Origin of the sequence: Streptomyces sp. NPDC001728 (assembly GCF_040297565.1) — a bacterium.
Taxonomy (GTDB): Bacteria; Actinomycetota; Actinomycetes; order Streptomycetales; family Streptomycetaceae; genus Streptomyces.
In genome coordinates this window covers 167,200-280,446 of record NZ_JBEOZK010000005.1, presented here as the reverse complement: position 1 = coordinate 280,446, position 113,247 = coordinate 167,200, and the positions used below count along the sequence as shown (strand labels likewise).

103 protein-coding genes and 1 pseudogene (2 of these 104 cut by a window edge) are annotated in these 113,247 nt (G+C 71.9%); 33 read left to right on the top strand and 71 right to left on the bottom strand.

Going from position 1 to position 113,247, the window contains the following annotated elements:
- The 6 genes from cobT to ABT154_RS10995 form a co-directional block, all read right to left on the bottom strand.
- Positions 1-1,630, bottom strand: partial view of a nicotinate-nucleotide--dimethylbenzimidazole phosphoribosyltransferase gene (cobT, locus tag ABT154_RS11020; RefSeq protein ID WP_351855640.1) — the start only. Its footprint begins 1,832 nt before the window's first position; 1,630 of the gene's 3,462 nt are visible here — the first part of the coding sequence; the start codon lies at positions 1,628-1,630; its stop codon lies off the left edge, out of view.
- A gap of 330 nt (positions 1,631-1,960) precedes the next feature.
- Positions 1,961-3,184, bottom strand: a complete 1,224-nt coding sequence (gene cbiE / locus ABT154_RS11015; protein ID WP_351855638.1) for a precorrin-6y C5,15-methyltransferase (decarboxylating) subunit CbiE — start codon at positions 3,182-3,184, stop codon at positions 1,961-1,963.
- Positions 3,185-3,254: 70 nt separating this feature from the next.
- Positions 3,255-3,890, bottom strand: a complete 636-nt coding sequence (locus ABT154_RS11010; protein ID WP_351855635.1) for a GNAT family N-acetyltransferase — start codon at positions 3,888-3,890, stop codon at positions 3,255-3,257.
- Between the two features lie 209 nt (positions 3,891-4,099).
- Positions 4,100-4,954: a MetQ/NlpA family ABC transporter substrate-binding protein gene (locus tag ABT154_RS11005; protein ID WP_332434175.1), complete on the bottom strand. Its 855-nt coding sequence runs from the start codon at positions 4,952-4,954 to the stop codon at positions 4,100-4,102.
- Between the two features lie 92 nt (positions 4,955-5,046).
- Positions 5,047-5,715, bottom strand: a complete 669-nt coding sequence (locus tag ABT154_RS11000; RefSeq protein WP_317876186.1) for a methionine ABC transporter permease — start codon at positions 5,713-5,715, stop codon at positions 5,047-5,049.
- Positions 5,712-6,767, bottom strand: coding sequence for a methionine ABC transporter ATP-binding protein (locus ABT154_RS10995; RefSeq protein WP_351855632.1), 1,056 nt, complete (start codon positions 6,765-6,767; stop codon positions 5,712-5,714). Before ABT154_RS10995 ends, ABT154_RS11000 begins: the two co-directional genes overlap by 4 nt.
- 610 nt (positions 6,768-7,377) lie before the next feature.
- On the opposite strand from ABT154_RS10995, the gene ABT154_RS10990 reads away from it, so the two are divergent.
- Both ABT154_RS10990 and ABT154_RS10985 read left to right on the top strand, forming a co-directional pair.
- Complete coding sequence (locus ABT154_RS10990) at positions 7,378-7,740, top strand: hypothetical protein (RefSeq protein WP_351855629.1); 363 nt, start codon at positions 7,378-7,380, stop codon at positions 7,738-7,740.
- Positions 7,741-7,742: 2 nt separating this feature from the next.
- Positions 7,743-8,198, top strand: coding sequence for a hypothetical protein (locus ABT154_RS10985; RefSeq protein WP_351855627.1), 456 nt, complete (start codon positions 7,743-7,745; stop codon positions 8,196-8,198).
- A 1-nt stretch (position 8,199) separates the two neighbouring features.
- On the opposite strand, the gene ABT154_RS10980 is transcribed toward ABT154_RS10985, so the two are convergent.
- The 3 genes from ABT154_RS10980 to ABT154_RS10970 form a co-directional block, all read right to left on the bottom strand.
- Complete coding sequence (locus tag ABT154_RS10980) at positions 8,200-8,691, bottom strand: GNAT family N-acetyltransferase (protein WP_351855797.1); 492 nt, start codon at positions 8,689-8,691, stop codon at positions 8,200-8,202.
- Positions 8,692-8,728: 37 nt separating this feature from the next.
- On the bottom strand, positions 8,729-9,307 hold the full coding sequence (locus ABT154_RS10975; protein WP_351855625.1) for a sigma-70 RNA polymerase sigma factor region 4 domain-containing protein: 579 nt from the start codon (positions 9,305-9,307) through the stop codon (positions 8,729-8,731).
- Positions 9,308-9,454: 147 nt separating this feature from the next.
- A complete protein-coding gene (locus ABT154_RS10970) occupies positions 9,455-10,639 on the bottom strand; it encodes a glycerophosphodiester phosphodiesterase (protein WP_351855622.1) in 1,185 nt (394 codons plus the stop codon).
- 220 nt (positions 10,640-10,859) lie between these two features.
- Between ABT154_RS10970 and ABT154_RS10965 the strand changes: the two genes are divergently transcribed.
- Positions 10,860-11,531: a lysophospholipid acyltransferase family protein gene (locus ABT154_RS10965; RefSeq protein ID WP_056566568.1), complete on the top strand. Its 672-nt coding sequence runs from the start codon at positions 10,860-10,862 to the stop codon at positions 11,529-11,531.
- Between the two features lie 82 nt (positions 11,532-11,613).
- On the opposite strand, the gene ABT154_RS10960 is transcribed toward ABT154_RS10965, so the two are convergent.
- Positions 11,614-13,161, bottom strand: coding sequence for an MFS transporter (locus tag ABT154_RS10960; RefSeq protein ID WP_351855618.1), 1,548 nt, complete (start codon positions 13,159-13,161; stop codon positions 11,614-11,616).
- On the bottom strand, positions 13,158-13,709 hold the full coding sequence (locus ABT154_RS10955; RefSeq protein WP_351855615.1) for a TetR/AcrR family transcriptional regulator: 552 nt from the start codon (positions 13,707-13,709) through the stop codon (positions 13,158-13,160). Before ABT154_RS10955 ends, ABT154_RS10960 begins: the two co-directional genes overlap by 4 nt.
- Before the next feature lie 85 nt (positions 13,710-13,794).
- On the opposite strand from ABT154_RS10955, the gene ABT154_RS10950 reads away from it, so the two are divergent.
- On the top strand, positions 13,795-14,304 hold the full coding sequence (locus ABT154_RS10950) for an HAD domain-containing protein (protein ID WP_351855612.1): 510 nt from the start codon (positions 13,795-13,797) through the stop codon (positions 14,302-14,304).
- A 46-nt stretch (positions 14,305-14,350) separates the two neighbouring features.
- On the opposite strand, the gene argH is transcribed toward ABT154_RS10950, so the two are convergent.
- Positions 14,351-15,778 carry an argininosuccinate lyase gene (gene argH, locus ABT154_RS10945; RefSeq protein WP_317876196.1) on the bottom strand — a complete coding sequence of 476 codons (1,428 nt, stop codon included), beginning with the start codon at positions 15,776-15,778 and terminating at the stop codon, positions 14,351-14,353.
- A gap of 145 nt (positions 15,779-15,923) precedes the next feature.
- Here argH and ABT154_RS10940 point away from each other — a divergent pair, with 145 nt between their 5' ends.
- Positions 15,924-16,523, top strand: a complete 600-nt coding sequence (locus tag ABT154_RS10940; RefSeq protein ID WP_351855610.1) for a pyridoxamine 5'-phosphate oxidase family protein — start codon at positions 15,924-15,926, stop codon at positions 16,521-16,523.
- A 157-nt stretch (positions 16,524-16,680) separates the two neighbouring features.
- Here ABT154_RS10940 and ABT154_RS10935 read toward each other — a convergent pair whose 3' ends face one another.
- The 6 genes from ABT154_RS10935 to ABT154_RS10910 all read right to left on the bottom strand — a co-directional run bounded on the left by ABT154_RS10935 (position 16,681) and on the right by ABT154_RS10910 (position 22,796).
- A complete protein-coding gene (locus ABT154_RS10935) occupies positions 16,681-17,217 on the bottom strand; it encodes an arginine repressor (RefSeq protein ID WP_317877194.1) in 537 nt (178 codons plus the stop codon).
- Positions 17,218-17,224: 7 nt separating this feature from the next.
- Complete coding sequence (locus ABT154_RS10930; protein ID WP_351855607.1) at positions 17,225-18,430, bottom strand: acetylornithine transaminase; 1,206 nt, start codon at positions 18,428-18,430, stop codon at positions 17,225-17,227.
- Entirely contained in the window at positions 18,430-19,350 is a 921-nt protein-coding gene (gene argB / locus ABT154_RS10925) for an acetylglutamate kinase (RefSeq protein ID WP_351855604.1), read from the bottom strand. Before argB ends, ABT154_RS10930 begins: the two co-directional genes overlap by 1 nt.
- Complete coding sequence (argJ, locus tag ABT154_RS10920; RefSeq protein WP_351855601.1) at positions 19,347-20,516, bottom strand: bifunctional glutamate N-acetyltransferase/amino-acid acetyltransferase ArgJ; 1,170 nt, start codon at positions 20,514-20,516, stop codon at positions 19,347-19,349. Before argJ ends, argB begins: the two co-directional genes overlap by 4 nt.
- Positions 20,513-21,553, bottom strand: coding sequence for an N-acetyl-gamma-glutamyl-phosphate reductase (gene argC, locus ABT154_RS10915; RefSeq protein ID WP_351855598.1), 1,041 nt, complete (start codon positions 21,551-21,553; stop codon positions 20,513-20,515). Before argC ends, argJ begins: the two co-directional genes overlap by 4 nt.
- A 718-nt stretch (positions 21,554-22,271) precedes the next feature.
- On the bottom strand, positions 22,272-22,796 hold the full coding sequence (locus tag ABT154_RS10910; protein WP_351855595.1) for a P-loop nucleotide/nucleoside kinase family protein: 525 nt from the start codon (positions 22,794-22,796) through the stop codon (positions 22,272-22,274).
- A 123-nt stretch (positions 22,797-22,919) separates the two neighbouring features.
- On the opposite strand from ABT154_RS10910, the gene argG reads away from it, so the two are divergent.
- The 4 genes and pseudogenes from argG to ABT154_RS10890 all read left to right on the top strand — a co-directional run bounded on the left by argG (position 22,920) and on the right by ABT154_RS10890 (position 27,533).
- Entirely contained in the window at positions 22,920-24,374 is a 1,455-nt protein-coding gene (argG, locus tag ABT154_RS10905; RefSeq protein WP_351855592.1) for an argininosuccinate synthase, read from the top strand.
- Positions 24,375-24,725: 351 nt separating this feature from the next.
- Positions 24,726-26,039 (top strand): M48 family metalloprotease, encoded by a 1,314-nt coding sequence (locus ABT154_RS10900; protein ID WP_351855589.1) that lies wholly within the window; start codon positions 24,726-24,728, stop codon positions 26,037-26,039.
- A 76-nt stretch (positions 26,040-26,115) separates the two neighbouring features.
- A complete protein-coding gene (locus ABT154_RS10895; RefSeq protein ID WP_351855587.1) occupies positions 26,116-27,021 on the top strand; it encodes a sigma-70 family RNA polymerase sigma factor family protein in 906 nt (301 codons plus the stop codon).
- Positions 27,022-27,128: 107 nt separating this feature from the next.
- Positions 27,129-27,533, top strand: a pseudogene (locus ABT154_RS10890) (VOC family protein).
- 54 nt (positions 27,534-27,587) lie between these two features.
- Here the strand turns inward: ABT154_RS10890 and ABT154_RS10885 are convergent.
- The 4 genes from ABT154_RS10885 to ABT154_RS10870 all read right to left on the bottom strand — a co-directional run bounded on the left by ABT154_RS10885 (position 27,588) and on the right by ABT154_RS10870 (position 31,556).
- Positions 27,588-28,754, bottom strand: a complete 1,167-nt coding sequence (locus ABT154_RS10885; RefSeq protein ID WP_351855584.1) for a methyltransferase — start codon at positions 28,752-28,754, stop codon at positions 27,588-27,590.
- 156 nt (positions 28,755-28,910) lie between these two features.
- Complete coding sequence (locus ABT154_RS10880) at positions 28,911-29,486, bottom strand: histidine phosphatase family protein (protein WP_351855581.1); 576 nt, start codon at positions 29,484-29,486, stop codon at positions 28,911-28,913.
- Between the two features lie 69 nt (positions 29,487-29,555).
- A complete protein-coding gene (locus ABT154_RS10875) occupies positions 29,556-30,008 on the bottom strand; it encodes a GNAT family N-acetyltransferase (RefSeq protein ID WP_351855579.1) in 453 nt (150 codons plus the stop codon).
- Between the two features lie 111 nt (positions 30,009-30,119).
- Positions 30,120-31,556: an aminotransferase-like domain-containing protein gene (locus ABT154_RS10870; RefSeq protein ID WP_351855576.1), complete on the bottom strand. Its 1,437-nt coding sequence runs from the start codon at positions 31,554-31,556 to the stop codon at positions 30,120-30,122.
- Between ABT154_RS10870 and ABT154_RS10865 the strand changes: the two genes are divergently transcribed.
- Together ABT154_RS10865 and ABT154_RS10860 are read left to right on the top strand one after the other, a co-directional pair.
- Entirely contained in the window at positions 31,555-32,538 is a 984-nt protein-coding gene (locus ABT154_RS10865; protein WP_351855574.1) for a DMT family transporter, read from the top strand. The genes ABT154_RS10870 and ABT154_RS10865 overlap by 2 nt on opposite strands.
- An 82-nt stretch (positions 32,539-32,620) precedes the next feature.
- Positions 32,621-32,824 carry a DUF1918 domain-containing protein gene (locus ABT154_RS10860; protein ID WP_317876760.1) on the top strand — a complete coding sequence of 68 codons (204 nt, stop codon included), beginning with the start codon at positions 32,621-32,623 and terminating at the stop codon, positions 32,822-32,824.
- A 97-nt stretch (positions 32,825-32,921) separates the two neighbouring features.
- Here ABT154_RS10860 and ABT154_RS10855 read toward each other — a convergent pair whose 3' ends face one another.
- Positions 32,922-34,238: a glycoside hydrolase family 10-like protein gene (locus ABT154_RS10855; protein WP_351855571.1), complete on the bottom strand. Its 1,317-nt coding sequence runs from the start codon at positions 34,236-34,238 to the stop codon at positions 32,922-32,924.
- Between the two features lie 196 nt (positions 34,239-34,434).
- Between ABT154_RS10855 and ABT154_RS10850 the strand changes: the two genes are divergently transcribed.
- Entirely contained in the window at positions 34,435-35,295 is an 861-nt protein-coding gene (locus tag ABT154_RS10850) for a 3-hydroxybutyryl-CoA dehydrogenase (protein WP_351855568.1), read from the top strand.
- Between the two features lie 85 nt (positions 35,296-35,380).
- Here ABT154_RS10850 and ABT154_RS10845 read toward each other — a convergent pair whose 3' ends face one another.
- The 10 genes from ABT154_RS10845 to infC all read right to left on the bottom strand — a co-directional run bounded on the left by ABT154_RS10845 (position 35,381) and on the right by infC (position 46,701).
- Positions 35,381-35,911, bottom strand: a complete 531-nt coding sequence (locus tag ABT154_RS10845; protein ID WP_351855565.1) for an NUDIX hydrolase — start codon at positions 35,909-35,911, stop codon at positions 35,381-35,383.
- Positions 35,912-35,973: 62 nt separating this feature from the next.
- Complete coding sequence (locus ABT154_RS10840; protein WP_351855562.1) at positions 35,974-37,314, bottom strand: NsdA family TPR-like regulatory protein; 1,341 nt, start codon at positions 37,312-37,314, stop codon at positions 35,974-35,976.
- Positions 37,315-37,642: 328 nt separating this feature from the next.
- Positions 37,643-38,710 carry a PP2C family protein-serine/threonine phosphatase gene (locus ABT154_RS10835; RefSeq protein ID WP_351855559.1) on the bottom strand — a complete coding sequence of 356 codons (1,068 nt, stop codon included), beginning with the start codon at positions 38,708-38,710 and terminating at the stop codon, positions 37,643-37,645.
- Positions 38,711-38,987: 277 nt separating this feature from the next.
- Entirely contained in the window at positions 38,988-41,516 is a 2,529-nt protein-coding gene (gene pheT, locus ABT154_RS10830; RefSeq protein WP_351855556.1) for a phenylalanine--tRNA ligase subunit beta, read from the bottom strand.
- Positions 41,516-42,643 carry a phenylalanine--tRNA ligase subunit alpha gene (pheS, locus tag ABT154_RS10825; RefSeq protein WP_351855553.1) on the bottom strand — a complete coding sequence of 376 codons (1,128 nt, stop codon included), beginning with the start codon at positions 42,641-42,643 and terminating at the stop codon, positions 41,516-41,518. The genes pheT and pheS overlap by 1 nt, the downstream gene beginning before the upstream one ends.
- A 157-nt stretch (positions 42,644-42,800) precedes the next feature.
- Positions 42,801-44,033 (bottom strand): sensor histidine kinase, encoded by a 1,233-nt coding sequence (locus ABT154_RS10820; RefSeq protein WP_351855551.1) that lies wholly within the window; start codon positions 44,031-44,033, stop codon positions 42,801-42,803.
- 81 nt (positions 44,034-44,114) lie between these two features.
- On the bottom strand, positions 44,115-44,954 hold the full coding sequence (locus ABT154_RS10815; RefSeq protein ID WP_351855549.1) for a TrmH family RNA methyltransferase: 840 nt from the start codon (positions 44,952-44,954) through the stop codon (positions 44,115-44,117).
- A gap of 174 nt (positions 44,955-45,128) precedes the next feature.
- Entirely contained in the window at positions 45,129-45,515 is a 387-nt protein-coding gene (rplT, locus tag ABT154_RS10810) for a 50S ribosomal protein L20 (protein WP_351855546.1), read from the bottom strand.
- Positions 45,516-45,621: 106 nt separating this feature from the next.
- Positions 45,622-45,816 (bottom strand): 50S ribosomal protein L35, encoded by a 195-nt coding sequence (gene rpmI / locus ABT154_RS10805; protein WP_073818494.1) that lies wholly within the window; start codon positions 45,814-45,816, stop codon positions 45,622-45,624.
- Positions 45,817-45,939: 123 nt separating this feature from the next.
- Entirely contained in the window at positions 45,940-46,701 is a 762-nt protein-coding gene (gene infC / locus ABT154_RS10800; RefSeq protein ID WP_351855544.1) for a translation initiation factor IF-3, read from the bottom strand.
- Positions 46,702-46,988: 287 nt separating this feature from the next.
- On the opposite strand from infC, the gene ABT154_RS10795 reads away from it, so the two are divergent.
- Complete coding sequence (locus tag ABT154_RS10795) at positions 46,989-47,375, top strand: DUF1844 domain-containing protein (RefSeq protein WP_332434198.1); 387 nt, start codon at positions 46,989-46,991, stop codon at positions 47,373-47,375.
- A gap of 7 nt (positions 47,376-47,382) precedes the next feature.
- Here the strand turns inward: ABT154_RS10795 and ABT154_RS10790 are convergent, their stop codons facing one another.
- The 3 genes from ABT154_RS10790 to ABT154_RS10780 form a co-directional block, all read right to left on the bottom strand.
- Positions 47,383-48,114: an SseB family protein gene (locus ABT154_RS10790; RefSeq protein ID WP_351855542.1), complete on the bottom strand. Its 732-nt coding sequence runs from the start codon at positions 48,112-48,114 to the stop codon at positions 47,383-47,385.
- Between the two features lie 76 nt (positions 48,115-48,190).
- On the bottom strand, positions 48,191-49,366 hold the full coding sequence (mycP, locus tag ABT154_RS10785; protein WP_351855540.1) for a type VII secretion-associated serine protease mycosin: 1,176 nt from the start codon (positions 49,364-49,366) through the stop codon (positions 48,191-48,193).
- Positions 49,363-50,364: a hypothetical protein gene (locus ABT154_RS10780; RefSeq protein ID WP_351855538.1), complete on the bottom strand. Its 1,002-nt coding sequence runs from the start codon at positions 50,362-50,364 to the stop codon at positions 49,363-49,365. Before ABT154_RS10780 ends, mycP begins: the two co-directional genes overlap by 4 nt.
- A 450-nt stretch (positions 50,365-50,814) precedes the next feature.
- Here ABT154_RS10780 and ABT154_RS10775 point away from each other — a divergent pair, with 450 nt between their 5' ends.
- Entirely contained in the window at positions 50,815-52,017 is a 1,203-nt protein-coding gene (locus ABT154_RS10775; protein ID WP_351855536.1) for an amino acid deaminase/aldolase, read from the top strand.
- Between the two features lie 76 nt (positions 52,018-52,093).
- On the opposite strand, the gene ABT154_RS10770 is transcribed toward ABT154_RS10775, so the two are convergent.
- The 3 genes from ABT154_RS10770 to ABT154_RS10760 are packed head-to-tail and all read right to left on the bottom strand — an operon-like array spanning position 52,094 to position 55,681.
- Entirely contained in the window at positions 52,094-52,915 is an 822-nt protein-coding gene (locus ABT154_RS10770) for a 3-oxoacyl-ACP reductase (protein WP_351855533.1), read from the bottom strand.
- Positions 52,916-52,921: 6 nt separating this feature from the next.
- A complete protein-coding gene (locus ABT154_RS10765; protein ID WP_351855530.1) occupies positions 52,922-54,277 on the bottom strand; it encodes an aldehyde dehydrogenase family protein in 1,356 nt (451 codons plus the stop codon).
- Between the two features lie 39 nt (positions 54,278-54,316).
- Positions 54,317-55,681 (bottom strand): glutamine synthetase family protein, encoded by a 1,365-nt coding sequence (locus ABT154_RS10760; protein ID WP_351855527.1) that lies wholly within the window; start codon positions 55,679-55,681, stop codon positions 54,317-54,319.
- Between the two features lie 90 nt (positions 55,682-55,771).
- Here ABT154_RS10760 and ABT154_RS10755 point away from each other — a divergent pair, with 90 nt between their 5' ends.
- The 3 genes from ABT154_RS10755 (at position 55,772) to ABT154_RS10745 (ending at position 58,989) form a co-directional block, all read left to right on the top strand.
- Positions 55,772-56,500: a FadR/GntR family transcriptional regulator gene (locus ABT154_RS10755; RefSeq protein WP_351855524.1), complete on the top strand. Its 729-nt coding sequence runs from the start codon at positions 55,772-55,774 to the stop codon at positions 56,498-56,500.
- Positions 56,501-56,761: 261 nt separating this feature from the next.
- Positions 56,762-58,219, top strand: a complete 1,458-nt coding sequence (gene eat, locus ABT154_RS10750) for an ethanolamine permease (protein WP_351855522.1) — start codon at positions 56,762-56,764, stop codon at positions 58,217-58,219.
- A 35-nt stretch (positions 58,220-58,254) separates the two neighbouring features.
- Positions 58,255-58,989, top strand: a complete 735-nt coding sequence (locus tag ABT154_RS10745; RefSeq protein WP_351855520.1) for a gamma-glutamyl-gamma-aminobutyrate hydrolase family protein — start codon at positions 58,255-58,257, stop codon at positions 58,987-58,989.
- 579 nt (positions 58,990-59,568) lie between these two features.
- Here ABT154_RS10745 and ABT154_RS10735 read toward each other — a convergent pair.
- Positions 59,569-60,438, bottom strand: coding sequence for a LysR family transcriptional regulator (locus tag ABT154_RS10735; protein WP_056567144.1), 870 nt, complete (start codon positions 60,436-60,438; stop codon positions 59,569-59,571).
- A gap of 490 nt (positions 60,439-60,928) precedes the next feature.
- On the opposite strand from ABT154_RS10735, the gene ABT154_RS10730 reads away from it, so the two are divergent.
- On the top strand, positions 60,929-62,101 hold the full coding sequence (locus ABT154_RS10730; RefSeq protein WP_351855517.1) for a TDT family transporter: 1,173 nt from the start codon (positions 60,929-60,931) through the stop codon (positions 62,099-62,101).
- Here ABT154_RS10730 and ABT154_RS10725 read toward each other — a convergent pair.
- From ABT154_RS10725 to ABT154_RS10710, 4 genes are all read right to left on the bottom strand, one after another.
- Entirely contained in the window at positions 62,028-62,768 is a 741-nt protein-coding gene (locus ABT154_RS10725; RefSeq protein WP_351855515.1) for a helical backbone metal receptor, read from the bottom strand. The genes ABT154_RS10730 and ABT154_RS10725 overlap by 74 nt on opposite strands.
- Positions 62,765-63,316 carry a helix-turn-helix domain-containing protein gene (locus tag ABT154_RS10720; RefSeq protein WP_351855513.1) on the bottom strand — a complete coding sequence of 184 codons (552 nt, stop codon included), beginning with the start codon at positions 63,314-63,316 and terminating at the stop codon, positions 62,765-62,767. Before ABT154_RS10720 ends, ABT154_RS10725 begins: the two co-directional genes overlap by 4 nt.
- A gap of 163 nt (positions 63,317-63,479) precedes the next feature.
- Positions 63,480-65,291, bottom strand: coding sequence for an ABC transporter permease/substrate binding protein (locus tag ABT154_RS10715; RefSeq protein ID WP_351855510.1), 1,812 nt, complete (start codon positions 65,289-65,291; stop codon positions 63,480-63,482).
- Positions 65,284-66,360, bottom strand: coding sequence for a quaternary amine ABC transporter ATP-binding protein (locus ABT154_RS10710; protein ID WP_351855507.1), 1,077 nt, complete (start codon positions 66,358-66,360; stop codon positions 65,284-65,286). The genes ABT154_RS10715 and ABT154_RS10710 overlap by 8 nt, the downstream gene beginning before the upstream one ends.
- A gap of 417 nt (positions 66,361-66,777) precedes the next feature.
- Between ABT154_RS10710 and ABT154_RS10705 the strand changes: the two genes are divergently transcribed.
- Positions 66,778-67,683 (top strand): 5'-3' exonuclease, encoded by a 906-nt coding sequence (locus tag ABT154_RS10705; RefSeq protein ID WP_351855795.1) that lies wholly within the window; start codon positions 66,778-66,780, stop codon positions 67,681-67,683.
- A 145-nt stretch (positions 67,684-67,828) separates the two neighbouring features.
- Complete coding sequence (locus ABT154_RS10700) at positions 67,829-68,662, top strand: siderophore-interacting protein (RefSeq protein ID WP_351855504.1); 834 nt, start codon at positions 67,829-67,831, stop codon at positions 68,660-68,662.
- Positions 68,663-68,902: 240 nt separating this feature from the next.
- Here the strand turns inward: ABT154_RS10700 and ABT154_RS10695 are convergent, their stop codons facing one another.
- Positions 68,903-69,535 carry a MerR family transcriptional regulator gene (locus ABT154_RS10695; protein ID WP_351855501.1) on the bottom strand — a complete coding sequence of 211 codons (633 nt, stop codon included), beginning with the start codon at positions 69,533-69,535 and terminating at the stop codon, positions 68,903-68,905.
- A 118-nt stretch (positions 69,536-69,653) separates the two neighbouring features.
- Here ABT154_RS10695 and ABT154_RS10690 point away from each other — a divergent pair, with 118 nt between their 5' ends.
- From ABT154_RS10690 to ABT154_RS10680, 3 genes are read left to right on the top strand one after another with little or no spacing between them, the layout of a single operon-like run.
- Positions 69,654-70,607: a hypothetical protein gene (locus ABT154_RS10690; protein ID WP_351855499.1), complete on the top strand. Its 954-nt coding sequence runs from the start codon at positions 69,654-69,656 to the stop codon at positions 70,605-70,607.
- On the top strand, positions 70,604-71,059 hold the full coding sequence (locus tag ABT154_RS10685) for an ABA4-like family protein (protein WP_351855496.1): 456 nt from the start codon (positions 70,604-70,606) through the stop codon (positions 71,057-71,059). Before ABT154_RS10690 ends, ABT154_RS10685 begins: the two co-directional genes overlap by 4 nt.
- 4 nt (positions 71,060-71,063) lie before the next feature.
- The gene (locus ABT154_RS10680; protein WP_351855494.1) at positions 71,064-72,002 is read left to right on the top strand and encodes an ADP-ribosylglycohydrolase family protein; all 939 of its coding nucleotides are present in this window, start codon (positions 71,064-71,066) and stop codon (positions 72,000-72,002) included.
- A 54-nt stretch (positions 72,003-72,056) separates the two neighbouring features.
- Here ABT154_RS10680 and ABT154_RS10675 read toward each other — a convergent pair whose 3' ends face one another.
- The 13 genes from ABT154_RS10675 to ABT154_RS10615 form a co-directional block, all read right to left on the bottom strand.
- Complete coding sequence (locus ABT154_RS10675; RefSeq protein WP_351855492.1) at positions 72,057-73,448, bottom strand: cytochrome P450; 1,392 nt, start codon at positions 73,446-73,448, stop codon at positions 72,057-72,059.
- Positions 73,449-73,783: 335 nt separating this feature from the next.
- On the bottom strand, positions 73,784-76,612 hold the full coding sequence (locus ABT154_RS10670; RefSeq protein WP_351855489.1) for a DEAD/DEAH box helicase: 2,829 nt from the start codon (positions 76,610-76,612) through the stop codon (positions 73,784-73,786).
- 44 nt (positions 76,613-76,656) lie between these two features.
- A complete protein-coding gene (locus tag ABT154_RS10665) occupies positions 76,657-77,685 on the bottom strand; it encodes a diacylglycerol kinase family protein (RefSeq protein ID WP_351855486.1) in 1,029 nt (342 codons plus the stop codon).
- Positions 77,686-77,726: 41 nt separating this feature from the next.
- Positions 77,727-78,629: a twin-arginine translocase subunit TatC gene (gene tatC, locus ABT154_RS10660; protein WP_351855792.1), complete on the bottom strand. Its 903-nt coding sequence runs from the start codon at positions 78,627-78,629 to the stop codon at positions 77,727-77,729.
- A gap of 104 nt (positions 78,630-78,733) precedes the next feature.
- Complete coding sequence (gene tatA / locus ABT154_RS10655) at positions 78,734-79,036, bottom strand: Sec-independent protein translocase subunit TatA (protein WP_317873637.1); 303 nt, start codon at positions 79,034-79,036, stop codon at positions 78,734-78,736.
- 186 nt (positions 79,037-79,222) lie between these two features.
- Positions 79,223-79,420, bottom strand: a complete 198-nt coding sequence (locus tag ABT154_RS10650; protein ID WP_317873638.1) for a hypothetical protein — start codon at positions 79,418-79,420, stop codon at positions 79,223-79,225.
- 52 nt (positions 79,421-79,472) lie between these two features.
- On the bottom strand, positions 79,473-79,727 hold the full coding sequence (locus tag ABT154_RS10645) for a CpXC domain-containing protein (RefSeq protein WP_351855481.1): 255 nt from the start codon (positions 79,725-79,727) through the stop codon (positions 79,473-79,475).
- 5 nt (positions 79,728-79,732) lie between these two features.
- A complete protein-coding gene (locus tag ABT154_RS10640) occupies positions 79,733-80,686 on the bottom strand; it encodes a helix-turn-helix transcriptional regulator (protein ID WP_317873640.1) in 954 nt (317 codons plus the stop codon).
- A 16-nt stretch (positions 80,687-80,702) separates the two neighbouring features.
- Complete coding sequence (locus ABT154_RS10635) at positions 80,703-81,659, bottom strand: helix-turn-helix transcriptional regulator (protein ID WP_351855478.1); 957 nt, start codon at positions 81,657-81,659, stop codon at positions 80,703-80,705.
- A 187-nt stretch (positions 81,660-81,846) separates the two neighbouring features.
- Positions 81,847-82,227 (bottom strand): FKBP-type peptidyl-prolyl cis-trans isomerase, encoded by a 381-nt coding sequence (locus ABT154_RS10630; protein ID WP_351855477.1) that lies wholly within the window; start codon positions 82,225-82,227, stop codon positions 81,847-81,849.
- Between the two features lie 58 nt (positions 82,228-82,285).
- Positions 82,286-83,224 carry an FKBP-type peptidyl-prolyl cis-trans isomerase gene (locus tag ABT154_RS10625; protein WP_351855475.1) on the bottom strand — a complete coding sequence of 313 codons (939 nt, stop codon included), beginning with the start codon at positions 83,222-83,224 and terminating at the stop codon, positions 82,286-82,288.
- A gap of 115 nt (positions 83,225-83,339) precedes the next feature.
- Positions 83,340-84,701 (bottom strand): Pup--protein ligase, encoded by a 1,362-nt coding sequence (gene pafA, locus ABT154_RS10620; protein ID WP_056566373.1) that lies wholly within the window; start codon positions 84,699-84,701, stop codon positions 83,340-83,342.
- A gap of 69 nt (positions 84,702-84,770) precedes the next feature.
- Entirely contained in the window at positions 84,771-86,051 is a 1,281-nt protein-coding gene (locus ABT154_RS10615; protein WP_351855473.1) for an MFS transporter, read from the bottom strand.
- 145 nt (positions 86,052-86,196) lie between these two features.
- Here ABT154_RS10615 and ABT154_RS10610 point away from each other — a divergent pair, with 145 nt between their 5' ends.
- Complete coding sequence (locus ABT154_RS10610) at positions 86,197-87,213, top strand: LacI family DNA-binding transcriptional regulator (protein ID WP_351855471.1); 1,017 nt, start codon at positions 86,197-86,199, stop codon at positions 87,211-87,213.
- Between the two features lie 270 nt (positions 87,214-87,483).
- Here the strand turns inward: ABT154_RS10610 and prcA are convergent, their stop codons facing one another.
- From prcA to arc, 6 genes are all read right to left on the bottom strand, one after another.
- The gene (gene prcA / locus ABT154_RS10605) at positions 87,484-88,236 is read right to left on the bottom strand and encodes a proteasome subunit alpha (protein ID WP_317873646.1); all 753 of its coding nucleotides are present in this window, start codon (positions 88,234-88,236) and stop codon (positions 87,484-87,486) included.
- Between the two features lie 46 nt (positions 88,237-88,282).
- Positions 88,283-89,122: a proteasome subunit beta gene (gene prcB, locus ABT154_RS10600; RefSeq protein ID WP_351855468.1), complete on the bottom strand. Its 840-nt coding sequence runs from the start codon at positions 89,120-89,122 to the stop codon at positions 88,283-88,285.
- Entirely contained in the window at positions 89,074-89,292 is a 219-nt protein-coding gene (locus tag ABT154_RS10595) for an endonuclease VII domain-containing protein (protein ID WP_351855790.1), read from the bottom strand. Before ABT154_RS10595 ends, prcB begins: the two co-directional genes overlap by 49 nt.
- Before the next feature lie 411 nt (positions 89,293-89,703).
- Entirely contained in the window at positions 89,704-89,916 is a 213-nt protein-coding gene (locus ABT154_RS10590) for a ubiquitin-like protein Pup (protein ID WP_351855465.1), read from the bottom strand.
- A gap of 158 nt (positions 89,917-90,074) precedes the next feature.
- Positions 90,075-91,586 carry a depupylase/deamidase Dop gene (gene dop / locus ABT154_RS10585; RefSeq protein WP_351855463.1) on the bottom strand — a complete coding sequence of 504 codons (1,512 nt, stop codon included), beginning with the start codon at positions 91,584-91,586 and terminating at the stop codon, positions 90,075-90,077.
- A gap of 181 nt (positions 91,587-91,767) precedes the next feature.
- Positions 91,768-93,534 carry a proteasome ATPase gene (arc, locus tag ABT154_RS10580; protein WP_351855460.1) on the bottom strand — a complete coding sequence of 589 codons (1,767 nt, stop codon included), beginning with the start codon at positions 93,532-93,534 and terminating at the stop codon, positions 91,768-91,770.
- 299 nt (positions 93,535-93,833) lie between these two features.
- Between arc and ABT154_RS10575 the strand changes: the two genes are divergently transcribed.
- Positions 93,834-94,145: a ferredoxin gene (locus ABT154_RS10575; protein ID WP_351855457.1), complete on the top strand. Its 312-nt coding sequence runs from the start codon at positions 93,834-93,836 to the stop codon at positions 94,143-94,145.
- Positions 94,146-94,149: 4 nt separating this feature from the next.
- Here ABT154_RS10575 and ABT154_RS10570 read toward each other — a convergent pair whose 3' ends face one another.
- The 3 genes from ABT154_RS10570 to ABT154_RS10560 all read right to left on the bottom strand — a co-directional run bounded on the left by ABT154_RS10570 (position 94,150) and on the right by ABT154_RS10560 (position 97,075).
- The gene (locus ABT154_RS10570) at positions 94,150-94,767 is read right to left on the bottom strand and encodes a hypothetical protein (RefSeq protein ID WP_351855455.1); all 618 of its coding nucleotides are present in this window, start codon (positions 94,765-94,767) and stop codon (positions 94,150-94,152) included.
- Between the two features lie 268 nt (positions 94,768-95,035).
- Positions 95,036-95,923 (bottom strand): tRNA (adenine-N1)-methyltransferase, encoded by an 888-nt coding sequence (locus ABT154_RS10565; RefSeq protein ID WP_056566344.1) that lies wholly within the window; start codon positions 95,921-95,923, stop codon positions 95,036-95,038.
- Between the two features lie 18 nt (positions 95,924-95,941).
- Entirely contained in the window at positions 95,942-97,075 is a 1,134-nt protein-coding gene (locus tag ABT154_RS10560) for a site-2 protease family protein (RefSeq protein ID WP_351855787.1), read from the bottom strand.
- 179 nt (positions 97,076-97,254) lie between these two features.
- Here ABT154_RS10560 and ABT154_RS10555 point away from each other — a divergent pair, with 179 nt between their 5' ends.
- Both ABT154_RS10555 and ABT154_RS10550 read left to right on the top strand, forming a co-directional pair.
- Entirely contained in the window at positions 97,255-98,157 is a 903-nt protein-coding gene (locus ABT154_RS10555) for a RecB family exonuclease (RefSeq protein WP_351855452.1), read from the top strand.
- 42 nt (positions 98,158-98,199) lie between these two features.
- Positions 98,200-98,877, top strand: coding sequence for a response regulator (locus ABT154_RS10550; RefSeq protein ID WP_351855449.1), 678 nt, complete (start codon positions 98,200-98,202; stop codon positions 98,875-98,877).
- A 130-nt stretch (positions 98,878-99,007) separates the two neighbouring features.
- Here ABT154_RS10550 and ABT154_RS10545 read toward each other — a convergent pair whose 3' ends face one another.
- The 3 genes from ABT154_RS10545 to metH all read right to left on the bottom strand — a co-directional run bounded on the left by ABT154_RS10545 (position 99,008) and on the right by metH (position 105,405).
- A complete protein-coding gene (locus tag ABT154_RS10545; protein WP_351855447.1) occupies positions 99,008-100,597 on the bottom strand; it encodes an ABC transporter substrate-binding protein in 1,590 nt (529 codons plus the stop codon).
- 462 nt (positions 100,598-101,059) lie between these two features.
- The gene (locus tag ABT154_RS10540) at positions 101,060-101,758 is read right to left on the bottom strand and encodes an HAD family hydrolase (RefSeq protein ID WP_351855444.1); all 699 of its coding nucleotides are present in this window, start codon (positions 101,756-101,758) and stop codon (positions 101,060-101,062) included.
- Between the two features lie 128 nt (positions 101,759-101,886).
- Entirely contained in the window at positions 101,887-105,405 is a 3,519-nt protein-coding gene (metH, locus tag ABT154_RS10535; RefSeq protein ID WP_351855441.1) for a methionine synthase, read from the bottom strand.
- Between the two features lie 243 nt (positions 105,406-105,648).
- On the opposite strand from metH, the gene ABT154_RS10530 reads away from it, so the two are divergent.
- The 6 genes from ABT154_RS10530 to ABT154_RS10505 all read left to right on the top strand — a co-directional run bounded on the left by ABT154_RS10530 (position 105,649) and on the right by ABT154_RS10505 (position 113,108).
- Positions 105,649-106,413 carry an IclR family transcriptional regulator gene (locus ABT154_RS10530; RefSeq protein WP_351855439.1) on the top strand — a complete coding sequence of 255 codons (765 nt, stop codon included), beginning with the start codon at positions 105,649-105,651 and terminating at the stop codon, positions 106,411-106,413.
- A 328-nt stretch (positions 106,414-106,741) separates the two neighbouring features.
- On the top strand, positions 106,742-107,500 hold the full coding sequence (locus ABT154_RS10525) for an MIP/aquaporin family protein (protein WP_351855437.1): 759 nt from the start codon (positions 106,742-106,744) through the stop codon (positions 107,498-107,500).
- 35 nt (positions 107,501-107,535) lie between these two features.
- On the top strand, positions 107,536-109,062 hold the full coding sequence (gene glpK, locus ABT154_RS10520) for a glycerol kinase GlpK (protein WP_351855435.1): 1,527 nt from the start codon (positions 107,536-107,538) through the stop codon (positions 109,060-109,062).
- 5 nt (positions 109,063-109,067) lie between these two features.
- Entirely contained in the window at positions 109,068-110,672 is a 1,605-nt protein-coding gene (locus tag ABT154_RS10515) for a glycerol-3-phosphate dehydrogenase/oxidase (RefSeq protein ID WP_351855433.1), read from the top strand.
- A 123-nt stretch (positions 110,673-110,795) separates the two neighbouring features.
- Entirely contained in the window at positions 110,796-111,857 is a 1,062-nt protein-coding gene (locus ABT154_RS10510) for an LLM class flavin-dependent oxidoreductase (protein ID WP_502969480.1), read from the top strand.
- 141 nt (positions 111,858-111,998) lie between these two features.
- Positions 111,999-113,108: a PAC2 family protein gene (locus tag ABT154_RS10505; protein ID WP_351855430.1), complete on the top strand. Its 1,110-nt coding sequence runs from the start codon at positions 111,999-112,001 to the stop codon at positions 113,106-113,108.
- A 62-nt stretch (positions 113,109-113,170) separates the two neighbouring features.
- On the opposite strand, the gene ABT154_RS10500 is transcribed toward ABT154_RS10505, so the two are convergent.
- Positions 113,171-113,247 carry the final stretch of an NPCBM/NEW2 domain-containing protein gene (locus ABT154_RS10500; protein WP_351855428.1) on the bottom strand. 3,001 nt of this gene lie beyond the right edge of the window, so the window shows 77 of its 3,078 coding nt (coding positions 3,002-3,078); the start codon falls outside the window, past its right edge; its stop codon occupies positions 113,171-113,173.

The window sequence follows — 113,247 nt, the reverse complement described above, 5'->3', positions numbered from 1 at the left end:
CGGGGTTCGGGGCCGCGTCGACGTCCGGGGCCGCCGTGGCCTCCGGCTCCGTGTCGGCGGCGACCTCGGCGGTCTCCGGCTCGGTGTCGGGCGTCGCCACGTCGGCCGCGAGCGGCTCGGGGGTCTCCGTGGGCTCCTCGGCCGCTGCGGGCTCCGCCTCCGCCGGTGCGGGCTCGGGGGTCTCCTCCGCCACCAGCGGGAGCTCCTCGGCGGCCACCTCTACGGGGGCCTCCTCAGGTGCGCCGATCGCCTCGGCTTCGGGCTCCGTCGGCTCCTCGGGCGTCTCCGGCCGCGGCTCCGTCTCCGGGGCCTGCTCCGCTTCCCGTACGGGCTCCGGGGCGGCTTCCGCCTCCGGCTCTCGCGGTGCGGGGACGGTGGCCTCGGGGGCTACGGCCTCGGCGGCCGGGGGCTCGGTGGGCTCCGCCACGGGCTCCGGGGCGGTCTCCACCGGGGCCGTCTCCACCGGCGTGGCCGGCACGGGCTCCGTCGGCTCCTGCTGCTCGGGGGCCTCAACCGGTTCGGCCTCCGGGGTCTGCGGGGCCTGGACCGGGGCCAGGTGCGGGGTCGTCGGGACCGAGCCCTCGACCTGCACGAACTGGCCGTTCGGCGGGACGACCGTTTCCGCGGGGGCCGACTGTGCCACCGGCTCCTGCGGCTGCGCGGCCCACGGCTCCGCGCCCTGCGGCGCGAGCTGCTGGTCCTGCGCGATGTCGAAGTACTCGGGGCCGGTGGTCGGCGGGCCCGGGTCGCGTACCGGCACGGGTGCGGGGCCGGTGGCCACGAGCGGCTCGGGTACGGGGACCGGGGCGGGCTGCGGGGCCGGCGCGGCGGCCGGGCCGCGGTCGGCCAGCGAGAGGACGACCCCTCCGGCCTCGGGCACGGGCGGACCCATGTGCAGCGGGCGGCGGGCCGGGCCGGGCGCGGGCGCCGGGGCGGGCGGGGGCACGCGGACGCCGCCGAGGTCGACGGAGCCGGTGTCGCGGCCGGCGGCCTCGTGGGCGCCGGTGTCGAGGATGCCGGGCTCGTAGCCGTGGTCGGTGACGACCTGCTCCTGCGGGGGCACGGGAACGCCGTGCGCCGGAGTACCGGCGAGCGGGACGCCGTGCGCGGGGGTACCGGTGAGCGGGACGCCGTGCGCGGGGGTACCGGCGAACTGCTCGGCCGGGATTCCGTGCGCCGGAGTGCCCGCGAGCGGGACGCCGTGCGCCGGGGTGCCCATGGGCTGCGCGAGCGGGACGCCCTGCGGCGGGGTCTGCGTCTGCGGGGCCGTCAGCACGTCGGCCAGCGCCACGGCGTCGAGCGGTGCCGTCAGCGGGTCCGGCAGGGGCGCGGCGAGCGGGTCGCCCAGCGGAGGCTGCCCCTCGGGGTGCGGTACGCCCTGCTGAGGGGCCGCCTGGTTCGGGACCACCGGCGGGGGCGGTACGGCGACCGGCGGCGCGGGCGCGACGCCCGGCGGGTGCTCGCTCCAGGCACCCTGGGCGCCCGGCATCAGCAGCAGGTCGTCGTCCTCTGTGGTGTGACCGGAGGGGTCCAGGAAGGTGTACGCGCCCGGAGCGGGGATGCCCGGCTGCTCGACCATGCCTGAGTTCTCCGGCAGTCCCTCGCCCGGGACCTGGCCGGTGTCCGTCATGCGTACCCCTCGCCCATCGCTTGTTCCTTCAGACCTGCGCCCGTCGACAACAACGAGCGCGTGCGCCGCGCGGCACGAAGAACACGCGGACACCCACACATTGTCGCGGCCCCCGGCCTTCGTGGCAGGGAGATTCGCCACGGTGCGCTGTGGACTGCGCCACGTCGCGCCGTCCCCCCTTGTCACGTACCACGTCAGCGGCACGAAGCGGCCACCCGATCCGGACATTGCCGAACGAATCGCCGAACATCCGGATGCGGTACAACAATCGGCCAGCCTACCCGGCTCCGGGGGGCCTCACGGTCGGGGGTGGGGTCGCCCCCGACGGGGCTACGCGGAGTTCGCCCTGCGTCCGGACAGCAGGAACACGACGGAACGCTCGCGTTCCGACCAGTCGGCCGGGTCGAGACCGACGGTCTGGAGGAGGAGGCTCTCGACCGTGTAGCCGCCGCCCGCGAGGGCGGCGCCGATCGCCTCGGCCTCGTCGCGGGTGGAGGCGTGGGCGACGATCCGTTCCGGTCGCCGGTCGGTGCAGGCCGTGACGACGGGGACGCCGCCCGCCGCGATCCGTACGACATCCGGTTCGGGCAGGTTCTCCAGGACGCGCGGGGCCCTGCCCGGGACGGTCTGGAGGGGTACGCCGTGGCGGCGGGCGGCCTGCTCGGTGCGGGCGCAGGCGGCCGGGTCGGCGTCCACCGCGATGACGGCGGCGCCGAAGCGGGCGGCCTCGACGGCGAAGGCGCCGCCCGCGCAGCCGATGTCCCAGACGAGGTCTCCGCTGCGGGGGCCGAGGCGGGCGAGCTGGGCGGCGCGGAGCGACGGATCCTCGCCGGTGCCGGTCCGTCCGACCTCGTGCCCGTACTCCTCCATGGGCAGGCCCCAGCCCCGTACGGACCGGGCCGCCGTGTCCTGGCCGGCCAGCCAGGGGGTGCCGGGGGTGCCGCCGGTGGTGCCGCCGCCGATGACGAGGACGACATTGGGGTCGCGCCAGCTGTGGTCGGCGGCCTTGTCGGAGGTGAGGACGGACACCTGTTCGCGGTCGGTGCCGAGCTCCTCGCAGACGACGAAGGTGCGGTGGACCCCTTCGAGGAGGAGGGCGAGTTCGGCGGGTCCCGCACCGGGCGAGGTGAGGACGGCGACCTTGGGGTGGGCGCGGCAGACGTTGACGGCGCGGCGCAGGGTGCGCTGGTGGGCGACGACGATCCGGGCGTCCTCCCAGGGCATGCCGGCGCGCGCGAAGGCGGCGGCGACCGAGGAGACGGCGGGGACGACCTCGACTTCGAGGCCGTGCTCGGGGGCGCGCAGGGTGCGGACGACGCCGAAGAAGCCGGGGTCGCCGTCGGCGAGGACGACGGCGGTGCCGCGGTGGCCGGCGATGCGGCGGGCGGCGAGGTCGACACTGCCGAGGCGGATGCGTTCGGCGGTGGGCGGCACCTCGGGCAGCGCCAGGTGGTGGGCGGCGCCGGCCACCAGGGTGGCGGCGGAGAGCGCGGACCGGGCCGCCGCGGTGAGGGGCGAACCGTCCCAGCCGATCACGGTGACGCGGTCGGCCATCGTCGTCGTCTCCTGGTGTCGTCGCAGGTCGGGAGGTGTGCCGAGCGTACCCCGCGCGGGCCGTCGGGGCTCAGCTCCAGTCGGTGAAGGAGGAGTATCCGGCCTCGGCCATCTGGTCGGCGACGCCGTCGAGGTCCTCGGGGAGGAGGCCCCAGACGATGAAGTCGGTGCGCAGATCGGTCCAGCTGCCGTCCTCGGTGCGGGTGCGGGCTATGCAGGCGTTGCGCAGGACGCCTTCGCTGATGCAGCCGATCTTCTGGGCCACCTGCTGGGAGGCGGTGTTGTCGGCGGCCGTGCGGAGTTCCAGACGTTCGAACCCCTGGTCGCCGAAGAGCCACTGGGCGGTGGCGAGGGAGGCCTCGGAGGCGTACCCCTCGCCGCGTGCCCAGGGGGCGATGATGTAGGAGATCTCGGTGGTGCGGACCCGCCAGTCGGTCCTGCTCAGCTGGATGACGCCGACGAGGCGCTGGGTGAGGAACTCGGTCACGGCGAGGTCGATGCCCCGGCCCGCGGCGCGTTCGGCGGGAGCGTACTCGGTGATCCACCGGTGGGCCGCGGCCTCGGTGTAGGGCTGGGGCACCGCGGTCCAGGCGGCCACGAGTTCGTCGTTCATCATCTCGGCGAGGGCGGGGGCGTCCGCCTCTTCGAGCGCGCGCAGCACCAACCGGTCCGTGTTGATGGAGATGTCCGGAAAGGTGGTAGTCATGCGCAGCTCCATGCCGTGGACCGTCCGAATCGACCGTGAACGCACAGCATGCAGCATGCTGCCGCCGTCACGCATGGCCGGGTGGGGTGTCGGGCGGGGGTGCGGCGAAGGCCCCGCGCACCGGACGGGATGCGGGGGCCTTCTGCCCAAGGACTGTACGGGGGAACCGGTCTGACGGTCCCTCGGCCGGTGGCCCTCGTCGGGGGCTGTTACTTGACGGCGCCGAAGGCCGGGATGATCGAGCCCTTGTAGGTGTCCTCGATGTACTTCTTCACCTCGGGCGAGTTGAGGAGCTTCGCGAGCTTCTGCACGCGCGCGTCCTTCTCGTTGCCCTCCTTGACGGCGAGGAAGTTGGCGTACGGGTTGCCCTCGGCCTTCTCCAGGGCCAGGGCGTCCTTCGCCGGCTCCAGCTTGGCCTCGATGGCGAAGTTGCCGTTGATGACGGCGGCGTCCACGTCGTTCAGGGCGCGGGGCACGGTGGCGGCCTCCAGCTCCTTGAACTCCAGGCCCTTCTTGTCGGTGATGTCGGAGATCTTGGCGTTGGTGCCGACACCGGGCTTGATCGTGATCAGGCCGTTGTCGGCGAGCAGCTGGAGGGCACGGCCGCCGTTGGTGGTGTCGTTGGGGACGGCGATGGTCTGGCCCGCCTTGATGTCCTTCAGCGACTTGAGGTTCTTGGAGTAGAGGCCCAGCGGCTCCAGGTGGACGTTGACCACCGGGACGATGTGGGTGTTGTTCTTCTTGTTGAAGTCGTCGAGGTACGGCTTGTGCTGGAAGAAGTTGGCGTCGACCTGGCCGGTCTCGGTGGCGGTGTTCGGCAGGATGTAGTCCGTGAACTCCTTCACCTCCAGCTTCAGGCCGGCCTTCTCGGCCAGGTTGTCCTTGACGTAGTTGAGGATGTCGGCGTGCGGCGTGGGGGACGCGGCGACGACGAGGGCCTTGTCGGCGTCTCCGGAGCCGGCCGCCTTGGAGGACGGGTCCGAGGAGGTGCCGCAGGCGGTGAGGCCGAGGGCGAGGGCGGCGGTGGCGGCGATGCCGGCGGTGAGCTTGATGTTCTTACGCACGAAGAGTGCCTCTTTCAGGTGGAGCGGTGGACGCCTGGACAACAAGTCCGGGCTGTTCTTCGAAGGACGAAGTCTGGGGTGGCCGGGGGGCGTTACGCGGTACGCCCCCGGCGGGCGAGGAGTCGTACGACCCCGTCGCCGATGAGCTGGACGACGGTCACGATCAGGACCAGGACGACCACGGTGACCAGCATGAACGTGGTGTCGAAGCGCTGGTAGCCGTAGGTGACGGCCTTGGATCCGAGGCCTTCGCCGCCGACCGCGCCGGCCATCGCCGAGTAGCCGATGAGGACGATGACCGTGGTGGTGACGCCCGAGATCAGCGAGGGCAGGGCCTGCGGGAGCAGCACCTTGCGGACGATGGTGGGGATGCCGCCGCCCATGGCCTGGACGGCCTCGACGAGTCCGTGGTCGACCTCGCGGACCGAGGTCTCGACGAGCCGGGCGAAGAAGGGGATGGCGCCGATGGCGAGCGGCACGATCATCGCGGTCGGGCCGATGAAGGTGCCGACGACGAAGGTGGTGAAGGGGATCAGGGCGATCAGCAGGATGATGAAGGGCAGCGAACGCCCGACGTTCACGATCGCACCGACGATCTTGTTCACCGGCCGGTTCTGCAGCAGTCCGCCCTTGTCCGTGAGGACCAGGAGGATGCCGAGCGGCAGGCCGCCGAGCACGGTGACGACGGTGGCCCACAGGACCATGTAGAGCGTGTCGACGGTGCCCTGCTCCAGCAGGGGCTGCATCTCGGACCAGGTCACTTGGCACCTTCCTTCACCAGCACGGGCGCGGTGGCCGGCTCCTGCGATTCCTCTTCGACGACCTCGACCTGGAGGCCCTGCTCGCGCAGGAAGCCGACCGGGACGACGTTGTCCTCGTACCGTCCGGGCAGCTCGATCCGCATCCGGCCGATCTGCTTGCCGCCGACCGTGTCCATCGCCGCCCCGAGGATCGAGATGTCGATGTTGTACGTGCGGGAGAGCTGCGAGATGACCGGCTGGGTCGCGGAGTCACCGTGGAAGGTGACGTCGACGACGGTGCGGTCGGGGCCGGTGTGCGATCCGCTGACCGGGAAGAGTTCGGCCGCCAGCTGGGAGCCGGGGGTGGCCAGCAATTCGCCGACGGTGCCGGACTCGACGACGCGGCCGTGCTGCATCAGCGCGGCGGAGTCGCAGATGGTCTTCACGACGTCCATCTCGTGGGTGATGAGGAGGACGGTGAGGCCGAGCTGCTGGTTGAGGTCGCGCAGCAGCTGGAGGATGGAGCGGGTGGTCTCCGGGTCGAGTGCGCTGGTGGCCTCGTCGGAGAGCAGGACCTTGGGCTCGCCGGCGAGGGCGCGGGCGATGCCCACACGCTGCTTCTGGCCGCCGGAGAGCTGGCCGGGGTAGGACTTCGCCTTGTCGGCGAGGCCGACCAGGTCGAGGAGTTCCAGGGCCCGGCGGGAGCGCTCGGCGCCGGAGACGCCGAGGATCTCCAGGGGAAGTTCGATGTTGTCCTTCACGGTGCGGGAGGACAGCAGGTTGAAGTGCTGGAAGACCATGCCGATGCTGCTGCGCGCCCGGCGCAGGTCCCGGCCCGCGCGGCGGCCCCTGCCGGCGAGGGCGGTGAGGTCGAGGCCGTCGACGGTCACCGTGCCGGAGGTGGGGCGCTCCAGGAGGTTGACGCAGCGGATGAGCGAGGACTTGCCGGCGCCGCTCTGGCCGATCACGCCGAAGACCTCGCCCTCGCGGACGTGGAGGTCGACGCCGTCCAGAGCGGTGACCTGCCGGCCGCGCGACTCATAGACCTTGGTCAGGCCCGAAGTGGTGATCACAGGGGGTTTCCGTCACTGTCGAGTGCGCGACGCGGGGTCCGTCGTGCACGGGGCATTCGTCGATTCGGACAGTCAGGCGCACGGAAGCCGCTCCGGCGGGTGACCGGGGTTCGGCGGGGTGCGCGGGGCAGGCACGGTCCGTCGCCGGAAGGCGGGCGGATCGGCGCGGCCGTCGGTCCCGCTTCGGGGCGCGGGACTCAGGCGGGGGCCCTCAGAAGGCGCACATTCGACACATACAACGAGCACCGGGCGTCGTGATCGCCTCGGTCGCAAGGGTGCGGCTGCTCGTCGTGGTCATGGGTGCAAGTAAACCATGCGCAGGTGCGAACGAAACGGGGCTGTCCGAATAGCGGACGTCATTGAGACATTAGGCGGACGGTGTGGAGGCGAGGGTTCCGGTCCGCTCTCCCGGTGTGGCCTGCGGGGAAGGGGCCGGTGGATCGGGTGGCCCGCGGGGGTACGAGGGGGCGGGTGCGGGGGCGGGTTGTGGCCAAGGCCACCTTCGGGGCCACGGGGCGCCGGGAGGGGCGGGGGTGGAGCGGCGCGAGGCACGGGGCCGCAGCAGGGGGCGGGCGCATCCGGCCGTCCGGACCGTAATACCCTCGGGCGCATGCTTGACGTCCTGACGGTCGCGGTCTCCGTGGCCGCGCTCGCCCTCGCCGCCTGGTGCGGCTTCGCCGCCTTCCGCGACCAGCCGACCAAGGACTGGCACTTCATCGGCATGGCCGTGGTGACCTTCCTCGTCGTGGTCCAGCTGATCGTCGGGATCGTGCAGCTGGCGCGCGGCGAGAAGGCCGAGGAGGGAGCGACGATCTTCGTCGCCTATCTGATCGGGGCGCTGTGCGCGGTGCCCATCGCCGGATTCATGTCGCTCGCGGAGCGCAGCCGGTGGGGTTCGGCCACGGTGGCCGCCGGCGCGGTCGTCCTCGCCGTGCTCGAAGTGCGTCTCTACGACATCTGGACGGTGGGCTGAGCATGACCGGGACGCAGGAGACGCAGGAGACGCAGGAGAAGGCCGCGCCGGGCGGGAAGACCCGGCTCGTCACGGGCCCCGGCATGCTGCTGGTCTGGCTGTACGGAGTGATGTCGGTCGGCGCGGTCTCGCGCTCGATCTACCAGATCGCCTCCGAGTTCGACCGGGCGCCGCTGGCGTACTCCCTGTCGGCGGTGGCGGCGGTCGTCTACGTCTTCATCACGTACACGCTGGTGCGCGGCGGCGAGAAGGCCCGCAGGGCGGCGCTGGTGTGCTGCGCCGCCGAGCTCGTGGGCGTGCTGATCGTCGGGACCTGGACGCTGGTGGAGCCGTCCGCCTTCCCGGACGCGACGGTCTGGTCGGACTTCGGCTACGGCTACCTCTTCATCCCGGTGCTGCTGCCGCTGACCGGCATCTGGTGGCTGCGCCGGTCGCGCACCGAGGCCCAGGCCGCCTGAGTCAGGCGGCCTTCTCCAGGGTCACCAGGGTGAGCCCGGGGCCCAGTTCGCGGGTGGCGACCTGGGCGTACCCCTTGCTGCGGTAGAGGCGGAGGTTGCCCTCGCTGCGGTGGCCGGTGAAGAGCTGGAAGCGCTTCGCGGACGCCGTCGAAACCGGGGTTGCTTCGGCGAAGTGGCGCTCGATGCCGTCGAGGAGCCGGCCGCCGAGACCGTGCCGCCGCATGCGGGGGTGCACGATCAGCTTGGCGATCCGTACCGTGCCGTCCTCGTCGATGCCGGCCCTCACGGAGGCCACGACCTCGTCACCGAGCCGGGCCACGAGCCCGTGTCCCTCGTCCAGTTCGGCACGCAGGGCGTCGAGCGACTGGGTGAGCGGTTCGATGGACCAGTTCCCGTACAGCTCCGCCTCGCTCTGGTAGCAGAGGTACTGCAGCTTCAGGATGTGCTCCGCGTCCCGCACGTCCGCTGCTGAGATGGTCACGCTCAGGCCCATGTGTGCACGCCTCCCGCTCATCTGGTCGATCATCGGTTTACCGCACCCTTCCCCGTCGGCCGGGGGCGGGAACCTCTGCAGCCAGCATTCTGCGCAGGCATCCCAGGCAACGGGAACGCATCGGCCCCAGACTGCCCTGTGAGATACCCAACTCTCCTGCGATTTCCCGGTAGGTGGGGTCCTCGGGGTCGAGCATCGCGGTCAGCACCCGGGGGCAGCGGCCCGGCGTCCGGGTGACGGCGTCGCGCAGGTCGCGGCGGCCCTCGTCGACCATCAGGGAGAGTTCCGGGGAGCCGTGGGGCTCGGCGCCGACCGGCTCGTGGACGGGCTCGTCGCGGTACGGGCGCTCGCGGTCGCTGGTCCGGCGGGCCCGGCGGGCCTCGGCCCTGACGGCCCGGCGCAGCCATTCGGCGGGCCGCTCGGGGGCGGCGCCGGTCTCCCGGAGCTGTTCGAGGAGGCGGAGCCAGACGGCCTGTTCGAGGTCGCCCGGATCGACGCCGGCGGCCGGCGCCTCGGCGTCGGACTCTGCGGCGAGCAGCGGCGCGAGGGCGGCGAGGAGTCCGGGGGCGGTCTCCTGGACGGGCGCTGGGGCGGGGGCGGTACCGGGGGTGGTCATGACCGGCACGATGGCGGGGTACACGGGCGTGGTTGCGGTACGGGGTTCAAACCACCCGGGAGGGGGGTGTGCGGGCCCCGTCGTCGGGCCCGCACACGGCCGGAGCGTCATCCCGCTCCGTCGCCCCGCCGCCGTCGTCGCGGTCGGTCAGCCGCGGGTGTCGAGGTCCGCGGCGGCGAGCAGCGCGGTGTCCGGGTTGTCGGCGAAGATGCCGTCGATGCCCGTCTCCAGATACCGCTTCAGGGAGCCGAAGGCGTCGCCGTACGCCGTCGGGTCCGTGCCCCGGCGGAAGTCCGCGGGCAGGAAGCTGTTCTCGTTGCGGTGGGTGTACGGGTGGAGGATCAGGCCCTCCGCGTGCGCGTCCCGGACCAGGGTCGTCGGGTCGCCGAGCCGGCCGCTCGCGTCCTTGGGGATGACCAGGTCGAGGGTGGGCCCGATGCCCCGGGCGTACGAGGCGATCCAGCGCAGGCCCTTGGGCGTGACCAGGTCGGCGACCGTGCGCGGGTCCCCCGCCTGGACGAAGTCCCAGGGGCGGCTGCTCGCGCCGGAGAGCAGGACCACGCCGGGCGCGTCCACCAGCTTCGCGAGCCGCTGGATGCTGCTCGGCTCGAAGGACTGGAGGAAGACCGGGGAGTTCGCGCGGTGGCGACCGTAGCGGCGGAGCTGCTTGGCGAGCCGCTCCTCCAGACCGAGGCCGAGGGAGCGGAAGTACGTGGGGTGCTTGGTCTCGACGTGCAGCCAGACCTCGCGGCCCCGGCGGCGGCCCTCGTCCTCGGCCCAGCGCAGCACCTCCTCGAAGGTGGGGACGGTCCAGCGGCCGTCGTACAGGGTGTTCTCCTGGCGGGTGCCCGGGATGCGCTCCTTGGCCCGCAGGGTCTTGAGCTCGGCGAGCGTGAAGTCCTCGGTGAACCACCCGGTGAGGGTGGTGCCGTCGATGCTCTTGGTGGTCTTCCGGGAAGCGAACTCGGGGTGGTCGGCGACGTCGGTGGTGCCGGAGATGTCGTTCTCGTGGCGGCAGACCAGGTGCCCGTCCTTGGTGGGGACGAGGTCCTGCTCGATGACGTGGGCGCCGAGGTCGAGGGCGAGCTGGTACGAGCCGAGGGTGTGCTCGGGCCGGTAGCCGCTGGCGCCGCGGTGGCCGATGACGGTGGGGACCGGGAGGGAGCGGTAGCCGCGGCCGTGGCCGTGCGTCGCCGCGCCGCCGGTCCGCGGGTCCGCGGCCTGGGCCGTGCCCGTACCGGCCGCGAGGGCCGTGGAGGCGCCGAGGACGGTGGCGCCCGCCGCTCCGAGAACCGTCCGCCGCGCCGGGGTCCGGCGTTCGCCCTGGGTCATGAAGTGTCCTCCTGTGTGGTGTCCCGCACCTGTCGACGGGTGCCCCCGACGCTAGGCACCAAGGCCCTACGGGTGGCAGACCTCGGCCGAACATGGCGGAAACACACGTCAACACTGCGTATCCACTCGGTGAACCCGATGTGCGCATGGCGGTGACCCGCGAGTATCGTCCTCAGCTGCACCGTCAGCTCGACTGACCCGCGTCCCACCGGAGGAACCGTTGTCCCGTCTCGCGATCATCAAGGCAGTGCTCGGGCCGGTCATGCGCCTGATGTTCCGCCCCCGCGTGGAGGGCGCCGAGAACATTCCGGGGACCGGTCCCGTCATCCTCGCGGGCAACCACCTGACCTTCATCGACTCGATGATCATGCCGATCTGCCTGGACCGTCCGGTCTATTTCATCGGCAAGGACGAGTACGTGACGGGCAAGGGCATCAAGGGCCGGGCGATGGCCTGGTTCTTCACCAGCGTCGGCATGATCCCGGTGGACCGGGACGGTGGCCGCGGCGGTGTCGCGGCGCTGATGACCGGCCGCCGGGTGCTGGAGGAGGGGAAGATCTTCTCGATCTACCCGGAGGGCACCCGCTCCCCCGACGGCCGGCTGTACCGGGGCCGTACGGGCATCGCGCGGCTGACCCTGATGACGGGCGCGCCGGTGATCCCGTTCGCGATGATCGGCACCGACAAGATCCAGCCGGGCGGGTCGGGCTTCCCGCGTCCGGGCCGGGTGACGGTCCGCTTCGGCGAGGCGATGGAGTTCTCGCGGTACGACGGGATGGACCGCGACCGCTATGTGCTGCGGGCGGTGACGGATTCGGTGATGGCCGAGGTCATGCGGCTCTCGGGGCAGGAGTACGTGGACATGTACGCCACGAAGGCGAAGGCCGCGTAGCGCCGTACACGTGTGAAGGTGCCCCGTACGGTCTGGCGGCTGTACGGGGCACCTTCGTGTTTCCGGTCGTGTTCCCGGGGCGTCAGTGCTCGACGCCGTCCTCCAGCTTCTGGCCCTTGAGAAGGAACCAGGCGGCGACCGCCGTGGCCAGGAGGACCGCCGCGCCGACGCCGGCCGCGATCCGCAGACCGTCGACGAACGCCTCCTGGGCGGCCGACATCAGGGCCGTCGCGGTGTCCGGTGCCAGGGCGCCGGAGGCCTCGGCCGCACCGCCGAGCGACTCGTGGGCGGCTGACGCGATGTCGGACGGGACACCGGCCGGGGTGGTGAAGCCCCGGTAGACTCCGGTCACGATCGAGCCGAGGACGGCGATGCCGAGCGCGGCACCCAGTTCGTAGGCGGTCTCGGAGACCGCCGAGGCGGAACCGGCCTGTTCCTTCGGGACGCTGGAGAGGATCACGTCGGCGGTGACGGTGAACGCGAAGCCCGCGCCCACACCGACGACGAGCAGGGCGGCACCGAGCAGCGGGTAGCCGGTGTGCTGGTCGATCGTCGTCAGGGCGGCCAGGGAGAGGCCGACCGCCGCGAGACCGCCGGCCACCACGGACCGTACGGAGAAGCGCCGGGCCACGAGACCCGCGATCAGACCGGCCGTGACCGCGCCGACGGCGGCGGGGAGTTCGGCGAGACCGGCCTCCAGCGGCTGGCGGCCCTGGACCAGCTGGAAGAACTGGGACAGGAAGAACACCAGGCCGGAGAGGCCCAGGATCGTCAGCAGGTCGGCGAGCACGGCGCCCGAGAACCCGCGGTGGCGGAACAGTCGCATGTCCAGGAGCGGCGTGGGCAGGGTCAGCTGCCTGCGGACGAACCAGGTCAGGGCGCCCACGCCGACGAGCGCGGCGAGGCCGACATCGAGCGACGGGCCCTTGGAGGCCAGTTCCTTGATCGCGTAGACGATGCCGATCATGCCGACGAGGGAGAGCAGCACGCTGGGCACGTCCCAGGGGCCCTGGGTCGGGTTCTTGGACTCGGGGATCAGCTTGATGCCGACGACCACGAGGACGGCCATGACGGGCAGGTTGATCAGGAAGACCGAGCCCCACCAGAAGTGCTCGAGGAGGAATCCGCCGACGACCGGACCGACGGCGGCGCCGGCCGAGGCCATGGCACCCCAGATGCCGATGGCGAGGCTGCGCTCGCGCGGGTCGTGGAAGAGGTTCCGGATGAGCGCCAGGGTGGACGGCATCAGGGTGGCACCGGCGACACCGAGCAGCGCGCGGGCCGCGATCATCATCTCGGGGCTGGTGGCGTAGGCGTTCAGCACGGAGACGGCACCGAAGGCGGTGGCGCCGATGAGCAGCAGCTTCTTGCGGCCGATGCGGTCGCCGAGGCTGCCCATGGAGACCAGGAGTCCGGCGATGACGAAGGAGTAGACGTCGCCGATCCAGAGGAGCTGGGTGCCGGTGGGCTTGAGGTCCTCGGAGAGGAAGGGGGTGGCGAGTCCGAGCACCGTGGCGTCGACCGCCACGAGGAGGACGGCGAGAACGAGGACGGACAGGGCGAGCCACCGGCCGGGGCCGCCGCGCACGCCCTCGGTATGTCCGGTGTTCCTGACGGTGGTGGTGGTCACTTCTCCACGCTCCTGCGCGCTCCGCCGAGCAGCAGCTCGGCGATCATGTACTGGAAGTCCTTGGCGGCGACCCGGCCGTCCTGCACGGCCCAGGCGCCGGAACCGATGAGCCCGTAGAGGGCCTCGGTGAGCCAGGCGGGGGTCAGATCGATCCGGAAGACGCCTTCTTCCTGGCCACGCCGGAAGAGGGCGGAGACCCGGGCGTCGAGGCGTTCCCAGCCGTCGTTCTGCTGGTCGCCCTCGAAGAGCTGGTTCTCGGTCACGAGGAACGAGAGCAGCGGTGCGACGGGCTCGACCTCGGCGACGAGCCGTCGTACGGCCTCGTCGGCGGGTCCTTCGCCGGTGCGGGCCCGTTCGTGGGCCGCCTCCAGCTCCTGGAGGCCGAGCTCTTCGAGCGCCCGCACCAGGGCGTCCCGCCCGGCGAAGTGCCGGTGCAGCGTGGCCCGGCCGATCCCCGCGGCGCGGGCGACCTCGTCCATGGTGGCGGTCGCCTTGCGGGTGAGCAGGGCGGCGGCGGCACGGAGCACCTGGATGCGATCGACTGACATGAGACGACCATACATCGAATGAGACATGAATGTCTCATTCGATAATCAGATGCCTCACCGGAGGCGGGAGCGGGATGCTGTGATCATGACGAAGCCACTGCTGCTGATAGACGTCGACGGACCTCTGAATCCGTATGCGGCGCAGCGCGAGCGGCGCCCCGAGGGGTACGCGACGCACCGGATGCGGCCGGGCGGATGGTTCGGGACGAAGCCGCTGCGGGTCTGGCTGAATCCGGGCCACGGGGGTGAGCTGCTCGCGCTGGCGGAGGCGTACGAGCTGGTGTGGGCGACCACCTGGAAGGGCGAGGCGAACGACTGGATCGGGCCTCGTCTCGGACTGCCCGAGCTGCCGTTCATCGACTGGCCCCAGATGCACGGAAAGGCCCCTCGCGGGACCTTCTGGAAGACGCGGCACATCCTGGAGTACGCGGCCGGGCGGCCGTTCGCCTGGGTCGACGACGACATCACCTCGTACGACCACGAGTACGTGGAACGGAACCACCGCGCCGCCGCCCTGCTCCTGCACGTCGACCCCCGGATCGGGCTGATCCGGCCGGACTTCGACGCGCTCGCGGAGTGGGCGGCGGCGCTGTGAACTGCTGAGCGGGCCTGGCGGGCGGGCCGAGGCGGCCCGCCGGGCGCTACTTCTTGGCGGTGGCCCAGGCGTGCTGGATCACCAGGTCCGCCTTGACCTCGACCAGCTGGGTGGCGACCGCCGAGGGGGCGGTGCCGCCCCGGCCGTCGCGGGAGGCGAGGGCGCCGGGGACGTTGAGGACCGTGCGGACCTCGGGGGTGAGGTGCTCGGAGATCTTGGCGAACTGCTCGTCCGTCAGCTCGTCCAGCTCCTTGCCCTCGGACTCGGCGACCTTCACACACTCGCCGGCCACCTCGTGCGCCACCCGGAACGGCACGCCCTGCTTGACCAGCCACTCCGCGATGTCCGTCGCGAGCGAGAAGCCGGCCGGGGCCAGCTCCTCCATGCGCTCCCGGTTGACGGTGAGCGTGGCCATCATCCCGGTGAAGGCCGGCAGCAGGATCTCCAGCTGGTCGCAGGAGTCGAAGACCGGCTCCTTGTCCTCCTGGAGGTCGCGGTTGTAGGCGAGCGGGAGCGCCTTGAGGGTGGCGAGCAGGCCGGTGTGGTTGCCGATGAGGCGGCCGGACTTGCCACGGGCCAGCTCGGCGATGTCCGGGTTCTTCTTCTGCGGCATGATCGACGACCCGGTGGAGAAGGCGTCGTGCAGGGTCACGAAGGAGAACTCCTTCGTGTTCCAGATGATGATCTCCTCCGCGATCCGGGAGAGGTTGATCCCGATCATCGCGGTGATGAAGCTGAACTCGGCGACGAAGTCACGGGAGGCCGTGCCGTCGATGGAGTTGCCGACCGAGCCGCGCTCGAAGCCGAGGTCCTTGGCGACCGCCTCCGGGTCGAGCCCGAGGGAGGAGCCGGCGAGGGCACCGGAGCCGTACGGGGAGACCGCCGTCCGGGTGTCCCACTGCCGCAGCCGCTCGGCGTCCCGGGAGAGGGACTGGACGTGGGCGAGGACGTGGTGCGCGAACAGCACGGGCTGGGCGTGCTGGAGGTGCGTACGGCCGGGCATGGCGACGTCCGAGTGGGCCTCCGCGAGACCGACCAGGGCGTCCTGGAGCTCGGCGACGAGGCCGCCGATGATCCGGGCGTGGTCGCGCAGGTACATCTTGAAGAGGGTGGCGACCTGGTCGTTGCGGGACCGGCCGGCGCGCAGCTTGCCGCCGAGGTCCGGACCGAGGCGCTCCAGGAGGCCCCGCTCCAGGGCGGTGTGGACGTCCTCGTCGGCGATGGTGCCGACGAAGGAGCCGTCGGCGACGTCCGCCTCCAGCAGGTCGAGCCCGGCGAGCATCCGGGTCAGCTCGTCCTCGGTGAGCAGCCCCGCCTTGTGCAGCACGCGCGCGTGGGCACGGGAGCCGGCGATGTCGTACGGCGCGAGACGCCAGTCGAAGTGGACCGACGCGGAGAGCTTCGCCAGCGCCTCGGCGGGACCGTCCGCGAACCGTCCGCCCCAGAGCCGGACATCACCGTTGTTGCTGCTCACAGCTACTGCTCCTCCACCTTGCGACCACGTCTCATGCATGAGTATGCAGTCGAGCGCATGATTCGTCAATCCTGACACCGTCGGCCCCGACCACTGAACGAGACGCGCGATCAGGCGGCACGGGCGAGGGTGGAGAATCCGGGCCATGGGAAAGACGTACGAACACATGGACGGACGGCTCCGTGCCTTCATCGAGGCTCAGCCGGTCTTCTTCACGGCCACCGCGCCGCTCGACGGCGACGGTCACGTCAATCTCTCCCCCAAGGGGCGCCGGGGGACGCTCGTGGTGCTCGACGAGCTGACGCTCGCCTATGTCGACTTCGGCGGCAGCAGCGCGGAGACCATCGCGCATCTGCGGGAGCCGGGCAACGGACGCATCACCCTCATGTGGACGGCCTTCTCCGGGCCGCCGACCGTGGTGCGGGTGCACGGGACCGGGGAGGCCGTGCTCCGGGACGATCCCCGCTGGGGCGAGCTCTTCGCGCGGTTCCCGGCCGAGGCCGTGGAGGGACAGGGCAGCGCGCGGGCCATCGTCGTGGTGCGCGCGCGGCGGGTCAGCGACGCGTGCGGATTCGCCGTCCCGCTGATGGAGTACCAGGAGGACCGGTCGATGCACGCCGAGTACTTCAACCGGAAGACGGACGACGAGTTCAACGCGTACTGCGAGCGCAAGGACCACATCGGGACCAGCCTCGACGGTCTGCCCGCGCTGCCCCTCCCGCTGCCGCCGCTGCCCGCCGGCTAGCCGCGCCACGCGCGCGCGTGGCGGGGGCGGGCGCCTCCCGCTCGTCGACGGGCGCGCGGCCCGGGCCTTCCCGCACGTCGACGGGCGCGCGGCCCGGGCCTTCCCGCACGTCGACGGGCGCGGGGCGACCGCCGGTCGGGCCGCCGTGCCGGAAGGGTCAGCGGTCCTTCTGGGCCAGACGCAGCAGGTGGTCGGCCAGGGCCTGGCCGCCCGTGGGGTCACGGCTGATGAGAAGCAAGGTGTCGTCGCCGGCGATCGTGCCGAGGATCGCTTGGAGTTCGGCCTGGTCGATGGCCGACGCGAGGAACTGGGCGGCGCCCGGCGGGGTCCGCAGGACCACCAGGTTGGCGGAGGCCTCGGCGGAGATCAGCAGTTCGCCGGAGAGGCGCCGCATGCGCTCCTCCTTGGCGGACTCGCCGAGCGGTGCCTGCGGGGTGCGGAAGCCGCCCTCGCTGGGCACCGCGTAGATCAGCTCGCCGCCGGTGTTGCGGATCTTGACCGCGCCCAGCTCGTCGAGGTCGCGGGAGAGCGTCGCCTGGGTGACGCTCAGCCCGTCGTCCGCGAGGAGCTTGGCGAGCTGGCTCTGCGAGCGCACCGGCTGCCGGTTGAGGATGTCGACGATCCTGCGGTGGCGTGCGGTGCGGGTCTGCGGAACGGACGGCCCGCCGTGCTCGATTTCCTGCGCGTCGGTCATCGTCGTCTCATTCTCCGGTTCGTCCTTGCCCGTTCGCCACGTCGAGGACTCCGGGCAGGGCCCGGAGGAAGGCGTCCGCCTCGGCGTCGGTGAGGACCAGCGGAGGCATGATCCGTACGACATCGGGGGCGGGCGCGTTCACCAGGAGGCCGGCGTCCTGAGCCGCCTGCTGCACCTGCGGTGCGAGGGACTCCGTGAGCACGATACCCAGCAGCAGGCCCGCACCACGGACGTGGGAGACCAGCGGGTGGCCCAGACCCTCGATTCCCTGGCGCAGCCGCTCTCCGACCGCCTTCACGTGGTCGAGGGCCGCGTCGGCGCCGAGGGTGTCCAGTACGGCGAGGCCGGCGGCGCAGGCGATGGGGTTCCCGCCGAAGGTGGTGCCGTGGTGGCCGGGCCCGAACAGGTCCGCGGCCGGGCCGAACGCGACCGTCGCGCCGAGCGGGAGGCCGCCGCCGAGGCCCTTGGCGAGGGTGACGACATCGGGCTCGACGCCCTCGTGGGCCTGGTGCTCGAACCAGTGGCCGCAGCGGCCGATGCCCGTCTGCACCTCGTCGAGTACGAGCAGGGTGCCGGTGGCGCGGGTGATCTCCCGGGCCGCCTTGAGGTAGCCGGGCGGCGGGACGACGACGCCGTTCTCGCCCTGGATGGGCTCGATGACGACGAAGGCGGTGTCCTCGGTGACCGCGGCGCGCAGCGCCTCCGCGTCGCCGTACGGGACGTGGGTGACGTCGCCGGGCAGCGGCAGGAACGGGGTCCGCTTGCCGGGCTGGCCGGTGAGCGCCAGGGAGCCCATGGTCCGGCCGTGGAAGCCGCCCCGGGTGGCGACCATGTGGGAGCGGCCGGTGAGCCGGCCGATCTTGAACGCGGCCTCGTTGGCCTCGGCGCCCGAGTTGCAGAAGAAGACCTTGCCGGGGCGGCCGAAGAGGCCGAGGAGCTTCTCGGCGAGGGCGACGGGCGGCTCGGCGACGAAGAGGTTGGAGACGTGGCCGAGGCTCTGGACCTGCCGGGTGACGGCCTCGACGATCGCCGGGTGGGCGTGGCCGAGGGCGTTGACGGCGATGCCGCCGACGAAGTCGAGGTACTCCTTGCCGTCGGCGTCCCAGACCTTGGCGCCCTCACCGCGGACGAGGGGCAGTTGGGGGGTGCCGTAGTTGTTCATGAGGGAGCCCTGCCACCGCTGGGTCAGCTGCTCGTTGCCGGTGCCGCTCATCAGTCCCCCTGTCCGTCCGGCACGACCATCGTGCCGATGCCCTCGTCGGTGAAGATCTCCAGCAGGATCGAGTGCTGGACCCGGCCGTCGATCACGCGGGCCGTGGTGACCCCGTTCCGTACGGCGTGCAGGCAGCCCTCCATCTTGGGGACCATGCCGCTGGAGAGCTCGGGCAGCAGCTTCTCCAGCTGGCTCGCGGTGAGCCGGCTGATGACCTCGTCGCTGTTCGGCCAGTCCTCGTAGAGGCCCTCGACGTCGGTCAGGACCATCAGGGTCTCGGCGCCCAGCGCCGCAGCGAGTGCCGCAGCCGCCGTATCAGCATTGACGTTGTAGACATGTCCGTCGTCCTGGGAGCGGGCGATGGAGGAGATGACCGGGATGCGGCCGTCCTCCAGGAGCGCCTGGATGGCACCGGTGTCGATGGCGGTGATCTCGCCGACCCGGCCGATGTCGATCTGTTCGCCGCCGATCACGGGACGGTGCCGGGTGGCGGAGATGGTGTGGGCGTCCTCGCCGGTGAGGCCCACGGCGAGCGGGCCGTGCTGGTTGAGGAGCCCGACGAGCTCGCGCTGCACCTGGCCGGCGAGGACCATCCGTACGACGTCCATGGCGTCCTCGGTGGTGACCCGCAGGCCCGCCTTGAACTCGCTGACGATGCCGTGGCGGTCGAGGGCGGCGCTGATCTGGGGGCCGCCGCCGTGGACGACGACCGGCTTGAGGCCGGCCTGGCGCAGGAAGACGACGTCCTGGGCGAAGGCGGCCTTGAGGTCCTCGTCGATCATGGCGTTGCCGCCGAACTTGATGACGACCGTCTTGCCGTTGTGCCGCGTCAGCCAGGGCAGCGCCTCGATGAGGATCTGGGCCTTGGGGAGCGCGGTGTGCTTCCGGGTCGTGCTCTCGGGGTTCCGGGGCTCGCTCATGACGAGTACGCGCTGTTCTCGTGGACGTAGTCGGCGGTGAGGTCGTTCGCCCAGATGACGGCGGACTCGGTGCCGGCGGCGAGGTCGGCGGTGATGCCGACCTCCCGGAAGCGCATGTCGACGAGGTCGCGGTCCTCGCCGACGGAGCCGTTCCTGCACACCCAGACGCCGTTGATGGCGACGTTGAGCGCGTCGGGCTCGAAGGCGGCCTTCGTGGTGCCGATGGCGGACAGGACCCGGCCCCAGTTGGGGTCCTCGCCGTGGATGGCGCACTTGAGGAGGTTGTTGCGGGCGATGGAGCGGCCCACCTCGACGGCGTCGTCCTCGGTGGCCGCGTTGATCACCTCGATACGGATGTCCTTGCTGGCGCCCTCGGCGTCGCCGATGAGCTGGCGGGCGAGGTCGTCGCAGACCTCCCGTACGGCCTCGGTGAACGCGTCCTGCGCCGGGGTGACGCCGGAGGCCCCGGAGGCGAGGAGGAGGACGGTGTCGTTGGTGGACATGCAGCCGTCGGAGTCGACCCGGTCGAAGGTGACGCGGGTGGCGCCCCGGAGGGCGCTGTCCAGGCCCTTGGCGTCGACGTCGGCGTCGGTGGTGAGGACGACGAGCATGGTGGCGAGGCCGGGGGCGAGCATGCCCGCGCCCTTGGCCATGCCGCCGACCGTCCAGCCGCCGTCCTTGGTGACCACGGAGGTCTTGTGGACGGTGTCGGTGGTCTTGATGGCGATGGCGGCCTTCTCGCCGCCGTGCTCGGAGAGCTCGGACGCGGCCTTCTCGACGCCGGGGAGGAGCTTGTCCATGGGGAGCAGGAGGCCGATGAGGCCGGTGGACGCGACGGCGACCTCGCCGGCGCCGACGTCCGCGCCCTGGGCGCTGAGGACCTCGGCGACCTTCTCGGCGGTGGCGTGGGTGTCCTGGAAGCCCTGGGGCCCCGTGCAGGCGTTGGCGCCGCCCGAGTTGAGGACGACGGCGGTGAGCTCGCCGCCGGCCAGGACCTGCTGGGACCAGACGACGGGGGCGGCCTTGACGCGGTTGGAGGTGAAGACTCCCGCGGCGGCGCGGCGGGGCCCGGTGTTGACCACGAGGGCCAGGTCCGGGTTGCCGTTCGACTTGATCCCGGCGGCGATGCCCGCCGCCGTGAATCCCTTCGCTGCGGTGACGCTCACGGAGCGACTCCAATCGTGGAAAGTCCGGTGGCCTCGGGGAGGCCGAGGGCGATGTTCATGCTCTGCACCGCGCCGCCGGCGGTGCCCTTGGTGAGGTTGTCGATGGCGCTGATCGCGATGATCCGGTTCGCCCCGGCGTCATAGGCGACCTGCACCTGAACGGCGTTGGAACCGTAGACGGACGCCGTCGCCGGCCACTGCCCCTCGGGCAGCAGATGGACGAAGGGCTCGTCCGCGAAGGCCTTCTCGTACGCGGTCCGTACGGCCTCGGCGGTGACGCCCGGCTTCGCGGTGGCGGTGCAGGTGGCGAGGATGCCCCGGGGCATCGGCGCCAGGGTCGGCGTGAAGGAGACGGTGACCCGCTCCCCCGCCGGTCCGCTGAGGTTCTGGATCATCTCGGGGGTGTGCCGGTGGCCGCCGCCGACGCCGTACGGCGACATGCTGCCCATGACCTCGCTGCCGAGCAGGTGCGGCTTGGCGGCCTTGCCCGCGCCGGAGGTGCCGGAGGCGGCGACGATCACGGCCTCGGGTTCGGCGAGCCCGTCGGCGTACGCGGGGAAGAGCGCGAGCGAGACGGCGGTGGGGTAGCAGCCGGGCACCGCGACCCGCTTGGCCCCCTCGAGGGCGGCGCGGGCACCGGGAAGTTCGGGAAGGCCGTAGGGCCAGGTGCCGGCGTGCGGGGAGCCGTAGTACGTCTCCCAGTCGGCGGGCTCCTTGAGCCGGAAGTCGGCGCCCATGTCGACGACGAGGACGTCCGGTCCGAGCTGCTCGGCGACGGCGGCGGACTGGCCGTGCGGCAGGGCCAGGAAGACCACGTCATGCCGACGGCCCCGCCCGGCGAGCTCATCGGCGGTGGTGGGCACGAGGACGCGGTCGGCGAGCGGCAGCAGATGGGGCTGAAGCCCCCCGAGCCGCTGCCCGGCGTTGGAGTGGCCGGTCAGGGCGCCGATCTCCACGTGGGGGTGGGCGAGAAGGAGGCGCAGGAGCTCTCCACCCGCGTATCCACTCGCACCGGCCACCGCTACTCGTACCGTCATCGAACACCCTCCTCATCGATGGCATGACTATACGCAAGCATGCAGGTTTATGCAACGAGGTCGGGGGTGGCGGGGCTGGGAGTGGGGCCGGCGGGGCGGGTTCCCCGCGTCGGTGGTCGGCGGGGCTTCGAGGTCTTCCGGGTCCAGGTCGGGCCGTGGGCCTCCGTCGGGGTCTCCTCGTCCGGATTCGCGGGCCGGGTCCGTTCGGCCCACGCCGCCACCGGAGGACCCGCCGCGCCCAGGAGCGCGAAGAACACACCGAGGAGCAGCCAGCCGGTGCGTCCGAGCGCGAGCAGCACTGGCCCTGGGCGCGGTCGGGAGCGAGACCGAAGCCGAGTGCGCATCCACCCGAGGACTCCCCCACATGGCGGCGGCCCCGCCCAGGGCGCCCATGACGACGCCGAGATTGACGAACGTGCGGAGTCCGACCCGGAAGGCGGCGGGACGTTCACCGCCGACTCACGCGATGAGCGCACCGCCCGCGGCGTTGCCCGCCGTCGCGGCCGACCGGTCCAGGGTGGCGACGAGCGCGAAGCAGAGTAGGGCGGCGGCGTCGAAGAGGCCGTTACCGACCCGGCCGGCGAAACCGGCGATGATTCAGAGCTCGCCGCGGACCGGATTCCGGCCCGCCGGGCACCCGCCGCTCGGCCTCCCCATGATCACGCCGGCCAGATGAACGGCGGCCGTTTCCCGGGGTTCGGCTCGGCCCGCGCGGCCCTCAGCCCCTGACGGACTCCGCGATCCGCCGCGCGGCCCGGCCGGGCGTGAGGTGCGTGGTGTCGACGACCTCGGCCTCACCGTGCAGCCAGGTGCGGGCGGCCTCGGCGTAGGGCTGGAGGTGGTGGAGCCGGAACGGGGAGTCGGGGCCGATGACAGTGTCGCCCGCGATACGCCGCCGCAGGGTCTCCTGGTCGGCGTGGAGCACGAAGTGCCGTACCGGAATGCCGTGGCGGGCGAGGCCCGCGCCGATCTCGCGCCAGTACTCCTCGACCAGGACGGTCATCGGCATCACCAGAGTGCCGCCGGTGTAGTCGAGCACGCGGCGGGCCGTCTCGACGACGAGCGGGCGCCACGGCGGCCAGTGCTGGAAGTTGTCCGTCGCGGGCAGCCCCGGCGTGATGTCCATGAGCGTCTCGCCGACCTTCTCGGCGTCGAGGACCCGCGAATCCGGGATCAGGTCCCGTACGAGTGCGGCAGTGGTCGTCTTGCCCACGCCGTGGGTGCCGTTGAGCCATATGATCATGGGCTCGAATCTAGCGTCGGCAGCGGCGGTACGGGGGTGAACGCCTGAGCGGAGGCGGGAGGCGGGGGATCACTCACCACCGCCCCCTTTGCATGACCATGCGAGATGATGCATACTCTTCCTATGTCCAAGGTCCTCACCTCCCTGCCCGCCGGCGAGCGCGTCGGCATCGCCTTCTCCGGCGGCCTCGACACCTCCGTCGCGGTCGCATGGATGCGCGACAAGGGCGCCATCCCGTGCACCTACACCGCCGACATCGGCCAGTACGACGAGCCCGACATCGCCTCGGTGCCCGGCCGCGCCAAGGCCTACGGCGCCGAGATCGCGCGCTTGGTCGACTGCCGCGCCGCGCTGGTCGAGGAGGGTCTTGCCGCACTCACCTGCGGGGCGTTCCATATCCGCTCCGGCGGGCGCGCCTACTTCAACACGACCCCCCTGGGCCGCGCCGTCACCGGCACGCTGCTGGTCCGGGCGATGCTCGAGGACAACGTCCAGATCTGGGGCGACGGCTCGACCTTCAAGGGCAACGACATCGAGCGGTTCTACCGCTACGGCCTCCTCGCCAACCCGCACCTGCGGATCTACAAGCCCTGGCTGGACACGGACTTCGTGACCGAGCTGGGCGGGCGCAAGGAGATGTCGGAGTGGCTCGTCGCCCACGACCTCCCGTACCGCGACAGCACCGAGAAGGCGTACTCCACCGACGCCAACATCTGGGGTGCCACCCACGAGGCGAAGACCCTGGAGCACCTGAACACGGGTGTGGAGACCGTCGAGCCGATCATGGGCGTCCGCTTCTGGGACCCGTCGGTCGAGATCGCCACCGAGGACGTCACGATCGGCTTCGACCAGGGCCGCCCGGTGTCCATCAACGGCAAGGAGTTCTCCTCCCCCGTCGACCTCGTCATGGAGGCCAACGCCATCGGCGGCCGCCACGGCATGGGCATGTCGGACCAGATCGAGAACCGGATCATCGAGGCCAAGAGCCGCGGTATCTACGAGGCCCCCGGCATGGCCCTGCTGCACGCGGCCTACGAGCGGCTGGTCAACGCGATCCACAACGAGGACACCCTCGCCCAGTACCACAACGAGGGACGGCGCCTAGGCCGGCTGATGTACGAGGGCCGGTGGCTGGACCCGCAGGCGCTCATGGTCCGCGAGTCCCTGCAGCGCTGGGTCGGCGCGGCCGTCACCGGCGAGGTGACGCTGCGGCTGCGGCGGGGTGAGGACTACTCGATCCTCGACACCACGGGCCCGGCGTTCAGCTACCACCCGGACAAGCTGTCCATGGAGCGCACCGAGGACTCGGCCTTCGGCCCGTCCGACCGGATCGGCCAGCTCACCATGCGCAACCTGGACATCGCCGACTCGCGCGCCAAGCTGGAGCAGTACGCGGGCCTCGGCCTGATCGGCAGCTCCAACCCGGCCATCGGCGCCGCCCAGGCCGCCGCGACCGGCCTGATCGGCACCATGACCGAGCTGCCCGAGGGCGGTGCCGAGGCCATCGCCTCCCGCGGCGAGGTCTCCGGCGACGACGAGATGCTGGACCGTGCCGCGATGGAATTCGGCACCGACTGACCCACCCCCGTCGAGCCCCCGCTCGACCACCCGCGGAAGCCGGCTCGACGCCCCCGTCGAGCCGGCTTCCGCGCGTCGAAACTCGGGCGCACGGGGGGCCGTCGGCCCTGCATAATGCGCGGGCGCTCCATTGGCGAGCGTGTGAGATCGGCACGGAACGGGGCGGGGCCGGGGGTGGCCCGCCCAAGGGGAGACATCAGGATGACGGGTACGGCAGGGGCGGCAGAGGCCGCTGGGGCCGCGGGTGCGGTCCGGACGGCGGGGCAGGACTGTCCCGAGTGCGGCGCGCACGTGCCAGACGGCGGGCGCTATGTCACCTGGTGCGCGGCGTGCGACTGGAACGTGGACCCCGTGACGCGGGACGAGGAGACGCCGGGGCGCGTCGAACGCCTGCGCCGGCGCCTGGCCCGGCGCGACGGGGAACGGCTCCTCGCGGAGCTCACGGAGGGGACGGACCGGACGGGGCTCGCCGGACGTACGGGGCTCACGGAAGGCGCGGGGGCCTCGGAACGTACGGAACCCTCGGACCGTACGGGGCCTGCGGACCGTACGGGGCCTGCGGACCGTACGGCGTCCGCCGAGCCCGCAGGGGCCCCCGGGCGCCCGGCGCGGCGCGGCCTTGCCGGCCGGCTGGCCACCGGGCTCGCCGTACTGGTACACGGCGTGACCCTCGCCCTGTTCCTGGGCGGGCTGTGGCTGGTCGTCGCATGGTGGGGCCGGGGCTTCCTGCCCGCGCTCGGAGGCATCGCGATCGCGCTCGCCGTCCTGCTGCGCCCCCGGTTCCGCAGCCTCAGGAAGGCCGCGGAGAGCGGGCTCGTGCTGCGTCGGCCGGACGCGCCCCGGCTGTTCGCCCTGCTCGACGAGATCGCGGAGAGCGTCGGTACGACGGGTGTCGTCGCGGTGCTGATCGACGCCGACGCCAACGCGTCCGTCAGCACGTACGGCATACGGCAGCAACGCGTGCTCCGCCTCGGTCTGGGCCTGTGGGAGATCCTGCCCCCGCAGGAACGCGTCGCGCTGCTCGGCCACGAGTTCGGCCACTACGCCCACGGTGACACCCGCCGTTCCCTGCTCGTCGGCAACGCGTTCCGCTCCCTCGACACCTGGCGCTACACGCTCGCCCCCACGCCCGCCGAGAACCTGATGGACACCTTCGTCAATCTCGTGACCGCTCCCCCGAGGCTGCTCGTCGACGGCCTCCTCGTCGTACTGGAGCACCTCACGCTGCGCGAATCGCAGCGTGCCGAGTACCTCGCCGACTCGGCCGCCGCCCGCGCGGCGGGCACCGAGGCGGCGGCCGGGCTGATGGACCGGCTCCTCATCACCGACGGGGTCGTCGGCGAACTCCGCCGGGAGTCCGTGGCGGCGCGCACCCGGCTCGGCGGTGCACGCCGCGAGGACCCGGCCGACGGGCTGTGGGAGCGGCTCGCGGCCCACGCGGCGTCGGTGCCCGAGCGCGAGTACGACCGGCTGCGCCGGGTCGCGGAGCGGCGCGGGCACCAGGTGGACTCCACGCACCCGCCGACCCACCTCCGCCACCGCAGGCTGACGCGGGGCTCGCGGGTCGGGGCCCGGATCGTGCTCGCCCCGGCGCGGACCGAGGAGGTCCATGCGGAGCTGGCCGAGGCGCGCCGGAGCATCGCCAGGGAGCTCGTACGGGGCTGAGCCGTCGCCCCCTCTGTCACATCGCCCAGTGCCCCCGCGTCAACACCGTGACGGATTCGACGAGGAGTGGGGCGCCATGCACGACGACACCTTTCTGACGGCGCTGACCGGGCGCTTCGACGCCCACGAGGAACACTTGCGGAACGTGGCCCTGCGGATCACGGGCTCGCCGGCCGATGCCGGACAGGCGCTCGCCGCGGCACGGGCGGGCCTCGGTCGGGACGAGGGGGCGGCGGGGGTACGGCCCTGGCTGACGGCGCTCGTGGGCCGGGAGTCCGTACGGCGAATCCAGGGTCGCGGGGCGGAGGGCGAGACCGGGGCGGGCGGAGCCGGTGCGAGCGGGACCGGTGGGGGTGGGACCGGTGCGAGCGGGACTACTGGGGGTGCGCCCGGTCCCCGCGCCGCAGCGGACGCGGACCGGTGCCTCCACGATTCCGTCTGGCTCGCGCTGTTCGTCGTACTGGAATCCCTCAGGGCCGAGGAACGGCTCGTCTACGTCCTGCACGACGTCTTCGGCCTGCCGCCGTACGAGACCGCCCGTATCGCCGGTGGATCACCGGACGAGGTGGCGCGCCTGGCCCGGCGGGTGCGGGCCCGGATCCGGGGCGGCGGGGCGGCCGGATCCGAAGGGGACGCAGAGGAGCGGCAGCGGGCCGTCGTGGACCGGTTCCTGGCTGCCGCAGGCGCGCGTGACGCCCGTGTGCTCGCCGCCGTGCTGGCCCCGGACGTCGTGGCGTGCTCCGAGCGCGGCCCGGTGCACGGCGCGGCGGCGGTCTCGGAGGAGGCGGCGGCGTTCGCGCGGTTCGCGGACGCCGCCCGGCCCGCGCTCGTCGACGGCGCCCTCGGAGCGGTCGCGTTCGTCGACGGGCGGCCGGTCTCCGCGGTGGCGTTCACGCTCCGCCTGGGCCGCATCGCGACCCTGACCATCACCACCGGAGAGCACCGGGTTCGCGCCCTCGACCTGGCCTTTCCCGATTCCTGACCCTTCGGGTACGGGGTGGACCCCGACCCGCGTGTCAGGGTCAACTCCGTGGAAGGGCAGGGTGGTCCCGGAGGGCGGGGCAGCCGGTCGGCGCCTAGCCTTGAGGCATGATCATCGATGCGCAGACCCGGGTACGGGTCGCCCGCCCTTCGCGGGATCTGGCCGCCGCCGAGCGGTTCTACGTCGACGGGCTCGGACTTGAGGTGCAGTGGCGGAGCGCCTCGGCGGAGCCGGGCAAGCACGACCTGCTCATGGTCGGGCCCCCGGACGGGAGTTGACACTTCGAACTGACGCATGGTCCCGAACGTCCGCTGGAGCCCGCCCCGACCGTGGACGACCTGTTCGTCGGCTATCTGGGGGCGCCCGTCGAGGAGGAGCAGGTGCGGCGGCTGGTCGAGGCCGGTGGGACCCGGGTGGCCGCGCGCAATCCTTACGGGGACGAGTGGGGCGTCACCATCGCCGACCCCGACGGGTACCGACTCGTCCTGTGCTCCCGCACCTGGGGCATATGAGAGAGCGGGGCGCGGCGGGAGGCCCCGGCCGCGCCCCGCTCGCGCGGAATCGGATTACGCCGCGGTCCGCACCGCTCGCAGGACGACGAACTTCGCGTCGCTGGCGACGAGTTCGCTGTTGCCGAAGATCCGGCGCAGCGTGACGTGGTAGCCGAGGTGGCGGTTGCCGATGACCCACAGTTCGCCGCCCGGCCGCAGCGCGCGCCGCGCGTCGGAGAACATGCGGCGGGCCGTGCGGTCGGTGGTGGCCTGGTGGGTGTGGAAGGGCGGATTGTTGAGCACGAGGTCAACGGAGCCCTCGGGCAGGTCCGACAGCCCGTCGCCGACGAGGAACTCGGCCTTGCGCCCGGCGCCCACGTGGGTGCGGAAGTTCTCCTCGGCGGAGGCGACCGCCTGGTAGGACTCGTCGGTGAAGATCAGTTCCGCGTCGGGTTCGTGGAGGGCGATGGCGAGGCCGACCACGCCGTTGCCACAGCCCAGGTCCGCGACGCGGGCCCGGCCGAGGTGACCCGGGAGGTTCGCGAGGAGGAAGCGGGTGCCGATGTCGAGGCGGTCGGCGCAGAAGACGCCGGCGTGGTTGGTGACGGTCAGCCCGGGGAGACCGGGCGCGGGGGTGTCCGCCGGAAGGTCGTACCGGTGCGGCCAGGGATTGGGGCGCGGCGTGAGGGACCGGTCGGGCGTGGTGTGGATCAGCCGGGCCTTCTTCACCGCGAGGGAGGTGCGGGTCGGGCCGAGGATCCGCTCGAAGAGGCGGAGGGTGGAGGTGTGGATCTCCTTGACCATGCCGGTGCCGATGATCACCGTGTCCTCGTGCACGGCGGGTGCGAGCCGGTGCAACTGGTCCTCCAGGAGAGCGAGGCTCTTGGGGACGCGGACGAGGAGGACGTCGATCCGCGGGGGCGGCGGGTCCTGGGTGGTGAGCAGCCGGACGGCGTCCGGGGCGGCTCCGGCGCGCGCGAGGTTGGTCCGCGTGGCCTGTACTCCGAGGTAGGAGTCGGAGATCTGGACGAGTTCGCCGGGGCCGGCGGCCTGGAGTGCGGTGACGAGGGCTCCCCAGCGGTCGCCGAGGACGGCGACGGTGCCGGACAGGTCGGTACCGGCCTCGGCCAGGTGGCCGAGGAGGTACTCGTCGGACGCGTCCCAGGCGCGCAGCTGGTCGTGCGGGTCCTCGGGATGGCGGGTGAGCGCGAAGGCGCCCCATGACGTGGTCAAACGGTTCATCGTGCCCTCAGGCTAGCCGGTCGCGGCCGTCCCCTCTCCCCGTGCGCGTCCACCGGCGGGCGCGGGCGGGCGGATGAGGCCCGGCGTTCTGGGGCCCGAGCGGGGCTGGGTGGGAGACATCCTGCGGAAGGAGTGAGGTGCGGGACGGCTGGTCGGTCAGTGGAGGGCCGCGTCGAGCTGGAGGTTCCAGAGGCCGGGGCGGCCGGTGAGGGTGACGGTGGAGAGGGGGCGGACGTCGACGTTCCAGTACGTGCCGGGCGGCGCCTTGAGGGCGTACACGAGGGCGGCCCGTACGACGGAGGGTTCGGCGACGGCGACGATGGAGCAGTCATCGGCGGGGCGGGTGTCGAGCCAGTTCCCTATCCGCGTGATGAAGGCGAGGAGGGGTTCGCCGCCGTGCGGGGCGGTACGGGGGTCGGTGAGCCAGGCGTCGACGGCGGCCGGTTCGAGGGCGGCGACCTCGGCGAGGGTCAGGCCCCGCCAGCGGCCCATGTCGCAGTCGCGCAGCGCGGGCTGGGCGAGGGGCGCGTAGCCGAGGGCGGTGCCGGTGGCGCGGCTGCGCGGGGTCGGGGAGCAGTAGCGCAGCTCGGCCGCGCCGAGCGGGATGAGCGCGGGCGCGGCGAGCTGCACGTCGTACCAGCCGGCCTCGTCCAGAGGCCGGTCGTCGTCGAAGCGTTCGGCGAGAAGGGAGGAGCTGCGTGCCGCCGTGACGAGCGTCACCCGAAGACTCATGGCCGCGATCGTGAGGCCGAGGGCGACGCGGGTCAAGGGGTCATCCGCCGGGGCGGGCGGGGCGGCGGCTCAGTGCTGCCCGAGAGCCATCCACTTGTCCGGATTCTGCAGTGGCGTGAAACCGACCTTCTCGTACACGCCGTGCGCGTCGGCCGTGGCGAGCATGATGCGGCGCAGTCCGTACGGCTCGAGGTGATCGCGTACGACGGTGACGAGCGCGGTGCCGATGCCGGTGCCGCGGGCCGGACGGTCGACGTAGACGTCGCAGAGCCAGGCGAAGGTGGCGTAGTCGGTGACGACGCGCGCGTAGGCGGCGATCTCTCCGGTCTCGCGGTGGTAGGCGCCGAAGTTGAGCGAGGTCGCGATCGCCCGGTCCTGCTTCTCCCGAGGTCGGCCGAGGGCCCAGTAGGCGTCCGTGGACAGCCAGTGGTGGACGCGGGCGGCGTCGATCCGACTCGGGTCGGCTGAGATCTCGTACGCACCGTGCAGGACGGGGCTGGTAGGGGTCGTGCTGTCGTTCATGAGCGAAGGCTTCCAGTCACGGCGGGGCTTGTCAGGCGAATTCGCCGGGGCGGGGGACCGCCGGGAGGGGGTGGGATCGGGGCGGCGGGGCGCGGCGGGCGGCCGGGGCGTTCAAGGGGTGAGCTCGTCGACGGCCGTCCGGAGGCGGCGTACGCCCTCCGCGATCTCGGTGGGGCCCGCGACACCCGCGAAACTCAGCCGGATGTGGCCGGCGGGGGGCTCGGCGCAGAAGTAGGGGCGGCCGGGTGCGGCGGCGACGCCGGTCCGCAGGGCGGCGGTGAGCAGCGCGGTCTCGGGCACGGTGTCGGGGAGGCGGAGCCAGAGGTGATAGCCGCCGTAGGGGACGTGGGGCAGCGCGAGTGCGGGCAGATGGCGGGCGACCGCGCCGGACAGTATGTCCCGGCGGCTCCTGAGCTCCTGGGAGACCGCCCGCAGATGGCGGTGCCAGGCGGGCGAGCCGACGAGTTCGAGCGTGGCCTCCTGGAGCGGCCTGGGCACGAAGAAGCTGTCGACGACCTGGATGGCACGGAGCCGTTCCAGGACGGGGCCCCGGGCGGCGAGGGCGCCGACCCGCAGGTTCGGCGAGGTGATCTTCGTGAGTGAGCAGACGTGGACGACGACACCGTCGGGGTCGTCGGCGGCGAGCGGCGCGGGGAGCGGCGGCGCGTCCTCGTGGACGAGGCGGCGGGCGAAGTCGTCCTCGACGACGAAGGCACCGGCGGCGCGAGCGATGCGGACGACCTCGCGGCGCCGTTCCGGGGCGAGGACCGCCCCGGTCGGGTTCTGGAAGAGCGGCTGGCAGACGAAGACCCGGGCTCCGGTGGCGCGGAACGCGGCTTCGAGGAGTTCGGGGCGGACTCCGTCGGCGTCGGTGGGGACGGGGACGGGGCGGAGCCCGGCGGCGCGGGCGACGGCGAGCATGCCCGGGTAGGTGGGCGACTCCACGAGGACGGGGGTGCCGGGCGGTGCCAGGGCGCGCAGGGCGGTGGTGATGGCGGACTGGCCGCCCGCGGTGATCAGGATCTCGGCGGCGGTGACGCCGCCGCCGATCTCGCGGGCGAACCACTCCCGCAGTTCGGGCAGGCCGTCGGTCGGCGGCCTGCTCCAGGCCCCGGGGCGACGCCCGGCGCGGGCGAGGGCGGCGGCGAGGGCCCGTTCGGGCTGGAGGGAGGCGTGGAGGTAGCCGCCGTTGAACTCGACCACGCCGGGCGGCGGCGCGGCGAGGGTGACGAGGACACCGGAGGCGTCGACGGCCCGGGGGACGAGTTCGGTGGCGGTGTCGGCGCTGAGCGCGAGCTCCTGCCAGGAGGTGTCCCCGGTGGCGGGGGCGGTGGTCCGGGGCTCGGCCCGGAAGGCGCCGGCGCCGGGGCGGGTGACGACGAGCCCTTCGGCGGCGAGCTGGGCGAGGGCCCGGGTAACGGTCACCGGGGAGACACGGTAGCGCTCGACGAGTGCCCGGCTGGACGGCAGTTTTCCACCAGGTGAGTAGCGGTTCAACTCCCCACGCAGGGACTGCGCCAGCTCCGCGACACTGCTACGCTCATTCATGAGAGCCAACAATAGCGCTACCACCTCTTCGACGATAGCGGTCACCGTCACCGCCGAAAGCGCCACCGCCGTAGCGAGCGCGACCACCACCGCGCCCACCCCCGCCGCCCCGAGCGCCGTCGACCCGCTGCGTCGCGGGACCCTCCTCGCCGTTCTCGGTGTGCTCTCCTTCTCGCTCACCTTCCCGTCGACCGTCTGGGGCCTGGAGAGCTTCGGTCCCTGGTCCCTGGTGACGGGGCGCTCCACCCTCGCCGCCCTCATCGCGGGCGTCTTCCTCCTCGTCGGCCGGGTGCCGCTGCCTGAGCGCCGCCACTGGGCGGGCCTCGCGGTGGTCGCCGGCGGGGTCGTCATCGGCTTCCCGCTCCTGACGACGCTGGCCCTCCAGACGTCCACCACCTCGCACGCCGCCGTCGTCGTGGGCCTGCTGCCGCTCACCACGGCGACCTTCGCGGCGCTGCGGACCGGGCGCCGCCCGTCCCGTACCTTCTGGGGCGCGGCCGTGTCCGGCGCGGTCGTGGTGATCGCCTTCACGCTCCAGCAGAGCGGCGGCGCCGTGTCGCGGGGCGACCTGTACCTGTTCGGTGCGCTGCTGGTGTGCGCCGCCGGCTACACCGAGGGCGGCCGGCTCGCCCGGCTGATGCCCGGCTGGCAGGTCATCGGCTGGGCCCTGATCCTCTGCCTGCCGCTGATGGTGGCCGGCTCGGCCGTGGCCCTCGCCGTGGAGCCGGTGCATCTGACCGCCCACGGTGTCATCGGCCTGGTCTGGGTGGCCGCCGGTTCCACCTTCTTCGGCCTGTACGTCTGGTACCGGGGCATGGCGTCGATCGGCATCCCGAAGGCGAGCCAGCTCCAGCTGGCGCAGCCGCTCCTCACCCTCTTCTGGTCGGTCTTCCTGCTCGGCGAGACGCTGCCGCTCGCCGCCCCGCTCGCGGCGGTGGCGGTGCTGGTCTGCATCGCCGTCACACAGCGGGCGAAGAGCTGACGCGACGAACCGGGGCGATCTGGGACACAATGGCAGACAGAGGCTCCGAGTAGGACAAGCCCGGTCGCGAGGAGGTCCCCCGATGCAGGCGAACGTGGGCGACAAACTGCTGGTGCACGGCCGGACCGTCGGTCATCACGACCGTACGGCCGAGGTCCTTCAGGTACTGGGGGAGAACGGCATGCCCCCGTACCGCGTGAAGTTCGACGACGACGGGCACGAGGCCCTGATGTCGCCGGGCCCCGACACCGTCGTACGCCACCATCCGGAGGCGGGAATCGGCTGAGCCGACGGACCCCGCCCCGGACAGATCGACGCGACGGCCCCGGCGCCGGCTCACAGCCGACGTCGGCAGGCCCCGCCGCGCCCCGCCTCCGGCTGCCCTACCGCCGCCCTCCCCACCCCGGCGGCCTCAGCCTCGGCGCGCGGACCCTGGTCGGGTAGTGGTCCGCCACCACGGTGCTCATCGCCCCGATCGGGTCCGAGGCGATCTCCTTCGCCGCGAAGTAGCAGTGGCCCTCCACGCCGGGGTGGCCGGCGGCGAGGTCCAGGTGCCGTGACAGTTCCTTCGGGTCCTGCCAGGCGGCGGGCTGGGCCGGGTCGCCGGCCTTGTAGAGCGCCTCGCCGATGTACAGCCGGACGCCGGTGCCCCGTACGACCGCGTCCCACCAGGGCAGCAGCTTGGCGTAGTCGGCGGCGGGCAGGCCGATGTTCCAGTACAGCTGCGGCACGATGTAGTCCACCCAGCCCTCCCGGATCCATTTCCGGGTGTCGGCGTACAGGTCGTCGTAGGTCTGCACGCCCGCGCGGGTGTCCGAGCCCTCCGGGTCGGTGGCGATGTTCCGCCAGACCCCGAAGGGACTCACCCCGAAGGCCACGTCGCGCTTGATCTCCTTGACGCGCGCGGCCATGCCGGAGACCAGCAGATCCGTGTTGTTCCGCCGCCAGGACGCCTTGTCGGGGAAGTCCCCGCCGTACCGCGCGTACGCCTCGTCGTCGGCGAAGACCTGCCCGGCCACCGGGTACGGGTAGAAGTAGTCGTCCCAGTGCACGGCGTCGATGTCGTAGCGCCGCAGCGCGTCCAGCATCGCGTCCTGGACGAACTGCCTCACCTCGGGAAGCCCCGGGTTGTAGTAGAGCTTGCCGCCGTAGGGCAGCACCCACTCGGGGTGCAGCCGGGCGGGATGGCCGGCGGTGAGCCGGGTCGGGTCGGTGTGGTTGGCCACCCGGTACGGGTTGAACCAGGCGTGCAGTTCGAGGCCGCGCGCGTGCGCCTCCTCGACGGCCGCGCCCAGCGGGTCCCAGCCGGGATCGCGGCCCTGCGTCCCGGTGAGGCACTGCGCCCACGGCTCGTACGGCGAGGGCCAGAGCGCGTCGGCGGTGGGCCGGACCTGGAGGACGACCGCGTTCAGCCGGCGCTCGACCGCGGTGTCCAGGTGGACGAGGAGTTCGGCGCGCTGCTTCTCGGCGGTCAGGCCCGCGCGTGAGGGCCAGTCGCGGTTGGCGACCGTGGCGATCCACACACCCCGGAACTGCCGTCGCCGAGGCGCTCCGCCCGCGCCGGGACCGGCCCGCTCCTCCGGTACGGGCGGAGCCGAGCCCTCCGGCGGGGAAGCGGCGACCGCACCGGCCCCGGTCCCCGCCGCCGTCAACGCTCCCGCGCCCGTCACGGTCAGCGCCGCTCCCGCGGCGCCCGTCACGAATCCTCTTCTGCCGAAAGGCCGCACTTGTACCCCTCCTGTGTCGGATACGTCACACGCACCCGGACAGCATGCCCGCCCCGGACGATCGATCATCGGTTAATGAGCGGTAACGTCGTGGGGTCGAGGCGGACGCACCGGAATCACACGGGCCCCCGCCGCCAAGAAGAGCGAAAGGCACGAGGTGACGGACTCCATGGCCGACATTGAGCGCGTCGGAGTGGTGGGCTGCGGCCAGATGGGCGCGGGCATCGCAGAGGTGTGTGCCCGGAGCGGCCTTGAGGTGAAGGTCGCCGAGACCACCGGCGAGGCGCTGGAGATCGGCCGCACACGGCTCTACAACTCGCTGGCCAAGGCCGCCGAACGCGGCAAGATCAGCGAGGAGGAGCGGGACGCGACGCTCGCGCGGCTCAGCTTCACCACCGACCTCGGCGAGTTCGCCGACCGTGACCTCGTCATCGAGGCGGTCGTGGAGAACGAGCAGGTCAAGACCGAGATCTTCCAGATCCTCGACCAGGTGATGACCCGCCCGGACGCCATCCTGGCCTCGAACACCTCCTCCATCCCGCTGGTCAAGCTGGCCGTGGCGACCTCCCGCCCCGACCAGGTCATCGGCATCCACTTCTTCAACCCGGCCCCGGTGCAGAAGCTCGTCGAGCTGATCCCGGCCCTCACCACCTCCGAGGGCACGATCAGCCGGGCGCAGGCCTTCGCCGAGAAGGCGCTCGGCAAGCACGCGATCCGCGCGCAGGACCGTTCCGGCTTCGTGGTCAACGCGCTGCTGGTGCCGTACCTGCTCTCCGCGATCCGGATGTTCGAGTCGGGCATCGCCAGCCGCGACGACATCGACAACGGCATGGAGTTCGGCTGCGCCCACCCGATGGGCCCGCTGAAGCTCTCGGACCTCATCGGTCTGGACACGATCGCCTCGATCGCCGACTCGATGTACGCCGAGTTCAAGGAGCCGCTGTACGCCGCTCCCCCGCTGCTCCAGCGCATGGTGGACGCGGGCCGGCTCGGCCGGAAGACGGGCTCGGGCTTCTACCCGTACCCCTGATCCTCCCCCGGCGCTCCGCGCCCGTCCGGACGGCCCGTACACCCGCACAGGTACGGGCCGTCCGGCGTCTGCGGGCCACTGGACGTCAGCCGAGCCGCAGATGGTGGAGCATCAGCAGTCCGGCGGCCATGTTGGCGGCCGGGATCTCGCCCCGGGTGATCATGTCCGGGACCTGTTTGAGCGGGACCCAGGCCCGCCGCGAGGACTCGAAGTCGTCCTGCGGCGGTCCGGTGTACGTGGCCTCCTCGGACCAGTACAGATGGTGCCGGGCGTCGGTGAGGCCGTTGGACGGTTCGACGGTGAGGAGATGGCGCAGCGGCCCCGGCCGCCAGCCGGTCTCCTCCTCCATCTCGCGGGCGGCGGCCGTCTCGACGTCCTCCCCGTCCTCGACGACACCGGCGGCCAGTTCCCAGCCCCAGCTGTCGGTGATGAAGCGGTGGCGCCAGAGCATCAGGACTTCGTCGGCGTCGTTGACCGCCGTGGCGACGGCGACCGGACGGAGCCGGATCAGATAGTGGTCGAGGCGGCGGCCGTCCGGGAGTTCGACGTCCGCGAGGTTCACTTGGAACCAGCGATTCTCATACACCGAGCGTTCGCTCAGTTTCGTCCACTGCACGTTTTTGCCACCTTCCGACTGGTCGGTGCTTGTTTGGTGGCAATATCGCAGCAGTTCGGCCCTCACAGGGGAACGCGCAGCGTCCCGTCGATGAGAGCCGCCGCCTCCCGGGCCTCGCCTCCGCCACTCGTCAGCAGCCGCGCCCGGACCTGGTGCAGCCGGTCCCGCAGCCGCCGCGACTCCATCCCCCGCGCCCGCTCCGTCATCTCGACCGCCGTACGGGCCGCCGCGTCCGACTCCCCCTGGCACAGCTGGATCTGGCAGAGCATGGCGAGCCGGTGCACCCGGCCCCGGTCGTGCGAGGGCGTCCCCACCGCCGTCGAGGCGTGCTCGTGGGCGGCGGAGAGATCCCCCAGACCGAGGAGTGCCTCGGCGACCTGGACGTTGACGAACCCCGGCTGGACATAGCCCGTCTCGGCCGGCTCCTCGCCCGGAGTGATCCGCTCCGCCGCCGTCTCGGCCCGCCGGATGCAGGCCAGCGCGGCGACGCCGTCGCCCAGACGCGCGTACGCCTTCGCCTGCATCGCCGTCAGATCGGCGGCGAGCGCCGGGGAGATCTGCCGCCCCGCCGCCCGGAGAGCCGCCTCCGCGAAGGCCACCGCCTGCCGGTACTCCCCCATGAACAGCGACTGGTTGACGAGCAGCGCGATCACATAGGCGCCGAGGCCCCGGTCGCCGCTCGCCTTCGCGAGCCGCAGCGCCTGGTGGAAGTAGCGCTGGGCGAGCCCGTGGGCGTCCGCGTCGTAGGCGCAGATGCCCGCCACCGCGACGAGACCACCGGTGGCCCGGTGCAGTCTGCGCCCGAGCGCGTCGCTGTACGAACCCCGCAGCAGCGGCGCGGTCTCGGTGGTGAGGAAGCCGACGATCCGGGCCCGGGTCGCGATGCCCCCGGCCTTGCGGTACATCTGCTCGTAATGGGAGCGGGCCGCTCTCAGCACGGCGATGTCGACCTCCGAGACCGAGGTCCGCCCGACCCGGGACACGTCCATGTCCTCCGGCGGGTTCTCCCACTCCCACACCGGCATCACCGCCGGGGTGCCGGTCACTGCGGGCGCACCCACTATGTGCGGCCGCTGCTGTTCGTCGGAGCGCCACAGCGCTGCCGCCCGCTCCACGAAACCGGACAGCGGCGAGCCGACTGCCGGCAGCGGTCCGCCCGGCACCCCGAAGCCGATGTCGTCCAGGGTCACCTGCCGGTGCAGCCGGGCGGCCAGCACCTCGCAGATCAGGTCGGGCACCTGGCCGCGTGGCCGCTGGCCCTTCAGCCAGCGGGCCACGGCGGTGTGTTCGTAACGCAGGGCGAGGCCCCTGGACCGGCCGGCCCGGTTCACATGGGCGGCGAGTCCGGCGTTCGAGACGCCCGCTTCGTCGAGCAGGGCGTCGAGCAAGGTGTTGGGCTGCATGGCCGCTCCGGTCACTCCGGTCGCTCGGTGAACTCAGCGTAGCGGTGGCTGAATTCGTACGGGCCGTACCAGTGAGGAAGGCGCGCCTCGGGTCTGCATCGCTTCGGGTGGTTTCGCACGGGGTGTGAACCAAGTACTCGTTCTTCCCGTCCGCGTACTCTGCCGCGCTCGTCCCCGTACCGCTTGACTGTGCATCTCGCCGCAAGGCGACGACCGGGCCGCCGGCTCCCCCTCGTACAGTGCGGCCGCCCGGTCCGCGTCGCCCGCCCCGCTGATCTGCCCGACACTCCGTGGCGGGGCGGGCGACGCCGGCCCCGGCCCCCTCCGCTCAGCAGTGGGAGGAGGGGGCGGGCCGGGGGCGGCGCAGCCCGGGTTCGGCGGGCTGCGCCGGTACCCGGACGCGGTCGTTGCGTACGACGAGCAGGGCGATGTCGTCCGTGAGCCGGCCGCCCGTGTGGTGCAGCAGGGCCGTGTGGACCCGGTGCACGAGGGCGGCGGGCGCCTCGCCGGGCGTGCAGGCCAGGGCGGTGTCCAACGCGAAGAACCGGCCGCGCTGGTCACGGGCCTCCTCCGCGCCGTCGGTGTGGAGGACCAGCGTCTCGCCGGGCAGCAGCCGGGCCCCGGTGAACGGGGTGAGCACGGCGGGCAGCGGCAGGACACCGAGCGGGGGCAGGGGTTCGCCGAGCGCGAGCCGCTCCACCGTCCGCCCGACGCGGTACGGGCCGGGATGGCCGCAGTTCAGGACCGAGAGGCGTCCGTCGGGCCCGATCTCCAGGAGCAGCAGCGTCACGAACTCCTCCGCCACGGGATGCTCCGGCGCCGTCCCGGAGCGCGCCGGGTGCTCGTCCCCGGCCCGCTCGCGGAGGTGCCGCTCCAGGGCCCGTTCCAGTCGGCGCAGCACCCCGTCGAGGCCGGGTTCGTCGTGCGCGGCCTCGCGGAAGCTCCCGAGCACGGCGACCACCGCGCCGAGTGCGGCGAGCCCGTGGCCCCGTACGTCCCCGATGACCATCCGCACCCCGTAGGAGGTGGCGACCGCCTCGTACAGGTCCCCGCCGACGGAGGCACCCCGGGAGGCGGACAACTGCCCTGCGGCCAGGGTGAGTCCGTCGATCCGGGCGGGCGGCGGACGCAGCAGGACCCGCTGCGTGGCGACCGCGACGGCCCGCACCCGGGCCAGCTCGCGCACCAGCCCCCAGCGGAGTCCGAGGACCAGCCCGATGCCGACGGTGAGGAACACGACGCTGGTGGCGATCCGCATGGGCAGCCCCGGCTGACGGGCCAGCGGACAGCCGAACTTCCAGGCCACGGCCACCGCACCCCATGCGGTGGGAAGAACGAGCGGGGCCAGCCGGCGGAGCCGGGAGCCATCGGAGACCAACGACCTCGTACGGATCATGCACGGCCCTTCCCGAGCCCCGACAGCGCCCGAAGGCCCTGCGGCCCACAGGTGTCCGCCCCTGCGGCCGCGTCGATTCTGCCGACCGCGCACCCCACCACGGAACACCCCCCGACGATCTCACCCGAAGGAGTGAGCGCCCCCGCCCCGCCGCCCTCCGCCAGGGCTCCGCCACGCGAACAGGCGTGCCACGCCCGGCCGTAGGTGCGTGCCGGAAATGGCGGAGGGCCGCCCCGGGGATTCCCGGGGCGGCCCTCCGTCGTGTCGTACTCGCGGGTCAGGCTCCGCGCAGGGTGGCGCCGGTGCGCTCGGTCGCCAGGGCGACGGCCGCGTCCCGGGCGGCCGTGGCCTCGTCGACCGTGAGGGTGCGGTCCGGGGCGCGGAACCTCAGGGCGTACGCCAGGGACTTGGTGCCCTCGTCGAGCTGGTCGCCGGTGTAGACGTCGAACAGCCGGACGGACTCCAGGAGTTCACCCGCGCCCTCACGGAGGGCGGCCTCGACCTCGGCGGCCGGGACACCGCCCGCGACGACCAGGGCGACGTCCTGGGTGGCGACCGGGAAGGAGGAGATACGGGGGGCCTTGAGCGGGCCCTCGTTCGCCTTCTCCAGGAGGTCCAGGTCGATCTCCATCGCGCAGGTGCGGGCCGGCAGGCCGAAGGCCTTGACCACGCGCGGGTGGAGCTCGCCGGCGTGACCGACGAGGACCTTCTCGCCGTCCACCTCGACGTGGAACGCGGCGCAGCGGCCGGGGTGCCACGGGGCGTGCAGGTCGGCGCTGACGATCAGCTCGACCCCGGCCTCGGCGGCCACGGTCCGGCCGGCCTCGATCGCGTCCGCCCAGTCGGACGGGCGGCCCTTGCCCCACCAGCCGGCCTGCTCGCGCGCACCGGCGAGAACGACGGCGGCGTGGCGCGGCTGCGCGGGCAGCGCGGCGTTGACCTCGGCGATCTCCTCGTCGGTCGGACGGCGGTCGACGCCCAGACGGACGGCGACGCCGGGGGCGCCCTCGGGCCGGAAGACCAGACCCGTCTCGAAGAGCGCCAGGTCGTGGCTGCCGCGGCTGTCGTTGCGGCGGAGCGCGCCGAGCAGGCCCGGGAGCAGCGTCGTACGGAGCGCGGGCTCCTCGTCCGAGAGCGGGTTGACCAGCTTCACGAGGCGGCGACGGGCGTCGTCCGCGTCGAGGCCGAGGTGGTCGAGGGCCTGCTCGCCGATGAACGGGTAGTTCAGCGCCTCGACGTAACCGGCGCCGGCGAGGGCGCGGCCCACCCGGCGGTGGGTGCGCTGGCGCTCGGTGAGCCCGCGGCCGGCCGGGGGCTTGGGCAGCGTGGAGGGCAGGTTCTCGTAGCCCTCCAGCCGGATGACCTCTTCGGCGAGGTCGTTCGGCTCGTTGAGGTCGGGGCGCCACGAGGGCACGGTGACGATGAGCTCGTCCTGCCCGTAGACGTCGCAGCCGACCTCCTGGAGGCGGCGGACGACGGTCTCGCGGCCGTAGTCGACGCCCGCGACCTTGTCCGGGTGGTTCGCCGGCAGGGTGATCGTGCGCGGCGCGGACGGGGCGCTGATCTCGGTGACGCCGGCCTCGGCCGTACCGCCCGCGAGCAGCACGAGCAGGTCGACGGTGCGCTGCGCGGCGGCGGCCGCCGCCTGCGGGTCGACGCCCCGCTCGAAGCGCTTGGACGCCTCGGAGGACAGCTTGTGACGGCGGGCCGTGCGGGCGATCGAGATCGGGTCGAAGTGCGCGGCCTCGATGACGACCTCGGAGGTACCGGTGATGTAGCCGGTCTCGGGGTCGGTCTCGGGGTCGGCGATCTCGGTGTGGGCACCGCCCATGACGCCCGCGATGCCGATCGGGCCGCGGTTGTCGGTGATGACCAGGTCCGCGGCGTCCAGGACGCGCACGGTGCCGTCGAGCGTGGTGATCTTCTCGCCGGCCTCGGCGCGGCGGACCCCGATGGGGCCGTCGAGCCGGCTGCGGTCGTAGGCGTGCAGCGGCTGACCGAGTTCCAGCATCACGTAGTTGGTGACGTCCACGGCCAGCGAGATCGGGCGCATCCCGGCCTTCTGGAGGCGGCGCTGCAGCCAGATCGGGGAGCGGGCCTCGGGGGCCAGGCCGACGACGGTGCGCGCGGTGAAGCGGTCGCAGCCGATCGGGTCGGTGACCTGGACCGGGTAGCCGTACGAGTTGGGCGCGGGCACGTCGAGGAGCGCCGGGTCGCGCAGCGGCAGCCCGTAGGCGGTGGCCGTCTCGCGGGCGACGCCGCGCATCGAGAGGCAGTAGCCGCGGTCCGGGGTGACGGCGATGTCGAGGACCTCGTCGAACAGCTCCAGGAGGACCGTGGCGTCGGTGCCGATCTCGTGCTCCGGCGGCAGCACGATGATGCCGTGCGTGCCGTCGTCGCCCATGCCGAGCTCGTCGCCGGAGCAGATCATGCCCCGGGAGACGCGGCCGTAGGTCTTGCGCTCGGCGATCCGGAAGTCACCGGGGAGCACGGCGCCGGGCAGGGCCACGACGACCTTGTCGCCGACGGCGAAGTTCCGGGCGCCGCAGATGATCTCCTGGGGCTCGCCGGTGCCGTTGGCCTGGCCGACGTCGACGGTGCAGAAGCGGATGGGCTTCTTGAACTCCGTCAGCTCCTCGATGGTGAGGACCTTGCCGACCGCCAGCGGGCCGGTGAGGCCGGCGCCGAGCTTCTCGACGGTCTCGACCTCGAGGCCCGCGGAGACGAGTTTGGCCTGGACGTCTCGGCCGGTCTCCGTCACCGGCAGGTCGACGTACTCCCGCAGCCAAGAAAGCGGGACCCGCATCAGATCTCCATCCCGAACGGCCGGGTGAACCGGACGTCACCCTCGACCATGTCTCGCATGTCGTCGACGTTGTGGCGGAACATCAGCATCCGTTCGATGCCGAACCCGAAGGCGAATCCGCTGTACTTCTCGGGGTCCACACCGCAGGCGACGAGCACCTTCGGGTTGACCATGCCGCAGCCGCCCAGCTCGATCCAGCCCTCGCTGCCGCAGGTGCGGCAGGGGCGGTCCGGGTTGCCGACGGACTCGCCGCGGCAGACGTAGCAGAGCATGTCCATCTCTGCCGACGGCTCGGTGAACGGGAAGAAGTTCGGGCGGAGCCGGGTCTTCATGTCCGGGCCGAAGAGCGCCTGGACCATGTGGTCCAGGGTGCCCTTGAGGTCGGCCATGGTCAGGCCCTCGTCGACGGCGAGCAGCTCGATCTGGTGGAAGACCGGGGTGTGCGTGGCGTCGAGCTCGTCGGTGCGGTAGACGCGGCCGGGGCACACGACGTAGACCGGGGGCTCCCGGTCGATGAGCGTGCGGGCCTGGACCGGCGAGGTGTGGGTGCGCAGCACGACACCGGACTCGTCGCCCGTGGTGCCGGCCGGCCCCTCGACGAAGAAGGTGTCCTGCATCTGGCGCGCCGGGTGGTCCGGGACGAAGTTGAGGGCGTCGAAGTTGAACCACTCCGCCTCGACCTCGGGGCCCTCTGCGACCTCGTACCCCATGGAGACGAAGACGTCGGAGACGCGCTCCATGAGCGTGGTCAGCGGGTGTCGGGCACCGGCCGGGACGCGGTCGTACGGCAGGGTGACGTCGACGGCCTCCTCGACGAGGACGCGCGCGTCGCGCTCGGCCTCCAGCTCGGTCTGCCGGGCGGCGAGCGCCTTGGAGACGGCGCCGCGGGCCTGGCCCACGATCTTGCCGGCGGCGGCCTTGGCCTGCGGGGGCAGGGCGCCGATCTCCCGGTTGGCGAGCGCCAGCGGCGAGGTGCCACCGGTGTGCGCGGTCTTCGACTGCGCGAGCGCGTCGAGGTCGCCCGCGGCGGCGAAGGCGGCGAGCGCCTCGTCCCGCATGCGCTCGATCTCTTCCGGTTTCAGTGCCTCGACCTCAACCGGGTCGTACGACTTATTGGGTGCGGACATCTCTTCCCGTGCTTCCGTTGGCTTGGCTGGGCGGCCCCGCTCGACGTCAAGGGCGCAAACGTGCCAAAGGACGAGTCTAACGGGGCGCGGGGACGCGAATGAGCCCGTGGGCAGGCCGGGCGGCTCGTGATCTCGTGCGGTCTCGCCTGCTGAGACGTCAGAGAAGGTGGGCCGGGGTGCCGACGGGCAGGATAAATCGGAACTCGGCCCCGCCGCGGGGGCCCCTGCCGACGGTGATGGTGCCGCCGTGGGCCTCGACGACGCCCTTGACGATGTAGAGGCCGAGCCCGGTGCCACCGCGCTTGCTGCCCCGCCAGAAGCGGGTGAAGACGCGGTTCATCGACTCCTCGGGGATGCCGGGGCCCTCGTCGCTCACGGTGACCTCCGTCCCCTCTTCACCGTCGTCGCACGTCGTGGCGGGTGCCACCTCGATGGTGACGGTTCCGTCGCCGTGGCGCACCGCATTTTCCAGGAGGTTGCCGAGGATCTGGTCGATCTTGTCGGGATCGGCCCAGAGCGCGGGCAGTCCCGGCCTGATCCGTACGAAGAAGCGGTCCGGGGACTGGCCGGCCGTGGTGTGCACCTGGACGTGGCGGCCGACGGCGGCGGCGATGTCGACGGGCTGGCGGCGCACTTCGAGCCGTCCCGAGTCGATCCGGGAGATGTCGAGGAGTTCCGCGATGAGCCGCTTGATGCGTCCCGCGTCGGCGTCGACGGTCTCCAGCATCAGCCGCTTCTGCTCGTCGTTGAACCGCTCCCACTTGCCGAGCAGGGTGGCGGTGAAGCCCTTGACGGAGGTGAGCGGGGAGCGCAGTTCGTGGGCGACGGTGGCGATGAGTTCGGCGTGGCTGCGCTCGGTGCGGCGGCGGGCCTCGGTGCCGCGCAGCGAGACCACGACCCGGCGCACGGGTCCCGTGGGGTGTTCGCGGATGTACGTGGCGGAGACGAGGACCTCTCGTCCGCCGGGCAGCAGCAGATTGCGCTCGGGCTGGCCGCGCCGGGTGGCGAGCCCCCCGTAGGGGTCGGTCAGGGCCCACCAGCGGTGGCCCTTGAGGTCTTCGAGCGGCAGGGCCTGGTCGAGCGGGAGGCCGAGGGCTCGCTCGCCGGGGACGGCGGTGATGCGCCGGGCGGCGGCGTTGAAGCAGACGACGCGGCCGGTCTCGTCGGCGACGACGAGACCGTCGGGCAGGTCGTCGGGGTGGACTCCGGCGAATCCCGGGGCCTCGGCCGCACTCGGCGGCTGCGAGGTACCGGGCGGTTCCGCGGCGTGCTGCGGCTCCGGTACGCCCGGCGGCCCTGGAGAGCCCGGTGGTTCGGGGGCTCCCGGCTGTTCCGGGGCGTGCGGCGCGGCGCTCCGTGCCTGTGCGGGACTGTCCGTGCCGACCGTCATCCCCGTATCCCACCCCTCCGTGTAGCGCAGTGGGCCCCCGAGTGCGTCACTCTACTGGGCGTGAGGGGCGGAATGGACCCCTCAGGTGGAGGTTCGGGGACGCTGTGCGCGGGCGGAGGCGTACAGGCAGACCGCGGCGGCGGTGGCGAGGTTGAGGCTCTCGGCCTTGCCGTGGATGGGGACGCGGACGACGGCGTCGGCGAGGGCCCTGGTCTCCTCGGGCAGCCCCCAGGCCTCGTTGCCGAAGATCCAGGCCGTCGGGCCGCCCATGGTGCCGGCGTCCAGCTCCGCGTCGAGGTCGTCCTCGCCCGCCCCGTCGGCGGCGAGGACGCGCACGCCCGCGCCCTTCAGTCCGGCGACGGCCTGCTCGACGGGCACGCCGACGGCGACCGGCAGGTGGAAGAGGGAGCCGACGGAGGCGCGTACGGACTTGGGGTTGTAGAGGTCGACGGAGGCGTCGGTGAGGACGACGGCGTCGGCGCCGGCCGCGTCGGCGCAGCGCAGCACCGTGCCGGCGTTCCCGGGGTCGCGTACGTGGGCGAGGACGGCCACCAGCTTGGGCCGGGCCGCGATGATCTCCTCGAACGGCGAGTCGAGGAACCGGCAGACGCCGACGAGCCCTTGCGGGGTGACGGTCTGGGAGACCTCGGCGAGGACGGTGTCGGCGGCGTAGTGGACGCGGGCGCCGGCGGCGCGGGCGGCCTCGACGATGGCGCCGTAGCGCTCGGCGGCCTCGACGGTGGTGAAGAGCTCGACGAGGGTGGGCTCACCGGTGGAGCCGCGGTGCTCGACGGCCTCGCGGACGGCCTGCGGGCCCTCGGCGATGAAGAGGCGGTCCTTGCCCCGGAAGTTGCGCTTGGCGAGCCGCCGGGCGGCGACGACGCGCGGGGAACGCGGGGAGATCAGCTCGGGGGTGACCATGAGGTGCGGCGGTTCTCTCTTCGGGGCCGGGTGGCTTCGGGGTCCGGGGACGTCGTGACCGCAGGGGGCCGGGGACGTCGGGGTCCGGTGCGTGCGTCAGGGGGCGGACGCACCCGGACCCGCCGACGCGAGCGCGCCTGCGGGTCCGGGGCAGAGGTACTGCGGCCTGGAAGATCAGGCGGCGACCTTCGGGGCGTTGACGTCGGCCGGCAGAGCCTTCTGCGCGACCTCGACCAGCGCGGCGAACGCGTTGGCGTCGTTGACGGCCAGCTCGGCGAGGATCTTGCGGTCCACCTCGATGTTGGCGGCCTTCAGACCCTGGATGAGGCGGTTGTACGTCATGCCGTTCAGACGGGCAGCGGCGTTGATGCGCTGGATCCACAGCTGACGGAAGTCGCCCTTGCGCTTCTTGCGGTCGTTGTAGTTGTAGACCAGCGAGTGGGTGACCTGCTCCTTGGCCTTGCGGTACAGGCGCGAACGCTGACCGCGGTAGCCGGAGGCCGCCTCGAGGATCGCCCGGCGCTTCTTGTGGGCGTTGACTGCCCGCTTGACGCGTGCCACTTGTTAACTCCTTGTAGCGGGGTCGTGGTTGGACTCACACGACCCGAAAAACGAATGGGTCCCGGACCTGGCCGGAAGCCCCCGTCTCCGGGGGCGGGTGATCAGATCAGATGCCCAGCATCTTCTTGATCTTGGCCGCATCGCCCGGGGCCATCTCCGCGGTGCCGGTGAGGCGGCGGGTCAGCTTGGACGACTTGTGCTCGAGCAGGTGGCGCTTGCCGGCGCGCTCGCGCAGGATCTTGCCGGAGCCGGTGACCTTGAAGCGCTTCTTGGCACCGGAGTGCGTCTTGTTCTTCGGCATCGCGCCGTATCTCCTCGTCAGTGGCGCTCCCCCCGGTGCGGGCACCGGACGTCCGGGAGCGTCAATTCTTCGTGTGGTGGTTCGGGGCGGGGCCCGGGGCTGCCTGGGTGGCAGCCCGCCGGGTCACGCCTCGGGGGTCTCGGCCGGAGCCTCGACGACCTCGGCCTCGACGGCCTCGGTCTCCGCGGCCTCGGTCTCGGCGACCTCGGCGGCCGGAGCCTCGGACGTCTCCTCGGAGGTGACGCCCTGACGCTCGGCCTTGCGTGCGGCCTGGGCCTCACGGGCCTCGGCCATGGCCTCGGTCTTCTTCTTGTGCGGGCCGAGAACCATGATCATGTTCCGGCCGTCCTGCTTCGGGTTGGACTCGATGAAGCCAAGCTCCTCGACGTCCGACGCCAGCCGCTGAAGCAGCCGGAAACCGAGCTCGGGGCGGGACTGCTCACGACCACGGAACATGATCGTGATCTTGACCTTGTCGCCCTGCTTGAGGAACCGGACGACGTGACCCTTCTTGGTGTCATAGTCGTGCGGGTCGATCTTCGGCCGGAGCTTCATCTCCTTGATGACCGTGTGCGCCTGGTTCTTGCGCGCCTCACGGGCCTTCATGGCCGACTCGTACTTGAACTTCCCGTAGTCCATGAGCTTGCACACGGGCGGACGGGCGTTCGCCGCGACCTCGACCAGGTCGAGGTCGTACTCCTGTGCGAGCTCCAGGGCCTTGGCAAGCGGAACAATCCCGACCTGCTCGCCGCTGGGTCCGACAAGTCGCACCTCGGGAACGCGAATCCTGTCGTTGATGCGGGGCTCGGCGCTGATGGATCCTCCTCGGTAGCACCACGCGACCGCCTGGCGGACGGACGCGCAACGTCTGTTTTCTGAGACCAACCGAGCCGGAGCATGAAAAAAGCCCCGGACGGGACACAGGCGGGGCTCCAAAGAAATACCGGAACACCACCACGGTCTACCGCGGGGCGCACATCGGGCGGCTCCAATCGTCCGTACGGAACGATGGGCGCCACCTGACCGGTGACCCGCCACCCGCGAGGGTGGTCAGGTGGGAGTACGGAGCCTCCACTTGTGGGCCGGGCACACAGGTGTCCGGCCGGTCGTTACACAAGGTTAGCAGGACCCGGCGGTCGGCGCTAACCGAGGACCGGCATATCGTATGAGGCATGAGCGAGACGCCCCAGAACGAGTCCCCGGACTCCCCCGACTCCGCCGAGTCCCCCGATTTCGACGCCATGACCCGCGACATCGCGGAGGTCCCCGCCGTCGAGGTGATCGTGACCGTCGCCGTCAACCTGATGAGCGCCGCCGCGGTGAAGCTCGGGCTCACCGAGGAGGGCGACAAGTACAAGGACCTCGACGAGGCCCGCAAGCTGGTGCACGCCCTCGCGGGTCTGCTGGACGCCGGCGCGACGGAGGTCTCCTCCTTCCACGCCGCTCCCCTGCGGGACGGCCTGAAGTCCCTCCAGCTCGCCTTCCGCGAGGCCTCCCTGGTCCCGGACGAGCCGGGCCAGGGTCCTGGCGAGAAGTACACCGGTCCGGTGTACGGCTAGAGGTTTCCTACCGCTTCACGTAGAAGGGCTCGCCCGGAGGGGTGGCCGAGGCCGGCAGCAGTGCCAGGTCGAGGCCCCGCACCAGGCGGGCCCTCAGTGTTTCGTCGGCCGCCAGGGCGCGGGCGACGCGCTGGGCGGCCTCCGCCGGGGAGCTCTCCCCGTCGAGGACCAGCGCGAGCGTTCCGTCGGCCGCGCCCGGACCCAGGTGGGCGCTGAGCACGGCGGGCTCGGCGGCTACGGCGGCCCGTACCGCTTCCCGTACGGCGGGGTCGTCGAGCGGGTCGGTGCTGGCGCGGCCCTCGGCGAGGGCGAGCAGCGCCGGTCCCGCCAGCTGGTACGGCACCGGGCCCGCGAGGTCCAGGACGAGGGTGTCCGCCTTCTCGTGCGCGAGAGCCTGGAGCGCCTGCGGCAGCGGTACGGCCACCGGCCGGGCCGCCGGGTCCCACAGGGCGAGCGAGGCGATCGAGGTGAAGGCGGGCAGGGCACGCCGGTCGCCGGCCGTGAGGGTGGGGACCGCCATGTCGCTGGTCTTCTCGCGGCGCAGACCGTTCTCGTCGGTCTCGACCTCGCCGAGGACGGCGACCACGGGGACGAGCAGCCGGGCGTCGCGCAGGGCCTCCAGGACGGGGCCGTGGGCGGTTCTGTCCTCCGCCCAGGCCGCGAGGGCCGCGGCGAGCCGCGGGTCGGCGGTGCCGTCGTCGTCGGAGAAACCGGGGTCCGGAATGTTCTTGAGCGCCACGCACCGAGCCTAACGGTCCCCCTGGAAGGCCCGGGCCGCCGGGTCCTCGGGAGGTCCGGTGGGGCCGCTTCGGTGGTCAGGAGTTGCGGTGCGCGCGCCGCAGGACGACGGCGGTCAGGAGCAGCAGGGCGCCGAGGCCGCCCGCGAGGGGGGCGAGCAGGCCGATGGGGCGGCTCTCCTCTGCGGGGGGCAGCGGTCCGGGGCCGAAGTGCCGCCCCCGGTAGCCGGAACTCACGGCCTTTGGGTCGGCGCCCTTGATCTTCCCGCCGGCGGCGATCGCGGCGGCCGGGTCGATCGTCCCGTACCCCTTGGAGTCGCTGCGGCCGCCCTTCGGCCGGCTGCGGGCGGTGTCGATGAGCAGCCGCTTGACCTGCGCCGGGGTCAGGTCGGGGTGTGCGGCGCGGACGAGGGCGACGGCTCCGGAGACGAAGGCGGCGGCGGCGCTGGTGCCCCAGCCCTCGTAGTAGCGGCGGTCGGGGTCCGCGATCGCGATGTCGACGCCGGGGGCGCTGACGGTGGCGTACCAGCGGCGGGTGGAGAAGGAGGCGTGGGTGCCGTAACGGTCGACGGCGGCGACGGCGATGACGCCGGGGTAGGCGGCCGGGTAGGAGATGTGGTCGCCCTTCTCGCCGCCGTTGCCGGCGGAGGCGACGACCGAGACGCCCTTCGCCAGGGCGTACTGGACGGCCGCGTCCTCGCCCGCGTCGGCGTGGGCGGACTCGGAGTCGTCGCCGAGGGAGAGGTTGATGACGTCGGCGCCGTGGTCGGCGGCCCAGCGGATGCCCTCGGCGAGGGCCGTGCCCCGGGCCTTGCGGGCCTTGTCACGGGCCTTGTCGGTGCCCTCCAGGATCACCCGCACCGGGAGGATCTCGACGTCGGGGGCGATGCCGAGGACACCGTCCTCGCCGCCGGGGCCGTGGCCGTGACCGGCGATGATGCCGGCCATCGCGGTGCCGTGCCGGGCCCAGGCGCGGTCGCCCCTGGCGGCGCCGAAGCCGATGAGGTCGCGGCCGGGCAGCACCGAGCCCTCCAGGTCCGGGTGCTCGGCGTCGACCCCGGTGTCGAGGACGGCGACCGTGATGCCCTCGCCCTTCGTGGTGCGCCAGGCCTCCGTGGTGTGGAGGGCTTCGAGACCCCACTGCCGGTCCCGGATGGAGTCGGCGTACGCGGGCGTGGTGACGGCGGGCAGGACGGAGAAGGCGGTGACGAGCAGGACGGCGGCGGGGGCGCGCAGGCGGGTGCTACGGGTCACCTGGCGTCCTCCTGCTTCGTCATCGCCTCGGCGGTCGCGCGCAGCTGCTTCTCGAGCCGGACGGTGATGCCCTTGGCCTCGTGGCCCAGGCCGGACTGCGCGGTGGCGTCGGTACGGCCCTTGGCCATGGCCGCTTCGGCGGGCTGCGGGCGGTCGACGGGCCGGCCGTCGGCGAAGCCGGAGACGGCGGTGACGACGACGGGGAGGTCGGCGGGGGCGTTCAGCCACCAGCTGGCGCGCTGCGGGGCGCCGAAGCGGGCCGCGACGGTGCCGGGCCCGGAGAGGGCCGGCGGGACGTCCGCGCCGAGGCGGGTGGTGAGACCGGGGCCGAGGGCGCGCTGCGCGGTGGCGTCGGCGCGGGTGAAGACGAGGCCGACGGTGATGACACTGCTGGCGGTGGCGTCGGTGTACGTCGCGCGCAGGACGCGCTCGCAGCCGAGCGGCCTGAGGGCGGCGAGCAGGCCCTTGGCCAGGACGGCCGGCGAGCAGGCGGCGTCCGGGGCGACGACGATCCGGGTCCAGGTGCGGGCCGAGCCGCCGGGGCCGGCGGCGGAGCCGACGAGGGTGCGGGGAAAGAGGTTGTCGACGGGGGCGTTGTGCCACAGCTCCTTGGCCTCCGCGTACCCGGGGGGCTCGGCGGGCGCACCGGGCTCGGCGGCGGCCAGCCAGGTCCCGGCGAGGGCGCCCCCGATGAGTCCGACGCCGAGGACGGCGCAGGCGGCGACGGCGACGGTCCGCCCGACCCGCCGCTCCGGCACGGGCCGCAGCCGCGTGGTGGTCTCGACGGGCGCCTCGGGGGGCAGCGGGAAGCGGGTGGGGTGGGCGTGCGGGCCGTGGGCGGCGTGAGCGCCGTGAGTGTGGCCGTACGGGGAGGTGGCCTGCCGGGCGGGAGCCGGAGCGGGCGGGGCCCAGAGCGTGGGGGCCTGACCGGAACGGGCGGGCGCCGGACGGGAGACGGCGTGGGCGGAGCCCGTGGCGGGCCCGGTGGCGGGTGGCATGGGGGTGGCGGAGCCGGAGGGAGAGGTGAGGGGGCGGGAGGTGGGCCGGGGCGGAACGACAGCGGCCGGACGGGAGGCCGGACGCGGCGGAGCGGACGGCGGCGCACCCGCCGCACCGGATGCCGCCGACCTACGCGGAACAGGCTGCGAACCCCCCTGGCCGGACGGTGTCGGGCCCCCGTCAGCCGGATTCGATCGCGGCGGAGCCGTGCCCGTCGTGCCCATCGGTTCCGACGGGCGGATCGCGCGGAGTCTTGTCGTCGTCTCCGCCTCCGTCGGTTCGGCGGCGGGCAGCAGCGCGTCCGTGATGCGGGAGGGCGTGGAGGGGTGCTCGCCGGTCATCCCCGTCCCCCGCTCGTGTCGACAATGCCCGTCACTCTACGGGCTGTTCCCTCCGGCTCGGGAACCCAGGGGCTACCCACTCGTAAACCTGTCTGGCAAGCTCGGGCCATGACTCCCCGTGCCGCCGACCGGGCCCGCTACGACCGGGCCACCGCTCACCTCGACGCGCCCGTGGCGATCGTCGACCTGGAGGCCTTCGACGCCAACGCGGCGGACCTCGTACGCCGGGCCGGCGGAAAGCCGGTCCGGGTGGCGAGCAAGTCCGTGCGCTGCCGGGCGCTCCTGGAACGGGTGCTCGCGCGGGAGGGCTTCGCGGGCATCATGTCGTTCACCCTCGACGAGTCGCTGTGGCTGGCCCGCGCCGGTTTCGAGGACGTCCTGCTCGCGTACCCGTCCGCGGACCGTTCCGGTTTCGGGGAGCTGGCCCACGACCCGAAGCTGGCCGCCGCGGTGACCGTGATGGTCGACGACGTGGCGCAGCTGGATCTGATCGACGCCTCCCGCGCGGGCGGGACGGAGGAGGTCCGGGTCTGTCTGGAGCTGGACACCGCGCTGAGTCTGCTGGGTGGCCGGGTGCGGATCGGTGCCCGTCGTTCCCCGCTGCGCGAGCCCGCGGAACTGGCCGAGCTGGCCCGCTCGGTGGTGCGGCGTCCCGGGTTCCGGCTGGTCGGGATCATGGCGTACGAGGGTCATGTCGCGGGTGTCGGTGACGCGGTCGCGGGCCGGCCGCTGCGGTCGCGGGCGATCCGGCTGATGCAGTCGGCGGCCCGCAGGGAGCTGGCGGAGCGCAGGGCGGCCGTGGTGCGGGCCGTACGGGCGGTGGCGCCGGACCTGGAGTTCGTGAACGGCGGCGGCACGGGCAGCGTGCAGCACACGGCCGCCGAGGACGCGGTGACGGAGATCGCGGCGGGTTCGGGGCTGTTCGTGCCGCGCCTCTTCGACAATTACACCGCCTTCTCCGGCCGGCCGGCCGCGCTCTTCGCGCAGCCCGTCGTCCGCCGTCCGGGCGTCGGGGTGGTGACCGTCCTCGGCGGTGGTTACCCGGCGTCCGGGGTCGCCGGGCCGGACCGGCTCCCGGTCCCGTATCTGCCGGAGGGTCTGCGGTACGACCCGCAGGAGGGCCCCGGCGAGGTGCAGACCCCGCTGCTCGGCTCGCCGGCGGACGACCTGCGGATCGGCGACAAGGTGTGGTTCCGGCACGCGAAGGCCGGTGAGCTGTGCGAGCGCTTCGAGAACCTGCGTCTGATCGAGGGCGACCGCGTCACGGCGACCGTGCCCACCTACCGCGGCGAGGGCATGACCTTCCTCTAGAGAAGGTGCCGGTACGCCGGACAGCCGGGCGTCTCATGACGCCCGGCTGTCGCGCGTGGGGGGCAGCGGGTGGGGCCTAGAGCGGCGTCACGTACGCGCCCGCGATGCCGCCGTCCACCAGGAAGTCGCTGGCGTTGACGAAGGAGGAGTCGTCGCTCGCGAGGAAGGCGACGGCGGCGGCGATCTCCTCGGGCTCGGCGAAGCGGCCGACGGGGATGTGGACGAGGCGGCGCGCGGCACGCTCGGGGTCCTTGGCGAACAGTTCCTGGAGCAGCGGGGTGTTGACCGGCCCGGGGCAGAGGGCGTTGACGCGGATGCCCTCGCGGGCGAACTGGACGCCCAGCTCGCGGGACATGGCGAGCACGCCGCCCTTGGAGGCGGTGTAGGAGATCTGGCTCGTGGCGGCGCCCATGACGGCGACGAACGAGGCGGTGTTGATGATGGACCCCTTGCCCTGGCGGCGCATGTAGGGCAGGGCCGCCTTGCAGCAGAGGTACACGGAGGTCAGGTTGACGTCCTGGACGCGCTTCCAGGCCTCCAGACCGGTCTCCAGGATGGAGTCGTCCTCGGGGGGCGAGATGCCGGCGTTGTTGAAGGCGATGTCGACGGAGCCGTAGGTGTCGAAGGCGGTCTTGAACAGTGCCTCGACCTGCTCGGGGTCGGTGACGTCGACCTGGACGAAGGTGCCGCCGACCTCTTCGGCGGCGGCCTTGCCGGCCGTCTCGTCGATGTCGCCGCAGACGACGTTCGCGCCCTCGGAGGCGAGCCGGCGGGCGGTGGCGAGGCCGATGCCGCTGCCGGCTCCGGTGATGACGGCGGTACGGCCGACGAGGCGGCGGCAGACGGCGGGGGGCTGGGGGGAACCTTCGGGGGATGTGGCCGCTTCGGTGCTGGTCATGGGTGCTCAGGCCTCCGTACTGATGAAGACGTTCTTGGTTTCGGTGAAGGCGGTCAGTGCGTCGGGGCCCAGTTCGCGGCCGAGGCCGGACTGCCGGTAGCCGCCGAACGGGGTCCAGTAGCGGACGCTGGAGTGGGAGTTGACGGAGAGGTTGCCGGCCCGGACGGCGCGGGAGGCGCGCAGGGCGCGGCCGACGTCGCGGGTCCAGATGGAGCCGGACAGGCCGTACTCGGTGGCGTTGGCGAGGCGGATCGCGTCGGCCTCGTCGTCGAAGGGGAGGACGACGGCGACGGGGCCGAAGATCTCCTCGACGGCGCAGGGCGCGTCCTCGGGCACGTCGGTGAGGACGGTCGGCGGGAACCAGAAGCCGGGGCCCTCGGGGGCCTTGCCGCGGATGGCTTCGAGGTCGTCGGTCACGTAGGAGCGGACGCGGTCGAGCTGGGCGCGGGAGATGAGGGGGCCCATCCGGGTGCGCTCGTCGAGCGGGTCGCCGACGACGATCTCCTCGATGGCGGGGGTGAGGAGTGCGAGGAAGCGGTCGTACGCGCTCCGCTGGACGAGGATGCGGGTTCGGGCGCAGCAGTCCTGCCCGCTGTTGTCGAGGAAGGACATCGGCGCCGCCGCCGCGGCGGCCTCCAGGTCCGCGTCGGCGAAGACGATGTTGGGGCTCTTGCCGCCGAGTTCGAGGGTGACCCGCTTCACCTGGTCGGCGCACTTCGCCATGATCGACTTTCCGACGCGGGTGGAGCCGGTGAAGACGATCTTGGCGATACCGGGGTGTTCCACGAGGGCGTTCCCGGCGACCGGGCCGGTGCCGGGGAGGACCTGGAAGAGGCCTTCGGGGAGGCCCGCCTCCAGGGCGAGTTCGGCGAGCCGCAGTGCGGTGAGCGGGGTGGTCTCGGCGGGCTTGAGGAGGACGGCGTTGCCGGCGGCGAGGGCGGGTGCGGTGGCCCAGGCGGCGATCGGCATGGGGAAGTTCCAGGGGGCGATGACGCCCACGACCCCGAGCGGTTCGAGGATCGTGAGGTCGAGGCCGCCGGCCACCGGGATCTGGCGGCCGTTGAGGCGCTCCACTCCCCCGGCGGCGAAGTCGAGCAGGTCGCGGACGTTGCCCGCCTCCCAGCGGGCGTTGCCGATGGTGTGGCCGGCCTCGGTGACCTCCAGGCGGGCTAGTTCCTCGATGTGGTCGTCGACGACGGCGGCGAAGCGGCGGAGCAGCCGGGCCCGGTCGGCGGGCGCGGCGGCGGCCCAGCCGCGCTGGGCGGCGGCGGCCCGTGCGACGGCGTCGTCGACGTCGGCGGGGGTGGCGGCGGGGACGGTGGCGACGAGTACCTCGGTCGCCGGGTTCAGTACCTGGAGCAACGCGTTCCTCTCAGAGGCGGTTCAGCGGCGTTCGAGGGCTCAGAGGCGTTCGAAGGAACGGCGCAGTTCCCAGTCGGTCACGGCGGCGTCGAAGGCGTCGAGTTCGACGCGGGCCATGTTGCGGTAGTGGGCGACGACCTCGTCGCCGAAGGCGGCCTTGGCGATCTCGCTGGTGTCCCAGAGTTCGGCGGCCTCGCGCAGGGTGGTGGGGACGTGCGCGTACTCGGCGGTGTAGGCGTTCCCGGTGCAGGGCGGGGGGAGTTCCAGCCGCTGCTCGATGCCGTGCAGACCGGCGGCGACCAGGCCGGCCACGGCGAGGTACGGGTTGACGTCGCCGCCGGGGAGGCGGTTCTCGAAGCGGGTGGAGCGGCCGTGGCCGACGACGCGCAGCGAGCAGGTGCGGTTGTCGTGGCCCCAGGCGACGGCGGTGGGCGCGAAGGAGCCGGGCTGGAACCGCTTGTAGGAGTTGATGTTGGGGGCGTAGAGGAGGGAGAAGTCGCGGAGGGCGGCGAGCTGTCCGGCGAGGAAGTGCCGCATGGTCGCGGACATGCCGTGCTCGTCGTCCCCGGCCATCACGTTCTCTCCGTCGGCGTTCTGGAGGGAGAGGTGGATGTGGCAGGAGTTGCCCTCGCGCTCGTTGTACTTCGCCATGAAGGTGAGCGAGTGGCCCTCCTGGGCGGCGATCTCCTTGGCGCCCGTCTTGTAGACGGCGTGCTGGTCGCAGGTGACGAGGGCCTCGTCGTACTTGAAGGCGATCTCGTGCTGGCCGGGGTTGCACTCGCCCTTGGCGGACTCGACGGTGAGTCCGGCGCCGGTCATCTCGTTGCGGATGCGGCGCAGCAGGGGTTCGATGCGTCCGGTACCCAGGACGGAGTAGTCGATGTTGTACTGGTTGGCGGGGGTGAGGCCGCGGTAGTTCGCGTCCCAGGCCTGCTCATAGCTGTCCTTGAAGACGATGAACTCGAGTTCGGTGCCGACGTGGGCGGTCAGGCCGTGTTCCGCGAGGCGCTCCAGCTGGCGGCGGAGGACCTGGCGGGGTGCGGCGACGACGGGGGTGCCGTCGGCCCAGGCGAGGTCCGCCGTCACCATGGCGGTGGCCTCGTTCCAGGGGAGGCGGCGGAGGGTGGTGAGGTCGGCGTGCATCGCGAAGTCGCCGTAGCCGCGGTCCCAGGAGGACATGGCGTAGCCGTCGACGGTGTTCATCTCGGTGTCGACGGCCAGCAGGTAGTTGCAGCCCTCGGTGCCGTGGCCGAGTACCTCGTCCAGGAAGAACGGGGCGGCGAACCGCTTGCCCTGGAGCCGCCCCTGCATGTCGGGGAAGGCCAGGACGACGGTGTCGATCTCGCCGCTCGCGACGAGGGCGCGTAGCTCCTCGACGGCGAGCGGGGGTTTGCGGTCTGCCACGGGATTGCTCCTCCTTCGGCCTGCCGGAAGCCATAAGGTATTGCGGAAGACCATTGCTTGGGAAGGTCCTCGGGAAGGGGAAACGAGAACGTGGCCAGTACGAGTGAATCGGCGGACCGGTTGACGCCCGTGCTGCGGCCGGTGCGGGCGGGCAACGGCTTCGAGGAGGCCCTGGAGCAGATCCTTCAGGTCGTACGGCTCGGTCTGGTGCCCGGCGGGGAGCGACTGCCCGCCGAACGGGAGCTGGCCGACCGGATGGGGATCAGCCGGGTCACGCTGCGCGAGGTGCTCAAGGTCCTCCAGGAGCAGGGCCTGGTGGAGAGCCGGCGCGGCCGGTACGGCGGCACCTTCGTGCTGCCCCGCGTCCAGACGGCCGACGAGGACGAGCTGCGCCGCCGGATCGCCTCGGTCGACATGGAGGACACCCTGCGCTTCCGTGAGGTCCTCGAAGTGGGCGCGGCGGGGCTCTGCGCGGCCCACGGTCTCGACGAGGCGGGCGCCGGGCGGCTGCGGGCCGCCGTGGCGGCGACGCATGACGCCCCGCTGGCCGATTACCGCCGCCAGGACACCCTGCTCCACCTCACGCTCGCCGAGCTGTCCGGCTCGCCGACGCTGACCGCGCAGTACGCGGCCGTGCGGGCGACCGTGAACGATCTGCTCGACTGCATCCCCCTCCTCGTACGCAATCTGGAGCACTCCCAGCACCAGCACACCGCCGTGGTCGACGCGGTGCTCGACGGGGACGCGGACGCGGCGCGCGAGGTGATGCGGGAGCACTGCTCGGGCACGGCGGCGCTGCTGCGGGGCTTCCTGACCTGAGGCACGCGCGCGTGGGGCCCGTGCGCGTGGGGCCCGTGCGCGTGGGGCCCGCGCTCGTGGGGCCCGCGCTCGTGGGGCCCGCGCTCGTGGGCCCGTGCTCGTGGGGCTCGCGCTCGTGCCCGTGCTCGTGGGGCTCGCACTCGTGGGCCCGGCGGCGGGCGCGTAACCCGAAAGTAACGCACGGGGGTTGCGCTCCCCCGTCGGCCACCGCAAAGGTATGGGACCAATCCATTGGGCCCGCTGTGGGGAGCTGACGCTGCCATGACGCTCGAAGACACGACCGGGAGCACACCCGGGGGCACGACCCCGCCGAAGGACGACTACCTGGAACGCCGGGCGCTGCGCCGCGGCAGCGCCGGATGGCTGCTGCTCACCGGACTCGGCGTCGCCTACGTCGTCTCCGGGGACTTCTCCGGCTGGAACATCGGCCTGTCGAAGGGCGGCTTCGGCGGCCTCGCCGTCGCCACCGTCCTGATGGGCGCGATGTACGCCTGTCTCGTCTTCGCGCTCGCCGAACTCTCCGCCATCCTGCCCACCGCGGGCGGTGGTTACGGCTTCGCCCGCCGGGCGCTCGGCACCTGGGGCGGGTTCCTCACCGGGACCGCGATCCTCATCGAGTACGTCCTCGCCCCGGCCGCTATCTCGATCTTCATCGGCGACTACGTCGAGTCCCTCGGCCTCTTCGGCCTGGAGTCCGGCTGGCCCGTCTACCTGGTCTGCTTCGCACTGTTCATCGGGATCCACCTCTGGGGCGTGGGCGAGGCCCTGCGCTTCAGCCTCGTCGTGACGGCCATCGCGGTCGCGGCGCTCGTCGTCTTCGCACTCGGCGCCCTCAGCGACTTCCATGTGGACGGCCTGAACGACATCCCGGTCGACGGTGAGGCCTTCGGCGCCAACTCCTGGCTGCCGTTCGGACTGCTGGGAATCTGGGCCGCCTTCCCCTTCGGCATGTGGTTCTTCCTGGGCGTCGAGGGCGTGCCGCTCGCCGCCGAGGAGGCGAAGGACCCGGTCAGGTCGATGCCGAGGGCGCTCGCGATCTCCATGGGCGTCCTGGTGCTGCTCGCCGTGATGACCTTCTTCGCCGCGACCGGGGCGCGCGGCGCGGCCGCTGTCCAGGAGGCGGGCAACCCCCTCGTCGTGGCGCTCCAGGGCGACGGGGAGCCGACCGCGCTCAGCCGCTTCGTGAACTACGCGGGCCTCGCCGGTCTGGTGGCCTCCTTCTTCTCCCTCATCTACGCCGGCTCGCGCCAGCTCTTCGCGCTCTCCCGGGCGGGCTACCTGCCCCGCTTCCTCTCCCTCACCAGCCGCCGGAAGTCGCCGTACCTCGGGCTGCTCATCCCGGGCGCGATCGGCTTCGCGCTGGCCGCCGGGACCGGCGACGGGGCCCGGATGCTCAACATCGCCGTCTTCGGCGCCACCATCTCCTACGCCCTGATGGCGCTCTCCCACATCGTGCTGCGGCGCCGCGAGCCGGGACTGCACCGGCCGTACCGCACTCCCGGCGGGATCGTGACCTCCTCGGTGGCCTTCGTACTGGCCCTGTCGGCCCTGGTCGCGACCTTCCTGGTGGACCGGACGGCGGCGGTCATGGCGCTCGGGGTGTACGTGATCGCCCTGGCCTACTTCGCGTTCTACAGTCGGCACCATCTGGTGGCCAGGGCGCCCGAGGAGGAGTTCGCGGCGCTCGCCGCGGCCGAGGCCGAACTCGAACGCGACTGATCCCCCCGACGCTCCGCACCCCTGGAGGAACTCCCGTGACCAAGCCGCTCATCGGCGTGACCACCTACCTGGACCAGGCCCGCTGGGGGGTGTGGGACATGCGCGCCGCGCTGCTGCCCGCCCCGTACCCGCGGCTCGTGCGGGAGAGCGGGGGGATCGCGGTGATGCTGCCCCCGGACGGGCCGGAGGCCGCGGCGGTGGTGGTGGCCCGGCTCGACGGGCTGGTCGTCGCGGGCGGTGCGGACGTCGAGCCCGTACGGTACGGGGCCGAGCCCGACCCCCGTACCGGCCCACCGGCCAGGGAGCGGGACTCCTGGGAGCTGGCCCTGATCGACGCGGCGCTCGCCTCGGGGACCCCGTTGCTCGGCATCTGCCGGGGGATGCAGCTCCTGAACGTGGCCCTGGGCGGGACGCTGATCCAGCACCTCGACGGGCATGTGGAGGCGGTCGGGGTGATCGGCCGGCACGCGGTGAAGCCTGTGCCGGGCACCCGGTACGCCTCGCTGGTCCCGGAACTCGCCGAGGTCCCGACGTATCACCACCAGGCGGTGGACCGGCTGGGCGCGGGGCTCGCGCCCTCGGCGCACGCGGAGGACGGCACTGTGGAGGCGGTGGAACTCGCGGCCCCGGCCTGGGTCCTCGGCGTCCAGTGGCATCCGGAGATGGGCGAGGACCTGCGGGTGATGCGGGGCCTGGTCGAGGCGGCGGCAGCGGCGGGCTCGTCGGCGCCGGTGGCATCGGCGGCGTCGGGCGCCGTGGGGCGCGCCTGACGGCGGGTGCGTACGCGCGCGCGTGCGTGCGTTGCGCGGCTCTTGCCGCTCAGACGGCCGCGCGGGCCGCGAGCACCGTGTGGTCGTTCCGCATCCGGAGGGCGTAGAGGGCGGCGGAGACGCCCATGCCGACCGGGAGGGAGAGGTCGATGCCCCCGAGGGCGGCGTCGTCCTCTTCGACGGGGCCGTCGCCATCGCCCTGACCCTGTACGGGCTGCTGGTCTCCAACTTCCTGCCGTCAACACCGTCTCACCGGACCGGTCGCGTCGGATGCGCAGGCCCACGGCCTGGAGAGCGAGTCCGGCGCTGTACGCGGTCAGGGCGTCGATGGCGATGGCGCCGAGGACCAGGGCGAGCAGGAAGACCGGGACGCGAAGGCGGCGGTGGCCGTGGCGGCCAGCGGCCCGGCTGGATCACGGGTCCGCCGGCCGGCTGGGCAGGGCGTCGAGCTGCCCTCAGCCCGTCGGCCGGGGTCGCCGCCCCCCCCCCTCGGCGCAGGGCTCCCGAGCCGCCCCTCAACCCTCCGGCCGGGTCGTCTAGTCGCCCCTCACCCCGCCGGCCGGGCCGTCGAGCCGCCCCTCAACCCGCCGGCCGGGCGCGGGTCAAGGAGAGGAGGTCGCGGGCCGGGCCCGTCGGGCGGTGGCCCGTCGGCCAGACGGCCCGCAGGTCGCGGCGGAGCAGTACCCCCTCCACCGGGATGGCTACCAGCCGCCGCGAGGCCAGTTCCTCGGCGATGGCGAGTTCGCTGAGGACGGCCGGCCCTGCGCCGCTGACGGCGGCGGCCTTCACCGCGGTGGTGGAGGCGAGTTCCAGGAGCGGCTGCGCGAGGCCGCCGTGGGCGGACAGCGCCGCGTCCAGGACCTGTCGGGTCCCCGAGCCCCGCTCCCGCAGGACCAGCGGGGTCGCGGCCAGCTCCGCCGGGTCCACCGGGCCCCGGCGGCGGGCCCACGGGTGCGAGGGGGCCGCGACGACCGCGAGCCGGTCGTGGGCGACGACCACGCCGTCGAGACCCTCGGGCACGGCGAGGCCCTCCACGAAGCCGATGTCCGCCTCGTTGCCGAGGAGCCGTTCCGCGACCACCGCCGAGTTGCCCGCCTGGAGCGATACCGCCGTGTCGGGGCGCTCTGCGCGCAGCGCGATCAGCCAGCCCGGCAGCAGGTACTCGGCGATCGTCATGGACGCGGCGACCCGCAGCCGGGAGTCCCGCCGCCCGCGCAGGGCCTGGGCGCCGGCGTCGAAGGCCTCGGCGGCCTCGACGATACGGCGCGCCCAGTCGGTGACGAGCGCACCCGCGTCGGTGAGCCGTGAGCCCCGGGGCGAACGGTCGACGAGGGCCACGCCGAGCTGTCGTTCCATCGAGCGGATGCGGCTGCTGGCGGCGGGCTGGGTGATGCCGACCTCGCGGGCGGCGGCGCCGAGGCTGCCGTGCCGGGCGACGGCGAGGAGCAGTTCGAGGGCGCCGAGGTCGGGAACCCGATGGTGGAGCTGCGCCTTGACCTCGCCGCCGTACGCCTCACCGGCCCGCGAGCCCCGGACGACCTGACCACCGGACTCGCCCCGCCGCGGCCCGAGCCCGCGAGCCCCCTCGCCGGAGCTCCCGCCACCGGGCGCCGCGCCACCGGATGCACCGCCACCGGGTGTCCCGGCAGTGGACGGACCGCCACCAGGGGTCCCACCTGGAGATGCACCGCCGCCGGCAGTCCCGCCAGGGAATGCCCCGCCACCAGGGCTCCCGCCGCTGGAGGCCCCCCCAGTGGATGCACCACCGCCCGCGATCCCACTGGCCGGCGCCCCGCCGCCACCCGGCCCGCCGCCGGCCGCCCCCTCACCGTTCGTCCCGCTGCCCCGCGTCTCCCAGCTCCTGCTCATAAGGCCAGCTTATGGCGTCATAGCCGCATGATCCCTGGTGGGGGCCCTGGAAGAGGGCGACGGTGGAGGCATGGCAAGCCCCGCACTTCCCCGTCCCGCCCTGCCCGCCCGAGCCCACGAGCCCCGGCCGGTCGTCTCGCCCACCCGTTCCGTCCGTCACCTCGGGCCGAACTGGTACGCCTCCGTGATGGGTACGGCCATCGTGGCCAACGCCGGCGCCGGCCTCCCCTCCGCCGGTCCCGGTCTCCGCACCGTCTGCGCGGCCGTCTGGACGCTCTCGCTCGCGATGCTGCTCGTCCTGCTCGCCGCCCGCGCCACGCACTGGACCCGCCACCGCGACCAGGCCCGCGCCCACCTCCTCGACCCCGCGATGGCGCCGTTCTACGGCTGTCTGTCGATGGCGCTGCTCGCCGTCGGCGGCGGCGCGATGATCGTCGGCCGCGACTGGATCGGGCTCCCCGCCGCCGTCGCGCTGGACACCGTCCTGTTCACCGCGGGCACGGTGATCGGTCTCGCGGCCGCGGTGGTCGTCCCGTACCTGATGGTGGTGCACCACCGGATCGAGGGCGCCTCCCCGGTGTGGCTGCTGCCGGTCGTCGCGCCGATGGTCTCCGCCGCCCTCGGCCCGCTGCTCGTGCCCCATCTGCCGGCCGGGCAGGCCCAGCAGACCCTGCTCATCGCCTGCTGGGCGATGTTCGGCGTCAGTCTGCTCGCGACCCTGGTCATGCTGCCCCTGGTGTTCGGGCGGCTGGTGACCGGCGGGCCGCTGCCGCTCGCGCTCACCCCCACGCTCTTCCTGGTCCTCGGCCCGCTCGGCCAGTCGACGACCGCCGCCAACAAGTTCGCCGACGTGGCCCCGGGCGTGCTGCCCGCCCCGTACGCGCACGGCTTCGCCTCCTTCGCCGTCCTCTACGGCGTGCCCGTCATGGGCTTCGCGCTGCTGTGGCTGGCGCTCGCCGGGGCGATGGTGCTGCGGGCCCGCCGGCAGGGCATGGGCTTCGCGATGACCTTCTGGGCGTTCACCTTCCCGATCGGCACCTGTGTGACCGGCGCCGAGGGGCTCGCCCAGCACACCGGACTCGTCGTCTTCGACGGGCTCGCGGTCTTCCTGTACGCGCTGCTCCTCACGGCCTGGCTGGTGGCCGCGATCCACACCGTGCGCGGTCTCGTCAGCGGTGCGCTGCTCGCAGGGCCCGCGCCAGTGCCTGCGGAGCCTCGGCCAGCGACGGCCCGTACCAGGTGAGTAGTCGCCCGTCGACGAGCGCGGCGGCGGTCCCGGGGAACGCCTCGGGGCCGTCGTCGTGTGTGAAGCGGTAGGGCTCGTCGGGCAGCACGACGAGGTCGGGCGCGGCGGCGCGCAGTTCGTCGAGCGGGAGGCGCGGATAGCGCTCGGGGTGGCCGGCGTACAGGTTCCGGACGCCGAGCCGGGCCAGCAGGTCTCCGGCGAAGGTGTCCCGGCCGAGCACCATCCAGGGGCGGCGCCAGATCGGTACGACGGCGGTGTGCGGCCCCTCCGGGGTGACCGCCGCCCAAGCCTCCTCGGCCTCGTCGAGCCAGCCGGGCCGGCGGGGCGCGCCGCAGGCGGCGAGGACCCGCTCCAGTTCCCGCAGGCCCTGGTCGAGGGTGCGGATCTCGGTGACGAGGAGCTCGGTCCCGGCGGCCCGGAGGGCGGCGAGGTCCGGGGCGCGGTTCTCCTCCTCGTTGGCGAGGACGAGGTCGGGGCGGAGGGCGAGGATCGCGGGGACGTCCGGGTTCTTGGTGCCGCCGACGCGGACGACGTCGAGGCCGGCGGGCCGGACGCACCAGTCGGTGGCACCGACGAGGACGTCGGGCGCGGTGACGGCGACGGCCTCGGTCAGGGAGGGCACGAGGGACACGACCCGGATGGGTGCGTCTCGCCCGGCCCTCATTCCTCCTCGGCCTCGACGTGCTCGGCGACGGCGACGACGAGCAGCCGGGTCCCCGGTTCGGTGGCGCGCCAGCGGTGGCGGACCCCGCCGGAGAGGTAGAGGGTGTCGCCGCGGTCCAGCCGGTAGGCGCGGCCCTCGGCCTCGACCTCGGCGGCGCCGTCGGCCACGTAGAGCAGTTCGTCGTTCCGGTGCTGGAACTCGCGCCCGGCGTCCTGCTCACCGGTGAACTCCAGGGCGTGCAGCTGGTGACGTCCGCGGACGATCGCCCGTACGCCCGCGGGCAGTCCCGGGGAGTGCTCGGCGGCCCGTACGACATCGACGGTACGGGCGGCCTCGGCGGCGGCGAGGAGTTCGCCGGAGGTGGTCTCCAGGGCCTCCGCGACGAGTTCGAGGGACCGGCGGCTGGGCCGGGCGCGGTCGTTCTCGACCTGGCTGAGGAACGGCACGGAGAGGCCGCTGCGCGAGGAGACGACGGCCAGCGTGAGCTGGAGCGCTCTGCGCCGCCTCTTGACGGCCGCGCCCACGCGGGGTGATTCCTTCTCGTCCATGTCGGCTCCCTCCCTCGTGCCTCGTGCGCATCCGTACCGGTCGGTTACCTGAACCTTACGCAGCTTTGGGGCGGGGTTTCGCGTCGTGACGAAATGGGGTGGCCGCCGAACACGTTCGGCGACCACCCCATTTCGGACAGAAGTCGGCTGTCCTCCCCCGGTACTACTGCGGCGCGAGCTTCTCCGCGAGGCCCGGGTTGGCGTCCAGCCAGGTGCGGACGGCCTCCTGCTCCTTGCCCTTGCCGGTCTTCTGGATGACGGCTTCGAGGTCCGTGAGCTGCTTCTCGGTGAGCTCGAAGTTCTTCAGCCAGGCGCCGACCTCGGGGTTCTCGGCGGCGAATCCCTTACGGGCGAGGGTGTGGACGCCGTCGCCCTTGCCCCAGGAACCCTTGGGGTCGGCGAGCTTCTTGAGGTCGTGGGCGGAGTAGGCCCAGTGCGGGGACCAGAGGGTGACGACGACCGGTTCCTTGCGCTCGTAGGCGCGCTTCAGCTCGGCGAGCATGCCGGGCGTGGAGCCGTCGACGACCTCGTACTCGCCCTCGAGGCCGTACTCCTTGAGGACCTTGTCCTTGAGGATGCCCATCATTCCGGCGCTCGGCTCGATGCCGATGATCCGGCCCTTGAACCGGCCCGACTTGCCCTTGAGGTCGGCGAGGGAGTCGACGCCCTTCACGTACGAGGGGACGGAGAGCTCCAGGGAGGTGGGGCCGTACCAGGAGCCGAGGTCCTCCAGCTTGTTCTGGTACTTCTTCCAGTACTGCTCGTGCGTGACGGGCAGCCAGGAGTCGGTCTGGAAGTCGAGCTGACCGCCGGCCAGGCCCGTGTAGAGCGCGCCGGCCTCCAGCTGCTTGGTGTCGACCTCGTACCCCCGGCGCTCCAGGAGTTCCTTCCAGAGGTACGTGGAGGCGATGCCCTCGTCCCAGGGGATGTAGCCGATGTTGATCTTCTTGCCGTGGCCGCTGTTCTTGCCCGCGGCGGCGGTGGAGGTCGCGCCGCCGGAGCCGAGGAAGCCCATGCCGCCGGCCACCAGGGCGAGCACGACGACGCCGACGAGGGCGGCGACGGGCTGCGGGCGGTGGGCCCAGATCTTCGCCCCGGGCCGCTTGGCGCCGAGCGCGGCGCGCGCCTTGGCGGCGGCGCGGCGGCCCAGCGGGGAGACCTGGCGGCCGAGGGCGCCGGTCATCCGGTCCAGGTACATGGCGAGGACGACGATGGAGACGCCGGCCTCGAAGCCGAGGCCGATGTCGACGTTGCCGATGGCGCGGTAGACGGCGCCGCCGAGACCGCCGCCGCCGACCATGCCGGCGATGACGACCATCGAGAGGCCCAGCATGATGACCTGGTTGACGCCGGCCATGATCGTCGGCAGGGCGAGCGGCAGCTGTACGCGGAGCAGCGTGTTGCGCGGGGTGGTACCGAAGGCCTCGGCGGCCTCGACCAGTTCGCCGTCGACCTGCCGGATGCCCAGCTCCGTCATCCGTACGCCCGGGGGCAGCGCGAAGACGATCGTGGCGATGATGCCGGGGACCACACCGACACCGAAGAAGATGATGCCGGGGATGAGGTAGACCATCGCGGGCATGGTCTGCATGAAGTCGAGGACCGGCCGCAGCACGGCGCTGACCGTCTTGGAGCGGGCGGCCCAGATGCCGAGCGGTACGGCGATCACCAGGGTCACCAGGGTGGCGACGAGCACGAGCGACAGCGTCGCCATGGCCTCGTCCCACAGCTGGACCGAGTCGACGAGCGCGAACCCGGCGAAGGCGAGGACACCGGCGGCGAGGCCGCGCAGCCACCAGGCGACGACGGCGAGGATGCCGGCGAAGAGCAGCGGCTGGGGCGCGGACAGGACGGCGTCGATGCCGTCGTAGAGACCGGTGACACCGGTGCTGACGGCGTCGAACAGCCAGGAGAACTGGGCCTGGAGCCAGTCGACGGCACTGTCGACCCAGTCACCGAGGGGGAGCCTAGGCACCGGCGGTCACCTCCTTGCCCTTGGCGGGCTGGGCATGCGGCGCGCCGGTACCGCCCATGACGGCGAGGAGGCGTTCGGTCGGTACGACTCCGAGGACGGAGCCCTCGGCGTCCTCGACGGTCACCGGGTGCGGGGCCAGGGCGGCGACGGCGCACAGGTCGGCGACGAGCGTGTCCGGCCCGACGGCGCGGCAGGCACAGCCGTCGGGGCAGTCGGCCGGGGCGACACCCTCGGCCATGACGGCGGAGGCGGTGAGCACCCGGGAGCGGTCGACGTCCTGGATGAAGGAGGCCACGTAGTCGTCGGCGGGGCGGACGAGGATGTCCTCGGCGGTGCCGAGCTGCACGATCCGGCCGTCGCGCATGACGGCGATCCGGTCGCCGAGGCGCATGGCCTCGTTGAGGTCGTGGGTGATGAAGACGATGGTCTTCTTCAGCCGCTGCTGGAGCACGAGGAGCTGGTCCTGCATGTCGCGGCGGATGAGCGGGTCTAGCGCGCTGAAGGACTCGTCCATGAGGAGCAGGTCGGCGTCGGTGGCGAGGGCGCGGGCCAGACCGACCCGCTGCTGCATGCCGCCGGACAGTTCGTCGGGCCAGGACTTCTCCCAGCCGGCGAGACCGCACAGCTCCAGGGCCTCGGCGGCCCGGGTCTCGCGCTCGGCGCGCGGGACGCCCTGCACCTCCAGGCCGTAGCCGGCGTTCTCCAGAACGTTCCGGTGCGGGAAGAGCGCGAAGTGCTGGAAGACCATGCTGATCTTGGTGGAACGGACCGTGCGCAGGTCGCGGGGGGACAGCGCGGTGAGGTCACGTCCATCGAAGAGGACCCGGCCGGCGGTGGGTTCGAGCAGGCCGTTGAGCATGCGCAGCAGGGTGGACTTGCCGGACCCGGAGAGCCCCATCACGACGAAGATCTGGCCGGGCTCGACGGTGAAACCGGCGTCCACGACGGCTGCTGTCGTCCCCTCGGCGCGCAGCTCCTCGCGGTCGGCACCGTCGACGAGCCTGCGGACGGCCTCGTCGGGTCGTCTGCCGAACACCTTGAACAGATGGTCGGCCTGGAGCCTGGACACATAAACCTCACGGGTAGCAACGAGAACGGCCCCACCACCCCCGCGTGGCTGGGCCGTGGAGCGGGCGGGATCTGCCCGCGGGCCCGTCGCGTACGGGGATTCCTTGGTTGAATTCCGTACCGGGTTCCGCTCCGGGCTCGCGCCTGCCCCCCTTCACGGGGTGCAAACGCAAAGGTGACGGGGGTCACGTGGAGCTGCCCGCTGCGCAGCGGGCACGGGGGTCACGTGGAGCTGCCCGCTGCGCAGCGGGGAGCCCGGTCGGCGGGCCTGTCGCACGGAGGGGCTGTCGCTGAGGGTGTCGACGGGCGGGCCGGTCGTGCGAAGAGGACCATCGGTGAGGGCGCCGACGGGCAGGCCTGTCGCGCAGCCGGGACTGTCGGTGGGGTGCGGCATGATCGGGGTGTGACGCGACGCCTGATGCTCCTCGACACCGCCAGCCTCTACTTCCGCGCCTACTTCGGGGTGCCGGACTCCGTCCGGGCCCCCGACGGCTCCCCCGTGAACGCCGTGCGCGGACTGCTCGACTTCATCACCCGGCTCGTCCAGGACCACCACCCCGACGACCTGGTGGCCTGCTGGGACGACGACTGGCGCCCGCAGTGGCGGGTGGACCTGATCCCCTCCTACAAGGCGCACCGGGTCGCCGTCGAGACGGAGACCGGCCCGGACGAGGAGGAGATCCCGGACACCCTGTCCCCGCAGGTGCCGGTGATCGAGGAGGTCCTCGCGGCGCTCGGCATCGCGCGGATCGGCGCGGCGGGGTACGAGGCGGACGACGTGATCGGCACGCTGGCGGGTCGCGCCGAGGGCCCCGTGGACATCGTCACCGGCGACCGGGACCTCTTCCAGCTGGTGAACGACGCGCGGGGCGTGCGCGTGCTGTACCCGCGCAAGGGCGTCGGTGACTGCGACCTGGTGGACGCGGAACTGATCCGCACGAAGTACGGGGTGCGCCCCGACCAGTACGCGGACTTCGCCGCCCTGCGCGGGGACGCCAGCGACGGCCTGCCCGGCGTGAAGGGCATCGGCGAGAAGACGGCGGCGCAGCTGATCACGGAGTACGGGGACCTGGCGGGCGTGCGGGCCGCCGCCGAGGACCGTACGTCGAAGCTGACGCCGGCCAAGCGGCGCGGGATCGTGGAAGCGGCGGCGTACCTGGACGTCGCGCCGACGGTGGTCAGGGTCGCCGGGGACGTACCGCTGCCGGAGTTCGACCCGGCGCTGCCGACGGCTCCGCGCGACATGGCGGCCCTGGAGGCGCTGGTGAAGCGCTGGGGTCTCGGCGGGGCGGTGGGCCGCCTGCTGCCGGTGCTCGACCGCTGACGGGGCCGACAGCCGGAGAGAGGGGCTCGCGAGGCGGCCGAGCGGGGCCGGTGGCCGACGGGATCACACGGCCCTCCCCTGGGCGGCGTAACCTGGAGATGCTAGCTTAGGCATACCTAAGTACGTCGAGTCAGGAGAGCCCCTCGTGGCAGAGCAGCCCCGCAAGGCACCGAAGGCCACCGAAGCACGCGTGGTGCGCACCGAGCGGATCACCCCGCACATGGTGCGGGTGGTGCTGGGCGGTCCCGGACTCGACGGCTTCGAGATCGGCGCGTACACCGACCACTACGTGAAGCTGCTGTTCGCCCCCGAGGGCGTCGCCTACCCGGAGCCGTTCGACATGGACCGGATCCGGGCGGAGTTCCCCCGGGAGCAGTGGCCGACGACGAGGACGTACACGGTACGGGCCTGGGACCCGGTCCACCGGGAGCTGACCGTCGACTTCGTCGTCCACGGCGACGAGGGTCTCGCGGGGCCGTGGGCCGCCCGGGCCACGGCGGGCGAGACGGTCCGCTTCCTCGGCCCCGGCGGCGGCTACGCGCCGGACCCGACGGCGGACTGGCATCTGCTCGCGGGCGACGAGAGCGCGCTCCCGGCCATCGCCGTCGCCCTGGAGGCACTGCCCGCCGGGGCGCGGGTGCACGCGTTCGTGGAGATCGCGGACGCCGCCGAGGAGCAGAAGTTCGCGACGGAGGACGGCATCCACGTCACCTGGCTGCACCGGGGCGACCGGCCGGGGGGCGAGGCCCTCGTCGAGGCCGTGCGCAACCTGGATTTCCCGGCCGGCGACGTCCACGCCTTCGTCCACGGCGAGGCGGGCTCCGTGAAGGAACTCCGCCGCCACCTGCGCCTGGACCGCGAGATCCCGCGCGAACGCCTGTCGATCTCGGGCTACTGGCGCATCGGCAAGTCGGACGAGGCCTGGCGCGCGATCAAGCGCGAGTGGAACGACCAGGTGGAACGCGAACAGGAGAACTGAGCGACGGGCGGGCCCTGGGGGCCCGTTGAGGCCGGGCTGAGTCCGGGCTGAGGCCAGGTTGAGGCCGGGCTGAGGCGAGGTTGAGGCCGGGCTGAGGCCAGGCCGGGGGCGGGGCGCAGGCGGGAAGCCGGCGTTCCCGCCCCCGGCCTCACGCTCCCCGCCGCCTCCCACCGACCCATCCGGCGCGCCCCGCCTCCTCCCGCTCTCCCGCCCCGTCACCTTCCCGACCCCTCTCCCCCTCTACGTCGCCCGGCCGAACGCGCGGTCAGAGGCGTCCGTCTGGGCCAGGCGGCGCAGGGCCGAGAAGATCGCGTCGCCGATGACCGTGCCGACGACGACGCTCTCCACCAGTTCCTCGCGCGCCACATGGTGCGCCACGTAGTCCAGGTCCGCCCGCGCCACCCGCTCGGCGGCGTCCGCGTACGTGTCCAGCACCTCGTCGAACCCGCCGTGACCGACGTCCTCCAGCGCCGCGAGGGCCGTCGCCAGCGCTTCCGTGGCAGGGGCGCCCTCATACACCCGCCAGCCGCGCGCGGAGATCAGGGCGGCGACCTTCTCGCGCGCCTCCTCCATGCCGGCTCCCGGCTCCCGCTCGTAGCGCGGCACCATCCGGCTTGCCGCCTCGCCGAGCAGCTTGTGCACCGACCTCTCGGGGTCGTCGACCGCGACGATCACCTCACGGATGCCGGCGACCGACAGACCGCCGACATCGAGGAGCGCCCGGATCAGGCGGAGGCGCTGGGCATGCGGCTCCCCGTACGCCGCCTGGTTGGGGCTCGTCAGCTCTCCGGGCGGCAGCAGCCCCTCCCGTACGTAGAACTTGATCGTCGGCACGGACACCCCGGTCCTGCGACTCAACTCTCCGATGCGCACCGCGTGTTCACCTTCCTGATCTTGCTCCGGCCTTGCCGACCGACACGCCCATCATAGATAGTGGCGCTATCAGATAGCGGGAAGTGCCGCTATCCATACATCCCACGGGGGGATCCCCATGTCTTCGCCCGGCCCACTCACCAAGCTGCACCGACCGCTGGTCCGGTTCGCCGCCTCCATGGTCGTCCTCGCGCTTGTCTCCGCCGTCGGTATCGTCGTCGACGACCGCGTCCTGGTCGGCGTCCCGATCTGGACCAAGCCCTTCAAGTTCTCGGTCTCGTTCGTCGCCTACGCGCTCTCCCTCGCCTGGATGCTCTCCCTGCTCCCCCGGGGCCGGCGGGTCGGCTGGTGGGCCGGGACGGTGGTCGCCGTCATGAGCGCCGGCGAGATGGTGCTCATCACCCTCCAGGTGATCCGGGGCACCCAGAGCCACTTCAACCACGCCACCCCCTTCGACAACGCCGTCTTCCAGCTCATGGGCGGCACCGTCGCCGTGCTGTGGCTGGGCGCCCTGGTCATCGCCGTCCTCCTGCTCCGGGCCCGAATACTCGACGGCGCCATGGCCTGGGCCGTCCGGCTCTCCTCGCTGATCGCCCTGGCGGGCGCGGCCGTGGGCTTCGTGATGGTGCAGCCGACGCCGGATCAGCTGGCCGTCCCCGACTCCCCGATCCAGGGCGCCCACGCCGTCGGGATCCCGGACGGCGGCCCGTCGATGCCGCTGACCGGCTGGGCCAGCACCGGTGGCGACCTCCGGGTGGCCCACTTCTTCGGGATGCACGCGCTCCAGGCGCTCCCGCTCCTGCTGATCGCCCTGGGCCTGCTCGCGCCCCGCTTCGCCCGCCTGGCCGACGAGCGCGTACGGCTCCGGCTCACGCTCACGGCCTCGGGGGCGTACGCGGCGACCTTCGTCCTGCTGGCCTGGCAGGCACTGCGCGGGCAGGCCCTGCTCTCGCCGGACGGCGCGACGCTGGCCGGCGCAGGCGCGATCGTGCTGCTGGGCGCAGCTACCACCGCGCTCTCCCTCCGCACCGGCGCCCCCACCGCCGCCCGCGCCGAGGAGGTCAGGGCATGACCGGCTTCCTCTTCGAGCTGGCCTTCCTCCTCGCGGCGCCCGTCTGGCTGCTGATGATCCTCGCCCCGTCCTGGCGGATCACCGAGCGCGTGGCGGCCTCTCCCTTCACGGTCCTGCCGCTCCTGGTCCTGTGGGCGGTCCTCGCCGCCCCCGTCCTGCCCGAACTGTGGACCGCGGTCAGCAGCCCCGACATCGACACGTTCCGCGAGCTGACGGCGCTCGCGGGCGGAGCCGGCGCGATCTGGGCGCAGGTCATCGCCTGGGACCTGCTGCTCGGCCAGTGGATGTACCGAGAGGCCCGCCGGCTGTCCGTACCGCCCCTGCTGATGGCCCCTCTGCTCGTCCTGACGATCCTCCTCTCCCCCATCGGCCTCCCGCTGTTCCTGGTGGTCCGTGCGGTATGGACGGCCAGAAAATCCCGGGAACAGTCGCCCGAACTCGCCCTACGCTGACCGCATGCCCCTCCTCGACCGCACCGACCGCGCCCAGGGCGCCGTCCTCGGTTCAGCCGTGGGCGACGCCCTGGGCGCCCCTTTCGAGTTCGGGCTCCCGGGCGTCTTCCGAGAGCGATTCCCCGACGGAGTAGGGGAGTTGTGCGGGGGTGGCGGCTGGGATCCGGGCGAGGCGACGGACGACACGCAGATGGCCGTCCTCGTCGGCGAGTCGCTCCTCGAACGGGGCGGCCTCGACCTCCCCGACCTCTTCGCCCGGTTCCGCCGCTGGGCGGCGGCCGATCCCAAGGACATCGGTCTCCTCACCGAACAGGTCCTGCTCGGCGGGGACCCCTGGGACCTCGCGGCCTCGCTCCACTTCCAGGTCAACGGCCGGGGCGCGGGGAACGGCGCCCTGATGCGGGCCTCGACCTCCGCAGTCCGCTTCGCGGCGCGGGGACGCACCGCGACGATGGACGCCGCCCGCCGGATCGCCGCCCTGACCCACGGCGACGGCGCGGCCTGGGAGGGCACCGCGATCCTCCACGACCTGGTCCGGGTCGCCCTGCTCGGCGAGGACCCGCTCACCGCCCTCCCCGCGACCCTGGCCGAGGTCGCCCCGGCGCACCGCGAGCGCTGGGCGATCGTCCTCGCCCCGGACTGGCACCCGGACCAGGCCACCGAGTTCAACGGCGCGGTCTGGCCCTGCCTCGGTTCGGCGCTGTGGGCGCTGCGCACGACCGCCTCCTTCGAGGAGGCCCTCGTCGCGGCGGTCGATCTGGGCGGCGACACCGACACGGTGGCGGCCGTCACCGGCATGCTCGCGGGCACCGTCTACGGCGCGTCCGCGATCCCCACCCGCTGGACGTCCACCCTGCACGTCCCCCTGCCGGGCTCGGCCGGCCGAGTCCTCCGCACCGACGACCTCCGAGCCCTGGCCATCTCCCTCACAGCCCCGCGCTGAACTCCCCTTCCCATCCCGCCGCCCAGCCGCGCCCCGCACCTCACTGAATGAACGTCAGGTCCTCGCCCGGACCGTCGCCAGCACCTCGCGGTCCGGCTGCAGCGTGAGACTCGGGACTGGGAGGACTTCCTCCGGGGTCAGGTCCAGGTGGTAGCGGCGGGCGAGGACCGCGAGGACCAGGACCGCTTCGACCAGGGCGAAGCGGGTGCCGAGGCAGACCCGGGGGCCGCCGCCGAAGGGGAACCAGGCGTACTCGGGTATCTCCTCGGCCGGCCCGTCGTCCGTATCCATCCAGCGCTCGGGGCGGAACTCCTCGGCGTCCCCGTACCAGCGGGGGTCCCGGTGGGTCGCCCACTGGCTCGACCAGACGCGAGTGCCGGCGGGGACGGGCATGCCGCCCAGGGTGGCGCCCTCCTTCGCCAGGCCCGTGATCAGCCAGATCGTGGGGTACAGGCGGAGGGTCTCCTTGATGACCGCCTGGGTGTACGTCAGGGAGGCGTAGTCGTCGTAGCCGGGTTCGTGGTCGGCGAGGACCCGGTCGAGTTCCTCGGCGAGGGCGTCACGGACCCGGGGGTTGCGGGAGAGCAGGTACCAGGCCCAGACGAGCGTGGAGCTGGTGGTCTCGTGGCCGCCGATGTAGAGCGTGACCGTCTCGTCGCGGATCTCCTGGTCGGAGAGGGCCGCGCCGGTCTCGTCCCGGGCGGCCAGCAGCCGGCTGAGCAGGTCCGGGCGTTCGGTCTCGCCGTCGCGGTGCTGGGACACCACCCGGGAGACCTCCGCGTCGATCACGGCGGTCGCCCGCTTGATGCGCGCACGGCCAGGGGTCGGGACCCAGTCGGGGAGCACCGCTCCGAGGCCGCTGAACTCGGCCCCGATCTCCTTCTGCGCGATGTCCATCGCCTGTCCGATGGCTTCGGCGTCGGCGGCGGTGTCGACGCCGAAGATGGTCCGGACGGCGACGAGTTGGGTGAGGGCCGCCATCTCCTTCTTGACGTCGACCTGCTCGCCGTCGGCCCACCGGTCGGCGAGGGCGACGGCGCACTCGGCCATGGTCGCCGCGTAGGACCGGACCTGCTTCGGGCGGACGGAGGGCTGCACCAGGGACCGCTTGCGACGCCAGTCGGCGCCCTTGGAGACGATGACGCCGTCGCCCAGGAGCGTACGGAAGGCGATGCCCAGGTCGGGCTGGTCGAAGGTGCGCTCGACCTCGGTGAGCAGTTCGCCGACGTTGTCCGGGTGGGCGATGAAGAGGCAGGGCTTGTTGCCGAAGCGCCAGCGGACGAAGTCGCCGCGACCCCGGAGCTGTTCGAAGAAGGCGAGCGGGTCCTTGCCGAAGGCCGGCAGGTTCCCCAGGAGGGGTACCCCTCGCGGCCCTTCGACGATGTCCGGTGTCGGCTGCGCCGTCTCGCCGCGTGCCCCGGCGTCCGGACCGGCTTGCGTGGTCATCTGCGTCCCCTCCCCAACTGGCCTTCCCCGTGTGCGAGTCCATGCAAGCGGAAGCGTCCACCCGTGCGCCACCCCTGTGGACAACGCCCTGTGGACAGACGCCGTGCGGGATGCGGCAAGAGGGGCCGAACGCACCGGGTGCCCGTGGCGTGATCGCCACGGGCGCCCGGCCGAACGCACTCCCAGGAGGAAAGCGGGTCCGGACGGGAGCGGTCCGGACGGGTGAGCGGTCCGGACGGGTGAGCGGTCCGGACGGGTGAGCGGTCCGGACGGGTGAGCGGTGCGGACGGGTGAGCGGTCCGGACTCGGAGGCAGTCCGGACCGGGGACGAAGCCTCAGCCCACCGAGCTGTACGCCACCACGCCCCGCAGCAGCGACTCCACCGCCTTGCGGGCGTTCTTGGAGACGGTGCTGTTCTCCCTGGGCGCCGCCGCCGCGACCTGGCCGAGCACGTCGATGACCTGCTTGCACCAGCGGACGAAGTCGCCGGCCGGCATCTCGGCCTCGCGCAGCACCTCGTCGAGGCTCTTGTCGGAGGCCCACTGGTAGGCGGCCCAGGCGAAGCCGAGGTCGGGCTCGCGCTGGCCGACCCCCTCCGCCTGGTTGATCTTGAACTCCTCTTCGAGGGCGTCGAGTCGGCCCCAGATCCGCACCATCTCGCCCAGCGCCGCCTTCGCGTTCCCGCTCGGCAGCTTCGGCGCGACGGCGTCGTCGGACTGGCGAGCCTCGAACACCAACGCCGACACACAGGCGGCGAGTTCGGGCGGGGTGAGACCCTCCCAGACGCGTTCGCGGAGGCATTCGCTGGCCAGCAGGTCGAGCTCGCCGTAGAGACGGGCAAGCCGCTTGCCGTTCTCGGTGACCTCGTTCGCGCGGAGGTAGTCGAGCTCCGTGAGGAGCGCGACGATCCGGTCGAAGGTGCGGGCGATGGTGTTGGTACGGCCCTCGATGCGCCGCTCCAGCTGCTCGGTGTCGCGCTGGAGGCGGTGGTAGCGCTCGGCCCAGCGCGCGTGGTCCTCGCGCTCGTCGCAGCCGTGGCAGGGGTGGGCACGGATCTCGGTGCGCAGCCGGGCGATCTCACGGTCGTCGGCGGCGGCGGAGCGCTGCTTCTGGTGGCGCTCGGGGTTGATGTGCCCGGCCTTGCTCCGCAGGGCGGAGGCCAGATCACGACGGGACTGCGGGGAGCGGGGGTTGAAGGACTTGGGGATCCTCATCCGCTCCAGCGCCTCGACCGGGACGGGGAAGTCGATCGAGGCGAGCCGCTTGACCTGCCGCTCGGCGGTGAGGACGAGCGGGCGCGGCCCGTCGTGGTGCTCGAAGCCCCGGTGGCCGTTGGTACGGCCGGCCGGGATGCCGGGGTCGAGGACAAGGGCGAGACCGGCGAACTTGCCGGTGGGGACGTGGATGACGTCGCCCGGCTTGAGCTTCTCCAGGGAACCGGCCGCCTGGGCACGGCGCTGGGCGGCGCCCTGCCGGGCCAGTTCGGTCTCGCGGTCCTTGAGATCACGGCGGAGCCGCGCGTACTCCCCGAAGTCACCGAGGTGGCAGGTCATGCCCTGGCGGTAGCCGTCGAGCCCTTCCTCGTTCCGCTGCACCTGCCGGGAGATGCCGACGACGGAGCGGTCCGCCTGGAACTGGGCGAAGGAGGTCTCGAGGAGTTCGCGGGAGCGGTGCCGGCCGAAGCCCTCGACGAGGTTGACCGCCATGTTGTACGAGGGCTTGAAGCTGGAGCGCAGGGGGTACGTGCGCGTGCCGGCGAGTCCGGCGAGGTGCTCCGGGTCGAGCCCGCGCTGCCAGAGGACGACGGCGTGGCCCTCGACGTCGATGCCACGGCGTCCGGCACGACCGGTGAGCTGGGTGTACTCGCCGGGGGTGATGTCGGCGTGCTGCTCGCCGTTCCACTTGACGAGCTTCTCCAGGATGACGGTCCGCGCGGGCATGTTGATGCCCAGGGCGAGCGTCTCGGTGGCGAAGACGGCCTTGACGAGGCCGCGTACGAAGAGCTCCTCGACGACCTCCTTGAAGGTCGGGAGCATGCCGGCGTGGTGGGCGGCGATGCCCCGCTCCAGGGCTTCGAGCCACTCGTAGTAGCCGAGGACGTGGAGGTCCTCGCTGGGGATGGCGGCCGTGCGCGCCTCGACGATCTCGCGGACGCGCTGGCGCCCGTCGTCGTCGTTGAGGCGGAGTCCGGCGTGGAGGCACTGCTGTACGGCGGCCTCGCAGCCGGCCCTGCTGAAGATGAAGGTGATGGCCGGCAGAAGTCCCTCGGCGTCGAGGCGCTCGATGACCTCGGGGCGGCCGGGGGTCCAGATGCGGGAGCGCTGGCGGCGCTCGCGCTCGCGGTCGGCCTCGCGGACCATCTTGCCGCGCCGCCGCTCACGCGGGTTGTACGTGCGCGTGTTCTCGGTGCGGGCGAGGCGGAGGAGGTCGGGGTTGAGTTCGCGCCGGGAGGCGCCCCGGCCGCCGTGGTCGGTCTCCTCCTCGAAGAGGTCGTACATCCGGCGTCCGGCGAGGACGTGCTGCCAGAGCGGGACGGGGCGGCTCTCGGAGACGATGACCTCGGTGTCGCCGCGGACGGTGTCGAGCCAGTCGCCGAACTCCTCGGCGTTGGAGACGGTGGCGGAGAGCGACACGAGGGTGACGGACTCGGGGAGGTGGATGATCACTTCCTCCCAGACGGCGCCACGGAAGCGGTCGGAGAGGTAGTGGACCTCGTCCATCACGACGTAGCCGAGGCCGGAGAGCGCCTGCGAGCCCGCGTACAGCATGTTGCGGAGCACTTCGGTGGTCATCACGACGATCGGGGCGTCGCCGTTGACACTGTTGTCACCGGTGAGCAGGCCGACCTTGTCGTTGCCGTAGCGCTTGACGAGGTCGGCGTACTTCTGGTTCGACAGCGCCTTGATGGGGGTCGTGTAGAAGCACTTGCGGCCCTGGGTGAGGGCGAGGTGGACTGCGAACTCGCCGACGATGGTCTTGCCGGAGCCCGTGGGCGCGGCGACGAGTACGCCCTTGCCCGCTTCAAGAGCCTGGCAGGCCTCGATCTGGAAGGGGTCCAGACCGAACTCGTACATCTCGCGGAAAGGGGCCAGCGCGGTGGCCTGCTCGGCGTTGCGGGCGCGGGCGGCCGCGTACGCCTCGGCGGGTGTGAGGTCCTCTGTCATCTTGTCTTCGAGCCTACCCGCCGCCTCTGACAGTGACGCGATCTTTATCGCGGGGATGTGGCGGGGGCCCCGGGCGGGGCCAGGACGCGGAGGGCGCCGGGCACGCAGGTCACGGTGAGGGGCAGCGGTCCGAGCGGCTCGCCGTCGGCGTAGCCGGTGGTGCCGGGGGCGTCGAGGGCGAGGGAGCGGACCCGGTACGTGGTGACCTTGGGGTGGTCGAGGTGGGTCCCCTTGTAGACACGGGGGAAGACCTTGATCAGGGTCCTTCGGTCGCAGTCGCCGACCACGGTGACGTCGAGGAGTCCGTCGTCGGTGCGGGCGTCGGCGCAGATCCGCATCCCGCCGCCGTACGAGCTGCCGTTGCCGACGGCGACGAGGGTGGCGGCGGTCTCGACGACGCGACCGCCGTCGAGGGTGAGGCGGTACGGGACGGGCCGGAAGCCGGCCAGTTCGGCGAGGATGGCGAGGTCGTACTTGAAGCGGCCGGCGGGGATCCGCATGCGGTTGCCCCGGTCGTTGACGCGTGAGTCGAATCCGGAGGCGAGCACGGTCCCGTACCAACGGCCGGTGCCGGTGCCGGTGCCGGTGCCGGTGGCAGTGCCCGCGCCCTCGCGGGTCCCGGTCGAAGCCGTACGACCGGCGTCCGGCCCACTCCCGCCGGAAGCCCCCGCCCCACCCTCGATCCGCCCCAGGTCGATGCTCCTGCCGCCCGTGGTCTTGAGGATCTCGGCGGCGACCCGCCCCGCCGCCGACGGGTCGCGGACGGGCAGTCCCAGGGTGCGGGCGAAGTCGTTGCCCGTACCCGCCGCGATGATCCCGAGCGGGGTGCGCGTACCGGCGACGGCCTGGAGCGCGAGGGAGATCATGCCGTCGCCACCGACCGCGACGAGGGCGCCGGTGCCCGCGGCGACGGCCTCGCGGGCGCGTCGCAGGGCGTCGTCGGCGTCGTGCCCGAGGACGGTACGGACGGAGAATCCGGCGTCCCTGAGGGCCTGCGCGGCGGGTTGTGCGGCGTGGGCACCGCGGCCACGGCCCGCGGTGGGGTTCACGAAGAGGGTGATGTCGCTGGTCATTGGGGGTCCCCCCGGACGGAGTCTGGGGGGACCCTACAAGATCAGGTGATGTCGTCGTAACCGTTCAGCCGCTGGGCGGTGGTTCCGCCGTGCTCCCCGGTGGCCTGTTCGGGCACGGTCCGGGAGGCGCCGACCGATTCGACGGTACCGACGGCCTCGGGGGTGAGGTCGAGCGTGGAGGCCTCGTCGTCGTCGAGGTCGGCGTCGGGGTTGTTGCGCTTACGCCGGCGGTCGTTGAGCAGCGAGAAGCCGACGGCCCCGAAGTAGAGGACCGTGATCGGTCCGGCGAGGGCGATCATGCCGACGGGGTCGGTGGTGGGGGTGATGACGGCGCCGAAGACGAAGACGCCCATGATCACGCCGCGCCACCAGCCGGCCATGCGGCGGCCGGTGAGGACGCCCGTCAGGTTGAGCATCACCAGCACGAGCGGCAGCTCGAAGGCGAGACCGAAGACCAGCACCATCCGCAGGGTGAAGTCGAGGACGTCACCGAGGGAGAGGATGTTCGCGGAGCCGCTGGGCGTGAGGCTGATGAGGACCTTCACGCTGATGGGGAGGATGAGGTACGCGAGGTAGGCGCCCGCACCGAAGAGCGGGACGGCCGCGCCGACGAAGGCGTACGTGTACTTCTTCTCCTTCTTGTGCAGTCCCGGAGCGACGAAGGCCCACAGCTGGTACAGCCAGACCGGGCTCGCGACGACGAGGCCCGTCGTCAGCGACAGCTGGATCGTCGTGCTGAACGGGGCCATCAACGTGTTGAAGGAGACGATCGCGCAGTTTCCGCCGTCACTGGTGACCCCGCTGGGGCAGGTGGGCACCGATTTCGTCAGGAACTGCATGAGCTCCTCGCTGTACACGAGGGCCACGATCGTCACCGCTGCGATGGCGAGGAGACCCTTCGCCAGTCGGTTGCGGAGTTCACGCAGGTGCTCCACGAGGGGCATCCGGCCCTCGGGATCCTTCTCCTGCTTGCGGGCAGACTTGGGCAACCCACGTCCTCATCTCGTGCGGCAGCCGCCGCGCGGTGCGGCGGCCGCGGCGGACCGGGTCAGCGCTTGGTGGTGTCCGAGGGCTCGGCCACGGGACGCGAGCTGGTCACGTCGCCGGGAGCGGCCTGGATGGTGCGCGGGGCGGGCTGGTCCTGAGCGGTGGCACCCGTGGCGGCACCGGCCTGCGGCGGGTCGGCGGGGGCGCTCTGCTGGTCCTCCGCCTTCATCGCCTTGGCCTCGCTCTTGAGGATGCGGGCCGACTTGCCGAGCGAGCGAGCCATGTCCGGGAGCTTCTTGGCACCGAACAGCAGGATGACGACGACGAGGATGAGAATGATCTCGGTGGGGCCGAGCCTACCCATAGCTGTTTACCTTCTTCACCGAGGCGACATGGAGTTGCGTTGCCGCGCCGGTCGGACGTGCGTCCGGCCACCGCGCTGTCTGCGATCGTAACCCGCAGGAGTAAACGCAGGGCAATGCCCGTGCATACTCCCGATTGCCTCCCCCGAGCGCGGCCCGGGGCGGCCCCTGGCAGCGTACGGCGCGTCTCAGCGCAGGGACTCACCGGTTCGGGCCAGTCCCACGGCGGCCGTTTCGAGCTCTTCCACGGCCTGGTTGATCCGCCCTGTGGTGTGGGCCACTTGACGGCCCAGGCGCTGGACCTCCAGGAAGACCTTGACGGCGAGGACGCCGAGCACGGCGATGCCGAGGAAGCCGAGGGCGATGGCGAGCATGGGCCAGAACATGTGCCGAGCCTAGACGTTGGGAAGGGCGGACCGGGCGGCGGGACGCCGGGGCTCAGACGGTGCTGTGGAGCCGCAGGGTGCGGACCCCACCGCCGGTGAGGAGCTCGATGATGCGCTCGCCCGCGGGCTTGCGGACGGAGCTGCCGCACTCGGGGCAGGTGAAGGAGTAGAACGTGGTGCGGCGGCTGGCCCCGATGGCGAGGCGCAGCGCGCTCGCGGAGAGCTCGAAGCGGGCGCGGCAGTCGGGGCAGCCGGCCTTGAAGAGCACCGGGCCCACGGTCGCCGCAATACCGTGCATCGCGGACATCTCCCTCACTCGCCCTCGTACGCGGCGAGCGCGGCGGCCGCCGCCGTCCTCGCGTTGTCCGCGAGCTCCTGCGGTGCGACGATCCGCCCGTCGCTGCCCAGCCGGAGCGCGAGCCGGCGCAGCGAGGCCGGGTCGGGGGTGCGCAGGGTGATCCGCAGCCCGCCGCCGGTCAGCTCCTCGGCCCGGTCGTGCGGGTAGTACTCGGCGACCCAGCGCCCGCCGGGACCGACCTCGACCACCACCTCGGGGTCGTCGGCGGAGGGCTGGACGAGACCCGCGGAGAGGTCCCGCAGCTCCAGCTCCGGCGGCGCCGCGTGCTCGTCGAGGATGCGGATCTCGGCCACCCGGTCGAGCCGGAAGGTGCGGCGCGCCTCGGAGAGCCGGCACCACGCCTCCATGTAGGTGTGGCCGACGGCGAACAGCCGGATCGGGTCGACCTCGCGCTCGGTGAGCTCGTCGCGCGCGGGCGAGTAGTAGCGCACCCACAGGCGCCGGCGCTCGGAGATCGCGCGGTCGACCTCGGCGAAGACCCCGCCCTCGGACTCGAAGGTGACCGAGAGCCGGGAGCTGGCCCCGGCGGCCTCGCCGGCCGCGGTCTCCAGCTTCGCGGTCGCGCGCAGCAGCGCCTCCCGGTCGCTCTCGCGGAGCCCCGGCAGGGTGGCGACGGCGCGGGCGGCGACCAGCAGGGCGGTCGCCTCGTCCGCGGCGAGCCGCAGCGGAGCGGCGACGTCGTCCGGGTTGTGCCACCAGATCCGGTCGCCGTCGGTGTCGATGTCGAGGAGGTCGCCGCCGCGGAAGCTGGTGCCGCACATGGGCAGCACGTCCAGGTCGGAGATCAGCTCGTCCTCGGTGATCCCGAAGGCGCGCGCGACGTCGGCGACGTGGGCGCCGGGGCGCTCACGGAGGTAGGTGACGAGCGAGAGCATCCGCCTCGTCTGGTCGATCGCGTTGGCAGCCATGCGGTACGTCTCCCCCTCAGCCCTTGGCCACGGCGCGCAGCCGGTCCACCACATCGGCCCGCAGATCGGCGGGTTCCAGTACGACGACATCGGGGCCGAACTCGACGAGCCAGGCGTCGAGCCCGTGCCCGTACGGGATCTCCAGCTCGTCCCAGCCGCCGGCTCCCTCGCTCACGGACTGGGCGCGGGCCCGCAGCGGGTAGCCGCAGCCGGCGCGCAGCCGGATGCGGGCCGAGCGGGTCGCGGTCTCCCCCGCCCAGCTCTCCACGGTCTCGCGGACGGTGACGACGTCGGGCACGGGCGCGGTGAAGGCGCCGGCCCGGGAGCGGACCTTGCCGGTGATACGGGAGAGGCGGAAGACGCGCTCGGCGCGGCGCTCGCGGTCCCAGCCTGCCAGGTACCAGTGGCCGCGCCAGCATTCGAGGGTCCAGGGTTCGACCTGGCGGCTCTCGGGGCTGGCGGCGTTGGCCTTGCGGTAGTCGAAGACGACGGGGCGGCGGTCGCGGCAGGCCAGCATGAGCGGTTCGAAGGCGGCCTCGTGAACCGGGATGCGGGGTTCGAGGGCGCTGGGCTGGGTGTCGTACGAGTCCTCCGCCTCGGGCATGCCGGCGGCGCGGAGCTTCTGGAGCGCGCCGCTGGCGGCTCCGGCGAGGCGCGCCTGCTGCCAGACCTTGGCGGCGAGGCCGAGTGCGGCGGCCTCCTCGGCGTCGAGGGTGATGGCGGGCAGCCGGTTGGAGTCGCGGCGGGCGAGGTAGCCCGTCTCGCCCTCCAGGTTCTCGACGGTCTCGATGACGAGGCCGAGCTCGCGGAGGTCGTCCTTGTCGCGCTCGAACATGCGGTTGAAGGCGTCGTCGCCGCCGGCTTCGAGATAGGCCTCGATGGAGCCGCGGAGCTCACGCTTGCTGAGGGGGCGGCGCGTGCCGAGCAGGCACAGCGCGAGATTCATCAGCCGCTCGGACTTGGCAATCGCCATCGAAGCCCTGCACCTCTTCCGCCCGATCCGGTTCCCGACGTCCGACCGTACCGCCCCGGGGTGTCGGCGCCAAAGCCGAGGACCCCCGCCGTGGAAGGCGGGGGTCCTCGGGTCACCCGATCCGGCCGGACGCGAGTCCGGCCGGGCGCCGGGTCCGGCCGGGCGCCGGGTCCGGCCGGGCGCCGGGTCAGCGCTTCTTCACGGCCACGAGGTCGCAGACGAAGATCAGCGTCTCGCCCGGGGCGATGGAGCCGCCGGCGCCGCGGTCGCCGTAGGCGAGGTGCGCGGGGATGATCAGCTGGCGGCGGCCGCCGACCTTCATGCCCTGGACGCCCTGGTCCCAGCCCTGGATGACCTGACCGGCGCCGAGGTTGAAGTCGAGCGCGGTCCCGCGGTTCCAGGAGGCGTCGAACTCCTCACCGGTGGAGAAGGCCACACCCACGTAGTGGACCTTGACGAAGTCACCGGCGGCGGCAATCTCGCCGTCGCCCTCCCAGATGTCCTTGATCTCCAGGTCCTTCGGCGGCTCGCCGCCCGGGAAGTCGATCTCGGGCTTCTCGATGCTCACTGAACTGCTCCTCATACTGATGCTGTGCACGAAAACGATCCGCGCGAACGGGACAGTCTTACATCTTCGTCAGGATGTCCACGGCGAACACCAGCGTGGAGTTCTTCGGGATGCCCTGCTTCTCCTCGTTGCCGAAGGCCTCGGACGGCGGGGCGACGATGAGGACGCGGCTGCCGATCTTCTTGCCGACGAGACCGTCCTTGAGGCCCTTCAGCGTGAGCTGCTCAAGGGGGAAGTTCGCGGGCTTCCCGGTGGTGTACGTCGAGTCGAAGACCTTGCCGTCCTTCCAGAGGGCGGCGACGTAGTTCACGACCACGGTGTCGGTGGCCTTCACGGCCTCACCCTTGGACTCGAGCACGTAGTTCGAGACGAGCTTGGTCGGCGGGTCGACCTTGGGGACGGTCAGCGTGGGCGCCTTGCCGTCGGTGTTGGTCCCGACCTTCGGCAGGTCCTTGTTGTCCTGGGCGACCGGGGTGCCGGTGGCGGACTTCGGGATCGTGACGGCCTTCAGGATGTCCACGACGAAGACGAGGGTGGCGTTCGGCTTGATGTCGCCCTGGCCCTGCGCGCCGTAACCGAGCTCCGGCGGGATGCCGATCTCGATGCGGCTGCCGACCTTCTGGCCTTCGAGGGCCTGGTCCCAGCCCTTGATGACCTGGCCGGCGCCGAGGGTCAGGTCGAAGGGCTTGCCGCGGTCGAAGCTGTTGTCGAAGGGGGTGGTGGAGTCCCAGGCCTGGCCCAGGTAGTTCACCGAGAGCGCGTCGCCCTTCTTCGTCACCGCGCCCTTGCCCTCGCTGATGACGTTGACCTTGAGTTCCTTGGGCGGGTCGCCCTCGCCCTTCGCGAGGGTCGGCTTCTCCCCGAACTTCTCACCCGCGGTGATGGCGGGGAGTCCGTTCTTCATCGAGGCGGAATCGGAGCCCTTGTTGTCACTGCCGCACGCCGCTGTCGAGAGCAGCAGCAGCGGGACGACGAGAAGGCCGGCAAGTCGGCGCACGTGTTCCTCAGATCTCAGACGGCACAGTAGTTGTGCCGACACTCTAGGGGACCCTCCTGTCACGTCGAGGGCCCCGCACGCCAAACGTGCGGGGCCCTCGGCCGGTATGACCTGCTTACATTCCGGCGATCAGCTTTTCGACCCGGTCGTCGACGGAGCGGAACGGGTCCTTGCACAACACCGTGCGCTGTGCCTGGTCGTTCAGCTTGAGGTGGACCCAGTCGACGGTGAAGTCCCGCCGCTGCTCCTGGGCGCGGCGGATGAAGTCGCCGCGGAGCCGGGCCCGAGTGGTCTGCGGGGGCACCGACTTGCCCTCGAAGATCTTCAGGTCGTTGCAGATCCGGGCCGCCTGCCCGTTCTTCTGCAGCAGGTAGTAGAGCCCACGACGGCGGTGGATGTCGTGGTAGGCGAGGTCTATCTGCGCGACCCTCGGGTTGGACATGGTCATGTTGTGCTTGGCCCGGTAGCGCTCGATGAGCCGGTGCTTCATGACCCAGTCGATCTCGGTCTCGATGCGGTCGAGCCGCTCGCTCTCGATCGCGTCGAGCGTACGGCCCCACAGCTCCAGGACCTGGGCCACGGTGCCGTTCCGGATGCCGCGGCGGTCGACGAAGTCGACGGCCTTCTCGTAGTACTCGCGCTGGACTTCGAGGGCCGAGGCCTCCCGGCCGCTGGCGAGCCTGACCTTGCGCTGCCCTGTGATGTCGTGGCTGACCTCACGGATGGCCCGGATCGGGTTCTCCAGGGTCAGGTCGCGCATCACGGTGCCGGCCTCGATCATGCGCAGCACCAGGTCGGTGGCGCCGACCTTGAGCAGCATGGTCGTCTCGGACATGTTCGAGTCGCCGACGATGACATGGAGCCGGCGGTAGCGCTCGGCGTCGGCGTGCGGCTCGTCCCTGGTGTTGATGATGGGCCGCGAGCGGGTGGTGGCGGAGCTGACGCCCTCCCAGATGTGCTCGGCACGCTGGGAGACGCAGAACACCGCGCCCCGGGGGGTCTGGAGGACCTTTCCCGCGCCGCAGATGAGCTGCCGGGTGACGAGGAACGGAATGAGGATGTCCGCGAGCCGGGAGAACTCCCCGTGGCGGGCGACGAGATAGTTCTCGTGGCAGCCGTAGGAGTTTCCGGCCGAGTCGGTGTTGTTCTTGAAGAGGTAGACGTCGCCCGCGATTCCCTCCTCGTGCAGGCGGCGTTCGGCGTCGACGAGCAGGCCCTCGAGAATGCGCTCGCCGGCCTTGTCGTGGGTGACCAGTTCGGTCACGTTGTCGCATTCCGGCGTTGCGTATTCCGGATGCGATCCCACGTCCAGGTACAGGCGGGCGCCGTTCCGCAGGAAGACATTGCTGCTGCGGCCCCATGACACGACACGGCGGAAGAGGTAGCGCGCCACTTCGTCAGGAGACAGTCGGCGCTGTCCCCTGAACGTGCACGTGACGCCGTACTCGTTCTCCAGCCCGAAAATGCGGCGGTCCATGTCTGAACATTACGCCTGAGGGCGTGCGCTGAAACCGGGTTGGGCGTTCCCGTTTCGATCATTTTCCGATCAGTGCGTGTTGTTTTCCCCGTGTACGGCGGTGGGGGCGCTCGTACCCACGGCGTGTCGCGCGTCGGTCACAGGCGTGTCGGAACCGGTGGGAGCGCCGAGGACACGGCCGGTGGCGACGAGGACGAGCAGGGCGACCAGACCACCCACACCCGCGACGGCGAACCCGGTCGCCGTCCCGGCCAGTTCGACGGCGGGTCCCGCGACGGCGGAACCGAGGGCCGAGCCGACGCCGAAGGTGGTGACCAGCCAGGAGAAGGCCTCGGTGACGGTGCCGCGCGGCGCGTGCCGGTCGACGACGATGAAGGCGCAGGCGAGGACGGGGGCCAGGAAGACGCCGGAGAGCACCGAGAGGGCCGTCATGGCGACGGGGCCCGGGGTGAGCACCAGCGGCAGGTAGCAGACCGCCAGGAGCAGCACGAGCACACGCAGCCGCCGCTCGGGCGCTCCGGCCCACTGCCGGGCCCCGTAGACGACCCCGCCGAGGAGCGCGCCGAGGCCGAGGGCGGCCATCAGCCAGCCGTAGACGGCCGGGGTGCCCCGGTCGTCGGCGTAGGCGACGGCGGCGACGGTGATGGAGCCGAGGGCGAGGCCGACGAAGAAGAACGAGCCGAGCAGGGCGAGCAACCCCGGGGAGCGCAGGGCACCCAGCCAGTGGGCCTCGCGGGGCGCGGAGCGCCAGGTGCGAGAGGGCTCCGAGAGCACGACGGAGAGGGCGCCGAGGACGCCGAGCAGGTTGATGACGAGCAGGGCCGCCGCGGGCGACCACAGGGAGACGAGGAGGGTCAGCAGCAGCGGGCCTGCCGTGAACATGACCTCCTGCGCCACCGCGTCCAGGGCGTACGCCCGGTGGACCCGGTCCTCGCGGCCCAGGACGCTCGGCCACAGGGCGCGCAGTCCGCCCTCCAGGGGCGGTGTGAAGAGCCCGGCGAGCACGACGGCCGCGTAGGCGAGGGGGAGGGCGCCGATGCCGGTCAGGGCGAGCAGGGCCATGCCGACGGCGGAGAGCACCGCGGCGGGCAGCTGGACCCGGGGCTGGCCCTTGAGGTCGACGGCGCGGCCGAGGAGGGGCTGGCCGAGGGCGGTGGCGACGCCGTAGGCGGCGATGAGGCCGCCGGCGAGGGTGTAGCTGCCGCCCTGGTCGCGGACGAAGAGGGTGATGGCGATGGGGCCGACGCCGTTGGGAAGGCGCCCGAGGAGGGTCCCGGCGAGCAGCCGGGCCGCGTGGGGTGCCCGGAGTATGTCGCGATAGCCGCCGTGCGCCGGGGCCTCGGTGGCCATGTGGTCTCCCCTCGCCTCGGGCGCCGCCGAGGTTTTACGTATAACTTCAGGCGTCATACGTACCATGTCGGCTGTACGCGGGTCCACCCCGCGACCGGCCCGGGGCCCTTCCCCGGGACCGTCACCGTCCGACGCGGAGGCTTCAGTGCAGACCCCGGAGCCGCTCGGCGGCACCCGCCCCACCAGCCGGGACGTCGCACGCACGGCCGGCGTCTCGCAGGCGACCGTCTCCCTCGTGCTCGGCGACAAGTGGCGCGGGCGGGTCTCCGAGCGCACCGCCGGGACCGTCCGCGAGGCCGCCAGGGAGCTCGGCTACCGGCCCAACCTCGCCGCCCGCAATCTGCGCCTCGGCCGCACCCGCACGGCCATGCTGGTCGTCCCCGCCCTCACCAACGAGTTCTTCGCCCACGTCTACACGGGCGCCGCCGCCGCGGCGGCCCGGCAGGGCTTCGGCGTGGTCCTCTACCCCTCCCCCGACGGCCTCGGCCCCGCGCGGGACCCCTTCGCCTCCGCGCAGGCCGCCCTCGACGGCGTGATCGCCTCCTCGATGGCGGCCGACGCGCTGGAGGCCTTCCGGGGCAGCGACCTCCCGCTCGTCATGCTCGACAGCGACCCGGCCGCCCCCGGCGCCGCGCATGTGAACCTCGATGTCGCCGACGGGATGCGCAAGGTCACCGGGCACCTGCTCGGCCTCGGCCACCGCCGCTTCCTGCACCTGGCCTCCGCCGCCCCGTCCTGGACCTTCGACGTGCGGGCCGCCGCACTGGCCGAGGCCCTGCGCGGGACGGAGGTGCGCACCGTACGGTCGCCGCTGAACGTCGCCGACGCCTGGGAGGCCGCGAGCCTCGCCCTGACTGCCCCCGGGCCCCGGCCCACGGCGGTGATCTGCGACGACGACATCCTCGCGGTCGGCGTCGTCAAGGCCGCCCGCCGGCTCGGGCTGCGCGTCCCCGAGGACCTGTCGGTCACCGGCTTCGACGACATGGCCCTGGCCACGGTCGTCGAACCCGAGCTCACCACGGTCCGGCTGCCCGCCGAGGAGTTCGGCAGGCGGGGTATGGAAGCCCTGCTCGCCGTCCTCGCGGGCGAACCGGCGCAGTCGGAAGCGCTCCCCGTCACCCTGGTCACCCGGGACTCCACGGGGCCCGCAGCGACGCGCTGAGCCCTTCGGCGTGCGGGTGGGCACCCTGATGCGTACGGGGGCCCGGCGTGCGTACGTGGTGGCACCCGGATATGTACGGGTGGCGCCGGCGTGCGCCGGATGCCGCCCGCCACGGACGTACGAGTGACGCCTGGCGTGCGTTCGGATGGCGCCCGCCACGGACGTACGAGTGGTGCCCGGTACGCCGGAGGGGGCCGGGTCACGACGGACCCGGCCCCCTCCGGCGGTGCTTCTGCCCGCCGGGAAGCGTTCGCGCTCCCCGGCGGGGTGCTACTCCTCGGGAGCCTCGTCGGAGGGCTCGTCCGTCTTCGCCGCCGCCGCGTTGTCCGCCTCCAGGAGGCGGGACAGCTGACGGCCGACGATCCGCTTGAACTTGCGCTGCTGCGGGCGGGTGCGGTCGAGGACCGCCACCTCCAGGCGCTCCGCGGGGATCTCCCGCTCGGTGCCGTTGGTGTCCCGCGAGAGCGCCTGCACGGCCAGCTTCAGGGCCTCGGCCAGGGACATGCCGTCCCGGTGGCGCTGGTCCAGGAAGGTCCCGATCTGCTCGGCGTTGCCGCCGACCGCGACCGAGCCGTGCTCGTCGACGATCGACCCGTCGTGCGGCAGCCGGTAGATCTGGTCGCCGGCCGGCTCGGTGCCGACCTCCGCGACGACCAGCTCCACCTCGTACGGCTTCTCCCCCGCGCTGGAGAAGATCGTGCCCAGCGTCTGGGCGTAGACGTTGGCCAGGCCGCGCGCGGTGACGTCGTCGCGGTCGTAGGTGTAGCCCCGCAGGTCGGCGTAGCGCACGCCGCCGATGCGGAGGTTCTCGTACTCGTTGTACTTGCCGGCGGCGGCGAAGCCGATCCGGTCGTAGATCTCGCTGAACTTGTGCAGTGCGCGCGACGGGTTCTCGCCGACGAAGACGATGCCGTCGGTGTACTGGAGGACGACGAGGCTGCGGCCTCGGGCGATGCCCTTGCGGGCGTACTCCGCCCGGTCGGCCATGGCCTGCTGGGGTGAGACGTAGAACGGAGTGGACACCGGCGGTCCGTCCCTTTCTTCTGGGCTTCTGTCGGGCGACGAGTGGTCAGAGCAGGGCGGCGCGCGGCCCGTCGGGCTCTTCGAGTCGCCGCTCGGTGATCGACCGGGCCAGCGCGGAGGACTCGGCCTCGGTGAGCCTGCGGTAGCCCTCGTCCGTGATGACCGTGACGATCGGGAAGATCCGGCGCGCCATGTCTGGGCCACCGGTCGCCGAGTCGTCGTCCGCCGCGTCGTAGAGCGCCTGCACGACCAGCGTGGTGGCCTGCTGCTCGGTCAGGTCGGCGCGGTAGAGCTTCTTCATCGAGCCGCGCGCGAAGATCGAGCCGGAGCCGGTGGCGGCGTACCCGTGCTCCTCGGAGCGGCCGCCGGTCACGTCGTAGGAGAAGATCCGGCCCTTCTCCTTGCCCTCGTCCCAACCCGCGAAGAGCGGCACGACGGCGAGTCCCTGCATGGCCATGCCCAGGTTGCCCCGGATCATGGTCGAGAGGCGGTTCGCCTTGCCCTCCAGGGAGAGCGTGACGCCCTCCACCTTCTCGAAGTGCTCCAGCTCCAGCTGGAACAGCTTGACCATCTCCACGGCGAGACCGGCGGTCCCGGCGATGCCGACGGCGGAGAACTCGTCGGCCGGGAACACCTTCTCGATGTCCCGCTGCGCGATCATGTTCCCCATGGTGGCCCGCCGGTCACCGGCGAGCACGACCCCACCGGGGAACGTGGCCGCGACGATGGTCGTCCCGTGCGGGGCCTGCACGACCCCCTCAGGCAGCTTCCGTCCGCCCGGCAGCAGCTCCGGCGAGTGGTCCGCCAGAAAGTCGATGAACGAGGACGAGCCCGGCGTCAGGAAGGCAGCTGGTAGACGCCCGGTGCTACGAGTGTTGGCTTCCACGCGTTTCCCTCCAGGTATGAGATGGCCCGACGAAGGGTGTCGGGATCGTCTCCCAACTTGCCGATGGCCGAATTGCAGTTGAAGCAGAGTACGCCTCGGACCCTACCCGTCTCGTGGCAGTGATCCACGTGCACAGCGGGGGCGGCGGGACGGATACAGCAGACACCCATCTGCGACGCGATCATCTCGTCGCGTTCGGCCTCGGTGATGCCGTACTGACGCTTGAAATAGCCGGCCCGGTTCCGCTGGGCACGACACTCTCGGCAGCAGCTCGCCCAGCCGTCTGCACTGGATCTGTTCCGCCCCCACTCAGAGTGGGCTTTGGTCCCTTCACACTGGGGACATCGCTTGTGGCCGGACGGCACGGGCACCTTCTCCCGCACCGTCCGCCCTCGCGACTCCTGACGCCGTCTGCAGTCCGCAGCCTGGCATTCCCGACAGTAGGCCTGCAGACCATCACGCAACGAGCGATTACTCGCGAACGACTCGTGCGGTTTGACATGCCCGCACAGAGAGCATCGCTTCACACGTTCGGCGTCCGACTTACCCACTCCCCCACCTTCGGTTCGAAGGCCCAGGCCCTACTGGCCACCTTTTTGCACGAATGACCTCACGAAGTCCTCGGCGTTCTCCTCCAAGACGTCGTCGATCTCGTCGAGGACGGAGTCCACGTCCTCGCTCAGCTTCTCCTGGCGTTCCTGGAGGTCGGAGTTCGCCTCCGTGGTGGTCTCCTCGACCTCCTCCGTGGAACGCGTCGCCTTCTGCTGTCCGCCGCCGGTGTCCTTGGTCGCCATATCCCTCACCCCGCTCGAATCGGCCCGCTCGGTTGAGTCCTTCAAGATCAGACCCTATAGGGCGGGTCCGACATCGGCCCCGCAGTTTCCACAACGTCCGGGCACTGCTTCCATGATTCCCAGTGCCGGGGCATTTCAGGCCCGGAACGGGCCTCGGATCAGCCGCCCGAAAGGACGCGCACCAGTTCCTCGGCGGTCCGGCAGCGGTCCAGGAGGGACTTCACGTGTGCCTTGGTGCCGCGCAGCGGCTCCAGGGTGGGCACGCGCTGGAGCGAGTCCCGGCCGGGCAGGTCGAAGATCACCGAGTCCCAGGAGGCCGCCGCGACATCGTCGGCGTACTGCTCCAGGCACCGGCCCCGGAAATAGGCCCTGGTGTCCTCGGGAGGCGCCGTCTCCGCCCGCTCCACCTCGGACTCGTCCAGGAGCCGCTTCATGCGCCCGCGGGCCGCCAGACGGTTGTAGAGGCCCTTCTCGGGGCGTACGTCCGCGTACTGGAGGTCCACCAGGTGCAGCCGGGCCGCGTCCCAGTCCAGGCCGTCCCTGCGCCGGTAGCCCTCCATGAGCTCCCGCTTGGCGATCCAGTCCAGCTCCCCGGACAGGCTCATCGGGTCGTTCTCGAGCCGGTTGAGCGTGTCCTCCCAGCGGAACAGGACGTCCATGGTCTGGTCGTCGGCGTCCGAGCCGTACCGCTCCTCCACGTACTTCCTCGCCAGCTCGAAGTACTCCATCTGGAGCTGCACCGCGGTGAGTGTCCGGCCGCTGCGGAGCGTGACCAGGTACTGGAGGGTCGGGTCGTGCGAGACCTGGTGGAGGGTGCGCACGGGCTGGTCGACGGCGAGGTCCACGGTGATGAACCCGTCCTCGATCATCGACAGGACCAGCGCGGTGGTGCCCAGCTTGAGGTAGGTCGAGATCTCCGACAGGTTCGCGTCGCCGATGATCACATGGAGCCGGCGGTACCGCTCGGCGTCGGCGTGCGGCTCGTCCCGGGTGTTGATGATGGGCCGCTTGAGGGTGGTCTCCAGGCCGACCTCGACCTCGAAGTAGTCGGCGCGCTGGCTGATCTGGAAGCCGTCCTCCCGCCCGTCCTGGCCGATGCCGACCCGTCCCGCGCCGGTCACGACCTGGCGGGAGACGAAGAAGGGGGTCAGGTGCCGCACGATGTCCGAGAAGGGGGTCTCCCGCTTCATCAGGTAGTTCTCGTGCGTGCCGTAGGAGGCGCCCTTGTTGTCGGTGTTGTTCTTGTAGAGGTGGATCGGCTGGGCCCCGGGGAACTGGGCTGCCCGCTCGGCGGCCTCCGCCATGATCCGCTCGCCGGCCTTGTCCCAGAGCACGGCATCACGCGGGTTGGTCACCTCGGGCGAGCTGTACTCCGGGTGGGCGTGGTCCACGTAGAGGCGTGCCCCGTTGGTGAGGATCACGTTGGCCAGGCCGATGTCCTCGTCGGTGAGCTGGCTGGAGTCGGCGACTTCGCGGGCGAGGTCGAAGCCGCGGGCGTCCCGCAGCGGGTTCTCCTCCTCGAAGTCCCAGCGGGCTCGGCGCGCCCGGTGCATCGCCGCCGCGTAGGCGTTGACGATCTGGGACGAGGTGAGCATGGCATTGGCGTTCGGGTGTCCCGGGACGGAGATCCCGTACTCCGTCTCGATGCCCATTACTCGCCGTACGGTCATGCGGCCCTCCTTGCCCGGCGGCGCTCACAGTGCGCGACTCGGCGGTACCGAAGAGCCTAGAACGGCTCCGCGCTGGTGGGGAGATCACTCGCGGTATTTCCCTGTGCCGGGGGGAAATGCCGGAGGGAATGCGACGGCTGCGGATGCCCGGTTTCCGGACATCCGCAGCCGGTGTGCGTTTCTACAGGTACTGGCCGGTATTGGCCACCGTGTCGATGGAGCGTCCGGTGTCCGCGCCCTGCTTTCCGGTGACGAGCGTACGGATGAACACGATCCGCTCGCCCTTCTTTCCGGAGATCCTGGCCCAGTCGTCGGGGTTGGTGGTGTTGGGCAGGTCCTCGTTCTCCTTGAACTCGTCCACGCATGCCTGGAGGAGGTGGGAGACCCGGATGCCCTTCTGGTCGTGGTCGAGGAAGGCCTTGATGGCCATCTTCTTGGCCCGGTCGACGATGTTCTGGATCATCGCGCCGGAGTTGAAGTCCTTGAAGTAGAGGACTTCCTTGTCGCCATTGGCGTACGTGACTTCGAGGAAGCGGTTCTCCTCGGATTCGGCGTACATCTGCTCGACGACGGACTGGATCATTCCGTGGGCCGCGGCGGCCTTGGAGCCGGCGTGCTCGGAGATGTCGTCCGTGTGGAGCGGCAGGGTGGCCGTGAGGTACTTCGCGAAGATGTCCTTCGCGGCCTCCGCGTCCGGACGCTCGATCTTGATCTTGACGTCGAGCCGGCCGGGCCGCAGGATCGCGGGGTCGATCATGTCCTCGCGGTTGGAGGCGCCGATGACGATGACGTTCTCCAGGCCCTCCACGCCGTCGATCTCGGCGAGCAGCTGCGGGACGATGGTGTTCTCCACGTCCGAGCTGACACCGGAGCCGCGGGTGCGGAAGAGGGATTCCATCTCGTCGAAGAAGACGATGACGGGGGTGCCCTCGCTCGCCTTCTCCCGGGCACGCTGGAAGACGAGGCGGATGTGCCGCTCGGTCTCACCGACGTACTTGTTGAGGAGCTCGGGGCCCTTGATGTTGAGGAAGTAGGACTTCCCCGCGGGCTGTCCGGTCACCTCGGCGACCTTCTTGGCCAGGGAGTTGGCCACGGCCTTCGCGATCAGCGTCTTGCCGCAGCCCGGCGGCCCGTAGAGCAGGATGCCCTTGGGCGGCCGCAGTTCGTGCTCCTTGAAGAGGTCCGGGTAGAGGTACGGGAGCTCGACCGCGTCGCGGATCAGCTCGATCTGGTTGCCCAGGCCGCCGATCTTCTCGTAGTCGACGTCCGGGACCTCTTCGAGGACGAGTTCCTCGACCTCGCTCTTGGGGACCACTTCGTAGACGTAGCCGGAGCGCGAGTCGAGCAGCAGGGCGTCGCCGGGGCGGATGGTGACGTCCAGCAGAGGCTCGGCGAGCCTCACCACCCGCTCCTCGTCGGTGTGCCCGACCACCAGGGCCCGCTCGCCGTCCTCGAGGATCTCCTTGAGGGTGACGATGTCCCCGGCGCGCTCGTACTCCATGGCCTCGACCACGTTGAGCGCTTCGTTGAGCATGACTTCCTGGCCGCGCTTGAGCTCGTCGAGCTCGATGCTCGGGCTGACGTTCACCCGGAGCTTGCGGCCCCCGGTGAAGATGTCGCAGGTGCCGTCCTCGTTGGCCTGCAGGAAGACACCGAAGCCGGCCGGCGGCTGTGCGAGCCGGTCGACCTCCTCCTTGAGGGCCACGATCTGGTCGCGGGCCTCACGGAGCGTGTTCGCCAGACGTTCGTTCTGCGCGGACACGCCGGCCAGGTTTGTCTGGAGCTCGACGATCCGCTCTTCGAGAATCCTCGTGTGACGCGGAGAGTCGGCGAGCTTGCGGCGCAGGACGGCGATTTCCTGCTCGAGATAGGCAACCTGACCGGCGGGGTCTTCAGACCCTCGCCCCGGCCGGATGCCGCGGTTGATGTCGTCGTCGTGGGCTGCCACGGTCCTCACCTCCTCCAAGGGGAGCTGGACGCTTCCTGACCCTACCTGCGTGGGTGGTGATTGAAACCCCTAGATCAAAAAGACTCCGAGGTGTGTCCGATCTTCACCCTTGCGCTTCCCCTCTCGCCAGGGGAATACCCACCCTTCACGACTTGAATGCGGGCGGTTGTATCGTCGTCCTGGGTCAACACCCGTCAGAGGGGGCCCGACTTACCCGCGAGAAGCGGAACGGGTCGCGGAATGCGTCGCGGCTCGGGCGCGGAACAGATGCAGAACGAGATGCAGGAACGGCAGGAGATATGACCGTGCAGCACGAGGCTCCGTCCACGGGCGTCGACGAGGCCCTGGAGGTCTGGATCGACCAGGACCTGTGCACCGGGGACGGGATCTGTGCGCAGTACGCTCCCGAGGTCTTCGAGCTGGACATCGACGGGCTCGCATATGTGAAGAGCGCCGACGACGAACTCCTCCAGGACGCGGGGGCGACCACTCCGGTGCCGCTGACGCTGCTCCAGGACGTGGTGGACTCCGTGAAGGAGTGCCCCGGCGACTGCATCCATGTGCGCCGGGCCGCGGACAAGGTGGAGGTGTACGGCCCCGACGCCGGGTGACGGGTCAGGCGCTCCGCGCGTCGGCCTGTCCGGCGCCGACGAAGGCTCCGCCCTGCCAACGCCAGCTGACCTGCTCCTTCTCGTCGGGGCAGCAGCTGGGTACGTCGAGGGACGAGTAGCCGAGCAGGGTGGCGTGGACCGCTCCGCCACGTACGGCGAGGGCTCCGACGCTCTTGAGCTGCTCGGGCGCGACGAGCGTGGCCACCACGCGCGCGGGTGCGCCGGCCTCCTTGCCGCGGGTGAGGACGTAGACGCCGCTGGGCGGGGTGCCGGAGCCGGCTTCACAGTGCACGACCGCAACGGTCTCGGGGTTTCCGTCCCCGTCGAGGTCCCCCGACACCCGCTTGGCGACGGTGTGCGGGGCTCCTCGGCATTCCAGCGGGTAGTCGACTCCGGTGGCCTCGGGCGCGGGTGCCGGACGCGGGGCGGCGGGGGCCGCGGAGGCTCCGGCGGGGCCCGGCTGGAGGAGTCCGGCGAGGGCGACGACGGCGGCGGTCGCCGTGGCGGTGGCCAGCCAGTGAGCCGGCCGGGCTCGGGTGTGTGCGAGGTCCACGAGGTCCGGGGCGGCGGAGGGCTGCACGCGAGACGTCTCCTGTGGGGTGGTGCGGCGGGTTTCCGGCATCGTGCCACACGTCACAGGGGGACGGAACAGCCGGGTCGGGCCCGGCGGGGGCGCTCCGGTCGCGGCGAGCGGTCGGGGGCGGGCATATCCGGACACGGCCTGGAGCCGGGGGCGGCGCACTCGTGGCGGGGGTCCCGAAAGCCGAGCGGCTCAGGCGGGACGGCTCCGGCCGGTCAGTCGGTCACCGGTCCGAACATGAGGACGCCGCCGTCCAGTTCCCCGCAGTAGGGCGGGAACTCGACGGCGGCGTGCCGTGGATGTCGGGACGTCAGCCCTTGTTGGGGCCTTCGTAGTCCTCGCCGTAGGCACCCTTGGCGGGGCGGCGGCGGCGCATCGGGGGCTCGACCCCGTCCGCGAGGCGGCGGGCGGTGACGAGGAAGCCGGTGTGGCCGATCATCCGGTGGTCCGGGCGGACTGCGAGGCCCTCGACGTGCCAGTTGCGGATCATGGATTCCCAGGGCTGCGGCTCGGCGTAGCAGCCGAACTCGCGGATGGACTCCACGGTGCGGGCGAGCTGGGTGGTGGTCGCCACGTAGCAGCAGAGGATGCCGCCGGGGACGAGCGCCTTGGAGACGGCCTCCAGGCACTCCCAGGGAGCGAGCATGTCCAGGATGACGCGGTCGACCTCGGTGTCGGACAGGTTGTCCTGGAGGTCGCCGACGGTCAGCTGCCACGCGGGGTGCGGACCGCCGAAGTAGCGCTCGACGTTGCCCTTCGCGATCTCGGCGAAGTCCTCGCGGCGCTCGTAGGAGTGCAGCATGCCGCTGTCGCCGATGGCGCGGAGCAGGAAGCTGCTGAGCGAGCCGGAGCCCACGCCTGCCTCGACGACGCGCGCGCCGGGGAAGATGTCGGCGAAGGCGAGGATCTGCCCCGCGTCCTTCGGGTAGACCACGGCGGCACCGCGGGGCATGGACAGGACGTAGTCGGGGAGCAGGGGGCGCAGCGCGAGGTAGGCGACGTTTCCGGTGGTACGGACAACGCTGCCCTCGGGTGCGCCGATCAGCTCGTCATGGGGGAAAGAACCCTTGTGGGTGTGGAAGTTCTTTCCCTCTTCGAGCGTGAACGTGTAGTGGCGGCCCTTGGGGTCGGTCAGCTGAACCTGGTCCCCGACCTTGAAGGGCCCGCGGCGGCGGGCGGCACCGGTCGGTTCGGACATACGACCAGAGTACCGGGGTTAAGAGGTGGGTCGTGCCATGGCCTTGACGAAGGCGCGCTCGACGTCGGTGGTGGCGAGGACTCCGTAGATCTCGCCGGTGTCCTCGACGACGAGGTACTCGGTGGCGGGGCTGGCGCGGAGGTGGTCGAGGAGGGGCTGCCCGGTGAGTTCGGCGGGGACGCGCATGCCCTCGGTGAGGTCCTGGGCGAGGGTGCTGACGGCGACCCAGGGGCGGCGGTGCTGGGGGACGGCGGCGATGGCGGCCTCGCGGACGATGCCGGTGGGGTCGCCGTGGCCGTCGACGACTACCAGGGCGCGGGCGCCGGACTCGTTGGCGCGGCGGAGGGCCTCGGAGAGCGGGGTGGCGGGCTCGACGGGGATGGCGCGGCGGGTGAGGCTGCGGGCGCGGAGCTCGGGGAGGTGTTCGCGGAGGCGGGCCATGCGGAGGCTGTTGCCGGCGCCGGTCCAGATGATGGCGGCCAGGATCGCGGCGAGCAGGGCGTCGGTGACGGTGGTGAAGCCGTCGATGTTCTCGGTGGAGTTGCCGAGCCAGCCGGTGCGGGTGAGCAGGGGGAGGCCGATGAGGACGGTGACGGCGAGGAAGCGGCCGACCCAGGCGGCGGCGACGGTGCCGCTCATGGGCTTGCCGGTGATCTTCCAGACGACGGCGCGGAGCATGCGGCCGCCGTCGAGCGGGAGGCCGGGGAGCAGGTTGAAGATCGCGACGATCAGGTTGGAGATCATCAGGCCGGCGAGCAGGACGCCGGGGACGGTGCCGGGCTCGACGGCGTACAGGGAGAGGTAGAACAGGCCGGAGAGGACGAGGGAGAGGAGGGGGCCGACGAAGGCGAGGACGAATTCGCGGCCGGGGGTCTCGGTCTCCTTCTCGATCTCGGAGACGCCGCCGAAGAACTGGAGCTGGATGCGGCGCACCGGGAGCTTGAAGCGGAGCGCGGCGATGGTGTGGGCCAGTTCGTGGACCAGTACGGAGGCGTAGAAGGCGATGGCGAAGAAGAGGGAGACCAGGTAGCGCGCGGCGCCGAGTTCGGGCAGGACGCGCTGGATCTGGTCGCCGAAGACCCAGGTGATCAGGGCGGCGACGAGGAACCAGCTGGGGGCGACGTAGACGGGCACGCCGAAGGGACGGCCCATGAGGATGCCGCCCCCGGGCTCCTCGGTCCGCTGCGGCTTGGGCTCGTCCTGGTTCACGGGTTCCTTTCGTCGCGTGGTGTGACCGAGTCGCTGCGTCACGGTTCGATCATGCAGTGCGACAGGGTCACAGGTCGATGGTATTCCGCGCGCTGTCGGTGGCGGGTCGTAGGGTCTTCGACATGAGTACGAGCGAGCAGGTGCCGGCGGAACCCCGGGCGCCCATGTCGTTGTCGCCTTCGCGGGCGAGCGATTTCATGCAGTGTCCGCTGCTGTACCGGTTCCGGGTGATCGACCGGCTGCCGGAGAGGCCGAGCGAGGCGGCGACCCGGGGCACGCTGGTGCACGCCGTGCTCGAGCGGCTCTTCGACGATCCGGCGGTGGACCGGACGGCGCCGCGGGCGCGGGCGATGGTTCCGGGGCAGTGGGACCGGCTGCTGGAGTCGAAGCCGGAGCTGGGCGAGCTGTTCGCGGAGGACCCGGAGGGGGCCCGGCTCGCGGGTTGGCTGGGTGAGGCGGAGCGGCTGGTCGAGCGGTGGTTCACGCTGGAGGATCCGACGCGTCTGGAGCCCGCCGAGCGCGAGCTGTTCGTGGAGACGGAGCTGGATTCGGGGCTGCGGCTGCGCGGGGTGATCGACCGGATCGATGTGACGCCCACGGGTGATGTGCGGATCGTCGACTACAAGACGGGCAAGGCGCCCCGGCCGGAGTACCGGGACGGCGCGCTGTTCCAGATGACCTTCTACGCGCTGGTGGTGTGGCGGCTGAAGCGGGTGATCCCGAGGCGGCTGCAGCTGGTGTATCTGGGCAGCGGTGAGGTGCTGACGTACGACCCGGTGGAGGCGGATCTGCTGCGGGTGGAGCGGAAGCTGCTCGCACTGTGGGACGCGATCCGGCTGGCGACGGAGTCGGGTGACTGGCGGCCGCGTCCGACGAAGCTGTGCGGTTGGTGTGACCATCAGGCGGTCTGTCCGGAGTTCGGTGGTACGCCCCCGGTGTACCCGTTGAAGATCGTTTCAGCGCGCCCGCCGGAGTCGGGCGAATCCGGGCAGGGCAGAATGGACCCGGCCCCGCCGGCGCCGTAGTGCCGGCGTACCTCGTGAGCTCAGCCCCGTGAAGGAGCCCTTGTGACGATCCGCGTCCTCTTGGTCGACGATCAGCCGCTGCTGCGCACCGGCTTCCGGATGATTCTGGAGGCGGAGCAGGACATCGCGGTGGTGGGTGAGGCCGGGGACGGCCTCCAGGCGCAGGAGCAGGTGCGGGCGCTCCAGCCGGACGTGGTCCTGATGGACATCCGGATGCCCCGGATGGACGGGGTGGAGGCGACCCGGCAGATCACGGGTCCGGGTCGGGACGGTCCGGCGAAGGTGCTGGTGCTGACCACCTTCGACCTCGACGAGTACGTGGTGGAGGCGCTGCGGGCGGGAGCGAGCGGTTTCCTGTTGAAGGACGCGCCGGCGACCGAGCTGGTGCAGGCGATCCGGGTGGTGGCGGCCGGTGAGGCGATGCTGGCGCCGTCGATCACGCGTCGGCTGCTCGACAAGTACTCGGCGCATCTGCCGACGGGCGAGGAGCGGGTCCCGGACACGCTGGGGACCTTGACCGACCGTGAGGTGGAGGTGCTGAAGCTGGTGGCACGGGGCCTGTCGAACGCGGAGATCGCGGCGGATCTGTTCGTCAGTGAGACGACGGTGAAGACGCACGTGGGTCACGTGCTGACGAAGCTGGGCCTGCGGGACCGGGTGCAGGCCGCGGTGTACGCGTACGAGAGCGGCCTGGTGCGGCCGGGCGCCGCCGGTCAGTAGCTCCCCCGGACGCGAAGGAGACGACAGGAGGGGCCCGGTACGCGTGTCGCGCGCCGGGCCCCTCCTGTCGCATGGGGGGCGTGGGGTGTCGGGTCCGTGCCGGGGCGGTCGGCCCCTCCGGTCGACGGGGTCAGACGGCGCCGCGGCCGAGCTCCCAGAGCAGCAGGTCGGAGGAGGTGTTGAGGGCGTACTCGACTCCGTTGAGGTCGTCGCGGGCGGCGACGTACTGCTTGCCCTGCCACAGGGGCAGGACGGGTACGTCCTGGGCGACGATCTTCTGGATCTGGTTGTAGACGGGGCTCGCGGCGGTGCGGTCGGCCTGGCGGCGCGAGCGCGGGATGAGCTGGTCGCGGACGACCTTGTTCACGTACGGGGTGTTGAGGAAGTTGTCGCTGTCGAGGAACGGCGCGATGTAGTTGTCCGGGTCCGGGTAGTCCGGGAACCAGCCGAGGCCGTAGACGGCGTAGTCGCCGCGCTTCTGGGCGGTGCGGAAGGTGGACCAGTCGGCGCCCTTGACGTCGGCGTCGAAGAGTTCGCTGGCGACGAGCTGCTTCTTGAGCGCCTCGAACTCCTGGGCGGTCTCGGCGCCGTAGTGGTCGGTGGTGTAGTTGAGGGTCACCTTGACGGGGGTCTTCACGCCGGCGTCCTTGAGAAGCTTGGCGGCGCGGTCGGGGTCGGGCTCGCCGTACTCGTCGAAGAAGGGGGTGGCGTGGCCGGTGATGCTGGAGGGGATCAGCGAGTAGAGCGGCTCGGCGGTGGGGCCGTAGACCAGGTTGACGAGGGCGCCCCGGTCGATGACGGCGGCCATGGCCTGGCGCACGGCCTTCTCCTGGACGGAGGGGGCCTTGGTGTTGAAGCCGAGGTAGCGGATCTCCAGGCCGGGGACCTCGACGACCTGGATGCCGTCCTGGGGCGTCTCGGTGAGGTTCTTGATCTGCTGCTGCGACAGGGAGCGGGCGACCATGTCGATGTCGTCGCCCTCCAGGGCCTTGCCCATGGTTCCGGCGTCGGCGAAGGAGCGCAGTTCGACCTTGTCGTTGCGCAGGGTGATGTCGCCCTTGTAGGCGGGGTTCCTGCTGAAGACGAAGCGGGTGGCCTTCTCGCCGTCGCGTTCGACCTTCATGGTGTACGGGCCGGAGCCGTCGACGTCGAAGCCGTCGCGGAGCTTGTCGGCGGCGTACTTGTCCTTGCTGAGGATGCCGGCGACGGGGGTGGAGAGCTTGTACGGGAAGGTGGCGTCGGGGGTCTTGAGGTGGAAGACGACCTCGTCGGCGCCCTGGGTCTCGACGGTGTCGACGTTCGAGAGGAGGGCGGCCGTACCGTTGTCCGACTTGATCTTCAGGACGCGGTCGATGGAGAACTTGACGTCCTCGGCGGTGACGGGCGTGCCGTCGGCGAAGGTGAGGCCTGAGCGGAGCTCGCAGCGGTAGCTCTCGCTGGCCTTGTCGGAGAATCCGCAGCTCTGGGCGGCCTCGGGGACGGGCTCGCCGCCACCGCGGGGCACGTGCAGCAGGGTCTGGACGGTCTGCCGGAGGACGTTCCAGGCGCCGGTGTCGTAGGCGAAGGCCGGGTCGAGCGGTGCGGGCGCGTCCGCGGTGGCGATGAACTGGTCCGTGGTGCCGACGACGATCGCTCCGCTGTCCTCCGCTCCGCCGCATGCGGCGAGCAGCGGGGCGAGCAGTCCGGCCACGGCCGGGAGCACCAGGGTCTTGCGGTTCATCAGGGACGATCTCCTCATCCGGCACTGGGATGCAGCGGTCAGTGGAACTCCGCCGCCTGCCGCCCGGTCGGGGCGGGAGCGATCGGGCCGGGTGTTGCGATCGGTCCTGTGTTCACGGCGACTTGGGTGTGCGCCGGTGCACGCGGTTATGCGGCGAAGTACTCGCGAAAGATTAGTGGGCGGTGTCGCTATTGCCGGACCACGGGCGGCCCCGGGGGTAATCGCACAGTGATCATGAATACGGGGTCTTCGATAGTCATGCGCCGGAGGATGCGGACGAGGATGAGCGAACCGGGACAGATAGGGGCGGCGAAACACCCGCTTTTCGGGCACGGGACACGACGAAGGCCACCCATCGATGAGCACTCTGCGTGACCAAGGTCACGCGGGGGCCTTTCGGTGAATGACCTGATCGCTTTTCTCGCAGGAAAGCGCATTCAGCCGGGAAAGCTCAGACGAAGCTCAGATTCCCGTGATCAATGTGCGAAGGAACGGCACATCGACCTCCTCCAGAGAACGCACGACGACCCGGCCCGCGGAGGCCGCGATGGGGGCGACGGAGGGCACCGCGACGACCCGGCATCCCGCCGCCTCCGCCGCCGCCACGCCGGTGGCCGTGTCCTCGACGACGGCGCAGAGCACGGGATCGGCGCCGACCCCGTGGGCGGCCGTCAGATACGGCTCGGGGTGCGGCTTGGTGCGGGCCACCTCGTCGCCCGCGACGGTGAGCGTGAACCGGTCGCGGCCGAGCGAGTGGAGGACCCGGTCGATGATCTGCCGGTGCGAGGCGGAGACCAGGGCGGTGGGGATGGAGTGCCGGGCCAGCTCGGCGAGCAGCCGCTCGGCGCCCGGCATGAGCGGCACTCCGCGCGCGATGCGCTGCTCGAACTTCTCGTTGAGCAGGACGGTCAGCTCGGCGAGGGTGATGTCGGCGCCGGTCGACTCGATGAGGTAGCCCGCGCTGCGGGTCATCGGCCCGCCGACGACGACGTCCCGCCAGGCCTCGTCCAGCCGGTGCCCGAGGTCGGCGAAGACCTCGACCTCCGCGTCCCACCAGAAGCCCTCCGTGTCGACGAGGGTCCCGTCCATGTCGAGGAAGACCGCCTGCAGGGCGGGGCTGCCGTTCGTACGGAACAGGGACGCGGGGACCGTACTGGTCATCCGGCACACCTCCATTGAGGGACGAGAAGGCCGGTCCCCCTCCCCGGTACGGGGAGGAAGACCGGCCTGCACTGGACCGACAAGTGTACGTCCGGATCACCCGGAGCGCGCGGATTTACCGCGGCCGGTCACCGGGCGTTGAAGTACTTCGCCTCCGGGTGATGGATGACGATGGCGTCGGTGGACTGCTCGGGGTGGAGCTGGAACTCCTCCGAGAGGTGCACCCCGATCCGCTCCGGGCGCAGCAGCTCCGCGATCTTCGCGCGGTCCTCCAGGTCGGGGCAGGCCCCGTAGCCGAGGGAGAAGCGCGCGCCCCGGTACTTGAGGTCGAACATGTCCCGGACGTCGGACGGGTCCTCGCCGGCGAAGCCCAGCTCCGCGCGCACGCGCGCGTGCCAGTACTCGGCGAGGGCCTCGGCGAGCTGCACGGAGAGGCCGTGCAGCTCCAGGTAGTCGCGGTAGGAGTCGGAGGCGAAGAGCTCGGCCGTGGCCTCGCCGATCCGCGAGCCGACGGTGACGACCTGGAGGCCGACGACATCGGTCTCGCCGGACTCCTCCGGGCGGAAGAAGTCCGCGAGGCAGAGGCGGCGGCCCCGGCGCTGGCGGGGGAAGGTGAAGCGGGTCCGCTCGTTGCCGGCCTCGTCGAGGATGATCAGGTCGTCGCCCTTGGAGACACAGGGAAAGTAGCCGTGGACGACGGCCGCCTCCAGGAGGTTCTCCGTGTGGAGGCGCTCCAGCCAGCCGCGCAGCCGGGGCCGGCCCTCGGTCTCGATCAGCTCCTCGTACGAGGGCCCGTCGCCGGCCCGGTTCTGCTTGAGGCCCCACTGGCCCTTGAAGAGGGCGCCCTCGTCGAGCCAGGACGCGTAGTCCTTCAGCGGGATGCCCTTGACGACCCGGGTGCCCCAGAACGGCGGGGTCGGCACCGGGTTGTCCACGGAGACGTCGGAACGGCCGCCGGGCTCCGGCTCGCCGCCGGTGACGTCGGCCGACGCCGGGGCCGTCTTCGCGACCCGGCGCTGCTTGAGCTCGGGCAGTACGGCTCCGGGGACGCCGCGCTTGACGCCGATGAGCGCGTCCATGAGGCGCAGGCCCTCGAAGGCGTCGCGGGCGTAGCGCACCTCGCCCTCGTAGATCTCGTGCAGGTCCTGCTCGACGTACGCCCGGGTGAGGGCGGCGCCGCCGAGGATCACGGGGTACTTGGCGGCCAGCTCGCGCTGGTTCAGCTCCTGGAGGTTCTCCTTCATGATCACGGTGGATTTCACGAGGAGACCGGACATGCCGATCACGTCGGCCCGGTGCTCCTCCGCCGCTTCGAGGATCGCGGAGACCGGCTGCTTGATGCCGATGTTGACGACGTTGTAGCCGTTGTTGGACAGGATGATGTCGACGAGGTTCTTGCCGATGTCGTGGACGTCGCCCCGGACGGTGGCGAGGACGATCGTGCCTTTGCCCTCGGCGTCGGACTTCTCCATGTGCGGTTCGAGGTACGCCACGGCCGTCTTCATGACCTCGGCGGACTGGAGCACGAACGGCAGCTGCATCTGGCCGGAGCCGAACAGCTCACCGACCGTCTTCATGCCGTCGAGCAGGATCTCGTTGACGATCTCCAGGGCGGGGCGGACCGTCAGGGCCTCGTCGAGGTCGGCCTCCAGGCCGTTCTTCTCGCCGTCGACGATGCGGCGCTTCAGACGCTCGTCCAGGGGCAGGGCGAGGAGTTCCTCGGTCTTGCCGGCCTTCATCGACTTGGTGTTGACGCCCTCGAAGAGCGCCATCAGCTTCTGCAGCGGGTCGTAGCCCTCGCTGCGGCGGTCGTAGATCAGGTCGAGCGCGGTGGTGACCTGCTCGTCGTCGAAGCGGGCGATCGGCAGGATCTTCGAGGCGTGCACGATGGCCGAGTCGAGACCGGCCTTGACGCACTCGTCGAGGAAGACGGAGTTGAGGAGGATCCGCGCGGCCGGGTTGAGGCCGAAGGAGATGTTGGACAGGCCCAGCGTGGTCTGCACGTCCGGCCGGCGGCGCTTCAGCTCGCGGATCGCCTCGATGGTGGCGATGCCGTCCTTGCGCGACTCCTCCTGGCCGGTGCAGATGGTGAAGGTCAGGGCGTCGATGAGGATGTCGGACTCGTGGATGCCCCAGTTGCCGGTGAGGTCCTCGATGAGCCGCTCGGCGATGGCGACCTTGTGCTCGACGGTGCGGGCCTGGCCCTCCTCGTCGATGGTGAGGGCGATCAGCGCGGCGCCGTGCTCCTGGGCCAGCCGGGTGACCTTGGCGAAGCGGGACTCGGGGCCGTCGCCGTCCTCGTAGTTCACGGAGTTGATGACGGCCCGGCCGCCGAGCTTCTCCAGGCCGGCGCGCAGGACGTCGACCTCGGTGGAGTCGAGGACGATCGGCAGGGTGGAGGCAGTGGCGAAGCGGCCGGCCAGCTCCTCCATGTCGGCGACGCCGTCGCGGCCGACGTAGTCCACGCAGAGGTCGAGCATGTGCGCGCCCTCGCGGATCTGGTCGCGGGCCATCTCGACGCAGTCGTCCCAACGGCCGTCGAGCATGGCCTCGCGGAACTTCTTGGAGCCGTTGGCGTTGGTGCGCTCGCCGATCGCCATGTACGCGGTGTCCTGGCGGAACGGCACCGTCTGGTAGAGCGAGGCGGCGCCGGGCTCGGGGTTCGGGTCGCGCGGGGCGGGGGTGAGGCCCCGGACGCGGTCGACGACCTGGCGCAGGTGCTCGGGGGTGGAGCCGCAGCAGCCGCCGACCAGGGAGAGGCCGTAGTCGCGGACGAAGTTCTCCTGCGCGTCGGCCATCTCCGGCGGCGTCAGGGGGAAGTACGCGCCGTCCTTGGTCAGCACGGGCAGGCCGGCGTTCGGCATGCACATCAGAGGCGTACGGGAGTGGCGGGCGAGGTACCGCAGGTGCTCGTTCATCTCGGCGGGGCCGGTGGAGCAGTTCAGACCGATCAGGTCGATGCCGAGCGGTTCCAGGGCGGTGAGCGCCGCGCCGATCTCCGAGCCGAGCAGCATGACGCCGGTGGTCTCGAAGGCGAGGGAACAGATCAGCGGCACGTCCACGCCGAGGGCGTCCATCGCGCGCCGCGCGCCGATGAGGCTCGACTTGGTCTGCAGCAGGTCCTGGGTCGTCTCCACGATGAGCGCGTCCGCGCCGCCGGCCAGCAGGCCCTCGGCGTTCTTCTGGTAGCCGTCGCGCAGCACGTCGTACGCGATGTGGCCCAGCGACGGCAGCTTGGTGCCGGGGCCGATGGAGCCGAGCACCCAGCGCCGGCGGCCGTCCTTGGCGCCGAACTCGTCGGCGACCTCGCGGGCGATCCGGGCGCCCGCCTCGGACAGCTCGAAGATCCGGTCGGCGATCTCGTACTCGCCGGCGGCCGAGTGGTTGGAGCCGAAGGTGTTCGTCTCGACGCAGTCGACGCCGACCTCGAAGTACGCCTCGTGCACCGAACGGACGATGTCGGGCCGCGTGACGTTGAGGATCTCGTTGCAGCCTTCGAGGTCCTGGAAGTCCTCGAGCGTCGGATCCTGGGCCTGGAGCATGGTGCCCATGGCGCCGTCGGCGACGACCACTCGGCTGGCGAGTGCCTCACGGAGGGCTGCGGCGCGGGTCCGGCTGTCAGCGGAAGGGGTCGGCAACGAGGCCATGGATGAGCTCCCTGGGATGCGACGGCTGTCGGCTTTGCACCCTCGGTGGAGGGTGCACGGGGCCAGCGTAACCGCGCATCGGCCGGGGTGGACACGGCGTCCCACGGGCCGGACGGCATCCTGTGTGCGGGGACTCCCGGTTCTGCCCGTTCTTGACCGACACTGTCAGGTGTAACGAGAGGTCGGCATCGACCGATAGTGTTCAGCATTGTCGAACAGCGTGAGAGGGAGAAGGGCCGGGCGATGGCGAAGAACATCCAGTCGCTTGAACGAGCGGCGGCCATGCTGCGACTGCTCGCGGGCGGCGAGCGCCGGCTCGGCCTGTCCGACATCTCGTCCTCGCTCGGGCTCGCCAAGGGCACGGCCCACGGCATCCTGCGCACCCTCCAGGCGGAGGGCTTCGTGGAGCAGGACGCGGCCTCCGGCCGGTACCAGCTCGGCGCGGAGCTGCTGCGCCTCGGCAACAGCTATCTGGACGTGCACGAGCTGCGGGCGCGGGCCCTGGTGTGGACGGACGACCTGGCGCGGTCCAGCGGCGAGAGCGTCCACCTGGGCGTGCTGCACCAGCAGGGCGTGCTGATCGTCCACCATGTGTTCCGGCCGGACGACAGCCGCCAGGTCCTGGAGGTGGGGGCCATGCAGCCGCTGCACTCCACGGCCCTGGGCAAGGTGCTCTCGGCGTACGACCCGGTGGCGCACAGCGAGGTCGTCGAGGTCGAGCGTGAGGCGTTCACACCGCGTACGACGACGGCCCTGGCGGACTTCGAGTCGGTGCTCGACCTGACGAGGGCCCGGGGCTGGGCGGCGGACCAGGAGGAGACCTGGGAGGGCGTGGCGTCGGTGGCGGCGCCCATCCACGACCGGCGCCGGATGCCGGTGGGCGCGGTGGCGGTCACGGGAGCCGTGGAGCGCCTCTGCCCGTCCGGGGAGCTGCGCCCGGAGCTGATCGCGGCGGTACGGGACTGCGCCCGCGCGGTGTCCCGGGACCTGGGAGCCGGGCGCTTCTAGCCCCCCCCGAAGCGGCACCGAAGCCGCCCCGAAACGGCGCCGAAGCGGCACCTGAGCAGCCTCCGAGCAGCGCCGTAGCAGCACAGCAGCACCGAACCCGCCGGTAACGATCCCGTTATCGGCGGGTTTTTCACTTCCCGAAGCCTTGACGCGCTGTTGAGCCGGGGGCAAAACTTCCGTTCATTGGTCGGCATTGCCGAACACCTAACGGTAATAGGCGTTAGAGTGTGGCAGTGCCAAGGGCCGGTAACGCCCTCACACGAGGGCGCGGACCACCGGAGGGACCCGGGGTTCGCCTTCCCCTGGACGAAGGACAAAGGAGTCGCGGGTGTCCAGCTCCGACATCTTCCTCGGCGAGACCATCGGTACCGCCGTTCTCATTCTGCTCGGCGGCGGTGTGTGCGCCGCCGTGACGCTCAAGGGCTCCAAGGCCCGCAACGCGGGCTGGCTCGCGATCACCTTCGGGTGGGGCTTCGCCGTCATGACGGCCGTGTACATGACCGCTTCCCTCTCGGGCGCCCATCTGAACCCCGCCGTCACGGTCGGAATCGCGATCAAGGACGGCGAGTGGGGCAACGTCCCCTACTACCTCGCCGGCCAACTGCTCGGCGCGATGATCGGCGCGACCCTGGTCTGGGTGGCGTACTACGGCCAGTTCCTGGCCCACCTCAACGACCCCGAGGCCGCCGCGAAGACGCCGATCGAGGGCCCCGGCCCGGTGCTCGGCATCTTCTCCACCGGCCCCGAGATCCGGAACACCTGGCAGAACCTCGCCACCGAGATCATCGGCACCGTCGTGCTCGTCCTGGCCGTGCTCACCCAGGGTCTCAACGACAGCGGCAAGGGCCTCGGCATCCTGGGCGGCCTGATCACCGCGTTCGTCGTGGTCTCCATCGGCCTGTCGCTCGGCGGCCCGACCGGCTACGCGATCAACCCGGCGCGTGACCTCGGCCCGCGCATCGTGCACGCCCTGCTGCCGCTGCCGAACAAGGGCGGCTCCGACTGGAGCTACGCCTGGATCCCGGTCGCCGGTCCGCTGATCGGTGGAGCCCTCGCGGCGGGTATCTACAACATCGCGTTCGCCTGAGCCGTCCTTCTTCCAGACCTTCCTTGGAGCACTCCGTGACCGACGCACACACCTCCGGCCCGTTCATCGCGGCCATCGACCAGGGCACCACCTCCTCCCGCTGCATCGTCTTCGACAAGGACGGCCGGATCGTCTCGGTCGACCAGAAGGAGCACGAGCAGATCTTCCCGAAGCCGGGCTGGGTCGAGCACGACGCCGCCGAGATCTGGACCAACGTCCAGGAGGTCGTCGCGGGCGCCCTGACGAAGGGCGGCATCGCCGCCTCCGACGTCAAGGCCATCGGCATCACCAACCAGCGCGAGACCACGCTGCTCTGGGACAAGAACACCGGCGAGCCGGTCCACAACGCCCTCGTCTGGCAGGACACCCGCACCGACGCCCTCTGCAAGGAGCTCGGCCGCAACGTCGGCCAGGACCGCTTCCGCCGCGAGACCGGCCTGCCCCTGGCGAGCTACTTCGCCGGCCCGAAGATCCGCTGGATGCTCGACAACGTCGAGGGCCTGCGGGAGCGCGCCGAGGCCGGCGACATCCTCTTCGGCACCATGGACTCCTGGGTCATCTGGAACCTCACGGGCGGCACCGACGGCGGCGTGCACGTCACCGACGTCACCAACGCCTCGCGCACCATGCTGATGAACCTGCACACCCTGGCCTGGGACGAGAAGATCGCGGAGTCGATGGGGGTCCCCCTCAACGTCCTCCCCGAGATCCGCTCCTCCGCCGAGGTCTACGGCCATGTCAAGGACGGCGTCCTCGCCGGCGTCCCGGTCGCCTCGGCGCTCGGCGACCAGCAGGCCGCCCTGTTCGGCCAGACGTGTTTCGCCGAGGGCGAGGCGAAGTCCACGTACGGCACCGGCACCTTCATGCTGATGAACACCGGCGACAAGATCATCAACTCCTACAGCGGCCTGCTGACCACCGTCGGCTACCAGATCGGCGACAAGAAGCCGGTCTACGCCCTGGAGGGCTCGATCGCCGTCACCGGTTCGCTGGTGCAGTGGATGCGCGACCAGATGGGCCTGATCAAGTCGGCCGCCGAGATCGAGACCCTGGCGTCCTCGGTCGAGGACAACGGCGGCGCCTACTTCGTGCCGGCCTTCTCCGGCCTGTTCGCCCCGTACTGGCGCTCCGACGCGCGCGGTGTCATCGCCGGCCTCACCCGGTACGTCACCAAGGCGCACATCGCCCGTGCCGTCCTGGAGGCCACCGCCTGGCAGACCCGCGAGATCACCGACGCCATGACCAAGGACTCCGGCGTCGAGCTGACCGCGCTCAAGGTCGACGGCGGCATGACCTCCAACAACCTGCTGATGCAGACCCTCTCGGACTTCCTGGACGCCCCCGTCGTGCGTCCGATGGTCGCCGAGACCACCTGCCTCGGCGCCGCCTACGCCGCCGGTCTGGCCGTCGGCTTCTGGCCGGACACCGACGCGCTGCGCGCCAACTGGCGCCGGGCGGCGGAATGGACCCCTCGCATGGACGCCGACAGGCGTGACCGCGAGTACAAGAGCTGGCTCAAGGCCGTGGAGCGGACCATGGGCTGGATCGAGGACGAGGAGTAAGACACATGACCACCCTGCAGAGCGTCCCTGCCCTGGGGACGCACCCGGCGTCCGGCTCCCTCCCGAGCCGCGCCGAGACCCGGGACCAGCTTTCCAAGGCGACGTACGACCTCCTGGTGATCGGCGGCGGCATCCTGGGCATCTCCACCGCCTGGCACGCCGCGCAGTCGGGCCTGCGGGTGGCCCTGGTGGACGCCGGCGACTTCGCCGGCGCCACCTCCTCCGCCTCCTCGAAGCTCCTCCACGGCGGTCTGCGCTATCTGCAGACCGGCGCGGTGAAGCTGGTCGCGGAGAACCACTTCGAGCGGCGTGCGGTCTCCCGTCAGGTGGCACCGCACCTCGCCAACCCCCTCACCTTCTACCTGCCCGTCTACAAGGGCGGCCCGCACGGCGCGGCCAAGCTCGGCGCCGGTGTCTTCGCCTACAGCGCCCTCTCGGCCTTCGGCGACGGCGTCGGGCACCTGCTCTCCCCCGCCAAGGCCGCGCAGGACGTGCCGGAGCTGCGCACCGACAACCTCAAGGCCGTCGCCGTCTACGGCGACGACCAGATGAACGACGCCCGGATGGCGCTGATGACGGTCCGCGCGGCCGTCGACGCCGGTGCCACCGTCCTCAACCACGCCGAGGTCACCGGGCTGCGCTTCACCCGGGGCCGGGTCACCGGCGCCGAGCTGAGGGACCGCACCAGCGGCGACGAGTTCGGCGTCTCCGCCCGCCTCGTGCTCAACGCGACCGGCCCGTGGGTCGACCACCTGCGCCGGATGGAGGACCCGAACGCGGCCCCCTCCATCCGCCTCTCCAAGGGCGCGCACCTGGTCCTCAAGCGGACCTCGCCGTGGAAGGCCGCCCTGGCCACCCCGATCGACAAGTACCGCATCACCTTCGCCCTCCCCTGGGAGGACATGCTGCTGCTCGGCACCACCGACGAGGAGTACGAGGGCGACCCCGGCAAGGTCGAGGTCACCGAGAAGGACACCGCCCAGATCCTGGACGAGGCCGCCTTCTCCATCCGCGACCAGCAGCTGTCGCGCGATCTGATCACCTACTCCTTCGCCGGTCTGCGGGTGCTCCCGGGTGGTCCCGGCGACACCTCCAAGGCGAAGCGCGAGACGGTCGTGACCGAGGGCCGCGGCGGCATGCTCTCGGTGGCCGGCGGCAAGTGGACGACCTTCCGGCACATCGGCCGTACGGTGATGAAGAAGCTGGAGCAGCTGCCCGGGCGCCCGCTCGGCGAGGACTACGAGCCCGTGTCGTCGCTGCCGAAGCGGCTGCCGCTGCCCGGCATAGCCAACCCGAACGCGGTCGCGCACCGGCTGCTCGTGGACGGTCCGGCGCCCGGCCCCCGAATGGCCGCCGACACCGCCAGGCACCTGGCGACGCACTACGGCTCGCTCTCCTTCGACATCGCCCGCATGGCGAACGAGAACCCCGAGCTGGCCCGCCGCATCCACCCGGACGCGCCGGAGATCTGGGCGCAGGTCGCCTACGCCCGCGACCACGAGTGGGCCGAGACGGCGGACGACGTGCTGCGCCGCCGTACGACGCTGACCGTCCGCGGCCTCGCGACGGACGAGATCCGCGACGACGTCGAGAAGATGCTGGGCAAGTAGCAGCGGTACGCAGTGGGGCAACTCCCTTGCGTACGGGGGCGGTTCCTCTTCGGAGGGCCGCCCCCTGAGGTGTGCCACACGCCGTCCGCACCGCGGCAACACTCGGCACGCGGAGTGGACGGCATGAAGTCACGGGTGCTCTCGATCGTCCACCACTCACCGCACCCGCTCACCGGCGGACTCCTCTCCGCCGCCGAGCGCCTCGAGCAGGTCGTCACGCTCGGCGAGACCGCCGAACGGCTCGGCTTCGACGCGTACGCGGTCGGCGAGCGGCACGCGGGCCCGTTCCTGTCCTCCGCCCCGACCGTGCTGCTCGCCGCGCTGGCCGCCCGTACCTCCCGGATCAGACTGCTCACCGGCGTCACCGTGGTCGCGGTCCTCGACCCGGTCCGGGTCGCCGAGGACTACGCCACCCTCGACCAGCTCTCCCGCGGCCGGCTCGAACTCGTCGTCGGCAAGGGCGCGGAGGCCGGGCACTTCGACCTCTTCGGCCTCGACGAGGAGCGGCAGTGGGACCTCCGGCAGGAGAAGTACGAACTCCTGCGCAGGCTCTGGACGGAGGAGGGCGTCGACTGGGAGGGCGAGTTCCGGCCCGCGCTGAAGAACGTCACCACGATCCCGCGGCCGTACGCCGGTCCGCCCCGGATCTGGCACGGCTCGGCCACCAGCCCCCGGTCCCCCGAACTGGCGGCGAAGCACGGGGATCCGCTCTTCACCGCCAACGCGATCCAGTCGCGCGAGGCGTACGCGAAGCTCATCGCCCTCTACCGGGAGAAGTTCGAGGAGTACGGGCACGACCCGGCCCACGCGCGCGTGGCGGCCGGTTCCGGCGGGCTGCTCATCGCCGACACGGCCGAGCGGGCGGTCGCCCGGTACAAGGACCTGTACGAGGCGAAGGTGCGGCAGAGCTTCAAGCCGCAGCTGGAGGGGAAGGCGGGCTACAACACCCCGTTCCGCACGATCGAGGACGCGATCGCCGGCGGCCCGCAGCTGATCGGCTCGCCGCAGCAGATCATCGACAAGATCCTCGGCTACCACGCGCACTACGGGCACGACCTGCAGTCCATCACGGTCGACACCTTCGGCCAGTCGACGGCCGAGCAGGCCGAGACGCTCCAACGGTTCGCCGAGGAGATCGCGCCCGTGGTCCGGAGGGAGGCGCCGAGCACGCTCTGGGCGGAGTGAGACCTCCGTGTGCGGAGGCGAGTTCCTGGGTAGTCGATCAAGGCCGCACGGGTTTTCGGGGGTGTCCGGGGGCTGCGGACGGGCCTCCGGAAAGCCGTAAGGTTGGTCCGTACGACAGGAACTTCGAAAAGGAGGCGCTGGGTGATCGAGCTCGAGGGGGTACCCGAGCTGATCGACCCGGTCATGGTGGCCGCGTTCGAGGGCTGGAACGACGCCGGCGACGCCGCCTCCACCGCGGTCGCCCACCTGGACCGGGAATGGAAGGGCGAGGTGTTCGCGGCGCTCGACGCCGAGGACTACTACGACTTCCAGGTCAACCGGCCGACGGTCTTCCTGGAGAACGGCGTACGGAAGATCACCTGGCCGACGACCCGGCTCTCCGTGGTCCGGGTCGGCGGCGACAAACCGCGCGACCTGGTGCTCGTGCGCGGGATCGAGCCGTCGATGCGCTGGCGCTCCTTCTGCAACGAGCTGCTCGCCTTCGCGCACGAGCTGGGCGTGGAGATGGTCGTGATCCTGGGCGCGCTGCTCGGGGACACCCCGCACACCCGGCCGGTCCCGGTCAGCGGCGTCACCTCCGACCCGGACCTGGCGCGCACGATGGACCTGGAGGAGACGCGGTACGAGGGCCCGACGGGCATCGTCGGCATCCTCCAGGAGGCGTGCACACACGCGGGCGTGCCTGCGGTGAGCCTGTGGGCGGCGGTGCCGCACTACGTGTCGCAGCCGCCGAACCCGAAGGCGACGCTGGCCCTCCTCAACCGTCTTGAGGACCTCATCGGTCTGCGCATCCCGCTGGGCGAGCTGCCCGAGGACGCGCGGGCCTGGCAGCTGGGCGTGGACCAGCTGGCGGCCGAGGACAGCGAGGTCGCGGAGTACGTGCAGACGCTGGAGGAGGCCCGGGACACGGCGGAGCTGCCGGAGGCCTCGGGCGAGGCCATCGCCCGGGAGTTCGAGCGGTATCTGCGGCGGCGCGAGCCCGGCTCGGGGCCGGGTTCCGGTCCGGGCGTGGCGACGGAGGGCGGCGACTTCCTCCGGGACCCGGGCAGCGGCCGTGCGCGCCCGCCGAAGCCGGAGCGGCCGGGTCCGGAGTCGGCACCGGGGACGGAGCCGGGGGCCGAGGCGGAGCCGGAGTCCGAGACGGCGTCCGAGGCGGAGCCGCCGTCGGAGCCCGGGCCGGAGACGGCGCCGGGACCGGGGGCGGAGTCCGGGCCGGACGCGCCCGACGCGGACGGCGATTCAGGGAAGTAGCGCATGGAACGGGAGGGGTGCCCCAGGGCGCCCCTCCCGTTCGTGTGCCGGGCGCGGTCCTGTCAGGCGCAGCCGAACCGGGCCGCCGCCCAGTCCCCGTGGTCCCCGCTCTTGGACCCGTTGGTGTCCGTGATCCGCA

Coding starts and splice junctions, on each gene's coding strand:
- cbiE (WP_351855638.1), bottom strand. CDS start 3,184: ATGGCCGACCGCGTCACCGTGATCGGCTGGGACGGTTCGCCCCTCACC.
- ABT154_RS11010 (WP_351855635.1), bottom strand. CDS start 3,890: ATGACTACCACCTTTCCGGACATCTCCATCAACACGGACCGGTTGGTG.
- ABT154_RS10990 (WP_351855629.1), top strand. CDS start 7,378: ATGCTTGACGTCCTGACGGTCGCGGTCTCCGTGGCCGCGCTCGCCCTC.
- ABT154_RS10985 (WP_351855627.1), top strand. CDS start 7,743: ATGACCGGGACGCAGGAGACGCAGGAGACGCAGGAGAAGGCCGCGCCG.
- ABT154_RS10980 (WP_351855797.1), bottom strand. CDS start 8,691: ATGGGCCTGAGCGTGACCATCTCAGCAGCGGACGTGCGGGACGCGGAG.
- ABT154_RS10975 (WP_351855625.1), bottom strand. CDS start 9,307: ATGACCACCCCCGGTACCGCCCCCGCCCCAGCGCCCGTCCAGGAGACC.
- ABT154_RS10970 (WP_351855622.1), bottom strand. CDS start 10,639: ATGACCCAGGGCGAACGCCGGACCCCGGCGCGGCGGACGGTTCTCGGA.
- ABT154_RS10955 (WP_351855615.1), bottom strand. CDS start 13,709: ATGTCAGTCGATCGCATCCAGGTGCTCCGTGCCGCCGCCGCCCTGCTC.
- ABT154_RS10950 (WP_351855612.1), top strand. CDS start 13,795: ATGACGAAGCCACTGCTGCTGATAGACGTCGACGGACCTCTGAATCCG.
- ABT154_RS10940 (WP_351855610.1), top strand. CDS start 15,924: ATGGGAAAGACGTACGAACACATGGACGGACGGCTCCGTGCCTTCATC.
- ABT154_RS10935 (WP_317877194.1), bottom strand. CDS start 17,217: ATGACCGACGCGCAGGAAATCGAGCACGGCGGGCCGTCCGTTCCGCAG.
- ABT154_RS10930 (WP_351855607.1), bottom strand. CDS start 18,430: ATGAGCGGCACCGGCAACGAGCAGCTGACCCAGCGGTGGCAGGGCTCC.
- argB (WP_351855604.1), bottom strand. CDS start 19,350: ATGAGCGAGCCCCGGAACCCCGAGAGCACGACCCGGAAGCACACCGCG.
- argC (WP_351855598.1), bottom strand. CDS start 21,553: ATGACGGTACGAGTAGCGGTGGCCGGTGCGAGTGGATACGCGGGTGGA.
- ABT154_RS10910 (WP_351855595.1), bottom strand. CDS start 22,796: ATGATCATATGGCTCAACGGCACCCACGGCGTGGGCAAGACGACCACT.
- argG (WP_351855592.1), top strand. CDS start 22,920: ATGTCCAAGGTCCTCACCTCCCTGCCCGCCGGCGAGCGCGTCGGCATC.
- ABT154_RS10895 (WP_351855587.1), top strand. CDS start 26,116: ATGCACGACGACACCTTTCTGACGGCGCTGACCGGGCGCTTCGACGCC.
- ABT154_RS10885 (WP_351855584.1), bottom strand. CDS start 28,754: ATGAACCGTTTGACCACGTCATGGGGCGCCTTCGCGCTCACCCGCCAT.
- ABT154_RS10880 (WP_351855581.1), bottom strand. CDS start 29,486: ATGAGTCTTCGGGTGACGCTCGTCACGGCGGCACGCAGCTCCTCCCTT.
- ABT154_RS10875 (WP_351855579.1), bottom strand. CDS start 30,008: ATGAACGACAGCACGACCCCTACCAGCCCCGTCCTGCACGGTGCGTAC.
- ABT154_RS10865 (WP_351855574.1), top strand. CDS start 31,555: ATGAGAGCCAACAATAGCGCTACCACCTCTTCGACGATAGCGGTCACC.
- ABT154_RS10870 (WP_351855576.1), bottom strand. CDS start 31,556: ATGAATGAGCGTAGCAGTGTCGCGGAGCTGGCGCAGTCCCTGCGTGGG.
- ABT154_RS10860 (WP_317876760.1), top strand. CDS start 32,621: ATGCAGGCGAACGTGGGCGACAAACTGCTGGTGCACGGCCGGACCGTC.
- ABT154_RS10850 (WP_351855568.1), top strand. CDS start 34,435: ATGGCCGACATTGAGCGCGTCGGAGTGGTGGGCTGCGGCCAGATGGGC.
- ABT154_RS10840 (WP_351855562.1), bottom strand. CDS start 37,314: ATGCAGCCCAACACCTTGCTCGACGCCCTGCTCGACGAAGCGGGCGTC.
- ABT154_RS10835 (WP_351855559.1), bottom strand. CDS start 38,710: ATGATCCGTACGAGGTCGTTGGTCTCCGATGGCTCCCGGCTCCGCCGG.
- pheT (WP_351855556.1), bottom strand. CDS start 41,516: ATGCGGGTCCCGCTTTCTTGGCTGCGGGAGTACGTCGACCTGCCGGTG.
- pheS (WP_351855553.1), bottom strand. CDS start 42,643: ATGTCCGCACCCAATAAGTCGTACGACCCGGTTGAGGTCGAGGCACTG.
- ABT154_RS10820 (WP_351855551.1), bottom strand. CDS start 44,033: ATGACGGTCGGCACGGACAGTCCCGCACAGGCACGGAGCGCCGCGCCG.
- ABT154_RS10815 (WP_351855549.1), bottom strand. CDS start 44,954: ATGGTCACCCCCGAGCTGATCTCCCCGCGTTCCCCGCGCGTCGTCGCC.
- rpmI (WP_073818494.1), bottom strand. CDS start 45,816: ATGCCGAAGAACAAGACGCACTCCGGTGCCAAGAAGCGCTTCAAGGTC.
- ABT154_RS10795 (WP_332434198.1), top strand. CDS start 46,989: ATGAGCGAGACGCCCCAGAACGAGTCCCCGGACTCCCCCGACTCCGCC.
- ABT154_RS10780 (WP_351855538.1), bottom strand. CDS start 50,364: ATGCCACCCGCCACCGGGCCCGCCACGGGCTCCGCCCACGCCGTCTCC.
- ABT154_RS10775 (WP_351855536.1), top strand. CDS start 50,815: ATGACTCCCCGTGCCGCCGACCGGGCCCGCTACGACCGGGCCACCGCT.
- ABT154_RS10770 (WP_351855533.1), bottom strand. CDS start 52,915: ATGACCAGCACCGAAGCGGCCACATCCCCCGAAGGTTCCCCCCAGCCC.
- eat (WP_351855522.1), top strand. CDS start 56,762: ATGACGCTCGAAGACACGACCGGGAGCACACCCGGGGGCACGACCCCG.
- ABT154_RS10730 (WP_351855517.1), top strand. CDS start 60,929: ATGGCAAGCCCCGCACTTCCCCGTCCCGCCCTGCCCGCCCGAGCCCAC.
- ABT154_RS10725 (WP_351855515.1), bottom strand. CDS start 62,768: ATGAGGGCCGGGCGAGACGCACCCATCCGGGTCGTGTCCCTCGTGCCC.
- ABT154_RS10720 (WP_351855513.1), bottom strand. CDS start 63,316: ATGGACGAGAAGGAATCACCCCGCGTGGGCGCGGCCGTCAAGAGGCGG.
- ABT154_RS10705 (WP_351855795.1), top strand. CDS start 66,778: ATGCTCCTCGACACCGCCAGCCTCTACTTCCGCGCCTACTTCGGGGTG.
- ABT154_RS10690 (WP_351855499.1), top strand. CDS start 69,654: ATGTCTTCGCCCGGCCCACTCACCAAGCTGCACCGACCGCTGGTCCGG.
- ABT154_RS10685 (WP_351855496.1), top strand. CDS start 70,604: ATGACCGGCTTCCTCTTCGAGCTGGCCTTCCTCCTCGCGGCGCCCGTC.
- ABT154_RS10680 (WP_351855494.1), top strand. CDS start 71,064: ATGCCCCTCCTCGACCGCACCGACCGCGCCCAGGGCGCCGTCCTCGGT.
- ABT154_RS10675 (WP_351855492.1), bottom strand. CDS start 73,448: ATGACCACGCAAGCCGGTCCGGACGCCGGGGCACGCGGCGAGACGGCG.
- ABT154_RS10670 (WP_351855489.1), bottom strand. CDS start 76,612: ATGACAGAGGACCTCACACCCGCCGAGGCGTACGCGGCCGCCCGCGCC.
- ABT154_RS10665 (WP_351855486.1), bottom strand. CDS start 77,685: ATGACCAGCGACATCACCCTCTTCGTGAACCCCACCGCGGGCCGTGGC.
- tatC (WP_351855792.1), bottom strand. CDS start 78,629: ATGCCCCTCGTGGAGCACCTGCGTGAACTCCGCAACCGACTGGCGAAG.
- tatA (WP_317873637.1), bottom strand. CDS start 79,036: ATGGGTAGGCTCGGCCCCACCGAGATCATTCTCATCCTCGTCGTCGTC.
- ABT154_RS10650 (WP_317873638.1), bottom strand. CDS start 79,420: ATGTTCTGGCCCATGCTCGCCATCGCCCTCGGCTTCCTCGGCATCGCC.
- ABT154_RS10645 (WP_351855481.1), bottom strand. CDS start 79,727: ATGTCCGCGATGCACGGTATTGCGGCGACCGTGGGCCCGGTGCTCTTC.
- ABT154_RS10640 (WP_317873640.1), bottom strand. CDS start 80,686: ATGGCTGCCAACGCGATCGACCAGACGAGGCGGATGCTCTCGCTCGTC.
- ABT154_RS10635 (WP_351855478.1), bottom strand. CDS start 81,659: ATGGCGATTGCCAAGTCCGAGCGGCTGATGAATCTCGCGCTGTGCCTG.
- pafA (WP_056566373.1), bottom strand. CDS start 84,701: ATGGACCGCCGCATTTTCGGGCTGGAGAACGAGTACGGCGTCACGTGC.
- ABT154_RS10615 (WP_351855473.1), bottom strand. CDS start 86,051: ATGGCCACCGAGGCCCCGGCGCACGGCGGCTATCGCGACATACTCCGG.
- ABT154_RS10595 (WP_351855790.1), bottom strand. CDS start 89,292: ATGGGTGTCTGCTGTATCCGTCCCGCCGCCCCCGCTGTGCACGTGGAT.
- ABT154_RS10590 (WP_351855465.1), bottom strand. CDS start 89,916: ATGGCGACCAAGGACACCGGCGGCGGACAGCAGAAGGCGACGCGTTCC.
- dop (WP_351855463.1), bottom strand. CDS start 91,586: ATGACCGTACGGCGAGTAATGGGCATCGAGACGGAGTACGGGATCTCC.
- ABT154_RS10575 (WP_351855457.1), top strand. CDS start 93,834: ATGACCGTGCAGCACGAGGCTCCGTCCACGGGCGTCGACGAGGCCCTG.
- ABT154_RS10570 (WP_351855455.1), bottom strand. CDS start 94,767: ATGCCGGAAACCCGCCGCACCACCCCACAGGAGACGTCTCGCGTGCAG.
- ABT154_RS10565 (WP_056566344.1), bottom strand. CDS start 95,923: ATGTCCGAACCGACCGGTGCCGCCCGCCGCCGCGGGCCCTTCAAGGTC.
- ABT154_RS10560 (WP_351855787.1), bottom strand. CDS start 97,075: ATGGGCCGTCCCTTCGGCGTGCCCGTCTACGTCGCCCCCAGCTGGTTC.
- ABT154_RS10555 (WP_351855452.1), top strand. CDS start 97,255: ATGAGTACGAGCGAGCAGGTGCCGGCGGAACCCCGGGCGCCCATGTCG.
- ABT154_RS10545 (WP_351855447.1), bottom strand. CDS start 100,597: ATGAACCGCAAGACCCTGGTGCTCCCGGCCGTGGCCGGACTGCTCGCC.
- ABT154_RS10540 (WP_351855444.1), bottom strand. CDS start 101,758: ATGACCAGTACGGTCCCCGCGTCCCTGTTCCGTACGAACGGCAGCCCC.
- metH (WP_351855441.1), bottom strand. CDS start 105,405: ATGGCCTCGTTGCCGACCCCTTCCGCTGACAGCCGGACCCGCGCCGCA.
- ABT154_RS10530 (WP_351855439.1), top strand. CDS start 105,649: ATGGCGAAGAACATCCAGTCGCTTGAACGAGCGGCGGCCATGCTGCGA.
- ABT154_RS10515 (WP_351855433.1), top strand. CDS start 109,068: ATGACCACCCTGCAGAGCGTCCCTGCCCTGGGGACGCACCCGGCGTCC.
- ABT154_RS10510 (WP_502969480.1), top strand. CDS start 110,796: ATGAAGTCACGGGTGCTCTCGATCGTCCACCACTCACCGCACCCGCTC.